Genomic DNA, 102,618 nt, shown 5'->3' with positions numbered 1-102,618 from the left:
ATTGATAACTGGCCCATTGGTTTTTTTGATGAATGGGACAATCAACTGGATAAATTATTATGGTAAATTTCTCTATTTTCAATGAACTGTCGTTACCACTGCAAGCACATACTGCACAGGCTAATTTTATCAATTTTTTTCAATTATTAGTTGAATTAAAGCAACATGGTTTTAGCAAAATCAGAATGAGTAATGATTTTAAACATTATCACATTCTAAATACAACAAATTTCCCACAATTTATAGGACAACAAACAGATAGAGAATTTAAAACAAGATTAAAAAGCTTTATTGCTAATACAATCATTACGATTGAAACACCAATTATAAAAGAACAAGAGTCAGCACAATTCAACCACCTAAATTATTGTGAATATTTTTATAAAAATCAAGCAACAGATGGTGGTTTAGCCTGTGGTGATATTTGGAATACAGTAGTGGTTAGTTTTTTTACCCATGCACAATGGAGCACTGATAATGTAGTTTTAAACAAAGAAACTTTAAAAGATGATGGCTGTATAGAGGAAACTTTAATCTCTGTAAAACACACCTCAAATTGTGGACATATTAAGTCTCATAAAAATTTTTTTGATGCTATAGAAATAGAAAATAGACTCAATATTACCCAAGATAATTTTTGGGATAATCGAGATAGCTACTTTCCTAAAAAAATAAAATTTTGCCCAGAAATTGAGTCCCAAATAAAAAACCTGGATAAAACAATATTTCAACATGCTATTAGCCTGTTACGGGATATTGAAACTAATCGAAAATTAATCACTGATTTTAATTATAGTGGGGAAAGTACGACAGTTCATACCAATCCAGAATTAAGAAAAATAAGATTATTTACAATTTCAGGTGAAAAAGTATTTATTGAAAACCATATAAAAAGCCTCCCTCACGGAAACAGGATTTATTTTATTGAACAGAAATCTGTCATTTATATTGGTTATATCGGTAAGCACTTAAAAGGCAAAAGAGATAAATAAACTAAAAAGGACTTATGCAATTATTAAAAACAGGTATAGACAGAATAGAAATTTCAGAACTATTGGCAATAATTGCTAGAGATGAAGACAGCAAGCAACCCGGATGAAAGGAAGCAGAATCCAGGATTAAAGAACATTATTCCCCGGATTTCGTAAACTCCATCCGGGCTACTCACTGCTTGTTCTATAAGCCAGTCGGATTTTATAAACCAGACCGGAACGTTTGCAGCCGCTTAAATTTCATTTTGGTGTTTGACGAGTGGAAACATTCCTACAAACCTACATCAACTCACCGCAACCCCGTTAGGGTTATTTAGGGTGTGTAATTACTCCGCCGCTTTAATAACTTCGCGCTCATGCCCTGCACTTCTTTTAAGGTTTCTGAAACCTCTTTCAAGCGATTCCATAACACCAAATCCATGCGCGACTTACGCTCAAAACTGTGTACTATCGGTAACAGCGTTTCATCAATCATTGCCACCAATTGCTGTACTGCGGTATCCATACCGGCAGGCAACTGATTCACCACCTGTACATTAGGTTCCGGCTGCGACAGGCTTACGGGTTTGAAGTCTTTCAGCGCCTGACTGAAATGTTTTAGCAAGGCCGCTGTATCCTGTGTACCGGATGATTTTTGTGTGGCTTGTTGCAATGCTTTTTGAATGCCTGCAAGCTGTTTGGTCACGCCTTCCAGCGCAGGCTGTAAAATTTCTGCTGTGGGCATCTCAGCCTGTGATGTTGAATCAATACTATCCGCCGTTGGCGTTGTACTCAAGGTTTGATTAATCTGTTTAAGCTGATCACCGAGCAGACTAAGCTGATTAATCACCTGCTGCGTTGGGTCTTGATCCGGATCACCCAGACTCTGCCGCCGGTTAAACTGGTTTTTAATCGTCTGCCAACGCTGTTTTTCTGCTGAACTCATGATGCCGCGCAGTTCCGCCAGTTTCAGCAGATTTTCCTCAGCCCCTGAGGTCAGGGTTTGCGCCTCGCCCTGATAATGATCAGTAATCAGGTTTTCCAGTTCTTCCTCATTCATCACTGCAACCACTTTTTCCGCCAGCTTATTCATGTTGCGGTAACTGCCTTGCAACTTAAACGGTGGCTCGGTGCGGTACTCATTGGCCTGAGCCGCAGAGGCGATATATTGCTGATTCACTTTCAATAGCACTTCCTGCACCCGGAACAACTTACGCAATACCGCCAAAATTTCATTCAGTTCCGTTGCGCCATAAGCATGAGAAAACTCCGAACCCGGTACTTCTTCGCCCTGCGCCAGACGAATCAAACGGTAGACATCTTCGGGATCGCGGTTTGCCAGCGGCGCTAACACCTGATTGGAGGTTAGGGCATTTTCCAGATAACTCAGGGCAAACGCCTGTTCGCGCCCACTAAGCACATCACCCAGATTATAAATATCGGCACGGTTTGCCAGCATGTCAGGAATTTTAAAGGTCTCGCCAGATTCCGTATAAGGATTACCCGCCATCGCAATACAAAAACGCTTGCCGCGCAAATCATAGGTTTTGGGCTGACCGCGCCACACGCCTTCAATCTTGCGCTGGGCATCCGCCATGGAAATAAACTTCTGCAAAAACTCCGGGTTACTATGCTGAATATCATCCAGGTACAGCATGACGTTATTGCCCATCTCCAAAGCCAGATTAAGCTTTTCCAGTTCCTGTCTGGCGGTGGCGTTAGGCGCTTCCTGCGGGTCAATAGACACCACGCTATGGCCCAGGGTCGGGCAGTTGATTTTCATAAAAATCAGGCCCAGGCGCTGTGCCAGATATTCCATCAAGGTGGTTTTGCCATATCCCGGCGGTGAAATCAGCAATAACATACCCATTAAGTCGGTACGTTTACTGTCACCCGCCGCGCCCATTTGTTTGGCAAAGTTATCACCAATAATCGGCAGATACACCTCGTTGATTAAGCGATTACGCACAAAACTGGACAAGGGCACAGGCTTAAAACTTTCCAGACGCAAAGCCTGACGCTCCTGCGTAATGATTTGCTGGCGCAATTGCCGATATGCCTGAAACGCGGGCACAGTTTCCTGATGATATTGGCGCAAATCCTGTAAAAAACTGTCGAGTTGCAAACTCAGGCTGCGTTGCTTGATTTTGCGATGCTGACCCAGCAGATTTTCCAGGGTTTGTTGCGTGCTTGCAGCGTTGGTAATCCGGCTTAGTTTCATTGTGATAAATCCAGGTTATTCTGCTGGTTTTTCCATATTTTTAATGGCTTTGGTAATGCCTTTACAATTTGTCTGGTACGCTTTCACGGCAGCTTTGAGTTCATCTTTTTCTTTGCGCCAGGCTTCTGAGCGCGGCTTGGTAATCAATTTTTGCCACTGCTTGTTACTTAATTCAGCCTGCTCATCTACCGGCTGATCGATTGTTGCTTTTACTCTATTGACTGTGTCCAAAAAATCATCGCTGGCTTCCTCAAGGTTTTCAACGGCATCCGCACAGGCTTCCATTTTGGATTTTACCGCACTTGGTTTTGTTCCTGCCAACACTTCTGACTGACAGCACAATACGAAAGTGGATATAAACACCAGGCTTGTCATGAATACTCTGATATTATTTTTCATTATTCTCCCCTTCTACCCTGTTTAATTTCTTACGCAGCGCACATTGGCACCACCCATAAAATTAATCTTATCGCCTGTGCTAACTTAGATCAGACAATAAATTTAGCGTGTAGGTCGTATAAGCGTAGCGTCATACGACTTAATGGCGGTATGCCTTATCCGCCTTACCACATTCCTGTAATTCTCCAGATGATTCTAAATCAGGAAAATCAGGAATAGCACCAGCGAAGCGTTGAATGAATTCATGTGTCGATAAAGATTTGTTATCACCCACATGGGACTCGACTGGCAGTACAATAATTTCAACCTCCCGATAGGCATCGAATTCTGACGGTAATTGGATCATCAGTTGATGATTTAGATTAGGAGTGAGGATGAAATAAATACAGAAGCTGGGCGCAGGATTTTTGTTCATTTTCAAGGCGTGAAAACAGGCGCATAGCAAGCTATGTAACTGTTTTCATAACGCAGAAAATGGAGAAAAAGACCAGCCAAGTTGCTGAAGTTATAAAATTCTCGCTCCTTAGTATAAACTTTGTGTAAAGCTAACATTTCAGACGTACCTTGTTGAGCCAAGCAGGGTGGGCGTTGTCTGTCCAATAAACTTTGTATTGGCACTGAAATCAACACAGACAATGCCCACCATTTTTTCCACACCCTTAAAATGGTGGGCAAAATGCCGATTAAGACTGTATAAAAAACAAATTATACGGCGGTATTTCGCCTACCCTACTAAGGCTGCCATAGATTATCTAAAATATAGATTTTCAGGGTTCAAACTGCCAAACCAAGCCCCGAAAACACCTCAGCAAGCACCATAGCCCGTAAATCACTCGCCTGAAAATCTATCGTTCAGCACCTCGCGGATAAAAGGGATACTCAAACGCCGTTTTTTTGCCAGTGAGGCATAATTCAGTTTATCCAGATAAATAATTAATTGTTTTAAGTTTTCCGGGTGATGTGATAATAAATAATCCGCAACCTTATCAGGCAACGATAAACCCAGGCTGGTTGCATATTTTTGTAAAATGATGCGTTTACAATTTTCCGGCAAAGGTTCTAGTTTGAAGCTATAACCCCAGCTCAGACGGGAAACCAAATCCTCCAGGTTTAGCCCCAGAGACTGCACTTGAGTATTAGCTGTTATCAGTAATGGCACCTGATTTTCATGCAGACGATTAAATAATCCGAACAAAGCCTGTTCCCATTCCAATAACATGGCTGGTGATGAGCTTGTAATCTGCTGAATATCATCAAGGCACACCAGATCTACGGTTTCCAGGCCATCAAGCGCGTCAGGTGAAATGTGTTGCAATTGACTGAATGGCAAATAAACCGGTATTTGATTGCGTGCGGAGGCGTACTGGCTGGCGGCCTGTAATAAGTGGCTTTTACCCGTGCCGCTTTCCCCCCATAGATACATGGAGAGTTCTTCTTTTTTATCAAGCACCTGTAACAGTGTTTGATAAACAGTTTGGTTGCTTTTAGCAATATAATTACTAAAAGACTGGGAAGGGACTTGCCAGCGAAAAGCCAGAGGAAGTTGAGCAGACATTAGATTCCTGCAACGTAAAAGATTTTATTGTGCAATAAATACAGATTTTTTTAAAGTGTGGGCGTCTTAATATCCAGCAATTTTTTTGCTGCTGCCTCTTTTTCTGCCGATGTGCTGACAGTGGGTTGCTCACGTTTTAACACATCATAAAAATTGCGTACATTTTTGACATACGCCACCGCTTCAAAACCACGCGCATAACCATGTTTGGTCTGTCTGTGCCAATGCGGTTGACTGAGTTTATACAAATAGGAGCGCACTTCATGCCAGAAAGCAGGGTTTTTTCCCTGCTTGCGGGTGAGTATGCGCGCATCAGCCACATGCCCTGGCCCAATATTATAGGCGGCAACCGCCATCCAGGTGCGATCAGGGCCGGTAACGTTTTCCGGTACCCGTTTTAACAGAAAATTGATATAACGCGCACCACCAATAATGCTCTCAAAAGGATCGGTGCGGTCTTTGATTTTCATGCGTTTTGCCGTTTCCTGGGTCAGCATCATCAAGCCTTTGACTCCGGTATAAGATACCGCATCAATTTTCCAGTGTGATTCCTGATAAGCAACAGCGGCCAGCAAACGCCAGTCCAGGTTGTATTCTTTAGCCGCCGCTTCAAACGCGGCTTGATAGGTAGGCAAAAGTGATTTTATTTTTTGTTTGAAGACGCGGATGTTGTAATAATTAAAATCTTCCGTATGACCGTAATAGCGATCAACCAATTGTTCAAGTTCCCCGCTTTGACGCAGGCGGTTAAAAAATAAAATAGAGGCCAGATAGAGGCTTTCATCCTGCCCAAAACGCGGGAATATCCAGGACAGGTTTTGGCCTTCAGAAAGTAAAAAAGCTTCTTTAATATCGGGATACAGACCCTGTGCGCGTTTGAGTTCATATTCACTGGCAATGGTGAAATTAATATATTGCTGTGCCACCTGTGCCAGCATCTGCCGGGTATTTTGTTCCGTGCTGGCCTTCCAGTGCAAACTGATATCCGGGTAATCCTGCTGCAATTTATGCACTTGTTCTTCATATAGTGAATTTGCCGGTACCAGCAGACAAGTGTCTGTCATCTCTCCGAGTTGCTTCAGATTGCGCGGCCTGTGTGTACCGCGCTTATAAATGACATATAAAGAGGCATATTGGTAATTAGGCCCCAGACGGATGCTGCTCTGATAGTTATCCGTTGCAATTAAACCTGGCGCGGCAAAATGCACCCGGCGCTTGATGACTAAAGGCAAGATATCTGTATTTTTTTCTGGTAGCACAAATTCTGCCTTAACGCCTAATGCCTGCGCAAAACGCTGTACCAGTTCATATTCCAAACCGGCAATCTGGCCTTCGCTATCCTGGTAATAAGTCGTTAAATTACGCCGCGTCGCAACCCGCAACACGCCTTCTCTTTGCACCTGCTGCAACAAATTTTCAGTAGGTGTGGCAAAAGTGTATATAAACCCAAATAAAACTGTTAGTAAAAATTCCACAAGCTTAACAACATATAGATGCTGAGTTTCGACATTTTGGGATAAAAAAACCTTATGTCGAACTCATATTAAATATAAATTCAGATTAGGTAACTCGCAGCGAGTTACCTTATTATACGCTTTTTAATAACAGATATTATGTAGCTGCTATTTTTTGTATAACACAAGTTTGGCAAGGCACAAATGAGAAGCAGCATGAAGCACAAGCCGTTTTTTTCGCACTTCAAACCTTCAAAACCTGCGAAAAAGAAGCTTTTGCGTAACACCTGTTATAATTCTGCTCAAAACCACTTACAAGGATACTGAAATGACCTATGATGTTATAAGCACAAATGATGCCCCCCAAGCCATTGGCACCTATTCGCAAGCTGTTCGCGCAGGGGATACGGTGTATCTCTCTGGACAAATCCCTTTAGTACCTGAAACCATGACTTTGGTTGAAGGTGATATGGCACAGCAGATTCGGCGGGTATTTGATAACCTCCAGGCCGTTACCAAGGCAGCAGGTGGAGACTTAAATAACATCGTCAAATTAAATATCTTTCTGACCGATTTGAGCCATTTTGCTTTGGTTAATGAAATCATGGCAAGCTATTTTCAGCAGCCATATCCTGCGCGTGCAGCGGTGGGTGTTGCAGCCTTGCCTAAAGGCGCTGCGGTTGAAATGGATGCAATTATGGTTGTTAATGCTGGCTGAAATTCAATATGACAGAAAATCGCTTCAGCTTTACTGCCGCTAAACTTAACAAACTGCCAGTGCCGGAGAAGGGCAAACGGCGTTATTATTACGACACCAAAGTGCAAGGCTTAGGTGTTGCCATCACCGGCATGGGTACAAAAACCTTTATCGTTTATCGTAAAATTAACGCTAAACCAGAGCGCATTACCCTGGGCCGCTTTCCCGATGTCCCCCTGGATGAAGCCAGGGCGCAGGCTTTTGAAGTGAATGCCGCGATTGCCCGTGGTGAAAACCCCAATGACAAACGCCGCCGCATCCGCGAAGAATGGACGCTAACAGCATTGTTTGAGCGTTATATGCAGGATTACGCACGTCCACATAAACGTTCCTGGCAGGAAGATGAGGCCCAGTTTCAACGTTATTTGCAGGATTGGAAAAATCACAAACTCTCAAGCTTAAAAAAAGTTGAGCTGCAAAACCTGCACACCCGCATTGGCGAAGAACACGGAAAATATGCTGCAAACCGTCTAATTTCTCTGTTGCACAGTGTTTTTGAAAAGGCCATAGAATGGGGTTGGGACAGTGAAAACCCGGTGACACGGATTAAGAAATTTTCCGAGCAATCACGCACCCGTTTTTTACAGGCTGATGAATTACCGCGTTTTTTCAGCGCCCTGGAAAATGAGCCTAATCACACCCTGAAAGATTATATCTGGTTATCATTACTCACCGGTGCAAGACGCGCCAATGTCTTGGCTATGCGTTGGCAGGAAGTTAATCTGGACGCGGCATTCTGGCAGATTCCCCGCACCAAAAACGGCAGCGCCCAACGCCTGCCATTAATGCCGGAAGCCGTTGCCATATTAAAAAATCGACAACAATTACACGGACAGCAGGTATTTGTTTTTCCTGCCAACAGCAAAAGCGGGCATTTTACCTCACCGCAAAAAGCCTGGAAAAACTTGCTAAAAAAAGCTGAAATTGAAGATTTGCGCTTGCATGATTTGCGGCGTTCATTGGGCAGTTGGCAGGCGGTGACGGGCGCAAATATTTCCGTGATTGGTAAAACCCTGAATCACAAAACCCTGGCGGCAACAGAAATCTACGCCCGTTTGGATCTCGATCCGGTGCGCCAGGCAATGGAAGTGGCAACACAGGCAATGTTAAGCCATCGAGAAACAGAAGCAACAACAGCACAAGCTGATAATAGTAATGAATAACAATCGTGGGTTTACGCTGCTGGAAATGTTGGTGGTATTGGTAATTACCAGTTTAGTCAGCATGTTGTTGTTTCACAGCCTCAGTTACGTGCTCAATTTACGCACACGTTTTTTCGAGCAATTAGAAGGCTTGCAAACCGGCACCATGCAACAATACTGGTTTCGCAGCAGCACGGCGGCAATTATTCCCGATTATGAAAAAACACCTCATGTTTTTCAAATGCATGATGCCATGATTTTTCAAGGCAATGAGCAAGGGTTTTCCGGCCTGACGCTGGCGGCTCTGGATCAGGAAAGTGGTATTCCAACACAATTTGGCTGGATTTTAGCGCAAGATAGCGGTATCTATACCTTAACTTATAGTCCCCAGTCTAAAGTCACAGCTTATGGTGTTGCCACGGATAAGCCTGCGAGCTGGCCGATATTACGCTGGGAAGGAGAAACAGCATCGTTTCCCGTAGGGTTTCGTTACCTGCACATGGACGGCAGTTGGCAAGAGACTTGGCCGCCACCCTCAGTAAAAGCCGTCAATCAATTACCGGAAGCGATTTTATTTAATGGCTATTATCAACAGCAGCCATTAACCTGGATCGTACGCATTGATGGCAGCAAAACAACGCCACAGGATGTGCGGCATGAGTGGTAGGGCAATCGTATCAATTAACACCAATAATCAATAAGTTACATGCGACTCCGATTTACCGGATATGCTCACCCCAGTCTCATCAATGAGTAGCTGGCGAGATATAGGTGGTACCAATAACTTAAAAAACTAAACAACCACCCGCTAAAAGACGGGTGGGTTAGAGCATTTGGCGGCTGAAAGCCGAGATACAGGGCGGACAAGCCCTGTTGTTTAGCCCCAACGGGGCGCATTAATATAGCCAGGGGTAACACCCCTGGAATTGTATCCGTGCCATTCACGCCCTGAAAGGGCAAATTAAAATATTGCAATCATTTTAACCTGCCCTTTCAGGGCGTAAACGTGTCATTCTCTACCTTGGGGCGTTGCCCCAAGCTATATTAAAATACCCCTTTGGGGTGTTAGTGTTAAAACCCATATTTTAAGTTTTACCGTTAAACATCAGAGATAAATCTGTTCGCCTGAAAGGCGAAGGTTTTAACCTTGTGCATGGAAAATAAAGGTTATGTAACCTCTTTGTTTTTCAAGGAAAATTAATGCGATCACCCTGGCATAAGCGGGGGGATTAGACGATGCTATTTCTCCCGCAAAGATGCTGATATGCCCGTAAACCGTAAACCGTAAACCGATTATTGCACCCACCAGGTATTTCTCACAACCCCCTCGCCATTCGGATAATACAAGGGCAACTGCCGGGGGCGACCAAAACGATTTTGATACACCACGCGATGTCCATTGATATACCACTGCGGCACCAGATAGTCACCCTGCAACAAGACCCGATCCAGGGCGCGGCTTGCCGTGCGTAGCGCATCGTAACTGTCGGCTTCAATTAAGTTCTCGACTAGCTGATCGATAGCGGGATGCTTAACGCCCAGGTAATTATTAGAGCCTTTGCGCGCAAATGCCTGACTATGCCAATAGTTTGCCTGCTCATTACCCGGCGATTGCGACTGTGGAAAGCTCATCACCACCATGTCGTAATCAAAATTATCCAGATGTTTTTTGTATAAAGCGCGGTCAACTGTGCGATATTCAACTGCAATACCCAGTTTTTTTAAGTTTCGGGCAAACGGCGCAACAATACGCTCAAAAGCCTTGTCCATCAGAATAATTTTGAAATGAAAAGGTTTACCCTGGGCATTGTGTAAAACCTGTCCACCGTTAGTGACTTTCCAACCAGCGGCATTGAGTAATTTTTTAGCCTGACGCAGGTTCATACGCAAGCTACCGGGTTTTGCTGTTGTTACCGGCTGCCAAACCTTGCTAAATACCGCATCAGGCAAATGCTTGCGTAATGGTTCTAATAACTGTAACTCTTCTGCATCCGGCAAACCACTGGCAGCCAGCTCGCTGTTACTAAAATAGCTGTCACAGCGGGTATATTGATTAAAAAATAAATTCTGATTAGTCCATTCAAAATCAAAAGCCAGGTTTAATGCCCGGCGCACCTGAATATCCTGAAACAGCGGCTTGCGCAGATTAAAAATAAAAGCCTGCATCCCCGCATTGTTTTTATGTGGCAAAATCGTTTTGATCAGTTTCCCGCGCTCGAATTTTTCACCTTCAAGATCGCGCGCCCATTGCCGGGAGCTACTGATGTCCAGAAAGTCAAAATCTCCCGCTTTCAGTGCCTCTAAAGTAATTTCCTGATCTTTGTAATATTTATAATGTACTTGAGCAAAATTAAAACGGCCTTGGTTGACGTTAAGATGCCAGCCCCAGTAATCATCGCGGCGCTGATAAATCACATCTTTGCCGGTTTTATGTGACAACAGCAGATAAGGGCCGCTGCCAATAGGCGAGCTAGTCACCTTATCCAGGGTTTTATCCATCAACCAATCCCGTGAAAACACCGGTAGTTGTCCGATAATCATGTGCAGTTCACGATTAACCTGCTTAAAATGAAAGCGCACCCGCGCATCATCCAGCACTTCACAGGCACTAATATCACGCCAATAAACCTGGTAATGTGGATGTCCTTGAGGGCCGGTCAGGCTTTCAAAAGAAAATTTAACATCGGCTGCCAACACTGGCTTGCCATTGGCAAATTTTGCTGCCGGGTTCAGATGAAAAGTGACCGACAACTGATCGCCTGCCAGTTCAACATCATCTGCCAGCAGGCCATACATGCTAAACGGCTCATCCTGGCTGGTTGCCATCAGCGTTTCCACCAATAAGCCAGAACCTTCTGCGGCAATGCCTTTTAACACATAAGGATTAAATGAATCAAAACTGCCACGCGCCGATAAGGTGATTTTGCCACCTTTAGGCGCGTTAGGATTCACATAATCAAAATGCTTGAAGCCAGCCGGATACTTTGGCATTGCCCCCAGCGCCACGCCATGTACTGCCCAGGCTTTGGAAAAAAGGGCTAAACCCAGCAATAAAATAATAAAAGTGGCTTTGAACATAAGTCAATTAAAAGCTTGTAATAAAAATTACCATTAAGAAAATGCGTTTAGTGTTTTCTTAAGCGCAGCCGCAACTACCGCCGCCACAACCGCCACCACCACCAGAAGCAGGCGGGGTGCTGTTTTTAAAATCAGTCTCATACCAGCCGCCGCCTTTTAAGCGAAAACCTGCCGCAGAAATACGTTTTTTTAAAGTCTCTTCGCCACAAGAAGGACAAACGGTTTCTGGCTCATCACTCATTTTTTGAATAATTTCCAGCTCATGTTTACAAGCATCACAAGCATATTCATAAATAGGCATATCTCTGAATCTCCTCAAATATTAAGATCAGGGTTAAAAATAATTCCACTATTGTGAGGGGGCGATGAACAAAAATCAATCCATGAAATATTTCATCGCAGCTTAAGAACGCGCCGTGCTGATAACTTCCTGTACCCAACTGCTGTTACGCTCACGCTCTAGCAGTTCAGTTCTCGCGCTCATCATTAATACCGCCGCATAATAGAGTTTGAAAGCAACCGCCATTAATAATAAAGGAATCAACATGTCGATATGGATGGAAGGGCCACTCATTTTCATGACAGTTGTACCCTGATGCAATGTGTTCCACCATTCCACAGAATAATGAATAATCGGGATATTGACCACGCCAACCAGAGCCAGCACAGCAGAAGCGCGCGCAGCGTTACGCGGGTCTTCAATGGCGTTGTTTAAGGCAATGACACCAATGTATAAAAAGAACAAAATCAGCTCGGAAGTCAGGCGACCATCCCAAATCCACCAGGTACCCCACATGGGTTTACCCCATAAAGAACCAGTGACCAGTGCCAGAAAAGCAAAAGAGGCACCGATAGGGGCAGAGCTTGCAGCGATGATTTCCGAAAGTTTAGTGCGCCAGATTAACCCCACGCCACCGGCAATTGCCATCACAATATAGATAAACATCGACATCCAGGCGGCAGGTACATGCACAAACATAATGCGGTAGCTGTCACCCTGCTGATAATCCATCGGCGCGACAATCAAGCCGTAATACAAACCCGCCACGCATAAAATCAGAAAGCTCCAGTTAAACCAGGGAATCAGTTTCCCGGAGAACTCATAAAAACGCTGGGGTGATGCCAGTTTAATTAACCATTTCCACATCGTGATAATCCTCATTCAAACTTGAAACTAACGTCTGTTATTTTCAATAAAAACTGCTTAAATTCAGCACATGCTATCAATAACCTAGCTTACATCGAACTCAGCCTAGTACATCAGCAACATTCTATTGTCGGGCTTCATACCAAAGACCTGACAGGTTTTTAAAACCTGTCAGGTCTGCACTTCCGTCAAAATAAGCTTGCTGATGTACTAGTACAGTAACTGGTAAAAACAAATAATAACTTCAGGACTGGTAGTCCTTAAAGGACTGCCAGTCCTACGGTATTTATTTTATCCTCACTCCTTAGTGTTCGCTGTACTAGTTCAAAGAGATGCGCAACGCGCTCGCAGTTGCCAGCGGCGTTAATGTCAGTGCCAGCACTAATAATGCGCCAAGAAAAAACAATTGTCCTGATACGTCCATGCCAATTGCCGCATTATTGACGGCGTTGGCTGCAAAAATCAAAACCGGAATATATAAGGGCAACACCAGCAGCGATAATAAAACGCCACCGCGTTGCAAGCCAACGGTTAAGGCCACGCCAATTGACCCCACCAGACTCAACACCGGTGTCCCCAATGCCAAAGTAAATATCAAAGTCCAGGTAGATTCTGCGGGTAGAAACATCACCACCCCTAAAATCGGCGCAATCAGAATCAGCGGCAATCCTGTAACCAGCCAATGCGCAAATACCTTAGCCAATACCATTAAAGACAAAGGGTAAGGACTCAGGCTGAGTTGTTCTAAAGCACCATCGTCATAATCGGAGCGAAACAGGCTATCGAGCGACAGCATGGCGGCTAACAGCGCAGCGACCCAGATAATGCCGGGGCCAATCACTTGCAGGGTTTTGGAATCCGGCCCCACGCCCAGCGGAAATAAACTGACAACAATAACAAAAAACAGCAGCGGATTAGCAAGCTCGCCCCGATGCCGGTAAGCCAGCGTCATATCCCGTTTGAGCAATACCCAGAATGCATGTAAGGCTTCATGCATCTTATTGGATCTCAAAGCTGTGAGTAATTTCAGCCGTTTTGCACAGCATTTGCGCCACTGAGCAATATTTTTCCGCAGAGAGTTCGATGGCGCGTTCAACCTGCTTAGGCTTAAGGTCTTCCCCGCCAACCACGAAATGCATATGAATCTTGGTATAAACTTTGGGATCTGCTTCCGCACGATCACCTGAAACCTGAATTTCCAGCCCCGTCATCACCTGACGGCTTTTTTCCAGAATATGGCGAATATCCAGCGCCGTACAACCACCCAATCCCATCAGGATAAGTTCCATCGGCCTCGTGCCTAAATCCTGTCCACCCACTTCCGGCGGGCCATCAAGCACAATTGCGTGACCGCTGCCAGATTCTGCCATTAAAGTGGCACCTTCAATCCATTTGATTTTTGCTGTATTTGTCATGATTTTTTATTTGTTCAAAAATGAAAAGCCGTATTTTAACTGATATAGGCACAATTAATAGTGAATTATTGGCAATTTTTAGCCACCGTGCGACTAAAAAATGATGGATAACACCCCTTCAAGGGGGTGTTATCCGTAAAACTATTTTCACTGATTTCAATATGGGTGGGGCTTATCAGGTTATTCTTCCGAAGAATAACCTAACAATTCCTGCACCGTCCGCTCATCCAGAATCAACAAATCCAAACCGGCAATGGCTGCAACCAAATCATCCATGCTGCCAATCGCATCACGCAATTCCGCAAACTGGCGCAAATCCCGCAGGGTTTCCAGTTGGGTTTTTGCCATATCGCGTTTGTGTTTTATCAGTCTTTGTTTGCTTTTCAACGTATTCAGAATATTTTGCTGTGTTGTCATTTCCTTTTGCAGATCATTCCATGCTTCCAGGGTTTGGGTGTTTGCCCGTGCCATGAGTCGCAGGCTTTCCCGTTCCTTATCGGCCTGCACGGTATTGAGCAAGCCCTCTTTTTGCAGTTGTTCGGTTTCATTAAGACGCACAGCAATATCTTTGACCCTGGCATCCACCCGTTTTTTGGTATCCTGATGCAACTTGTCAATAGCGGACTTTCCATCCAGCGTCACACTATCTATCAATTCCAAGACAATATCTGCCATTTCATAAATATAAATTGCCTGCGTCATATAGATTTTTTCTTTTTGTTTACGATTTTTAGTTGTGCCAGCCTGTTGTTTCAGGGTCTTGTTGATATTGGTCAACATTTTAATTGCCAGCGCGGCACTGTGAACCGAAACGCTATTGGAAAGATTGGCTTTTAATAACTGTTCACGTTTTTCATTGAGTTTGTCAGAAAGATTGGGATTTTTTTCATAACGAATATCCCCCTTGTCCGTCAAGGTTAAAGCCCCGCTATGACCACCGCTCACTTCAATATCAGTTGCCACAACCCGTATTAATAAACGTATGGTCTGGCGAATTTCAGCAATATCGGCATCAATGGCTTTGGGAATGTCGCTGAAACTGCGGATATGGGTGCTTAACACAAAGGGTTTGATATTATCATCATGCTTTGAGTCGGTGCTGTTGGCAATACCCTTTAATTCCTTAATTTTATTACGTACCATATTTTCCAGGCGTTTTTCCGCCTGCTCGGCATAGGAATTAGCCTGTGCCAGCGGTGAAATAATCAGAGTGGAAGATGTTAGTAACAGTATTAAAAACCAGTATTTCATGTTTATTTTTTCCTGTGTTTGCCTGTATTTAATTGTGGGTAGAGACGTAGCACTGCTACGTCTCAATTCAGATAAAACATAACAGTTAGTTGAAGCCCCCTGTTTTGTGGCTTCGTTCAGGTAGAGTTGTTGCAGTGCAACGGCTCTACATTAATAATCATTTATTACATGCTGATGCCTTGCTATCTGATTTAACAGATGTGCCGGGATTTTTACAAAATTTCCTGAAATATCTGTTTCAAATTCTACTGCGTACATGATTTTTTCTAAAAATGCAAAAAGCAAAGGTCACTGTCCGTCGCGCACCAGGCGAACGTGCCGGCTGTAGCCACGGTCGCCGTAGCCGTCGGCCCCAAGGCCGAAGCTCACGCCCCAGGCGTCGCCTGAAAGGGCGGCATAGGGCGAGCCTGACCAGACAATACTTGTAGGCGCATCAGGAAATACCGCATGTACCAATGTTGGTTTTTTATAATTTCCATCACACATAAAGTGCGCCTTATTGACATCAGGATTAAAATAATCCGGTTTGCCACTACTGCAATACACCAAACTTCGCAACTCTGTGATAGTCGGTATGCGCCAATCATCAAGTCCGGCAAAATTAGCAGTTTGCCTCGTTGCATCTTGCCATTTAAATGCCCCTGCTTTGCCCGAACATCCCTGCCCAGTCCATTGCTGTCCGATCAAACAGCGCATCCACATCAAGCCTGTCACCGTATCCACTGCCGTGCCATTGTCATTAACGATATAACGCTTGATACTTTTGTCGTTAGTGCTGCCCACTATGGTATTGTTAGCAGCAGTTATTTTGCTGTTATCACGGTTACTTACCGAATAGTGTTTACCACCCGCACTCAAGGCAATATTCCATTGCAGGTTTTGATTGACCCCGTGTATGCTGATAAAAAGTGGATGAGTTTTCTGCTGGCTGAAAATAGCTTCTGCTGTTTGATAGGGAATATTGATAATACCTGTTTTTTGCTTCAGTCCGCTTATTAATGTTTTGACTTCCTTTTTCCAGACAAGTTTTAGCGTCATAATTTGGTGGTCTGCATCATAAGCCGTCATGGTGCCGATGCCTGCCTGATAATTTTTATCCCCTTGTTTTGCTGCCGTGTTGATTTTTTTCTCCAGTGCGGTAGTTTTGTTTTGCACTCGTTTTTGAAAATTAGCCGTTGGCTCAAAAACACCTTTTTTCATGGCACGAATGGTAGATACTTTCCGGGTAATAATACGCCATTGGTTCTTTTCACTTGAAGGCAATACTGGAGTAGGCACTACCGGAGCAGGAAGAGCACTTCTGTTTCGTAGATACTCACCAACAGCACCATTGTCTGCCAGCGCAATACTGCCCCATAAGCTGAAAATTAATGCAATAAACGTAACTACTCGATAAAATAACATTAATTACCTCCTTTTTTACATGGTATAGCTAAAATGTACCTTTGTTGATACAAGCATCTCGCTTGTTTCAAGGGATAACACCGCTTGAAGCGGTGCTATCTGGGGTGGTGAAAATCTCTCAAATTATTTCCAGATTGTTCAGTCACTTTTTGTTCCACACGCCCCAAAGGGGCATTTTAATATAGCCTGGGGCATCGCCCCAGGGTAGAGAATAGTACGATTGCGCCCTGAAAGGGCATATTAAAATGATTGCAATATCTTTAAATTGCCCTTTCAGGGCGTAAACGGTGAAAATACACAATCCAGGGGTGCTACCCCTGGCTATATTAACGCGCCCCGTTGGGGCTTAATTCGGAATAAAAACGAACTAATTTCATCTTCTAAAGATAGCAAAATAATGATGATTTTCACCATCCCAGGTGCTATCCCTACGGGATTCTGAACAATGACCATTTTACCTGCCTTTATCATAGTCAAACTATCCAGTTCTCAAGCACCAGTCCCTCAACACGGGAAAATTCCTTGGTATTATTTGAAACCAAACAAGCACTTTCCGCAAGTGCATGTGCCGCAATCAGCATATCCAATGATCCAATGGGTGTTCCCATTTTTTGCAGCTTTGCACGTATATTGCCATAAACCTGATTGGCGGCATCACCATAAGTCAGTTCGGTAAAAGGCTCAAGAAAACACTTTAAGATCAGGGTGTTTTTATCGACTTGCTGACTTTTAAATACGCCAAACCATAATTCTGAAATCACAATGGAGGAAAGAAAAAATTCTTGCCCATGAAGGGAAAGCATTTTTTCACGCACACAGGCTGGTTTTCCTTTCATCAAATAAATGCAGGTATTGGTATCCAGCATATATTTCATTGAAAAAAATCATCCAGTTCAGGGCGTTTTTGTACGGGTGGCTGCTCTCTGTCAATCATAAAATCTTCGGCAACAGATAATTTATCCAGCTTTTCAAACATTTGCTGCCATTGATTGACAATGGGTACAAGCACAATGCTATTGCCTTGCCTGCTAATTTCTACCTCATTGCCTTCCAGCCGGAATTCTTTTGGCAGACGCACAGCCTGACTTCTGCCATTCATAAATAACTTTGCTGTTTTCATTATTTTTACCCCTGGTATATATTTATAGCTATAAATATATACCAGGGGTGTGAAAATAAGCAAGTTATCTGATAATAAAGCCGTAGCAGAGTTTCTTAAGCCTGATAGCTTCCCAGGCATTGATTTTGAAAATTAATATATTATAATTTACTAAAATACAATTTTTATAAAGGTGTATCTAATCATGAGTCAAATACGATTTATTTTCCGTTCTGTTTCTATCATGCTGTGTTTTTTATTGCTGAGTACTGCCAGTCGCGCAGATGTTCTGGTGCTGGTACATGGTTATCTGGGTTCGCCCCAATCCTGGGTTGACAGCGGTGTCATTCCTGTATTGGAGCAACATGGCTGGCGTACAAACGGTATACTGACGGCTTCGCCAAATGGTGTCACCCAGTTACCGGCTCAGCTAAAAAACAAAATCAATAATCAGATTTATCCCGTCAAGCTGCCTGCAACTGCGCCCATTGCATTGCAGGCCGATTTATTAAATAAAATGCTGCAATTTATCCAGCAGCAACATCCACAGGAAGACCTATCCATTGCCGCGCATTCAGCAGGTGGTGTGGTTGCCCGTATGGCTTTGATACAAAAAGACAGCCCCAAAATCAAAAGACTGATTACCATTGCCGCGCCACATTTGGGTACCTCGCGCGCAGAACAGGCGCTGAATGTCAGCCACAGTCCCTTTCCTCTCAATTTACTCACGGATTTAGTCGCAGCCCCGGAAATGGACTTGCTGCGCCATTCCAGCGGTTTGTTAGTCGATTTGAGCCGCCCACGCCCTGGTAATTTATTATTCTGGCTTAATCAGCAACCCCATCCTGATATGCAGTATTACTCTTTGGTGCGTGGTGATGCTTTTGCCTTATATGGGGATGATCTGGTGCAGGCTTACAGCCAGGACATGAATCTGGTACCTGCCTTACAAGGCCGTAGCACCCGTATTGTGGCACCGGGCGCACACAGTATGAACCCGCAAGATGGTTTATTACTTTTGCAGGTATTGAAATCGTAATAGTGGAATATGGCGCGATACCGCTCACATACTTAATAATGCTCACATCGCGCCTATTCCATCCTGCATCACTTGACAAAATGCGCTATGGATGTGACATTGCCTTTATCGTCATAGACACATAGAGATAAATCATGAACCGCACGCGCACAATTTTTTTTGTCATTATCGCGATTGTTCTGGGCGGCGTATGGCTGCTGAGTGATTCCCTGGTAGAACCACCGCAGCAACAAGCCAGCAAACCAGTACCTAAAGCGCAGCCCGCTATGCCTGCTGACAGCATTGAGCTAAGCATCGCTTCATCCAGCACCAAGCAAGCCTGGATGGAGGCAGTGGCGGCAAATTTTGCAAACAGCGGGCAAACCACCCGCAGCGGTAAAAAAATTGTCGTGCGGGTAAACCCCGTCTCTTCCGGCGGTTCGACTAAAGCCATTCTGGAAGGGCGTTTGAAGCCAACGGTATGGAGTCCCGGCAGTCGTTCCTGGGTATCGCAATTAAGCGATAGTTTGCGTCAACAGGGGCAGGCTACGATAATGAGTAAGCAATGCCAGGCCAGTATTTATACCCCGCTGGGTATTGCCATGTGGCGACCTATGGCGGAAGCACTGGGCTGGCCGGATAAACCCATTGGCTGGAAAACCATCGTAGAACTGGCCTCGGATGACACAGGCTGGGCGCGTCACGGACACCCGGAATGGGGCAAATTCCGCTTTGGTCACGCTCATCCAAAATATGGTAATTCCGGCTTGCTGACCATGACCTCATTTGTCTACGGCATTGCCGGTAAAGGCGATATTACACCGCGTCAGGCTTACACCCCGGCAGTGAAAAATGCGCTGAAAACCCTGGCACAAAATACCTCTAAATATGGTGTAGTGACAGAAGATTTGGTTAAACTCATGGTCAACGAAGGGCCACGTTATTTACATGCGATAGCTACCTATGAAGCGGAAGCAGTGAATATGAACCTGAAATATACCAAGCAACTGCGCTTTCCGGTTGCCTTTATTTTCCCCGCAGAAGGTGCATTCTGGGGTGATCATCCTTACTGCGTGCTGGATCAGGCCAATTGGGTCAGCCCTGAACAAGCTGAAGCCGCACAATTATTTTATGATTTCATGAACAGTGGTGAACAGCAAAAACTCGCCATTGACAAGCGCCTGCGCCCACTAGATACCAATATCGCACTACACGCGCCGCTGGACTTAGAACATGGCACCAATCCCGCTGTCACGCCTGAAACCGTTGCACCTTTGCCGGAACCCAGTGGTGAAATGGGGCAGGCGGTAATTGATGTATTTTTACAAACCAAACGCAAGGCCTCGGTGATCATGGCGCTGGATGTTTCCGGCAGCATGAATGGCGAGAAAATTCGTAGTGCCACCGAAGCCAGCGCCAAGTTTCTCAAACGCCTGCACCCGGATGACCGTATTGGGGTACTGACTTTTAACACTGACGTTACCACCTTGCAGGCACCCGCGCGGGTTGCCGATAATGTCGAGCAACTTGCCAACACCGTCCAAAATCTGCTGGTCAATGGCAATACCGCCTTACATAAGGCAGTTTGTCAGGCCACGGCGATGTTGCAGCAACAACGCAAGCGCGATCAGAAAACGGGTGACAGCCGTTTATATGGCGTGATTTTACTCTCTGATGGTGATGATACGGTCGGTCAGCCCAGTGAAAATGAAATGTTTGCCACTTGCCTGCCTGCCCATGCTGAAGCGGATGGGGTGAAAATTTACCCGATTGCTTTTGGTGAAGGTGCAAATCAAACCGTATTACAACGTATTGCCCAGGTCAGTGGCGGCAAGATGTTTGCCGCTTCACCGCAATCACTGGAAAAAATTTACCTGAAGATTTCTGCTGAGCAATAGGAACATCATGTCAACAGCAACTTCATTTCAGGATTTAGTCCGCCGCAATATTATTGAATATGCTTTTTTTCGCTGGGAAAGCGCGGTGATACTGGGCTTGACAGCAGGCGGCACTTTGCTCAGCGTCTATCTGAATGCTCAGGGCATCGTTCCTTCATGGCTGTGGGGCGGCAGCCTGGGCTTTGGCCTGCTCAGCGAAAGCTTGTTATTTTATTCCAGCATTACCGATACGGATAACAGCCGGATGATTATTGATCGCCTGCTACGCGAGCAATATTATCCCAAAGACCTCAAAAATCAACAGTTGCAAGCCCAAATCGACAAGGCTTTTGCCTATCACAGCCGCCTGGAAAGCCGCGTTAATCGCTGGCGTGACACCAGCTTAAAAGACCACCTCAACGAAACGGCAGAACAAGTGCGCGAATGGCTGAAAACCAGTTATACCCTGGCGCAACGCATTGATCGTTACCTCTCGGAATATGAATTACTTCAGGCCGACCGGGTTCATGCCAGCCAGCGTTTAAAAGTATTGGAACGACAATTTCAACAGGAAAAAGATCCCGGCCTGCGCAAACAGTTGGAAATCACCCAAGGCGGTTTACAGCGTCAGGTGGCTGCACTGGATAATGTGGACAACACCATGAAACAGGCCAAACTGCAACTGGAACACACCATCAGCGCCGTCGGTACGATTTATTCCCAAACCCTGCTGATTGAAGCCCGTGAACTGGATGGCTCGCGCCTGGGTCGGGTGCGCGAAGAAGTGGCGGGGGAAATTACGCAATTGAACGATATACTTTCTGCTATGTCAGATGTGTATCAAGACGTATAAACCCCACCCAAAACCAGCGGCTGGCGCGCGCCCGTCACTTGTGGCAGGTTCCCCGGTTTTTGCTGTAATCGTTGCTGTGCCAACCAGGCAAAACAGCAGGCTTCCACCCAATCGGGATCGATGCCGTGATCTTCAGTGGATTCCACCGGGCAGGGCGCTAACACCTGATTCAGTCGGGTAATCAGCAAGGGGTTGTGTACGCCGCCGCCACAAACCAGTAAACGCTGCATTGGTAGCTGGTTTAAAACCTGCGCAATACTTTGTATGGTTAAGTCAACCAGCGTGGCTTGCACATCTTCTGTCGCCAGTCCTGGGAAATCCTCCAGATAACGATCCAGCCAGGACAGATTAAAATAATCCTTGCCCGTACTTTTCGGCGCTGGCTGTTGGAAATAAGGATCGGATAACAAATGTGACAATAAATCAGCTTGTACCGTGCCGGTTTCCGCCCACAGGCTGTCGGTGTCTTGCGGCTGGCCCAGGTGACGTTGCGTCCAGGCATCTAACAGCGCATTGCCAGGGCCGATGTCATACCCGGAAACGGCTTGCTCCATGTCTTTAGGTAACAGCGTCAGATTGCTGATGCCGCCGATATTCAGTACTACCCTGTCTTCATCTTTCACGCGCCAGCGCGCGGCATGAAATGCGGGAGCCAAAGGCGCACCCTGTCCCCCGCCTGCCATGTCCATGCGCCGAAAATCTGCCACTGTGGTAATACCCGTGTGATAAGCAATTAAATTGGGATCACCAATTTGCCAACTGGTGGCAATATTGTGTTGTTTGGAAGGCGGCCAATGATACAGGGTTTGCCCATGACTGCCGATGGCAGTGATTTGATCCGGGGTGAAATCTGTTTTTCCCAGCAAGGCCATCACTGCCTGCGCAAATAAATAACCCGCTTCCTGATCCAGGGCTGCCAGTTGCTGAGCATAAACCGGTGCATCAGTCTGACTGAGTTCCAGTATCTGCTGGCGAAAGTTTGGCGACAGGGGTTGGTGGTGAGAGGCGATTAATAAGGGCGAGCGCGGAAAAAAATTGACCAGTACTGCATCAATACCGTCAGCACTGGTGCCTGACATCAAACCAATATAAAGTTCTAACATAAATAACTCAGATGACTTATTCAACGCTTAATGCGGAAGCTGTATTTAAGGCAACGCTACCTAAGGCATTTAATTGCGCCAGCACTGCCTGGGTTTGCTGTTGAAAATCTTTCACAAAACCCTTATCCATTGGCAATGATTTTGGCAATTTAACCGTCAGCGGGTTTTTATGCACGCCATTAACCCGGAATTCATAATGCAGATGTGGGCCGCTGGCTAAGCCAGTTTTCCCAACATAACCAATCAACTGCCCCTGTTTAACCCGTTGACCGGATTTCATCCCCTTGGCAAATGCATTCATGTGACCATATAAGGTGGTATATTTTTGAGCATGCTGCAAAATAATAGCATTGCCATAACCGCCTTTGCGTCCAATAAACTTAACTCTGCCATTACCTGCGGCATAAATTGGCGTACCCACCGGCGCACCATAATCAACACCTTTATGTGCGCGAATACGATTAAGCACGGGGTGTCTGCGGTTGGGGTTGAAATGAGAAGTCACGCGCCCGACTTTTACCGGCGTGCGAATAAAGGCTTTTTGCAGGCTGTTACCCGCAGGCGTGTAATAAGTGCTGGAGCCATCTGCGGCCTGATAACGTAAAGCACGAAAAACCTGACCGTTATTGATAAACTCAGCAGCGAGAATCGCGCCGGTTTTCACCTTTTTACCCTGGTGGTGTAATTCTTCAAAAACCACATTAAAACGATCACCACTGCGAATATCCAGGGCAAAATCAATATCCCAACTGAAGATTTTCATCAATGCCAGCACTTGTGCACTTGATAAATCGGCCTTTCTGGCTGAACCAAAAAAAGAAGATTGGATTTGTCCCGATGCTGTTTTTTGGCGGGTTTCCAGCGCTAATTCTTCAATTGTGCCAATAAATTTTCCGTTTTCATTACTGGCTTTAATCACCAGGCAATGTACCGGGCCGCTATGTAACTTTAATTGCTGTATATGTCCATCAGCCGTATGTAATATCTGGATTTTTTGTCCCAGACGTAAGCTCCTGAAAACTTTACGATGTTGTTTTAATTGTAGAATTTTATGTAAATCTTTACGATTTAGCTTATGTTGACTGAACAGCTTGGATAAACTGTCACCAGAGCGTATGGTCAGTTCCAGCCAGCGATCTTTTATTGGGCTTTCTACATTTAACGCCTGTTTGATTTCAGGTATTGCACTGACCACAATCGGCTTTGGCTGTGACAGTATTGTGGTGTGAGGCGCACTTGCTATGGATGCCGCACTTGCTATGGGGGTCGCGCTGGTTTGTACAGGCTCAGGTTTTGCCTTTGTCAGATTGATGCTGGGTGGCAGTTCTTGAGCCGGTGTAAAAGAGGCGCTGGAATGGTTCAACCACCAGGCCAGAGACAAACCCACCACGGAAATGCTCAGTGTAATAAATTTAGAACGGTGTATTTTGTGTGAAGAAGCCGCCTCAAAATGTGCTAAACCACGTTCCTGGTAATCCAGAAAAGGTGATGGTGGGTAGGCTGCATTTTTTTTTGATGAAAAAAAACCTGAAAACCAATTAGATTTTGCCTGTTTTTTAGACAACGGATGAGCCGACAATTGCTGCACTGGTTTATAGCTATACTTTAACAAAACTCCATAACCCTCTGTATTACAGTTAATTCGGTTGTTTTTATTATATCGAAACAGGCGATAAAATACCTTAAAAACACTGTGCTGGCAAGTCAATACCGACTAAGTTGTTACAAATAAACAACAAATAAACAACAAACAAACATAATTGTATATAAAACGGTTACAAGTAAAACTGCTACAATTTACCGTTTTCATACTATCAATCACGTAGCATGAATTGAAAGCAGCTTTCAGCGTCTTTAGCGCTGAATGAAGCCACACCAAATTCAGAAACTATTAATGGCACGCATCAGGTAATTCGTAATGTCCGCAACAGAAAACAATACAGTAACAGAACAGGCAAAACCCATACCAGCGCATCTGGTTGAGGCACTGACGCAAATCAAACGTGGCAGTGATGAAATCATTCAGGAATCAGGCCTGGTTCAGCAATTAGAGCAAGCAACAGCAACTGGAAAACCTTTACGCATTAAAGCGGGTTTTGATCCCACCGCACCGGATTTACATCTGGGGCATACTGTTTTAATGAATAAGCTGAAACAGTTTCAGGATTTAGGGCATCATGTCTTGTTTCTGATTGGGGATTTTACCGGCATGATAGGCGATCCCACGGGTAAAAATATCACCCGTAAACCGCTGACCAGAGAACAGGTGTTGGAAAACGCGCACAGTTATGAAACCCAGTTGGGTAAAATTCTGGATCTGGAAAAAACTGAAATCTGTTTTAACTCACAATGGATGGATCAATTTGGTGCCGCCGACATGATCCAACTGGCTGCCAGACATACGGTTGCCAGAATGCTGGAGCGTGATGACTTCCATAAACGTTATCAAGGCAATCAACCGATTGCGATTCATGAGTTCTTGTATCCGCTCGTCCAGGGCTATGATTCCGTTGCGCTAAAAGCAGATGTGGAGCTTGGCGGCACCGATCAGAAATTTAATTTGCTGATGGGGCGTGAACTGCAAAAACAATACGCTCAGACCCCGCAAAGCATTTTAACCATGCCTCTGCTGGAAGGCACGGATGGCATTAATAAAATGTCTAAATCACTGAATAACAGCATCGGCATTGATGAAGCGCCGGAAGAAATGTTTGGCAAGCTGATGTCAATTTCTGATGAATTGATGTGGCGTTATCTGGAACTGTTAAGCTTCCGTCCCTTATCAGAAATCGTGCAAATGCGCACCGATGTTGATGCCGGGAAAAATCCGCGAGATGTCAAAATCGATCTGGCAAAAGAACTCATCAGCCGTTTCCATAGCAATGCCGCTGCTGAGCAGGCACAGCAGGCGTTTATCAAACGCTTTCAACAAAACCAGATACCGGATGACATGCCGGAATTAACCCTGCAAGCTGAAGCAGGCGGTCTGCCGATTGCCAATTTGCTGAAAAGCGCGGGCTTAACCAGCAGCACCTCGGAAGCATTTCGTATGATTAAACAAGGTGCAGTGAAAATTGACAGTGAAAAAGTCAGTGACAAGGGACTGCGCATTCAGGCTGGCACAAATGCTGTGTTTCAGGTCGGTAAACGGCGCTTTGCCAGAGTAAGCGTTACTTCATAAGGCAATATTTGTATGGACATTACCCCCCAGGCCGACTCGCATACGCATTCACGCAGAGCTGCATTGTATACCCTGCTTATTGCAGCAATAGTGACTGTGGTGATTTGGCAGTTCCCCTGGGGTAATTATGTCTTATACCCTTTTACCATTCTAGCCACCTGGTTTCATGAAATGGGGCATGGCCTCAGTGCGCAGTTACTGGGTGGCAATTTTGAGCGCCTGACCTTATATGCTGATGGCTCCGGGGTGGCGCGTTATACCACCACGGTCGATTTCAGTGGTTTTAAAAAAGGGATAATTGCAGCTGCCGGGCCGTTGGGCCCTGCCATTGCCGGGGCTATTTTTATTATTGCCGGACGTAATTACCGCAGCGGTCAGATTTGTTTATGGCTGTTATTGCTGATACTGGTTTTATCTGCGTTTTTATGGATACGTTCAGGTTTTGGACTCAGCGCCACCCTGCTACTGGCAGGCAGTCTGTTTTTGATTCTCTGGCTGACACCGCATTGGATGCAGCAATTTACCATCCAGTTTTTGGGCGTACAGGCGATTATCAGCGCCTGGCGGCAACTGGATTATTTATTTACCTATTCCGTCACCATTGCTGATCAGGCACCGATGTTATCCGATACCGGACAAATGGCAAAATACTTGTTTTTACCCTATTGGTTCTGGGCAAGTTTTTTGATTGTCATTGGTCTGGCGCTATTATTTGGCAGTTTGCGCATCGCATATCGTTAAATAACCTGAATGCGATGTAAGCTTCTTTTCATGCCAACACTTGCTTAGGCATTCCCTCTGTATCTTCGCCATTTTTGCATGAGCTGTAAATATGTTGACAAATACAAGCAGGACTGTGTAAAAGATGGGGATTGAAGTTTAGGATTGTTTTATGTGATTAGTTAATTAATGACAACAATAACAACGAGGCGATATATGGAGATTACGCAACATATAGAAGAGATTTGTATTGGCTTACGAGAAGGTCGTTTTATAAATGAAGCAGCAGTCTCGCAAGGGATTGTACTGCGTGTGTTGCAAGCACTCGAATGGCCAATATTTGATTCTTCTGTTGTAGCTCCTGAATATACCATTGAAGGCCGAAGAGTGGATTATGCGTTATGCCATCCTGCTAATAAACCCGCTGTATTTGTCGAAGTGAAGCAGGTCGGACAAGCAGAAGGCGCTGAACGTCAACTTTTTGAATATGCCTTTCATAGAGGCATTCCAATGGCTATTCTAACTGATGGTCAAGAATGGCATTTTTACTTACCAGGCGAACAAGGTCGGTATACTGAAAGGCGATTCTATAAACTTGATTTATTGGAGCGAGAAACTGATGAAGTTGCTTCAAAACTACAACGATATTTACGCCATACATCCATTATTTCAGGGGATGCCATTGAAATTGCAAGAAAAGATTATAAAAATATCGCCAAAAATAGACAGATAGTGGAAGCGATTCCTCATGCTTGGACAAAACTCATTCAAGAGCAAGATGATTTATTGGTAGAGTTACTGAGCGATAAAGTGGAAAGCCTATGTGGATACAAGCCTGCGGCGAATATCATAGAGGATTTCTTAGTCACTTTACACCATCCTGCAAAAAAATCTTCCACAACATCACATAAGAACAAAGCAACTCTTCCTAAAAAAACACATCGACCAAACAGTGATAGGAAAGGTTCAAGCAAAACGCAAAAGTTGAGTGGTGTCGGTTTTATGCTTGATGGTCATGAATATAGAGAAAAAAGTGCTCGTGGCGTATTAATTCTTATGTTGAAGGAACTTTATAAAAGGGACTCAACATTTTTAAGCAGATTAGCCGCAAGGCCAAAACATGGAAGAAAACGACGGTTTGTTGCACAATCAAAAAGTGAATTGTATCCGGATCGCCCAGATTTATGTGAAGAATACTCAGAACTCATTGCGCCCGGTTGGTGGGCGGGAACGAATTACAGCAAAGGGAATATTATGAAGATCGCCAGTATGGCTTCAGAGGTTGCTGGAATCTCGTTAGGAGATGAGCTTGTTATTAATTTGGGCGAATAAACTGAGATTAAAACTGGATACTCACTAAAGGTCGATCTTAATGTCTGACAAAACATTGCTTTCAGTTATCGAGTTACCCGGACACCCGAATTTTTCCGACCTCTACCAAAAACTGAATATCCGTGAACAACGGGTTAACTCACCGCGCAAAGCGATTAAAATGCTGAAAAAATCAGCACCTGATTTAATTTTTGCAGAGTTTTTGTATGGCTATAGTAATAATTATGCGGGAATTAACATCTGCAACCTGGATGTCTTGATGTACAGCCTGCCAAAATATGCGCCAGAAGCCAAAGTGATAATTATTGCTGATAAATCTGAACAACAATACGCTAAACAGTTTGCTGAAATGTTTCCATTACAGGCTATTTTAATCCGCCCTGTGACAACACAGCAGCTTGAAACAGTTTTGCTGCCATTAATCTAAACCCAGATTTAAACATAAACTTCAATAAACCATTTCGGCTTTATGCGTCCAAAATCAGTGCGGATATGTTGTTTTAAGCCTGCCTTGGAATCTAAAACATAACGGCACTCTGCTTCATGGTTTATAAATCATACCAACGCACATGAAAAATAGAGCGCAACACGCCCACTAAAAAACACACGGCAGCGCTGCCGCTGACAATCGGCCCCAACATATGATAGATCCGTTGCACAAACTCCTGATGATATTCCAGTCCCAAAGCTTCTGGGCTGAAACTGCCCGCCATGCTGACAAAAATCAAAGCGGTGATGCCGCCCATGCCACAACCCACCAGCAAGCCATCAAAAATGGGGGATAATAAAGTATGGCAAAGATTTACAAACCAGTAGGCGGAAGATACATAAATAAAAATAGCCAGTGGAGTGATCATCATCGCTGACCAGGGATAATCAATCTCTCCGATAACAAAATAGAGTAACAACACTGGGATTGCTGCGAGGATACCGGCAATAAAACCAGCCACAATTTTGCCATCCGCCCGACAAATATGCGATTGCTTATCCTGCCAACCATATAAGGCACCCAGCAGCGCACCCAGGCCGCTACCAATTAAAATCAGCGGTTCCAGTGTTGCGCCATCCGGTTTTTTTAAGACATACATCATTAAGGCAATAAACACAAAATTTGCAATCACCACAGTCAGACGCATACTGCTGTATAACAAAGCGGTTAACACGCTGGCCCCGATTGTTGCAATCCAAATGCGTAGCAAGTTTGGGACAATATCGCGTATATATTCACCTAATAATACAAACAGAAAACTGAAAATCATGCCGGTAAAAGCCCAGATGATGCCTCGAAATGCAGCATCTTCCAATAAACGGGAGCGTTGTTGAATCATAAAGGCTCAACGATAATCGCGTAGATAAAACCACTCAAATAAACGCTTCAGCCATTGAAATACTACCAACTTAAAGTGCCAGGCACGTTTTTCATCGCGGTATACCATGATGCCGTTATTTAAGGAATCAACAATACAAATCAGCTCGGTCTTAAAGGTATGTGTTGCGGCTTCGCCCTGCATTTCCGCCAGCAAATTAGTCACCGCTGCTTTAGCTTGTAAATCCGCCATGTGCGCTTGTTTGGGTTTCCAGTCAGGGCCGGGGAAACTACCCGCATCACCCGCCACATAAATATTGTCAAAATCAGGCGTTTTACAATGCTCATCAGCATTAATAAAGCCACCCGCAGTCAATGGCAGACCGCTGTTTGCTGCCCAGGCAGGCCCCGTCATGCCCGGCATGAACAAGGTTAAATCACTACGCTCTTCGCCGCCTTCAGTTTTAATTTTATGCGCTTCAAAACCTTTTATTTTATGCCCAAGATGAGTATGAATCTGGCGATTTTTCATTTCCATCAGCAAACCGTCAACGGCTTTTGCGCCCATGCGTTTACCGGGTTGTGGCGCGGGACTGAAAAACAATAAATCAAATTGCTCGCGTCGCCCCTGCTGACGTAAGAGGGTATCAATGCCAAACATGAATTCAAAAATAGGCCCACCGCGCATGGCGGAAGGCTCTTTGGGATTGCCGCCAAAGCCAAAAGCCAGGGTGCCGCTGGTCATTTCCGCCAAGCGGTCGCTATAAGCGCGGGTGGATTCGTAACCTTCGCAGGGTATAAAAACCTGATCTATACCCGGTAGTTTTTTAATAAAACGCCCACCACTGGCAATGATCAGCTTATCAAAATCAAACTCACCTTGATCTGTTTCCACAATGGAGGCTTCCGGGCGTAAACCCGTCACACTGGCTTGCTGGTATTCCACTGCATGACGTTTAAAAAAATTGGCCAAAGGTAATTTAATATCGGTTTCCGTGCGCCAGCCTGCGGGTACCCAAATCAGGCTGGGATAATAGACAAATTCTGCCTTGGGCGCGAGCAGGGTGATTTTGTCACGATAGCCCTGTTTACGCAGGCTTTTAACGGCAGTCAGTGCGGCAAAACCCGCACCTAGAATGACAGTGTTTTGCATAGATTCATTTCTCCTGAATGTCCAGATGTTGGCTATAAAATGTTTTTAAGGGTTTGTTCATTTCCTGTTCCGTAAGTGCGCGTATCGGTTCTAATGTTTGTTCCAGATTTTTATTCCAGCTTTGATGCTTGTCAGGTAACTCCGGGTAGGTATCAAAAATGCCGTTGACCATCATTTTGTATAAATCCAATAATGCTACTTCACCTAAATCCCGCGCCAGACCCCATTCATCACCCTCAACACCGCGATAAACCCAATGATGGCGTTTTAATCGCCTTAACATATCCATTAAACGCAATTCATTCTGCCAGCCTTCGCGGCTTAAAATCACCTCCAGGCTCAAGGTGCTGCCCTGCTGCTGGGCTTCCCATAAATGCCCCAGCAAGCGATAGCTGTAAATAAAATTACTATAGCCTGATAATTTTTGATTATGATATTCCGAACGCCGATAGATGGTCAGACAATAGGTCACTTCCGCACCAAATAGAATCATAATCCAGGAGGCGTAAATCCAAATCAGAAATAATGGAATAGTGGACAGCGCACCATAAATCGTTTCATACACGGGGGATTGCGTCACATATAAAGCAAAGCCACGTTTTGCCATGTCAAATAATAAAGCGGCGCAGATACCACCCAATAAAGCGTAAAACATGGGAACCCGCCGATTTGGAATCAACATATACAGCAGGGTAAATGCCGTGGCTGAAGTCACAAAAGGCAGTATATTTAACACCTGCAAACCCAGGTGGCGCTCTACCACATCACTCCACAAGGATAAGGAGGTCAGATAAGAAGTGATAAACACACTGATACCAATCAGCAGTGGCGCAACGGTTAATATCGACCAATACACCAGAAAACTGGTCACCGGGTTACGACTTCGATTGCTGTGCCAGATGGTATTTAAGGCTTTATCAATGGTTTTTACCATCAGCAGCGCGGTGATAATCAAAAAAGCGATACCAATCGCAGTCAGTTGTGAGGTTTTTTGGGTAAAATTTTCTAAATAGTCCTGTACCACCGCACCGGAAGCCGGGACAAAGTTTTCAAAAATAAAATGCTGTATATCATTTTGAATTTCGCTAAATGCCGGAAATGCTGAGAGCATACCAAACACCAGGGTCATCAACGGCACCAGTGATAACAAGGTGGTGTAAGCCAGTGCTGATGCCTGCGTGATACAGCGATCCTCAACAAAACGTAGCACCAGCAAATGCAAAAAACCACTGATATTCTGTAAAAATGTGCGTATTGCAGGGGGGAGTTTATGGAAAAAACGCTGCTCCCATTCCTGGTAGCGCTGTATATCCATCAAGGTTGTATTTTCCGATTCACAGGCTCAACATGCAAGGCGGCTTCCGCCTGAGCCAAAGCCTGCTCAACTTGCTCTAATGCAGAGGCTGCCAGCGCGCTGGCTTTCTGTAAATCCCCATGCAAGGCCAGGGCTTTCGCTTCTTTTAATAAAACTTCGGTATACAACCATTCAAATCCTTGTGCTTTTACCTGCTGTAAGCCACTTTCGGCAGACAATAGCGTCTGTGTAAGCTGATGCGCGTATACTGCCTCTTCTTTGGCAACCTCAGCATTAAAATGGGCATAATGATAAGCATGAGGGCCTGCTGATAATTCCTTTTCCGCCTGGTGCAAACGTCGCTCCGCGCAGGCAATGTTCGCAGGCAGATAAACATGCGCCTTAATATCACGCGCTGCCTGAATTGCCTGACGCGCATCGCTCATCGCCTGAGTGGGTGGCAGCACACTGCTACAGGCGCTGAGCATGAATAAAACAATACAAATAGATAAATAAGCTGACTTCATGATAATACGATAAAAACAGAAAGCTTGGAGTATAACCTGATTTCTGCTATTGCGCATCCTGCGTGCAGTTGATGAAACAACAACACCTGCTTCAGGAATCTGTGGTGAGCATAATTATTCTGACAAGGATTTGTGCAGGCTATTTTGTATTTTTCAAAGCGCAACGCCGGGAGCGTCGTTCCCAGGAGGCCGTCCGAGAATAGCAAAATCAATAATTTTGCTAAATTTAACCCATTATTTATCAATAACTTAAAAACCCAGTTTTTTGAAAAACCGAGTTCTTGGACAGCTTCCTATGGAGTGAGGATGAAATAAATGCAGGAACTGGGCACAGGATTTTTATTCATTTTCACAATGCAGAAAATGGAGAAAAAGACCAGCCAGCTTGCTGAAGTTATAAAATTCTCACTCCTATGTAACCACTGCCAGATTCCCTTTACTTTCCAGCCAGGCCCTGCGATCCGAGGCACGTTTTTTAGCCAGCAGCATATCCATGGTGGCCTGGGTTTCCTCCGGGGCTTCCATCGTCAATTGCACCAAACGCCGGGTATCCGGGTTCATGGTGGTTTCCCGCAGTTGCATGGGGTTCATTTCGCCCAAGCCCTTAAAACGCTGGACATTGGTTTTGCCGCGTTTGCGCTCGGCGGTAAGACGCTCTAATATGCCTTCACGTTCATCATCATTGAGTGCATAAAATACTTCATTACCTAAATCAATCCGGTATAAGGGCGGCATTGCCACATAAATATGTCCGGCACTCACCACTGCGGGAAAGTGGCGCACAAACAAGGCGCATAACAAGGTGGCGATATGCGCGCCATCAGAATCGGCATCCGCCAGAATACAGACCTTGCCATAGCGTAATCCTGTCAGGTTTTCGCTGTCCGGGTCTACGCCAATAGCCACCGCAATATCATGCACTTCCTGTGAAGCCAGCACCTGCCCGGAAGAAACTTCCCAGGTGTTGAGAATTTTACCGCGCAAGGGCATCACCGCCTGATAGTTTTTATCTCTGGCCTGCTTGGCAGAACCACCCGCAGAATCTCCTTCTACCAGGAACAGTTCGGTTAAATTCATATCTGCACTGGTGCAATCTGAGAGTTTTCCCGGTAATGCTGGCCCGCCGGTGGTTTTTTTGCGAGTAACTTTTTTAGCGGTTTTTAAGCGGTTTTGAGCGCGGGTGATAATCTGCTCGGCAATTTTCTCGCCGGTTTCCGGGTGCTGGTTTAACCATAAACTCAGGCTGTCGCGCACCACGCCGGAAACAAAACTGGCACAGGCGCGGGAAGATAAACGTTCTTTGGTTTGCCCGGAAAATTGTGGGTCAGCCAGTTTCACGGACAGCACATAAGCGCATTGCGCCCAGACATCATCAGGCGCGAGTTTAACGCCGCGTGGCAATAAGTTGCGTAAATCACAAAATTCCCGCACCGCTTCCAGTAAACCACTGCGCAGACCATTGACATGGGTACCGCCCTGGATGGTGGGAATCAGATTGACATAACTTTCTACCAGTAATTCCTGCTCTTCCACCTGCCATACCAAGGCCCAGTCAGCGGCTTCTGTATTGCCACTGAAATGCCCGGTAAAGGGTTCTTGCGGCAGGTATTCAGTATCCGTGAGATGGGCTTGCAAATAGCTGGTCAGGCCATCTTCATAAAACCATTCCCAGCTTTCATCGCTGCCAGCTTCTTTTAGGGTGATAGTCAAACCCGGACATAACACCGCTTTGGCGCGCAGCACTTGTTTGAGTTTATTGAGGGAAAACGGGGCTTGATCAAAATACTGGGGATCAGGATAAAAATGTACCTGGGTGCCGGTATTTTTTTTGCCAACACTGCCTGTGGCCTGTAAATCACTGACTTTTTCGCCATCGGCAAACGCCATATGCCAGGTTTTCCCATCGCGTTTGACTTCTACCTCCAGGCGCGTGGATAAGGCATTGACTACCGAGATACCCACCCCGTGCAAACCGCCGGAAAACTGGTAATTTTTATTGGAAAATTTGCCCCCGGCATGGAGTCGGGTCAAAATCAGTTCTACGCCACTGATGCCTTCTTCCGGGTGAATATCCACCGGCATACCACGCCCGTTATCACTGACGGAAAGTGATTGATCGGCATATAACACCACATCAATCTGATTGGCATGACCCGCCATCGCTTCATCCACACTGTTATCAATGACTTCCTGGGCAAGATGATTTGGACGCGTGGTATCGGTATACATGCCCGGACGTTTGCGCACAGGGTCAAGACCGCTGAGTACCTCAATTTCTGAGGCTTGATATTGTTCTGTCATATTTTAACCTGAATTTTTACGGGGCGGCTTGCTGTTTCTGTGCTTGTTGCCAGTGAGTGAATACCCGTTTGACATAATGCTGGGTTTCCGGGATACGCGGTATCCGACCTAATTTTGCAACTCTGGTGGGACCGGCATTATACGCGGCTAATGCCAGCTTTACCGATTTAAAACGGCGCAATTGCTGGGCAAAATATTTTGCTCCGCAATCTAAATTTTTTTCTGACTGGAAACGCTCTTTAGTGCTTAAACCACAAACAGATTTTGCCGTTTCCGGCATTAACTGGGTTAACCCTGCTGCACCAGCCGATGAGTAGGCCCAGGGGTTCCAGTGGCTTTCCTGAGTGATTAATGCGTGAAATAAAAGTGTATCAATTTCATATTTTTTGGCATAAAAGGCCGCGCGTTGTTGTAAATCGTCTTTTTGCAGGGAAATATAATAATAGCCAGCAAACAAAACAAGATAAGCCAACACAAAAAAAATGAGTAATTGTCTGAATAAACGTACTAACAAGCCCGGCTTTTTTTTCTCAAAACCTGAGCTTATCTCATCTATGCCATCGCCAGCGGGAGGTGGTGTTGCAGGTGTTACAGGCTGGTTTTGTTGGCTTGCATCAATTTCAGCCATGATTATTTAAATTTAATTTGGGTTTGTGGAATTCAGAAGCTACTGCTAAACCTATTGCGCTCGACATAGCGGCGCTGCCTGCGCCCTGCCCCGGCTTTGTTCATAACGCTTTAGCAACAACTTCTCAGATGGTTTATTTTTTAATAATTTTACCATTATTTAAAATTTTTAATGGGGTCTTTGGAAAATCCGTCAGAGTCAATTGCTGTATACGCTTTAGGACTTTAGCATTGGCATCCAGATAAACACCATTGGCTTTATTCTGTCGGGTGGAAATTACCTTGCCCTGCATAAACTGGCCTTGTGCATCAACATCAACTTGTAAAATGGGTGCAATGCCATTGATACCGCGTAGATTAAAGCGCCCGTAAGTACAAAAATTACCCAGGCTATAGGCTATTAAACGGCCTTTATATAGTTCCAGCGCACGGGTGACATGCGGGCCATGTCCAAATACCAGATCGGCACCTGCATCGATTACCGCATGGGCAAATTGGTAGACATTACCCCGGTTTTCACCATAAAATTTTTCAGTTTTACGGGTCACATGTTCATACTTGCGACCTTCTGCGCCACCATGAAAAGAAACAATAACAACATCACTTTGTTTGGCAAGCTGAGTGACAATTTGTTTGGCTTTTTTTATGTTGCGCAAATCCACCGTACCGACATTAGGCGCAAAAGCGGCAAAGCCATAACGCACCCCGTTTTTAGTAAATACCGCAGTGGGTTTGCTAAGCTGCCCCGCAGCCTGTATGCCCATGGCTTTGAGATTGGCTATGGTGCTGCTACGTCCACTTTGCCCAAAATCACCGACATGATTATTGGCAATACTGACGGCATCAAAGCCCCCGTTTTTTAAGTTATGCTGTGCATAAGCGACTGGCATACGAAAGGCATAACATTTTTTGGGATCACTGCAACGTTTAACCTGACCACCTTTATTGAGGATAGTGCCTTCCAGATTACCCACAGTTAAATCCGCGCTGCGCAATATTGCCGCCGTATCGTGCAACAGGCTTTTGCCTTCATTGGCAGGCAAATAAGCTGCGCTGGGATAGTTGGTGCCAAACATCATGTCACCCACAGCCATAATGCGCACAGCCCCTTCAGGCTTTGCTGCAACAGCAGGGGGAAGACATAAACTGCAAAAAGTCAGGAAAAATAAAAAAAAGTGTTTCATATTTTGGCGCAAATAAATACTAATAAAATTCAGCGTGAAGCAGCGGTATTTTTTTTATGCCCTTAAAGCACAAACAAAAAGCCTTTGCGTAACTCAGCTCTATTCAGTTTGTTTTTAACTTTTCAATAACCAATTCGCTTAACTCATCATGTTCGATTTTTTTATCTTTTGTTTTAGCCCCTTCCGGACAAAACATATAACCAACACTGTGTACCGTGCGAATATAAGCAGGCTCTGCGGGATCTTCTTCCATTTTTGTGCGTAAACGTCGAACCTTGACATCAATACTGCGATTCTGACGATTATACTCACGCCCTTTCAGTAAAGTGGAGAGCTTATCGCGATTTAAAACCTGGTTGGGGTTTTCCACAAACACGCGCAATAATTCAAATTCAGATTTACTTAAATGAATCTGTTGATTCTGGTGCAGAAACTGGTAGGAAGCCAGATTTAATACAAAATCACCAAAACAATAACTCGGAGGGATCGGCTCAAGCTTATCTGTACCGGACTGCATATGCATACGCCGCAATAAAGCACGCACCCTGGCAAGTACTTCGCGCAAACTGGTGGGTTTACTCAGATAATCATCCGCACCAATTTCCAGGCCAACAACTCTGTCCACTTCTTCGTTTAAGGCTGATAAAATCAAAATTGGTGCAACAAATTTATTTGCCCGTAAGCGTTTGGCAATAGATAAGCCATCTTCACCCGGCAACATGACATCGAGAATTAATAAATCAATTGTTTCCCGGTTGATAATCGGATCCATGATAGTGGCATCACGCGCGGTACTAACCTGGTAACCGCGTGCGGACAGATAGTCACGCAAAGTATCACGAAATAAATCATCATCTTCTACAATAAGAAGGTGGGCTTGAATATCGGTTATCATGTGGCAATCATCCTGATAAAATGCGAGCGTAACTTACGCATATCCTCTAAAATCCTGTTTATTATTTGATTATTATCACACAGCGAAAAATTACACTGAGCTAGTATTAGGAGTGAGAATTTTATAACTTCAGCAACTTGGCTGGTCTTTTTCTCCATTTTCTGCGTTCCGCCTGTTTGGACTTAGGCAGTTACATAGCTTGCTATGCGCCTGTTTTCACGCCTTGAAAATGAATAAAAATCCTGCGCCCAGTTTCTGTATTTATTTTATCCTCACTCCTTAGTGTTATCAAATACCTGCTGATAATCGAATCTGCAATTACCCCATCAGTGGAATAAATTGCAAACAGATGCTTTACTTATACAGTCGGCTTTAGCGGCTTTTATATTATCGGCGGCACTTAGGAACGAGGATTTTATAATTCCCGAAACCAAGCTGGCCTTTTTCTCCATTTTCTGTGTTATGAAAACTGCAACATAAGCTGCTTGTACGCCTGTTTTCATACCTTGAAAATGAACAAAAATCCTGCGTCCAGTTTCGGTTCTTATTTCATCCTCGCTCTTTAATTAATAAAATTAATTAATAGTGCCTTAAGATATTTCCATTAAAATAGTCACAACTTTATAACATATTTTGAAAAAAATAACCTGTCAATTTACACAATGGCTGATTTGTAACGGGCTGTTCTTTGTATTAGTACCTGCTGCCTGGGCATTGGATAGCTTAAATTTACAAATGAACAGCCTGCAAGCTGTGGGCATGGAAATCACCCAGCCTCAATTTCAGCTTGAGTTGCGCGCAGATAACAGCTTATCGGTAAAACTCAAAGCGGCTAAGTTGAAAATACCTGCCTTGCAAGCACTACTGCAAGGCACGGGCAGCACCACGTTAAAACAATTGGAACTGCATTGTGCGCAGCTCATTGATACGGCAAATAAACTGACCTGCGTTAAAGGCCGCTTAACCCTGGCGCAATTGCCCGTATACCGTAACAGCCTGTTGCGCTTTGAGTACCATAAACCCAGCGCCGCACTAAAACTCTGGTTAACCGGTATTAAACTCGGTGGTGGGCGGGTTAATCTTCATGTCAACTGGCAAGGGCCGGGAAAACGCTGGAAACTGAATATCCAGCTTAAAAATTTCTCCCATCAGCGTTTATCCGGCTGGTGGTTGCGCCTCTGGCAAAAATGGCTGCCAAAACTACCCGCAGGATTTGAGCTGACATTGCCACTCAATGCAGAACTGGATTTACAGGGTAAAACCACATTAGAAAAAATTTCCGGCACAATCAGCAGTCGTGGCAAACAAAAAGGTCTGACGCTGAATAATGCGCAGGGCACTATCGCCACAGAAAACCTGAAATTTGAGTTGGCACTGAATCTACGCCAAGTTAAACAAGACTGGGCAATTTCCACGCGGCTGAAATTATACAGCGGTGCAGTTTATGCCGAACCTGCCTTTATCGAAGTTCAAAAAGCACCGATAGTCATACAAACAGAACTGGATTGGTCTGCACGCAAATCCCGTCTGCATGTTCGGAAATTGCATTATCTACATAAAGACATTCTGGAATGGCAGGCGCGTGGTTTTTATTTTCCAGGCAAAGCCAGCGCATTTAAAAAACTGCATCTGGAATTATTTCCCAGTTCACTGAAAAATTTACAAAAATACTATCTGCAAGCATGGCTGGAGACAGCACAATCCAATTTACGTCTGCGCGGTTTAATCAGTGCTCGCCTGGATTGGGATAAGGCCAGCAGCGCAACGCTGACGCTGTCTCGGGTCAGTCTCAGCACTGCTACAACAAGCATTCGGAGCATCAATGGCAGCTTGCACTGGTTATCAGAAAAACCACCTAATAATGCACCCATAAAACCCAGTCAGATAAGCTGGTCAGGGCTGCAACTGGGAACATTAAGCTTGCCTGCGGCTTATTGCAAACTGGAAATACTTGGCGACAAATTGCGTTTATTACAACCCTGGAAAAGTCGCTTATTAGATGGCTCTGTGACGCTAAATACACTGGAAATCAGTGGTCTGGGAGGAAAACCAGCAAACTATAGCGCAAAACTTTCCGCTAATTTCAAACCCATTTCCATGTCTGCCTTATCACATACACTGGGATTTCCTGAATTGGGTGGTGAATTGGCGGCAGTGATTCCTGCAATTCACTACCAGAAACAGCAATTGCGTATTGAAGGCGCGTTATTACTGAAAGTGTTTGATGGTGATGTCATTATTCACAATTTAAGCCTGCAAAATCCTTTCGGCGAAACCCCACAATTGCGGGGCAAGGTTGATTTTAAGCAACTGGATTTAGAATTGCTTACACGCTTTTTTGAATTTGGCGAGATTTCCGGGCGACTGGATGGTTATATTCGCAAACTGCATTTGTACAACTGGCAACCTGTCGCTTTTGACGCCTGGTTTGGTACCCCTGAAAAGGATCGCAGTCCGCATAAAATCAGCCAGAAGGCATTGAACAACCTCTCCAGCCTCGGCGGTGCCAGCGTCACTGATGCCTTATCCCGCAGTATATTACGAGTATTTTCCGCATTTTCTTATGCTCGTATCGGCTGGGGCTGTGTGCTAAAAAATAACACCTGCCAGATGAGTGGCGTGGAACCTGCCAAACAGGGTTATTACATCGTCAAAGGCGGCGGCCTGCCACGTATTGATGTGATTGGTTTTAATCATCGAGTAAACTGGCAGACTTTACTGCAACGTCTGAAAAGCGCCACCAATATTGGTGCACCGGTTATTGAGTAACTGAAAACTCTGGAAAAGCCTGTAAGCCATTGATTTTATTAAAAGCAAAAAAGTTCTTCGGAGTTTTCAGTTATAACGCCACTTATCAAGGACTGCCAGTTCAGGTTATTGGTATCAGCATTGTGATTACGCTGCATAATTAAAGTATTGCCTTAGGAGCGAGAATTTTATCTGCTTATTTTTCAGCCAGGAATTATTAAAGCGATTCCAATGTTACTGTGTTAATATACATGTATATTTATACAGGAATACTATCAAGAGGCTAATACTATCAAGAGGCTGAAAAAAATGGATGAGAATCGTAAAAAAGCCCTGGGCACCACCTTGCTGCAAATCGAAAAACAATTTGGCAAAGGCGCAGTCATGCGTTTGGGTGATGATCGTGCGGTGACTAATATCGAAAGCGTTTCAACCGGCTCACTGGGTCTGGATATTGCGCTGGGCATCGGCGGTCTGCCTCGGGGGCGCGTGGTTGAAATCTACGGCCCGGAATCTTCCGGTAAAACCACCTTGACCTTGCATGTGGTAGCGGAAATTCAAAAACAAGGTGGCACGGCGGCTTTTATTGATGCCGAACATGCTTTAGACCCCGCTTATGCGGAAAATCTTGGTGTCGATGTTGATGAACTACTGGTTTCCCAGCCGGATACTGGCGAACAGGCGCTGGAAATTGCCGATATGCTGGTACGCTCCAGTGCTGTTGATGTTGTCGTCATTGATTCCGTTGCCGCGCTAACGCCTAAAGCAGAAATTGAAGGGGAAATGGGCGACACCCATGTGGGTTTGCAGGCGCGTTTAATGTCTCAGGCACTGCGTAAATTAACCGCCAATATCAAACGCTCTAATACTTTGGTTGTTTTTATTAACCAGATTCGTATGAAAATCGGTGTTATGTTCGGCAACCCGGAAACCACCACCGGTGGTAACGCGCTGAAATTTTATGCCTCAGTGCGCCTGGATATACGCCGTATCGGTGCGATTAAACGCGGTGATGAAGTGGTCGGTAATGAAACCCGGGTGAAGGTGTTAAAAAACAAAATCGCGCCGCCCTTTAAGGAAGTGATTTTCGACATTATCTATGGCGAAGGCATTTCCCGCGAAAGTGAAATTATCGATATGGGCGTTAAACAGGGACTGATTAACAAGGCGGGAGCCTGGTACAGTTACAATGGTGATCGTATTGGTCAGGGTAAGGAAAATGTACGCTTGTATATGAAAGAAAACCCGGAAACTGCTGCTGGTATTGAGAAACTAATCCGCGAAAAAATGATGCCTCAAAAAGCGACAGAGGAAACGAAAGAAAAAGAAAGCAAGGAAAGTGCTAAAAAAAACAAATAAGCTGACGTAAGACGGAAGCGGTTTTCAGCCGTATCACGGCTGAAAGAAGCTTACGTCGAACCTCAGGTTAAATATCAGAAACCGGAATCCGCCATTCCAACGGCCCGGTTTGATGTACGGCGCGGCCTTTTGCATCCACGGCAACGGTCACGGGCATATCTTTGATTTCAAATTCATAAATCGCTTCCATACCCAAATCTTCAAAAGCTAAAACTTGCGCTTTACAAATCGCTTTAGACACCAGATAAGCCGCGCCGCCGACAGCCATTAAGTACACAGAGCCATGTTTGGCGATGCTGTCTATGGTGGCCTGCCCTCGCTCTGCCTTGCCTATCATGCCCAGCAAGCCGGTTTCTGTCAGCATCATGTCGGTATAAGGGTCCATGCGGGTGGCAGTGGTCGGGCCTGCCGGGCCAACTACTTCACCGGCAATCGGATCAACTGGCCCTACGTAATAAATAAAACGTCCCTGAAAATCAACGGGTAAGCTTTGGCCTTGCGCCAGCATTTGTTGAATACGTTGATGCGCGGCATCACGTCCGGTCAGGATTTTCCCGGATAATAATATCTGCTCTCCGGCTTTCCAGCTTTGAATGTCGGCCTTATCCAGATTCTCCAGATTTACGCGGCGTACCTGTGCTTGTGGTGTGTAAGTAATATCCGGCCAATCTTCCAGTGCAGGTGCTTGTAACGCCACCGGGCCACTACCATCCAGGCTGAAATGTATATGCCGGGTGGCGGCGCAGTTGGGGATCATGGCAACAGGCAAGGAAGCTGCATGTGTTGGGTAATCCAGAATTTTTACATCCAGCACCGTGGTCAAGCCACCCAGGCCTTGTGCGCCGATACCCAGTGCATTGACTTTTTCATAGAGTTCCAGGCGCAAAGCTTGCAGATGATTGTCTGCACCTTTTTCCCGCAAGAGTTGAATATCAATGGGTTCCAGCAAGGCTTGCTTTGCCAGTAACATGGCTTTTTCCGCCGTGCCGCCAATACCGATGCCCAGCATACCCGGCGGACACCAACCCGCGCCCATCCCCGGCACTGTGTCCAACACCCAGTCAACAATAGATGCACCGGGATTGAGCATGGCAAACCGAGCCTTGTTTTCCGAGCCACCGCCTTTGGCTGCCAGACGCACTTCCAGCGTATTGCCCGGCACCAGATTGATATGCACCACTGCCGGAGTATTATCGCGGGTATTTTGTCGTCGCCCCGCAGGATCATCTAACACTGAAGCGCGCAGGCGGTTATCCGGGTGGTTATAAGCACGGCGCACACCTTCATCCACCATCTCCTGAATGCTTAAATCCGTATCCCAGGAAACATCCATACCAATGTCCAGAAACACCACGGCAATACCGGTATCCTGGCAAATTGGGCGATGGCCCTGGGCGCACATTCTGGAGTTGATTAAAATCTGTGCCATGGCATCTTTGGCTGCCGGTGATTTCTCCTTTTGCCAGGCCTGGTGCAGACTTTGAATGTAATCTATGGGATGGTAATAGGAAATAAACTGAAAACCATCAGCGATGCTTTGAATAAAATCATTTTTTTTAATAGATGTTGTCATGGTGCTGGATTTAACATATTAACGATGAGCATATTTATGAAATATCTGGGTAAATTCCCAGTGAAAAATTCACTGGGCGAGATGGAACTAAACAACCACCCGCTAAAAGACGAGTGGATTAGAGCGTTTGGCGGCTGAAAGCCAAGATACAGGGCGGACAAACCCTGTTGTTTAGCCCCAACGGGGCGCATTAATATAGCCAGGGGTAACACCCCTGGAATTGTATCCGTGTCATTCTCTACCCTGGGGCGCTGCCCCACTACCATTAACTTAAGAAAATATTCAGCCAGCCCCAAAGGGGTATAACATACCAGCCCAGGGCAACGCCCTGGGTGTGTAATGTGATGATACCAGAGCCCTTTCAGGGCTCTAATTCAACAAAACAACCTACCTGGGGCGCTGCCCCAGGCTATATTAAAATACCCCTTTGGGGTGTTAGCGCTAAAACCCATATTTTAAGTTTTACCGTTAAACATTAGAAATAAATCTGTTCGCCTGAAAGGCGAAGGTTTTAACCTTTCTTAATATTTTCCACAGAAACTTCCCGCATTGCGCGTTTGAAAAAACCACGCAAGTGTTTTTTCAAATAGGGTGTTACCTGCCGTGGCGGGATTTCTTTTAATACACAAAAAATTGCCAGCGCATAGGTGGCTTCAAACTCCGATAGATATGCGGCACGACCTACGGTTTGACAACTGCCACAGCCACCGCGAAAGGTAAAGGCGCTGTTGGCGAACATCAGGCCAAAACCCATAAAAATAGCCAGCACTTCAGTGGCATGAGGGTGGTGTTCGGGGTCACCGGGCGGGGGCTGAGTGGCGGTGCCGCTGAGATAATAAGCCAGGGCGTGAGCATAGGTGGCGATCATCGCTTCCGGGTTGTTGATTTGCCGGGGATCGTATTGCACGGGAAGGCGGGGCAAATCTGCCGCCGCTGGTGGCAGGTCTGTGCCACGCAAAGGGTCTTCAATCTGTATCTGAAGCGGTGCATCCAGAGCGCACTGCCCTGGCTCCAGCAGTTCAAAAGGCCAGTGCGCCATGCCCGCATAGGTTTTAACCCGCTCAAAAATCAATTCTGCCATACCGTGAACACTATCGGCACGTCCAGGGAAAAACTGATTACTGGGAATCACCAAGGGGGTTTGCTGGTAAAAAAAATCTGCATCGAAGTGATCTCTGCACCAGGAAAAACTTTGTAATAACCACTGTGTAGAAGCTTCTTCCAACAGTGGCGCTTTGTCAAACCAATTAAATAGCATCGTATAGACTCTTATTACTCAACGGGTAATATGGCACGTAGTTCAAACAGGCCATTGTGTTGCTGCATATGCACTTCCCAACCCTGCTCGGCATGACCCGTCAGTTGCACCTGTGGCAAATATAAGGCTCCGCTGTCCGGGTGATAACGTGCGCTATCGTCCTGGCACTGGCTCAAACCACAGGCCGCAGGATTTTGCTGGCAGTAAGCGATACCGTCTGCATGTCCCTGGGTATAACGGCTATCGGTTAGCGGGGGTATTTCAGGCGTGCTTTGCTGTTGTCCACAGCTTAAGTCGGGTTGCAGAAATAAGTGGGTGGGTGCCTGCGCAAAACCCAGTTGCAAACCAAATTCAATTTTGCCACCAGCAGGAATCATGTTATTCCAGGCCAGGGGGATGGCACTCAGGCTGTTTTGGTTTTGCAAGGCGATATTCCAGTAATTGTCGATACGCAGGTCTGCGGGGAACTGCCAGTTCAACTGCCAGGGGCTGAGCGCCTGCGTGCCAGTATTATAAATTTCAACCTGCACTACCATGCCCTGCTGCCATTGGCTGCGAATCTGGTAACGGGCTGCACAGGTTCCGTTTTGTATCAGGCTGTCAAAATCAGGCGTGGTAACGGGCGGTGTCTGGGGATCGGTTTCCGGTGCGGGATCGGTGACGGGTTCAGTAACAGGCTCGCTTGTATTGCTATTATCTGTTGTCATTAAACGCCGTAGCAGGGTCAGTTTGTCTTCCCGCAGCGTCTGCCAATCATCATTGAGAATGCCGCCGGTATCGCCGCTGTTAGGATTCCATGACCAGTAAAAAAAGCTGCGCATGTTCTTGTTGAGCAAATAGCTGACAAAGGCATCCTGCCATTGTTGATCGGCACTGCCAGGGGCGTAGTGACCACCAAATTCACCCGGAACCACTGCTTGCCCTTGCGCTGCCAGATAACCAAAATGGGCATCCCAAATTGCGGGTAAATTTTCGGGAAAATCAGCGGCCTGGAAATAATCCTGCGCATACACGTCCGGCCCGTAAACATGAGGCGAAAACACCAGCTTATCGGCAGGAATTGCCAGCGGGTGGCAGGCTTGTGGCTCCAGGTTGCCGCCCCACCAGTGGTTGATCGCGCCGCTGCACTGTGGGTTGTTTTCCACACCTTCAACAAATATCAATAAATGGGGATTAACGGCTAAAACAGCGGCAGCCGCTTTTTCTGCGGCAGTGTTCCAATCCGTAGCCACATTGCCAGTACCCCAGGTGGCTTCACCATGTGGCTCATTTTTTAAGTCAATGCCGATAACATGGGAAATACCCGCATAACGCTGTGCCACAAAAGACAAGTCTTCAAGCCACTGGGCTTCGCTGTAGCTGTCGGTGTACCATAAGTTGGAAATTGCCTTGCAGTCCGGGCGATGGTGATCCAGTAAAATATACAGCCCTTGCTTATCTAATTCTGCAATGACCTTATCGAGTAGTTGCAGTGAATCCAGGCCTTGTAAATCCGGGTTTTGCTGCGCATCAATCGCACCGGGGGTAACACCTTGCAGGGTGCCAGGGCAGAATGGCAGACGCACGGCGTTAAATCCTGCGGTTTTGATTTGCCCTATCATGTCCTGCCAGTTACGCGCCCACAGCCCATGCACCACATGATCCTGGGTTTCAAAACCAAACCAGTTTACGCCTTGTAATACGATAGGCTGGTTTTGAGCATTATAAAGCTGTCCCTTATCTACGCTGAATGCGTTGACTGTTGTGTTATAAAACACCAGTACAAGGCTAAAAATGAGACTATAACTTATTTTACATAACATTGTGGGCATCCTTCCATGGAATATCATAAGTTGTATTTGTTTTAGAACTCAATTTCGGAAAAAATCTGATAGGTATTTTTGCCCGACTGGCGAGATAAATGCATTGCCAGATCAGCGTGTTGTTGCAGTGCTTCCATACACTCGCTGGTTTTCTCCTTGAGGCCGCCGGGGTGAAAACCAATACCGATATTACAGTCGATCTGAATGTCGTGAATCCCGATTTGCATGACGGGAATCAGGTTGGCAATAATTCTTTCCGCCATCAGGTTAATATCATAACGCTGTTCCAGCGGGTATAACAGCAGGGCAAAACTGTCTTCTTCCAGGCGCGCCAGCATGTGTTCATCAGGCGCGCACAGGCGCAGGCGTTTAGCGAGTTCTTGCAGGCATTGATCGCCCATTTCATAACCAAAATTTTTATTAATGGCGCGAAAGTTGTCAAAGTCGATAATAAACAGGGCCAGACTACTGCCATTGCGACAGGCGCGGGTGAGTTGTCCCTGAAAACGCTGACGTCCTGGCAAACCGGTGAGCATATCCAGGCTGTGATCCGTTTTCGGGGTTTCAGCGCGTGGACTGGCCTGGGTTTCTGCTCGACAGTCAGAATAAAACGCAACATACGCGCTGATTTCATTTTGTTCATCACGCACGCCGCTGATACTCAGCATTTGCTGGTAAATACCACCATCTTTATAGCGATTGCTGATTTGCCCTTGCCAGCCGCCGGTATCTCTCAGCGTATTCCACATCTGGCTGAAAAACATCTCATCCTGGCGACCAGAGTCAAACAGGGTGGGATGTTGATCCAGCAGTTCTTCGTAATGATAACCGGTTAACTGGGTAAACGCTTGATTGACATCCATAATCACGCCATTGGCATCAGTGATCATAACCGGTTCTGTGGTAGTTTCAAAAACTTTGGCAGCAATACGCTGGCGGGTGCGGTTCTGAGTCTGCCGGGTAATATCTTCAATTAAATAAATACTGGAAACCGGATCTCCCTCATCATCAAATACCAGAGAAGTCGTCAGCCGCGCCCAGCCGCGCTGCCCGTCTTTGCGGAAAAAATACTTGTCCATCTGGTAATCATTGCGCTCGCCATTATAAAGTTGTTTTTGAAATTCTGCCTCAATCGGGCTGTCGGCAGGTAAAAACAATTCGTTAATAAAACGCTCGCATAGTTGCTCATCATCTTGATCCAGCAGATTTTGCAATGTGGGATTGGCATCCTGAATTTGTCCCTGGGTGCTGGTGATGGCAATGCCAATGGTGGCTTGTTCATAGAGGCAGCGAAACCGCGCTTCGCTATTACTAAGTGCACTCAGCGCACGTTTTGTATTAATCAGTAATGAGATACGGTTACGCAGCACCGCCCAGTTGATTGGTTTGGTAATGTATTCGACGGCACCGCTGTCAAAGGCTTTATCCACTGATTCTTCATCATTTAGTGAGGTCAGCATTATGACGGGAATTTCTGCGCTTTCCGGGTGTTCGCGCAGGAACTGGCAAGCCTGAAACCCATCCATAACCGGCATGGCGGCATCCATTAAGACTAGGTCAGGCAGATGTTTGGCGACTTCCAAGACGGCCTGTTCACCATTTTCCGCCGTCACCACCTGATAATTCTGTTCTTCCAGTAAACGTTGCAACATGCTGCGTACAACCAGGTCATCATCAACAACCAAGAGTTTTTGGACATCATCTTGTGAACACAAATTAAGCATATTTCAACGACTCCAACGCAGTTTTGATACGCGCAGCAGCAGGTTTAAGGGCCTTGATATAGTCTTGCGCCGCATCCAATTCCATTTTCCTGGCAGCCTGTTCCAGTTGCAGGCAGATGCCGCAGAGTTCCTGCCCGCCAAAACTGCTGGTACTGCCTTTGCATTTGTGTGCCGACAGATAAAGTGCGTCAGCATCCTGTAGGTTCAGTGCCTGCTCAATTTCCTGTAAATAATGTGGTAGTTCTTGCAAGTATAAATCAATCAGCCAGTTAATGTTGCCGTCTTTTTGTTCCTTGCGCAGACGTTGAATCATGGTTTGACTAATCACCAGTAATTTTGTAGTGGCCTTTGTTGTATCCCTTGTTGCCTTACTGTCATCTGGTTTATGACTTGCCGGGGTTTTTGGCGTGGTTTCTGTTACTGCTTCTAACCAACGTCTGAGCATTTGATAGAGATCATGACTGCTGACAGGCTTACTGAGATAATCACTCATGCCTGCCTGCAAGCAACGATCTCTATCACCTGGCATGGCATTAGCAGTCAAGGCAATAATGGGCATTGCTTGTTGTTCACTAAGCTTATCTTCCTGCTCACGGATCACGGCGGTGGTTTCAAAACCATCCATACCCGGCATATGGCAATCCATAAAAATTAAAGCATAATGATGTTTTTTCAGCATTTCCAATGCGTGTTTACCATTATTCGCCACGTCCACAGTGCAGCTCAGGTTATTCAGCATTTTTAAGATAACTTGCTGATTAATTAAATTGTCTTCCACCAACAAGAGGCGGTATGGGCATTGCCAATGGGGATCGATATGCTCGGTTCGTAAATGATTATGCTGGTTGAGTTCTTCATTGTCCGCAGATTCTATCGATTCATACCCCAGTGCCTGTAAAACACCCTGCTGTAATGTAATGCTATTGACCGGTTTATGAATAAAAGGCAGTAGTTGATAATCAATCTCAATACGTTCCAGATGATGTATGGGCATCAGAAATAATAAAGGCAGACTTTTTAAGGAGGCTTGCTGACGAATACGGGTGGCCAGCATGATGCCATTCATATCCGGCATGTCCTGATCAATAATAATTAAATCCAATGGCACGACACCATCAATGGTACGCAGTTCATTCATGAGGGATAAGGCTTCCTCACCATAACCAGCCACTTGTGTCAACATTCCCCAATGTTGTAACTGTCTGCTCAGCAGATTCTGACTATCGGGATGATCATCCACAATAAGCACGCGCAGCCCCGACAGTTCCGGGCGTTTTTCAGCAACGCGCATATTAGACAGCGTAGTGCCCAGTTGCAGCGGCACTTTAAACCAGAAGGTTGAACCCTGCTGTGGTTGGCTGTGTACGCCAATTTCACCCGCCATTAATGCCACCAGTTTACGTGCAATCACCAAACCCAGCCCGGTACCGCCATAATACCGGGTGGTAGAGCTGTCTGCCTGAGTGAATGGCGTAAATAAACGTATCTGATCTTCGGCTTTAATGCCGATGCCAGTGTCACTGACCTTAAATTCCAGTAAAGCCTGCGTGGATGCATGGCTACACTCCACTTGCAGAAATACCGCACCATGATGGGTAAATTTAATTGCATTGCCCAGCAAATTCACCAGAATCTGGCGCAGGCGTCCGGGATCACCGTTAAAGGTTTGCGTGGGCAGGCTTAATGGGAGTTGATAAAGCAGTTCCAGACCTTTTTGCTGAGCCTGGCTGGCAAACATCATAACAATATCTTCAATTAAAGCAGGCAACTCATAATCAATATGATCAAGCTCCAGTTTGCCCGCTTCTATTTTAGAGAAATCAAGAATGTCGTTAATGACGGAAAGCAAGCCTTTACCGGAACTGCGCAGGGTATCAATATATTGGCGTTGCAATGGCGTGAGGGAAGTCTGTAATAATAACTCCGTCATGCCAATCACCCCATTCATGGGGGTGCGAATTTCATGGCTCATGGTTGCCAGAAACTCACTTTTAACCCGGTTAGCCGATTCCGCACTTTCTTTGGCATGCAGTAAGGCTTGTTCCGCTTGTTTACGGGTGGTAATCTCATGCAAAGACGCAATAAAGACATCTTGATCTTCCCAGCGGCTACGGGCAATCTGGCGTTCGATAATATGAATATTACCCGCTTGATCAGAAATTTCCATTTCCTGGCTGCCTTCCTGCAATGGCATATCCAGGGCAAACGGCTGCCCTGTCAATTGCTCACTGGAACGCTGAAACAAGGTTTCAGCAGCAGGATTGGCAAACAAAATACAGCCTTGCTGATCCACAATTAAAATCGCATCACGGCTGTTTTCAATAATACTGCGAAATTTAATTTCACTTTCCCGCAAAGCATATTCTGATTGCTGGCGGGCAATGGTGGCGCGAATACTGTCCCCGGCCACCTGCAACATGGTCATTTCATGCGGCGACCAATCGCGCTGCTGGCGACAGTCATCAAATGCGATGCAGCCCCAGAAACTGCCTTGAAAATGAATCGGCATCACCAGAATGGAAGCAATGCCCAGCGGCGTTAAAACGGCTTGTTCAGTTGTTGACAGGTTTTTAATACTGGCGGCAATCGCCTGCCCCGTTTCCAATTGCTGATACCAGCTTGGTAACTGCCGATCATAAGAGAATTTCTGTCCATTTTGGCGCTGTAATGGCGTGGGGGGGATCTTCGGACTTAACCAGTGGTATTGTTGCCACATTTCCTGCTCGCCCTGGAGATTGACACGATTTTCCAGCACATAAACCCGATCAACGCTGGCAGCTTCCCCCAGCTTTTTTAGCGCCTGATAAATGGCGGCTTCGTAATCCGGCGTGGTGAGTAATTGCTGCGTGGCGCGAGACAAACCCTGTAACAAGTGATCACGTTGTTGTAAATCCAGGCCAATCTGTTTACGCATGGAAATATCGGTATCCGTACCAATCAGACGTAATAAACGCCCTTGCTCATCCCGTAATACCCGACCCCTGGCAATAAACCAACAAATTGAATGATCTTTGCGCAACATGCGCCGATCAATTTCAAAATTTTGTAAGCCGCCTTGCAGGCATTGCTCAAATACCTGTTTCAAGCGTGTCTGATCATCCTGGTGGGTTAAGGCATACCAGCTTTCCAGGGTATTTTCCACCTCATCATCCTGATAACCCAGCAGTGCTTTTAAGGTGGGATCAATATAAAACTCACCAGTTTCCAGGCTCCAGTCCAGTATGCCTGTTTTGCCAGCACTCATCGCCAGGGCATAACGTTCTGACAGCCAATAAGGATTGGACGAATTGGCATGGGAGGCTGTTGCAGACACTATGCTGATGACTCCATATAGATATGGGGAATATCGGCTTCATAAAAGACCGAACCCCGCGCATTAAAGCCAAAAGCCAAATAAAAATCAATGGCATCTGTCTGTGCGTGTAAAAATAGCTTAACCCCATTTTGGGCTGTGCTGGCGCTTAAAATTGCAGTCAACAAGGCGCGTCCCACACCCTGACCACGCCAGGGTTTTAATACTGCCATGCGCCCGATTTGCCCGGTACTGAGCAAACGCGCACAGCCTATGGGCTGATGTTTTTTATCCACTGCCAGCCAATGCCGGGCAGCTTCATCCAGGCCGTCCCATTCCAATGCCAGCGGCACGGCTTGTTCTGCAATAAAGACCTGCTCACGAATGAACTTTAATGCACCTTGCTGGGACAACCAATCCGTGGTGATAATAGAAAAGCTCATATTCGCTTTCGATCCAGTTGCCGATAACTCAAGGCTTCACTGAGGTGCTGGCTTTGAATTTTGGGCGCAGCATCCAAATCAGCAATGGTGCGCGCCACTTTTAAAACCCGATGCCAGGCGCGCGCAGAAAGCCCCAGTTTATCAATCGCGCTGTCCAGTAATTGCTCATCTGCCGGGGATAAGGCGCAATCATATTCGATTTCCGTATTATTCAGCGCATGATTGGGTTTATTGCGCCGTAATAACTGCCGCTCGCGGGCGGCGCTGACCCGCGCCTGCACACTGCGACTGTCCTCGCGTTGGGTATGACTTTCCCGGCGTTGCGCGCGGGGGATGTTTAACACCGTGACATGTAAATCAATGCGATCCAGCAACGGCCCGGAAATCCGGCTTTGATAACGCTGCACCTGCTCTGCTGTGCAATGACAACGCCCACCGGCATCACCCAAATAACCGCAAGGGCAGGGATTCATCGCCGCGATCAATTGAAACTCTGCCGGAAAGTTGGCTTGCTGTGCAGCGCGGGAAATAGTGATATGCCCCGATTCCAGAGGCTCGCGCAATACTTCCAGCACCTGACGACTGAATTCCGGCAATTCATCCAAAAACAAGACCCCGTGATGCGCCATAGAAATTTCGCCAGGACGCGGCTGATTGCCGCCACCCACCAAAGCCACCCCGGAAGCAGTATGATGTGGTGCGCGAAATGGGCGCTCACCCCAATGCTCAGGATTAAAACCGGAAGTGGTAATGGATTGCACGGCGGCGCAGGCAATGCTTTCCGCTTCAGTCATCATGGGCAGAATGCCGGGCAGACGGCTGGCTAACATGGTTTTGCCAGTACCCGGTGGGCCGACAAATAATAAATGATGACCACCGGCAGCGGCGATTTCTAACGCACGTTTGGCCTGGTGCTGCCCATAAACCTCTTTAAGATCGGCATAATACGGGGCTTGACTGGCCCATTCACTGCGCGCCTGTTGGGATAAACTGTTTTGCTGCCCCAGATGATTGCAGACATCCAATAAATGCCGCGCCGGAAACACTTCCGCACCTTCCACCATTGCCGCTTCTTCGGCATTGGCTAAGGGCACGATCAACTTGCGTCCGGCATCCCGCGCCGCCAGCGCCACCGGCAAAACACCCCGCACCGGGCGCAACTCGCCACTGAGCGCCAGCTCTCCCACACATTCATATTGACCAAGCAAGTCCCCGGAAATCTGCCCGGAAGCCGCCAATATACCCAGCGCAATCGGCAAGTCAAAACGTCCGCCTTCCTTGGGTAGATCGGCGGGTGCCAGGTTGATGGTGAAACGTTTATTGGGGAACTCAAACAAGGCATTGAGCAAGGCGCTACGCACGCGATCCTTGCTTTCTTTAACCGCAGTTTCCGGCAAACCAACAATGGAGAGAAAAGTGCTGCCGTTGGTCAGATGGACTTCAATAGTGACAGACAGCGCATCAATGCCTTGTTGCGCCCGACTGTGAACGACGGCGAGAGACATCAGCCGAATGCACTGCGCCTGCGTTGTTCTTCCTCATCCTGTGCCTGTAGCCTGACTTCCAGCGCCGTGACCTTGGCTTCCAGGGCTTCAAGTTTTTCACGGGTGCGTAATAAAACAGCAGCCTGCACATCAAATTCTTCACGGCTGACCAGATTCATTTTATTAAATGCGGTTTGCATGGCAGCGCGCAGATTTTTTTCAAAATCAGCTTTCAACCCTAGCGGGTCGCGTGGTAAGACATCATTAAACTGTTTAAAAAAACTTTCAAATTCGGGGGATTTCATCATTTACCTCCTAAAAAAAAACGGACTATCGGGTTCCTCTGGAAAACGCACTTGTTTATAACCGGCCTGACGCACTTGATAAGTGATAATTTCCTGCTCATTTTGCGCCACTTGCACATCCATTTCAAATAAACCCACCTGGAAATAACTCAAAGTACCCGCTGGAGACTTGCCATCTTTGGCTGGTTCTAGCAGTGTACTTTGCCAGGAAATCTGATACATACCCAGGTTTGCCTTTCCTGTGGGTTGTTGCAATGGATTTAGTGTCTGAATAAAATCCAGGGTATTTTGAATCGCCACATCAGCGCGTTGCTTATCCTGTATCCGTTGCAGGGTAATCAACTGACTGTTAATCCAGGCCAGCAAAGTCATGCCCACGGTGGCAATCAGCACCAGCGCAACAATGGCTTCCAGTAAGGTGAAACCTTTTTGCCGGTTAGATATTAGCTGGTGCATGCTAATCCGCCTGAAGGTGACAAAATGGCGGACTTAAATCCGCAACCCAGTTTTGTTCCTGCTCGGTGTGTTGTTGGTATTGCAAATAAATTCTACCACCACTGCAAGCCCCGTTGGCAAGATAATAAATCGGCGTTTCCGTTTGCAGCGTCCAGTCAGCGGGTAATTCTAACGGTAGCGTAGAAGAAACCATAGGCAGACTTTCCAGCACAAAGCCCTGTTTTTGCTGAAAAGCCAGATAACCCAAAGCATTAATCTGGGAAAAAACTTCATCACGCTGCATAGCCGCTTGAATGCTGTCATAAATACCGGACAAGCGCGGCATCACCAGCGCACTCAGCAGGCCGATAAGCAACAATACAATCAGGATTTCCAACAAAGTATAACCCTGATTGACTGATACTAAACGCTGTTTCAGGGTAAATACCCCAAATCCGCATCATAAGCCTCGCCACCACGCTTAGCATCTGCGCCCATGGAATACAGCGCAAACGGGCGACCATTCCCCCCCGGCACTGCATATTGATAAGGTACATTCCAGGGATCATTAGGCACTGTCTCATCCATATACGGGCCTTTCCACATGGCCTTAATCCGCTCTTCTGCCGGTGGCGCGCTCAACAACCCCAAGCCTTCTTCCGCAGTGGGAAAGCGCCCAATATCCAGGCGCATGGTTTCCAGCGCGCCTTTGAGCATTTTAATCTGGGTTCTGGTGGTTTTGACTTTCGCCTCATCCACCTGACCAAATAACTGCGGCCCCACCAATCCTGCCAACAGACCGATAATAACCAACACCACTAACATTTCCAGCAGCGTAAAACCAGCCTGTTTTTTCATGCGGGAAATTCTGAATTTTTTCATGATTGTTCTCTTAAAAATAGTCAATGTACTTAAATCTATATATTTTATAACGCTTAATGCTTGAAAAAGCGAATAATATGGCATAAGTTTAATACAAGTCGTAGAGACTTCTCTACGTTTCTACATCATGTTATTTTCGCCGTTTCACCAATTGAAAACCCCGTACCTGATATTTATTTAGCGCCAGCGCCGCATAAAACGCATCACGTCTCGGCCCATAAGCCGATAAATCAAACAAGCCGGTTTTTAGCAGTTTTTCATCAAACTTATGTTGTTTCTCATAATTAGGAAAATCCGGCGGAATATACAAAGACTTAAGATATAAAGGCTGCGGCTGATACTCCCCCACATAATCAAAAAAATCTATCGCCTGCTCACGCAGTTTGATTTTGATACGTTCCTGTAATTCCGGCAGGGGTTTATTGGCAAAATCATCATACACCATCAAACTGACCTTGCCGGAATAGATATGAATTTTGATTAAATCCGCGCTGTCCACATCCCCGTATAACTGCGTGGCACAGCCGATATACACCCGCAATATCGCCGGTAATTGACCGACTTGCGAACGGTGCAGGGTCAGTGCCTTATGCGCCTGTAAATAGCCTAACTCCTGCGCCTGCTCACACGCGGCTTGAATCTGTTCTACATTGCCCACCGCAAACAAAAGCTGGGTTGCCTTGGCCTGGGCATTTTTATAATCACCAAACCAGGCTTTAACATCACGCTTAAGGCTTTCCGGTAAATGCGTATAAGGCTTGCGCCCACTGAATTTCTCCAGCGCCAGATACACCCGCAAATCCTCCGCTCGCGCCTGCTGCGCCTGCTCAAATACATCCACCCCGTAAAAGTTGACCACGCGGTCAAATGCCTTGCGCAAGGAACCAAATGCCTGGCGTATCAGCTCCGTCTGCTCCAGCTCACTGCTGACCGGGCAACGCCCCAAATCCAGCGCAACCTCCCACAGATATTCATATAACTGCCGATGCTTATCAAACAGGTTTTGTTGCTGCTTAAGCTGGATTGGTTTTGTCGGTTGCGTCAACTGCCGCCATTCCCGCCGCACCTGAAAACGCTTATTTAAAAATACCTGCTCATCCAGAGCATCACGAAACACATAAAAAATACCGGGCGCTACCGCAATGGCATTAAGCCCTAAGCTGCTTTCGATATAAGCTTTTAACTCACCCTGACTGTAATATTTCTGAAACGTATTACGCTGCGTCAACACGCCATCGCCAAAACGCTGAAACTTCGCCAGCAGCTTTGCATTGCCCAGCATCACCGACACCACCAGCACCCGCTGCGCCAGCTTAAATGCCTCACGCAAACAAGCAAGGCGCTCCTGTGGGTCTTCGATAACATTAAGCACAAAACCCAGATTAACAATATCTGCTGCTTGTTTGGATATATCCGGCTGATGCACCGGGTCAAAACCGGATACCTGCAAGTCATGCGCCGCCAGCTCGCGTATATCATCACCCTGCCCACAGCCATAATCAAACAGGCTGTAATGACCATTCAAATAATCATGCTGCATCAGTGTTTGCATGGGTTTGGACAAGGCATAACGGCGAATTGCCGTCTTGTGGCGGTGAATTGCCGTATCTTGCGCTATCGGTTCCGCCGCTTCAACAAGCTGCGCCAGTTGTTGCAACTGCCCATCAACTAACTGATAACCCTTACGCCGAATCAAACGCAACCAGTTCTGCTTAAAACCGATGCTGCGCGGGTTCTCAAATAAACCCGCCTGTTCACAAGCCTGGGTTAAAGCCTGAAAACGTGGAATATCGGGATGTTCCGCTAACAGCATGGTTTCCTTGCGGTGCAGAATCGGCGGATTTTTGGATTCCAGATAAGAAGTCAGGCGATAGCGGCCTTTCATTAAATCAATGGTGCAACTGCTGTGCAGCACCGGAAAGGCTTCCGTGAAAAAATCTGGGTAGGCCAGCAGGGAAAGCTTGAAATCGCGTTTGGAGAATTTAACCAACTGATATTCAAAAGACTGTAAAGCTAAATTTTGGATGGTATCACTTAACAAACTTTGCAGTTCAACAGGCAAAGCCGTGAGCGCAGAACTATGCACATAAACTGCATCAGGCAAATGTTTACCCGGATATTTTGCAGAAGTCACTTGCTGGATGAGTTTTTTATAAATGGTATAGTTCATATTTTTGTTGATATAAATTTCCCATCAAAAAGAAATTTAAGCACTTATACTCACATCCAAAGCCGCTGAAAACTCATGTGGGTTCAATTCCGCTAACTGGGTTCGTACCCGTTTTCGCAAGTCCATTGCTGGGTGCAGCACATAATTTTCATACTCTGCATCGTCAGGATTCAACATCAGTAACTTTGATAAGGCCTTAGCTAAACGCTCCACTGCATTTTTGTCACGGGTATCCCCTTTTAGTATAGGCACTTCCCCATAGGGAAGCTCATAATGCCCAGCAATTCGGATTTGGTTTGCATATTCACCAAATACATCGGCTTTGATGCCTGGCCCTTGCGCAGCATGTTCAGTCCTAAAACGAGGAATTTCCCAACCAGGGATAATGCCATGAAACCTATCCATCAGCGCATCATCATGAAACATTTCCGGCAGGTGGCGAATGTAATCTGGGCGGCGAGGTTGCTTATTTGAAGATAAATCAATATTTGCTAATAACATCAAGCCACATTCACTGGTAACTTTATCCTGACCTATAGAATAGTGTCCAGATTCCAGATAATTTTTGAAGTTAGCATGAATATCCCCACTACCAGTAAATTCAAGCGACTGTCCCTCATCCAAAACAAGTACATCAAAGCGTGCCAACAAACCTTCTTCTTTAGTATTCAAATTTTTAAATAATTGAGCACGACTTAGTTTGCCAGTCGTTAGCCATACATGACGACTGAGATTGTCATAAATAAACGACTTCCCCGTGCCTTTGGGTGCCAGCTCCATCATATTCAAATTTTTCTGCACCAAAGGCAATAGACGCAAAATTATTCGGCATTGCTCGGCTTCAGAGTAGGCGCTGGGCTCATAACCCATAGTACGCAACAGTACATGTATCCATTCCTGTGTGCTAAATTGCTGACGCGCTTCAATAATATTGTCCAGCCGCACCTGGCCTGACTGCATTGGCTTAAACTCCACTAATTCAATAATATGAGCATTCCCTTCCGGCCTGACATATAAGCGTCCCGCGCCCCATTGACCACCACTGAGCAAACCAGGATTTGCATCCAGAACGCCATTATCTACAACAGCATTATTCTCATCCAGACATGGTATCTTGATAAAACTTTGCTTCTTTTTAATATCCACACTAACCGTAAAGCGATCAAGTAATACAATTGACTCCCCTTGATTCAGGCGATGTTTAATTGTTTGTTTTTCATTTTTTGTCGGCAAGTGCTTACTCATGAAATCGGTAATATCTGCATACACTTGCGCATTACTTTTACCCGGTTGCTGATAACGTGAAACCAGCCATTCCTCTACAAAACTGGTAATAGTGCGTGCATCACGAATTTTTAAGTCTCGCACCGCTGCTTTATCAATACTAATATCACCAAAAATACTAATGAGTTTATGATCAAAATCTGAATTAATTGCCATTGTAATGCGCCTACTTAAAACATTTTATTAAAATTATCTGCTTCCTGCGTCTGTTGCATGAGAGGTGCAACCAGATCTAAAGATAAATTGACCGTCAAAGATGTCCATGTAGTCTGCTTATCTGGTAGGTAGCGCAATGTTAAATCCACTTGAGTTAATCCTGACTGTGCCTGTTCTGAAACCAACTGCAAAGGAATTTTGGTTTCACTGTGTGCCTGTAAATCACTATAATTTGGCGTATTGGCATCAAATGGCTCATTAAACTGCAACTGCAATTTATTCAGGCGTATGCGGGGTAATATGGATAGCTCTAAATGCCAACCCTTTTCCAGAGTTGGGCAGCGCGGTTTGAGCACATTCACTTTAATAGGTATTTTTTCATCTGCCTGCAAAGCCTCCCTGCTCAAGGTAAACAAAGGAATAAACACTTCTTCAGGGGTTAGCCCCCCATGAGTTAAGGGCGTATCACCAAAATGTATACGCTTTAAAGGTACAGCATAACCCTTTGGCTTCCTGCCAGGGATAAAAACAAAATCATCTGGCAAATTATGTGCTTGTTCCTCATTAGTTTGCAGTACCCGATCTTTGATTATCGTTTCAGTTAAATGACAAGCTTCCTTTTGGGCAATTGTCGTTGCACCATGATCAGCCGTAATCAAAATGATAGGTTTTTTACCCAAATGTACCGCATCTTTAACCCAGTCAGCCAAACTGCGTGTCAACTGCTTTAATATTGGCTCAACTTCCTCACGATGTTTTGCAAAGCTCAAACAACCATGTAAACGTTCATCCAAACGATTTTCAAAATAGACCAACAAACGTGTATTGGCATCTAAATGTTCACTTGATTCACGAAAACTTTTTACAATTTTCAAGGATTCAGGCTGTTCCAACCAAGTCGCATAACGTTGTCGCAATGCCTTTTCATAATCACTTGAAACTTCACTTGCAGCCTGCCCCGTAAGCACCGCAGCCTTACCCACTTCAGTCAAAGTTGGTAGTGGTGCAAACACGGTGCGTGAATCAATATGCAAATCATTAACCCGCTCACGTAAAATTCTCTCCAGCATGTCTGCATGAATAGCACCTAAGGCATCAACCATAAACACCAATACCAGATAATCTTCACTTAAATACTGCTCAATTGTTGGTGCGATACTGCGCCAATCCGCATTAGAGCGCATAATACGAGGTTGCTGCGCATATACCCAGCGACTGAAACTTTGGCAAATACTATTTTGGGGTTCGCGTCCATGCAAAAACTCACGCAAAGTATAGGAAAAATAACGCTCACTCCAGTCTAAAACCTGCTCTACCGGCGCATTTTCCGGTAATACTTCACAAGGTGCATATTGCAAATGTTCATTGACACGCACGGCTAACTTGCGCGCCTCATCGCCTCCCATAGTCTGCAAAACATCACGTAGCGCAGTAGTGCCAATGTCTGAGTTATCCTGAAATAACTGTGCTAAATGCGCCAATACTTGTGGCCAAGCCACAAAAACAAAATCAGCCAATACGCCAGCTTTCTGTTCATCCATACGAATACGGCGCTCGACTGTATCTAGCAAATCACATAAACAGACGACTAAATCATGCGCTTGATGTTCCTGCAAAGGTAGCTCTGGTAACTGCGCAATCAAATCTGGGGAAAATTGGCGGGCAGGTAAGGCAATATCAGCAACCCAGCAATGCTGTTCAAGCACTTTCCGTAGCTTTTCCCAGTATTGTTCCAAAGCCAGTGCTCGTAAAAACTCAGCGATATCATTACAACCTTGCAAGTTTTTTAAAAAACCGGCAACAATTTCAATCGGCATAAAAGTGGATAACTGCGTATGTAAATAGGCAGTCACGACATCAATTTTTAGAATATTAATAAAATCTGATGTTTGTTGCTGCAATGCTACACAAAACGCCTGCCAACTATCCTGTGCCAATAAATCAGAGTGCAGCAAAGCTAAAACCTTCACCGTACTGTTATTTAACCGCTTTAATTCATCAGATAATACACCCCGCTGATATAAGCCTAGCTTCTCGGCTAAGGCATCAGTCAGCCATAAAGGTGGCGCTTCACCCAGTTGATGAGACAACTGTAAAAAGGGGGAAATACGTTTAACTGTAATACCTTGACCGCCCTCAAAACTCTTAAAACGCTGAAAAAAAACGGAAGACATACGAATGGATAAAGCGCCCTGTCCATATGCCAGGTGAGCATAAATTTTTTGGCGAATATGGGGAATATCATCAGGATTAACAAGATGAATATCCTCCCCATCTTCTAAATCAAAATCATCCACAAGCAACTGGATACACGGATGCATTGTAATTAAGTATTCCTTTTAAATGATTATTGTAACTCTGTCCGTAAAGCATCCACCGCCTGCAACAGTGTTTGCTTATCCGCTTTATTTTTATAGTGATCGATCACTTGTCGAAACCTCACTAAAATATCATCCACCATCACGACACGAGCCGGTGTATTCTCTGTTGGTTTCACTGTTCCTAGTGGCAATGTATTTACTGGCTTATTCGTTGTCCCCGTCACAGTCAGCGGTGAAGATACCGGTGGCAAAGGTGTTAAAGCGGTATTCAGCACATTTTCCAGTTTTGCACTAAGCCGCCCTGTCTCCATATCAGAGCATTCTGCCAATGACTTATTTGCCAGACATTGAACCAAAGGCGCAACCATCTGCGATGCCTTTTCTGCACTTAATGCATTAGCGATGCAGTTTTGATTACCTGCCTGCAAGCCTGCGATTAATTTTTCTTTATTATCAAGGAAAGCATATAACACATTCTGAATTTCTTTCTGGCGAGCATTCGCAATCTCATCAAACTCTCCTAATAAATTTCGTAACAGACGAGTAACCTCGGAATAGCCATCAATCTCTAAGCCATCCCGTAAAGCCTCATTAACGCCATCGAGCAACAATAAAAAATCTACCAGTTCATGCGATGAGCGGCCTGGTTGCGTGATTTCTCTAACAAAATCCTGTGCCTGCCTGGATAATTTTGCTGTATATTTTACGGCATCCGGTAATGCTTCAATATGTTTGCGTAACGCCTGTAATGTCTCCCGCGCTGCTTGATGCTCGTCTTGGATAACCCACTCACATTCCAAAGCTTTAGCCAAAGCCCGTAATAAATTTAACTGCTTCCGGTTAAAATCCTCGTGCCGAATCTGCGCCTTAGTACCCTCATTAAATGCTGAGGCTAAATTTTGATGAAATGCTCCTTTGCCATTCACCCACTTTAAGCGTTTGTAATCCGCCCGCAAGGCAACGGCAGCAAACAATGGCATTGCCGCAGATGGAATCCCATACGGTGGATTTAATAAGGTTTTACGCAGTTCTGACACGGGATAAGCTTTTTCTCGTTTACGCACCAACTCATCGCGCATCAATTGTAATACCGACTTAATTGGCTCATCTACCTGTTCTAATGTTTTAATATCCCAAACATCGGCACCTTGAATAAATAAATCATTGGCAAATTTCCCCAAAGTACCGTCAATGGTTGCGGCACGCTCACTGGTCTCTTTCTCTCCGAGTAAGTCATTGCGATCTTTTTCCGCGACATCCTCATCAAAATGCAAAATATGATGCAGCAAATGCTCAAGCTTGGGAATTTTTCGTGCTTTCTCCACATAGAGATGATTCACATTCATTGCCCGCACCGGTACTTCCTTGGGATACAACAGATTGACCTGGGTTCCCACTAGATCACGGAATTCATGCCAACTGCGGCAAGATAAAGGATTATCTATATCTCCAGCGGCAAAAATCTGTGCCTGACCATCCTCCAGACCTTTACCACCAAAATATTCGCGCAGCAACTTAATCAAAGCATAGCGGTTATTTTCCCACTCCATTAATAAACGCCGACGCATACTGTCCCCGGTGCCAGCCTGCTGTAATAGCCTCTCAATGGCGACATAACGCCGTAAATGAGCATCAAGATTTCGCGTACCCTGGCGGGGAATCCAAAAATATAATAAGCGATCATTTTTTACTATAGCCTGACGGCATGAAATACGCGCTTTTTCTGCGGCGCGCTCATCTTTGGGTAAAACCAGAAATACCTGCGCCGATAGGCATTCATTGTCTAACTTCAGTAATTGTGATTCAAAAGGTGTATCTAACAAATGCACCGCATATGCACGCACAATTCCCGCAGGGGAAGGATCCAAATCATGAATACCTAAATGGGGAAATAGATCAGCGCACATATCCACATGATTATTTAACAAGGTATGCGTGCCCATACCCGCATCAACCTGCTGCGCCTGTTCTTCAATCAATCCACCGACTTCAACGTTGCCACCGCTTTCCAGCTCCCACACGCCGGTACGATCATTCTTATAAATAAACTGTGCCTGCTTCAACCAATCCAAGTCTTCCTGTAAATATGCGGCTTCCACGCTGTCTACTGTTGCATCGTACAAAGTGATTGCCAGAAATTTTTCAGTCGGCTGAAAATTATCCCCCAGCACCCGCGCCAATAACATTACTGTCAACACCGCCACCCGGCGCTCTACAGCATCCGCTTGCGCCTTAATCTTTGCCACTGCGTTATGATACATATCGACTAGTGCAGGCAATTCCTGGGCGATAGATTGCTCATAGACCATCAATAATGCAGGCAAGCGAATTAACTCAGCACCATACAAACGCTGTATATCCACCTGCTGATTAAACACTTTGCCCTGTGTTTCTTTATCTAGTTCAGTATAAAAAGTAAATATTGTACGACTGGCTTCTGAATAACTACCACGAGAAGCTATCCCAAACAAAGCAGCGGCTGTGACTGGATGTAGTGGATAACACAAGCGTGCCACATGCATCAATTCCTGTGGCTCAAAATTATTAAATATAGCCAGCTTGCTGCATATCCCCGTTAAAGCCTCCAAATTCTCATCTGCTGCATTCAGGTATGCCTCTCCTCTTGAGGTAAATTCCCGTAATCCCCCCAACAAGTGATAGCCTTCTTGCTCAGTAGCTTTTAGCTCAATATGAAAATTTCCAAAACGGCCTTCAATAGTACGCAGACGTTGTATAACTGTCTGTTCTGCTCCGGAATCTACGCCATAATTACCTAAATCCCTGTGCGTCAGCCCCATAAATAATAAATGACCGTTATCTTTTTTGCCGCATAAAGTCTCAATAAAATTCTGCAAAGCAAATACTTCATTGACAGCATTATATGGGCGCTTGGTGAGCAGGTTTTCCAGCGCATAACCTAATTCATCCCAAAGTATAGCGATACCTGCATAACCATGCTGCTTCGCTAAATTCTGACAGGCTTCAAAGTAGGCTTCTGTAACATTTTTCCCCCCGGCATCTGCGGAACGAAACGCCGCTCCTGCTGAAACCTTAACATGCCAAGCTTTAAATGTTTCCAAGGCTTCTGGTGTACGTTTTTTTAGCCCTGTCAATAAATTATCAGCCGTTAAAAACTCCTGCATCAGCCCCCACTTATCCAAGCTGGCATCTTGTAGCTCAGGCTTATGATCTAGAATATCCTCAAACCGTGTAACCGCTGCATCATATTCTGTTTTTGGAATAATCAGCTTCTCATCCAAACCAGAGGCGCGAGAAACGCTATCATACAAAGCTTCCAGCAAGGCTAATTGCAAACTTGGCGCATTCTGCGAACCATACAAAGGCACCACCAAATAAGGCCGCGCTCCTGAGTCTTCCAAAGCCGGGAAGGTATTTGCCAGTTCCCGTGCCAATGTAGGCTGATCTAAATTTTCTAATTTTTTTAACAAACCTTTAAAGGCATTTGTGTCTGTACCATGTCGTAGCAAGTGGCCTACCAGTACGCCCAAATGACTTTTTCCTGCGCCATAAATACCATGCCAAATCATTGCTCGCTGCTGTGGTGAAGCATTAGGCAATACCGACTTTTGAATATTTTTTAATACTTTCAGTGCTGACTGGGTAGGCGTAAAATAGGATACCAGTGCTTCAGATTGCCCTGCCAGCCCATCATCCAAACGAATAGCCTTCCCTCGCTTTTGTGTTTGTATGGTTTGTTCTGTACTGACTATATCTTTTAATTGCAAATCCATTGACTTCAATCCCAAGGTTGGTGTTTAGACAGCCATAGCTGTACAGGACTCGCTTCCATATCCCATGCCTTAAAACTGGCACTTAATAAACGTAAGGTCTCATGGGTTTCAAAAGATATCGTAATCACCGTATGTCGCCCAAAACTCTCTGCCAAACTCGTCCAAAAGCTCTCTTTATCGACTAAATTCCAGCTTTGCATCCACTCTTCCGGGTATAAAACAAGTAAATTTTCCCGCTGCCCTTGTTCAATACTTTGCTGAATAAAATCCAAGCGATGACAAGACAAATCAGGCACATCATTTCCCTGACCCATTTGCCAAATTCGCCAAGTAGGCAAAAGCGTTTGCAATACTTCAAAAACAACCTGACCATCCAATACTTCTTTAACGGATAAAGCAATACCACGATAACGTGCATGGTGATAAGTATTCAGAAATATTTGTAAATTTTCGGCTAATAGATTCCTGTCTATCATAGCCAGCTATCCTTATGATTTTGTAACAAATTCAATAACATCTTATGTGAATTTAAGTCTTCACTGAGAAACTCTACCGTGTCCAAACCCTTCACCTCATCAAAACGTAATTGAGACTGCCAACGCGCCGAACGATGCAAGTTACGCAAACGTTTACGCAGCTCATCGGGGGAAAGACAAATAAAATGATTTAAACCACAGGTCAATAATTCTGTAAAAGTGATACTGGTGCGATTTTTAGCGACATGGAAGCGAGCTAATGTTAAGGCGTAAAGGAGAATTTCATCGGATATGGTGGGGGAGCCGAGGCGGATATATATTTCTAAATCTTTAGGTCTAAACTCAATTAATTCCAAATCAGCTAAAGGTTTATTATCCTGAAACATACTTTTAACACCTTGAAAATCATCCTCAATATAGTTATCAGACTGCTCAATTCTTTCTTGCATACGTTTAAGTATTTTTTTTGAGGCATACCATTCATTGCTAGGATTTAAGATTTTAAAAAGTGTTGAATACGGTTCACCACGAGAAGAAAAACAAAGTGATAAATGAAATGCCCACCAAGTTGATGACTTTTCAAAGTTAGAGTCATTATTTTTTAATTCATACCCAAAATCAGATAAATAATACCGTCGTTTATCATTTTGTATTATCTGACTTGCCAGTAACCACCCTTTTATAGTATCTAAGCGATTTGAACCAACAATCAGCATGGTACGCATTTGCCGCATTTTATCTTTTGAGAAAAGATCAGGATGGGCTTCTATCAATTTTAGCCCTTCTGTAATCCACCATTTTGATATAGGGGCTGTTTGAGTTCTGATTAAAGACACTAGAATTAACCTCTATATAGAGCAAATAGGGCAAGACTGATCTTCTGGTGCATCATCTTCTTCTTGAAGAACAGCCTCAAATAAATTTTTAGCACGTTTAGCATCATATCTAACCTCAGCTTCTGCTTTTATTTTATCGGCTCTAGCTATGATATGATCTAAAGACTCACCTGGCGACCAAGTGTAATTCCTACCTCTTTCATGATGAAATTGTTCATATACTCTTGCCTTTTCAAAAAGTTCGGGATGGTTTTCATAAAGTCCTACCCATTCTTCCTTCCTTTGAAAAAAACAAAAATAACAACCAGAACGACTTCGCCAGTTATAATATTTAGGTATACCAACACCAGAGTCCTCTAAAATTCTTAGAATATCCTCTTTTAATAGTCCATCTTCTTTAAATGGATATTTAGCTTGAATATTTGACTTATTACTAACAAGATAACCTTCTCGATATAGTTCATCAGCTCTAATACCCACATAAGTGATAGCCTTATCAGTACCAACAAACTTTTCAAAAGGTGCTAACTTCATATACTGTGTACACCAACGAAAATGAGCATTAGGTAAAAAATTACCTTTTAATTTTAGAAAATGTTCAAAATCTCTACCAGAATTAATACGTGTAATTTCTTTTCCTAAATAATCTTGCATAATATTTACAAATTCAAGTGTTTCTGGTAACTCTGATCCTGTATCAGCAAAAAAATACTCCATTTCAGGCACTTTTTCTTTCATATAAATTGCTAATGCTGCACTATCTTTTCCACCAGATAAACCAAGTAAATGTCTAATAGGTTTTTCCACTTTTAACTACTCCGGTAAATAACGTGATGAACCTAAAAATACTTCTTTAACATGCCAAGCTACAAATTCTTTGTGAGGTATATAATCTGGATGCTGAGGCTTAATCAATGTTTTTCCATGATAAGCCATAAGCCATTCTTGAAAACCTGCTGTACCATTTGCCAAATCAGATACTTGTATTCTTTGATTATCATCTAGCGTAAAAGCTCCCCGATCAAATAACTTATGATGCAAAGAACACAAGGCCAATCCATTTGACTCTATATCTGGCCCTTTATGCATATGCCATTTAATATGAGCAGCTTCCAATGCAATAGGTGTATGCCCCATTTTTACATCAAAACCACAAATAGCACAGCGATACTCATATGCTTTAAGAATAAGTTCTCTAAATTTTGGATCACGTTTATGAGTTTTCAACTCTAAATCAATACCTATTGCTTGCAATATATCCTCATGTATTGATTCAGGAAATGTATCTTTCAATAAGCTTTCTACAATCTCTTTAACAAGAGATTGATCATTGGCTATCAAATCATAAATTTCAGTAGTAAATCCACCTTTTACATCAAATTTTCGTAAATCTGTAACATATGCATCACCACTACTGGATGATCTAACATGTTCAGTATTTTCTAAAACCCATATTTTATCTGATTTTAATCGCCAAAAAGGATAATGAAGATTAGCTGCTCGACGCTGAGGAGTAAACCCTTGTACCAAGTCAGCAAAATCTTTTTCTATTTCCTTATATGGTAGTAAACGTATTTTTTTATTTAAACAATGGGAAATTGCCAATAAAACAAGTAATGGCTTATGTGGTGCTCGCTTATCTCCAGTTTTCCAAATAGTTAATTGGCTAAATAGTTTTTTTAATTCATTTTTTGTCATTGTAATATTTCCGTTAAAATAACAACATAAGTTGCTAATTTTTATTTAAGTTTAATATTATCAATTAATTACTGATGTAATAATTAGTTATTCCAACAGCAAATTAAATAGCTATAAAATTTACAACCCTTCCAATAGCTCTGCAATAACTGCCAGCCCCATTGATTTATCTATTCCCTTTAGTGTTTTTTGTACTGCTCTGACCTGTTGTTTTACCTGCTGTTCCTGTGCTTCATTGATGTAGGCAATTTTGCTTGCTTGTTCACCTTTATCTTGACTCACTGCCCGGATCAGAACAGTACGGGTTTGATTATTGGGACGATTTTTAATGGCTTCATCTAGTGCGGCGACATCATGTAAGCGTTCCCTGAATTCTTTCAATTTCAGTTCCGCTTGTTGGCTGTGAGATTCTTGCCATTTATTAGGTGGTATGCGGCCTAATAAGGTGCCAACAGATTCTAGCCAGGCTTGATCTTTATTTTGAAGGCTGGTGAGACGGCGAATAAACGCAAATAAATCTTGACCTTCCCCCCCTGTATACTGCTCTAAGCCGGTAAAACGTTCTTGTATCGTTTGACGCATAGCAGGCAGGTTAAAAGGTTCTGGTAGCTTCAGGGCATAGGCCAGTTGATCGCGCAACTCATCAAGCCGCACCTGGTAAGCACCTTTAAGCTCACGCAGGCTATTAAGCAGTGCTTCCATATAATTTTTTGCTAAGGTTTCATCTACCGAATTGATTTCAAAAGGAGTAAAACCACAGGCTTGGGGTAGTGCCTGAAATAATAACTTAGCGGGACTTTGGGCCTTGTTGAAACTATTACGTACAGCCAGGGTTTCAGGGCTGAGGTTGTTGGTCTTTTGGGTATAAACAGGTAAACCACGCATGAATTTTGCCAATGGGCGGATAATATCAAGCAGGGTGGCTTGTTCTGGAATATGTCCAAGAATATTTTGTAAATAGTGGCGAAATACTTCAAGCCGCATACCCTGAAGGCGAAAACGCTCAATACTGAAACGCTCTGGTCGTTTGCTCAGTAGCTCAAGGTGTTCATAAGTGAATAAAGGGCAAAAGATATTCTCTTCATAGAGTGCAATCTCACGCTGGCGGCTTAAATAATAAGCCGCAAATAAGACGGGTAAAATACCATTTTTAAGTCCATAAGGTGGTTTTTGTAATATGGCATAAAGTGCTGTCAAAGCCTGTGCTTGGGTTTCATGAGTGTCCAGAAAGCGGTCAATAGCTTGCCAGAGTTTGTGAAACTTAAACGGGTTATCTGCATCAGGAGAAGAAAATAGCCAGCGACCATCCGCTGCTTGTCGATGTAGACCAGGCTCTTTTAATAGTGCCAGGTACATGCTTTTTTCAGCCGGAAACTTGGTGATACCCAAGTTAGTTTCAGCAGCATGTTCAAGCATGGCGTTAAACAGCTTATTACGCCCGGTACTGGCACTGCCTGAAATTTGGGTGCGGTTAATAAGTTCATTACGAATAATTGGCGTATCGTAGTAAATTGTGTCGCAAATTTCTGAAAGTGTAATTTGTAGGCGGCGCTTAGTAGGAATTTCACAAGCTTTACCACGCCAATACCAAGAATAATAACAAGGTGTTTCGAGAAAATTATTAAGTAGCTTTTGTTCATTGGCGTGAGCATTGCTGAGCCAGGCCTTATGTTCACGTTCCGCTACAGGGTCGGTTTGCAATACCGTATGATGTTGCGCCATATTCACAAGCCCCATAACCTGAATAACGCTATCATGCAAACGCGCTAAGTTTGGGCAAAAAACCATCACCACGAGGTCGCCAACTTGTTCCAGGAGCTGTTCAAATATCTTTTGCTCTTCTGTATCTGCTGCCAGATAAAAGTAAATTTGTAGCTGCTGTGTATCAGGTTGAAATTTATGAACTGATTCACTATCAATAAAACTAGGGATAAAGTAGCGTAGAGAACCGCTTTCTATGGTGTGGCGGCGGGCAACCAGGGGGGCTAATACTTGACGCTGATTCAGTGTTTCCGCAAGATTGAGTCCTCTAAGTGCATTGGTCTCTTCAACCAAGATACCGCTGAGATCAAAATCACTGCCTTGCCATACGCGGTATTCTTGGCTAAAGCTGCGAAAGTGTATACAGGATGCTGCTTGCAGTGCTTTTAGGTTCTGTTCTTGCTGGCTGGCGTCTTGTTCTGGATGACTCAGTGCGAGTATGGCTTGAGAAGCTTTAAATCCTCCCTGCCCTCCAACGATATTGAGCAGACCAATGGTTTTGAGTAGTTTGATTTGTTCAGGTGGTGCATCACTGCCGAGGCGCTCTAAGGCAGTAATAACTTCCACCCAGTGATGATAGGTAAAGCTATCAGTTAGCGCAGTAGGTTGATTGAGTAAAAAATAATCATAAATATCTGCTGCCTGAATCCAATCCCCAATGTTTAAGTGTGCAAGGCGTTCTTGAAAACTATAAGCTTCACGGCTGCCGATGTAGCTAAAGAGGGTGCGCTCATTTTGTGCAACTTTTTGGCAGAGTTGGGGTAATAGCAGGAGTGCAATGGGATGTAAGGGGTAACATTTGTAAAATAGTTCTGCGGCCTGTTCAATGTCAAGAGAACCGGGCAGTGCGCCTACTTGATATAATGGCTCAGCAATTTGTTGTGCTAATATTTGGAGTTTTGGGTATTCGCTAGTGTTAAAGCGATGACGAAAGGTTGCCTTGAGTACATGCAACGTTTGTTCCGCAGCTTCAAGAAAAGCAATGCTTTCAAAACGTCCTTGAATTTTGAGCCATTCATCTTGGAGTTTTTTACCCAGACCACGCGCATATTGTTCAAATGCTTGATGCAAAAAAACAACTAAATAAATCGGAATGGGTTTGCTTTTTTTGCCATGTTCAGCAATGAGTTGAAGCAGGTGAATATCATTGACCTGGGCGTGGCTGGCTTGGTATTCAATATTTTCGCTTTAATTTCCATAAGCTTAAAAACTATAGGTTATTTAATTAATGGATAAATTGACTATTGCAAATTATGATAAAAATGCAAAGCAGATTGCCAAACTACACTGCAATTTAACTCCGGTTAAACTATATCAACTAATCAGGTATTTTTTTAGCCCCCATGAAAGCGTAATTGATATTGGTTGTGGTATTGGTCGAGATTGTTATTGGCTTCAACAACAAGGCTTTGTGGTTACTGGTATTGATGCTTCACAGGGAATGCTACAGCAAGCACATCAACGTTATCCGACGATTAATTTTATTCACGATACACTACCCAATTTAATTAAGTTAAGAGATGTTGAATACGTTAATGTACTTTGTTCAGCAGTGGTTATGCATCTAAACCCAGAAAATCTGTCCATAGCAATAAAAAATTTACTACGAATTACCCATAATAATGGTGTAATTCTACTGTCATTTCGAGGTACTTCTGCGATTAATTATCGTGAAGATGGAAAACTTTACGCACCAATAACGCAGGAGCAAATTATAAATTTATTTTTAAAACAGGATGCATTACTATTATATCAAAGTCAGGATAGAGAACAGGGTAGAGGGCATCTTTGGCACAACTTAGTATTCAGAAAATAGCTGCGCCCTGTGGTTTAGGCTCCCACTTTTTACGGCTACCAACAAATAGTGTTGCACAGTTATATGCTTCCTGTAAGTAATTTTGCCGTTTGGTAGCAGTATTCCCAGTTTGAGCAATTAGAGTTTCACGTAGAGGGTGATGTGAGGTAATAAGATACTCATTCCGATCATAAAGTCTTTCGAGTAATGTGGTTGATGGTAATTTATCAAATTTACCATCAACACCTCTGTTACATTCTTGGCAAGCTAATACTAAATTAACCACTCCATCAATGGGCTTATTGGTATCGCAAGATTTCAGCATATGTGGAAAGAAGTGATCTACATCTGCCAGTGCATCACTACCAATAATAGTAGAAATTTCTTGATAGCAGTAGAAACAACGCCCTTTTTGATAACCATTCAGTGCTGGTCTAGCAGATGTCACTGTTGTACGACGAATAGAATTTACCCCAATCAGGTTTTGATTTTGATTGTCATATTCAACCAGCATCAAATTACGGGAAATATTATTTTCCCACGCTGTTTCCACTAAACGCCATCGAGCCTCAGTTTCCTGCTTGAGATTCTTAAACTGGAATTGCTCTCCCAGTCTATCAAACTCTCTGGTCAACTCGATACCCCCCCCACTTTTACGAGTATCAACAAAAAAACGTGTTCCAATTTCTGCACCATGAACATTGTGAAAAGCATCCAGTACATAATTAAAACCATGACGTACTGTTTGTCCAATGACTTGATCATGGTTAATATCACCAGAATTAAATGAACGTAGATAGTTAAGAAACGTACTTTTATCTCTTGTACTTTGCTTTGGGTGGCTTTTTAAATGCTCACATAAATATCGGGAATATGGTTCAGCTAATTCCTCTAATGAAAAATTACTTTTACCCATTGAGTGAAGATCAAATAATGCTTTTGCTAATGCAAATTTATAGGAAGCTGTGTTACGTCCAAACAGGATAATAGCACGCCAGTAATTTTCTAGGGTAGGTTCAATTTCATAAAATCTTGACACAAAATTACCTTTATATCTGTATGACCTAAATACTGGTGATGAGTAAAATATTTATCATTTCCTACTATTTTTGTTCCAAGCAATATCCCCCTTTAATAAAACCCTTTCAGGGTTGGCAAAGGTATTGGTTATAAAACCTGAGTTAGATGTGAAAAGTATCTTTAATCGCTTGCTGTACAGCACCCATTTGGTAATAACGCTGGACTTTAACATGTAAAATCGGCACGCCTGCTGCTGCCAAGGCATTATCTACAAAAATATCCCGTGCTTTGCGATGTGGCAAATTGTGCGAGCGATCATCTAATTCTATCACGCCCAATACCGTCAAATCTTCAGCGCGACAGATTACATAATCCAGATGTTTGGCAGCAATGCGATTAAATGCTCCTTGATATACCCCGCGCTCAAGGTTGTTTTGCACCTTGATAATATCAGCCAAACGGACTTTGCCGAAAATCAGGTAACGTCGCTCCAGCACCTTATCCAGTATCATGTAAAAACGTTTTTCTGCGGGTGTAAATAATGCAGGTTGTGCGATATAAGGGTAATCAGTGGGTTTGGGTTTTTGCCGATTGCGCAATAGTGCATATAACAGCAAAATAGCGAATGCCAGCACCCACCATCCAATGTTGATTTTTTCCATTTTAATGTAGATTTTTTATGGTTTTATAAATAAAAAAAACCTGAAATATTTTTTATGAAATATTTCAGGTTGAGGTGTTTGGTGATTTGGCGCATTTTACTGACCTTTCAGGCGTGAATGGCGCGGATATAATTCCAGGGGTGTTACCCCTGGCTATATTAATGCGCCCCGTTGGGGCTAAACAACAGGGCTTGTCCGCCCTGTATCTCGGCTTTCAGCCGCTAAATGCTCTAACCCACCCGTTTTTTAGCGGGTGGTTGTTTAGGAGTGAGAATTTTATAACTTCAGCAACTTGGCTGGTCTTTTCCTCCATTTTCTGCGTTGTGCCTGTTTGGACTTAGGCAGTTACATAGCTTGCTATGCGCCTGTTTTCACGCCTTGAAAATGAATAAAAATCCTGCGCCCAGTTTCTGCATTTATTTCATCCTCACTCCTTAAAAAAATCCCCAAGGATTTTTTTAAGGCATCTGCTCCAAATCATCCATATCTTCGCCTTCTTTCTCTACCGGCATCAAATCCAGTTTGGTCAGGCCCAGTTTCAGGGTGATGGCGCTGGCAACATAGATAGAGGAATAGGTACCCACAATAATCCCGATGATTAAAGCCGCCGCGAAGTTATGAATCAGTTCCCCACCCAGGAAAAACAAAGCCAGTACCACTAACAAGGTGGTGATAGAAGTCACCAAGGTACGAATCAGAGTCTGGTTGATGGAGATATTCATTACTTCTGTGGGCGTGCCTTTGCGTAATTTCAGGAAGTTATCACGAATACGATCAAAGACTACGATGGTGTCATTAAGCGAGTAACCGATAATCGCCAGTACCGCAGCCAGCACCGTGAGGTCAAATTCCCATTGAAACAGGGAGAAAAACCCCAGCGTGATGAGTGAATCATGCACCAATGCCACGACTGCGCCCACGGAGAAGCGTTTTTCAAAACGTAAAGTGACATAAATCAATAAGCCGATTAAGGTGTATAAAATTGCCAGGCCACCATCTTCAACCAGTTCCTTGCCGACTTGCGGGCCGACAAACTCAGCACGGCGCATTTTAATTGTGGCACCATCAGCCCGTAACAGAGCAAGCACTTCATTACTGAGCACGTCATTTTTTTTGTCCGCATGAACCCCCAGGCGAATCAAAACTTCTTTGTCAGTGCCAAAATGTTGAACCACGGCATCAGCATAGCCCCCGGCACTCAGTTGGGCGCGTATTTTTTCCAGGTCAGCCGCTTGTTCATAACCGACTTCTACCAATGTCCCCCCGGTAAAATCCAGGCCAAAGTTCAAGCCCTGGACAATCAGTGAGCCGATGGAAATCAATATTAAAGTGGCGCTGACCACCATTGCTTTTTTAATATTATGCGGTTCCAGAAAACGGAAATTAAAATTGGTTTGATTAAAACGCAAAATAGCCATTAATAAATTCTCTTGTTAAAGGGGCAGCTTGTGCAGCTTGCGGCGACCATATACGCCATTGATAATTGCCCGACTGACCATAATCGCGGTGAACATGGAAGCGATAATACCCAATGCCAAAGTGACAGCAAAGCCTTTCACCGGCCCGGTGCCGAAACTGAGCAGGACAATGGCTGCCAGCAAGGTGGTGATGTTAGCGTCAACAATGGTGCCAAAGGCTTTTTCATAACCGGCATGGATGCTGGCCTGGGGGCTGTTGCCATTGCGCTCTTCTTCAAGGATACGCTCAAAAATCAAGACGTTGGCATCAATCGCCATACCGATGGTTAGCAGGATTCCGGCAATACCCGGCAGGGTTAATGTTGCCTGAATCAGCGATAGCAGTGCGATCACGATAACCACGTTAAGCAACAGCGCAACATTGGCTACCATGCCAAACTGGCTGTAACGCAATACCATAAAAATCAGCACCAGCAGGAAACCGACAACAATGGATTTGAAACCCTGATCGATATTTTCTTGTCCCAGGCTGGGGCCGATGGTACGTTCTTCCACAATTTCAATCGGCGCTTTTAATGCACCCGCACGTAATAACAGCGCGAGATTCACCGCTTCACGTTGCTCTAGTCCCGTAGTCTGAAATTGCTTGCCAAAAGGCTCTTGAATGGTGGCAACGCTGATGACTTCTTCTTTGCGATTGCGAATTTTGGTTTCTTTGCCATTAATCGTTTTACGGGTAATGGTGGTTTCAATAAACACCACAGCCATAGGTTTAAGTACATTGGCTTTGGTGGTGTCAAACATGCGTTTGGCACCTTTACTGTCCAGATGCACGACCACCGCAGGCTGGGCCGTGCGCTGGTCAATAGTGGAGGCGGCATGATTAATTTGATCACCAGTGACAATCACGCTGCGTTTTAACCACACCGTGCCGCCATTACGACTTTTATATTCGCGGGCGTTAGGCCCGGCATCCGTCACCAGACGATATTCCAGGGTTGCGGTAGAGCCAAGAATTTCCTTGGCACGGGCCGTATCCTGTACGCCGGGTAATTGCACCACGATACGATCATCACCCTGGCGTTGTATCACTGGCTCTGCCACGCCTAGTTCATTGACACGATTGCGCAGGGTGGAGATGTTCTGCTCAATAGCCATATCCTGCACTTCTTTCAGGGCTTTTTCACTATAGGAAAGGGTAGTGAAATGACCATCAAAATTGGCTTCTTCACGGTGCAATAAGTCTGGATAATTTTTACTCAGTAAAGCAACGGCCTGATCGCGCACGGCTTCATCTTTAAAGCCAACCTGTACCCCGCCTGCTTTCAGACGCCGCACAGTTTTATAGCGCAATTTGTTCTGGCGCATTAAACTGCGAAATTCTTGAACGAAGTTTTCTTCATCCTGAGTAATCGCCGTTTCCATGTCAATCGCCATCAGAAAGTGTACGCCACCACGCAAATCCAGCCCCAGAGACATAGGCTGGGCGTTAAATGCCGACAGCCACCCCGGTGTGCTGGGAGCCAGATTTTGTGCAACCACAAAACCCATCTCTGCCAGCGGCCCTTTCAGCGCAGAATAAGCGGTTAACTGGGTCTGGGTGTCGGGAAAACGCAGCAATAACTGCCGGAGATTACTTTCCTGGCTTTTAGGTTCAATTTTGGCTGCAATTAACAGTTCTTTGACCTTTTTTTCCAGTTGTTCATCGACCTGCCCTTCTCTGGCATAAGCCACAGAAATTTGTACCGCAGGGTCTTCACCGTATAGATTGGGTAAAGCATACAAGGTGCTGAGCGCCAGTAAAAAAGCGATCAGCACGTATTTCCATAAGGGATATTGATTGATCATGGTGTTTTCAGAAACCGTTTAGAGAGTGAGTTTTATAATGACTTCATCGTGCCTTTAGGCATAACGGTGGCAATCGCGTCACGTTGTATTTTAACCTGTATATCCAGGCTGATTTCAACCAGTACAAAATTTTCACCCAAGTCAATGATCTTGCCAATAATACCGCCATTAGTGACCACTTCATCACCTTTTTTCAGTGCTTCAACCATTTGTTTGTGTTCTTTAACCCGTTTGGTCTGAGGGCGGATTAATAAAAAGTAGAACACCACAAATAATAAAACCAGCGGTAATAAATCAGTCAGCGCCGCCAAACCACCCGGCGCAGCTGCACCTTCTGCCCAGGCAGAGCGAATCAGAAAATCCATAGTCAGTCCTTCAAAGAAACAATAAAAAATCCTGCATTATGCCATTATTTTGCCTGAATGCCCAGTATATCCACCATATGCTGTGCCAGACAATGCATGTCCAGGCTACCGATATAATGCCCTTGATCCAATACAAAAAAGTAGCTGGTCTTATATTTATCCATTAATGCCAGGGCTTTATAGAGTGGGGTGTCGGGATTGGTTACAACAAAATCTGATAACACATAGGTATCCACTGAACTGTCTATCAGATTATTTAATTTTCTCAAGGTAAGAGCAGCTTGTTCCGGGATTGCTTTATCTGCGATTAAATGGGCATAATTACTCATGTCTTTGGGTACACAGGATGTAATTAATAAGTGTTTCAGTGAAACTTTGCCAACCACATCCCCTTGTTCATTACAAAAGGGGATACCCGGCAAACCCGCTTTCAGGCAATATAAAATTGCGGTATCCACCGACATGCCGGGACGAGCGACCTGCGAACTGATGAGTTTGCTGCAATCGCGTACCAGTGGACACTGGGTTTCTGTTGAATCGTCTTGAGTCATCATATCGACCTTATACAAATATTTAAGCGTATTATAATAGGCGGTTATTTAATTTATCATCTTATCCCCAAGGAGTGTCTGTGTCCATTTTTAGAGCCTATGATATTCGCGGCATCGTCGGACGTGATCTGGATGAAGATCGCACCATGCAAATTGGTCATGCCATTGGCAGCGAGGCCATTGCGCGTGGACAACGACGTATTGTTGTTGCCAGAGACGGGCGTTTATCCGGCCCCATGCTATTAACGGCGCTGGTGGCGGGTTTGCGCGCCAGTGGTTGTGATGTTATTGATATTGGCATGGTGCCCACCCCGGTTTTATATTTTGCCGCCTGGCATCTGGACACCGGTAGTGGCGTGATGTTAACCGCCAGCCATAATCCGGCAAATTATAACGGCATGAAAATCATGCTCGCTGGCAAGACCTTATTCGGTGATGAAATTACCGATTTGGAACGGCGCATTGAGCAGCAGGATTTTATTGATGGTTCTGGTACATTTGAATTGCGTGATGTACGCGATGATTATCTCCAGCGCATCTTATCTGATGTAAAACTGCATAAAGATCATCAGCCGCTGCGTGTTGTGGTTGATTGTGGAAATGGTGCCGCAGGCGAATTGACGCCGCAGTTACTGAAAAAAATGGGCTGTGAAGTCATTGAATTGTATTGTGAAGTAGATGGCAACTTCCCTAACCACCACCCCGATCCCACACGCCCGGAAAATCTACACGATTTAATCCAGAGGGTGAAAGAGTATCAGGCTGATTTAGGCCTGGGGCTGGATGGTGATGGTGATCGCCTGGGCGTTGTTGATAATCAGGGAGGAATTATCTGGGCCGACCGGCAGATGATGTTATATACCCGCGATGTGTTATCCCGCAACCCCGGTGCGCGTATTATTTATGATGTGAAATGCAGTCGTCATCTGGAGAAGGTGATACAGGATGCAGGCGGCGAGCCACTCATGTGGAAAACCGGACATTCCTTTATGAAAAGCAAACTGGAAGAAGGCGGTTTGCTGGCGGGAGAAATGAGCGGTCATATTTTCTTCAAAGAACGCTGGTATGGCTTTGATGATGGCTTATATACCGCAGCACGATTGCTGGAAATTTTATCCGCCGATCCCCGCCCCACTTCAGCGGTGTTTGCTGAACTGCCGGATGCAATTAACACCCCGGAATTACAGCTTAAAATGCCGGAAGGTACGCATTTTGATTTCATGCAGCGTTTTCTGGAACAGGCACAGTTTGCAGACGCAGAAGTGACGCGCATTGATGGCCTGCGGGTTGATTTTGAGCATGGCTGGGGACTGGTTCGAGCTTCCAATACCACATCTTGCCTGGTATTGCGTTTTGAAGCGGATGACCAAGCGCAGATGGAGACGATACAAGAGGCTTTCCGTGCACAATTATTGGCCTTGGAAGCGGATTTGAAGCTCCCTTTTTAGTATTGAGATGCACCTTAATGCAGGAATCAGGCATTATCTAAGCCTGACATTATTATTACTGTCTTCCAGTGCTTTTGCCCAGGAAAGTATGTGTTATGGCACAACATCCAATGGCAGGCTGGAAGGCGGTGTACAGTTACCAGACGAAGGCGTAAACTTTGTCAGCTATAGTGATACGGCTGCTTTGCTGGGCAGAACCTATGTACATTCCAAAGTTAAAAGAATCATTTTAAGTGCTTATAAAATGCTGGAAACCGAGGCACCATTAAAGGTTTTCAAATATGCTGAAACCGGGTTTAAAAAAGGCGGTCAATTTAAGCCACATAAAACCCACAGAAATGGCTTGTCAGTAGATTTCATGGTGCCAGTTGTCAATTCCAAAGGGAACTCCGTGCATTTACCCACGCACTATTTTAATCAATTAGGTTATGCCATAGAATTTGATAAGCAAGGACGATATGAAGCCTACACGATTGATTTTGAAGCCATGGCTGCGCATATCGTCGCGCTGCATAAAGCCGCCCACAAGCATGGTGCAGGCTTGTGGCGCGTGATATTTGCGCCTAAGCTACAATCTTATTTATTTAAAACGCAGTATGGTACTTATCTGCAAAAGCATATTCAGTTTTCCAAAAAACCTTCCTGGGTGCGGCATGATGAACATTATCATGTTGATTTTGAAGTTAAGTGTAAAGCCAATTAGGCTGAACTCAGGTAACTTAGAAAAGTATTATTTACAGCATAACCAGAGAAGTTAAGATGCAAATTGTTACTGTATCAATAAAGACTGAAGATATAAAAGATAAGATTATCTGGTTTTTAAAACATCTGGAAAATGAGGGCGTGGAAATACTATCTCAGGAAGATGTCAATGACTTAAAGCTTTTAATAGCAACAAGAGCAGAAAAAAGTATTCCATTTTCTGAGTAGATATCACTGAAAATACAATTGAAATAGGTCGAATTTTGCACCGTAAAGATAGCTATAAAAACACATAAAGAATACTACCGGGTAATTATCCCAACCCAAAACAAGGAGACACTATCACTCATGAGTGAACAACTAACATTCTGGTTTGATCTAGAAAACGCCCCGGACGTATTATATTTTGAACCAATTACCAAATCCCTGCGCGAGCTGGGGCATACGGTATACACCACCAGCCGTGATTATTCAGCAGTACCGGAGTTGGCTGAACTATACGGCATTGGTGGCGCGGTGGTGGGAAAACACGGCGGCAATAAAAAAATCAGTAAAATCCTGGTGGGCCTGCAACGCAGTTTGCAATTGATGCTTTGGAGCCGGGGCAAAAACATTGATTTGGCAGTGGGGTTCGGCTCGCGCCCTATGGCAGTGGCCTGTGGTCTGTTGCGTATGCCCAATGTTACCGTATACGATTATGAGCATGTTTTTATCAGTGCCTTAAATCGTTTCTGTGACTGGATTTTTGTGCCGCAAGAAGTGCCACTGGAGCGCCTGACTGCACGCGGTACACCGGAACATAAACTGCTGCGTTATTCGGGTTTGAAAGAAGAAGTCTATACCGGCGTGTATGAGCCGGATTACAGCCTGCTGGAAAAACTCAAACTCGACCCGGAGCGGATTATTGTCACCATTCGCCCACCCGCAACCCTGGCACATTATCACGATCACACCAGTGTGGTGATTAATCAAAAGATTCTGGAAGATATTGCCAAACAGCCGGATGTGCAATGTATTTTGATGAACCGGGCAGATGATGAAACCTTTAACGATTTTCTCAAATACCCCAACATCAATGATTTACCCTTTCCGGTTAAGGGTCTGGATTTGATTGCCATTTCCGATGCCATGATCAGCGGTGGCGGTACGATGGTACGAGAAGCGGCGGCGCTGGGCGTACCCGCATTTTCCACATTTACCGGCGAGCAAGGCGCAGTGGATGAAGAACTGGATCGCCTTGGACGCTTAATGTTGGTACGCGATCCGGCAGATGTGGCTAAAATTGAATACCATAAACGCACTGACCGCTCGGTAAAAGATTTCCAGAAAACCCAGGTGCGGGATTTTTTCGTACAGGAATACATCCGTTTAGCAAAAGATAATAAAGCAGGGAGTAAAAAGGCATGAAAAAAATCAAAGTGATGCCAGTGTTTGGCACCCGCCCGGAAGCGATTAAAATGGCCCCGGTGATTATGGCCCTGCGCGCCGATGAGCGCTTTGAAACCGTAGTTTGCGCCACCGCGCAACATCGCCAGATGCAGGATCAGGCATTGGGCGTATTTGGCATACAACCCGATCATGATCTGAACCTGATGAAACCGGGGCAATCCTTAAATGATGTGGTTGCCGGGGTGCTCAATCAAATGGGCGACTTGCTGGAAGCGGTAAAACCTGACTGGGTGCTGGTGCAGGGTGATACTTCCACCGCCTTTGCCGCAGGGCTGGCAGCCTTTCATGCTCGCATTGCTGTGGGCCATGTCGAAGCCGGTCTGCGCTCTTATCAAAAATATGCGCCTTACCCGGAAGAAATTAATCGCAAAATGTTATCCGCCATAACCGATTTACATTTTGCCCCCACCCCGTTTGCCAAACAGGCTTTGCAAAAAGAAGGTTTTGCTGACAAGGATATTGCCGTAACCGGTAATACCGTGATTGATGCCTTGTTCTGGGTGTTAAACCACACCCAGGCCGCGCCCATACCAGAATTGGCAGCAATACCTGAAAATGCCCCGGTTATCCTGGTAACAGGACACCGCCGGGAGAATTTTGGCGAGGGTTTTCGTGATATTTGTGAAGCCTTGAAACAAATCGCGCAGCAATATCCAGACTATCACATTATTTATCCGGTACATCTCAATCCTAATGTACAAAAGCCGGTATTGTCTATTCTGGGTGACATCAACAATATTCATTTAGTTGAACCCATGGAATACGTGTCTTTTATCCATTTAATGCAGCGTTCCCATTTTATTATCTCCGACTCCGGCGGCATTCAGGAAGAATCCACCGCTTTAGGAAAACCCGTACTGGTGATGCGTGATGTCACCGAACGCCCGGAAGGCGTGCAAGCCGGTGTTTGTCAGTTGGTGGGTACGGATGTTGAGAAAATCGTCAGCGGCGCAAAACAGATGATAGAAGATGAAAATGCCTATCAACAGGCCAGCAGCGCCAGACAGGTATTTGGCGATGGCACGGCTGCGCAGAAAATTTTAGAGGCGCTGGTGGCGTGGAAATAATATTATTTTTGTAAATAGGATATACAGAAACTATGCGTATTGTAATGGACAGAATCTGTTTGTTTTTATATTCATAGGTTCTGTCTAATAAAATGTTATGTTTATATTTTATCTTCTTGCTTATGCCATATAGATAAACTAAAATAGTTAACCTATAAGGTTATGGTTTTGATATGGAAATAGTTTTCTCCAGTAAAAAGCTCCAAAAACAATTAAGTGAATTTAAATCTTTGGTTAAAGCTCACGGCTCTAGGCGAGCTGATATTTTAAAAGTTATCATGACTCAGTTAAGAGCCGCTCCAAACCTCGGTATTTTCGCCCCACCTTACAGTCTTCCAAATCGTTGTCACGAACTGAAGGGTAATAAAAAAGGGCAATTATCGGTAGATTTAGATCATCCTTATAGGCTGCTTTTCAAACCTATAAATGATCCTATACCCATGAGAGCAGAAGGTGGATTAGATTGGTCTCAAGTAACAGCTATAGAAATTAAAGGTGTGGAGGATACCCATGGTTGATATACAAAATGAATTTTATCCTGACTATGCAGTCTCTCCAGGTGAAGTGCTTAGCGTAGAATTAGAAATAAGAGGAATGACTCAACAAGAGCTAGCCAAACGTACAGGTATTACTCCTAAACATATTATCTCAATTTTAAAGGCTAAATCAGTAGTTACTCCTGAAACGGCTATAAAGTTTGAGCGTGCACTGGGAATGCCTGTAGAGTATTGGTTAAATCTTGAATCCCATTATCAAGAAATTCTTGCACGTATGGTGGAAGAGGAGCAATTGGAAACCTCCCTCAATTGGCTTAAACATATCCCTATTAATGCAATGGCAAAGTTAAACTGGATTGAAAAGACCAGAGACAAGAAGGCCCAACTTGTAGAGGTACTTCGCTTCTTTGCTATTGCGAGAGTAGAGCAATGGAGTGAAATGTGGCCAAAGCTTAATGTTGCATACCGTCAAAATCATACTTATGAGGTCTTTCCTGAAGCTGTATCAGCATGGCTAAGAAAAGGGGAAATAGAATCTTCTAAAATTAACTGTGAACCATACAATAAGGCTAAATTCAGAAACGTACTAGATGAAATTAGAGGTTTGACCACTGAAACCCCGGAGCAATTTGTACCCCAAATGCAAGAACTTTGCTCTATAGCTGGTGTTGCTGTTGTCTTTGTACCTGCTCTTCCTAAAACAGGTGTTAGTGGTGCAACACGCTGGGTCAATAAAAATAAAGCAATTATCCAGCTAAGTCTTCGTTACAAGACCGATGATCACCTTTGGTTTACCTTTTTTCATGAGGCGGCCCATATTTTGCTCCATGGTAAAAAAGAACTATTCCTGGAAGGTACAAATGGGTTAGACAAAGATAAAGAAAATGAGGCAAATATCTTTGCTGAACAGGAGTTAATTCCAACTCATAAATTTGCTACATTTATTGAAAGGAAAAAGTTTAGCAAAGTATCAATTATTTCATTTGCTAAGGATATTGGAATTTCACCTGGGATTGTAGTTGGACAATTGCAACATAAAAACTTATTAAATATAACTTTTTGTAATGACTTAAAACAAAGGTTCAAATGGGATCATGAGTAATCCTCCATTGCCATTGATAGAAACATAACAAGGTAAATTAACAACGAGCTTCGCTATCGCTTGCCGTGTTATTTACGGCGTTGGGCGCAATAAAAAATAATATGGTGCCATGATGGTGGCTCCAATAAAGCGCGGTAGGGCGCATAAGCGGTAGCGTCATGCGCCGTTGTGGGAAGCCCCAATATGGCGGAATCGAGGTAGAACAGCCAGTTACCCAACTACCCCTCACAAATCCCGGCGTGCGGAACTGCCGCACCGGGCTTTTCAAAGTTGTTCGCTTTGCACACGGTCTTATTTGCTTAGACATTATGACAAATACGTGGTTTATTAGCCAGAGGCAGGTCTTTACGTAAAGCGTTGAACCCGTCCCAAGTATAGCTGCGTTTCAATTAAAAGGGGACGCTACTAGGAGGCTGTCCGAAAACACAAGACCTACTGCGGAAAAGCTGGATTTGGTCAGATTTCTCCCTTATTTTCGTTAAATATACCCAATATTCGCCTCAAATAATGAAAAAATCTGCCTCAAACCAGCCTTCCCTCGCTACGGCCTCTGTTCTCGGACAGCCTCCTAGGAGGCTGTCCGAGAATAGCAAAATCAATGATTTTACTAAAATTAACTCATTATTTATCAATGAGTTAAAAACCCGATTTTTTGAAAAACTGAGTTCTCGGACAACCTCCTAGGACGCTACCATTTTTTTAGGGGGGTTCTATCGATAAAAGGAAAGCGTCCACTTTAATTTCTTTAATTTCTTTAATTTTTAATTCAACCCTAAAAATACCTAATGGAGGAATTTATGCTTGAGACCGAAAAATACGATATATTAATGGAGCTTGGAAGTTCTATTAAAGAGATATATTTTTCTGATATACCCAACATATCATTACTTGAAGCTTTGGCTGATTATGAAATTCCAAGCAAGGCAAAAAGATCGCCTATATCTGAAAAAATAATATTTCATCTTCCGTTGGATAAAGTGGCCGGTTTTATTGATGAGTATGAAGACTCTAATATAAGTAGCAATATTTATAGCGCAAATTTTCAAACTGACCAATTTATAGATTGGCAAGCATTATACGCTCTTCCAAATTTGAGAAAGTTAGTCTTGACATGTGAAAAAATAGATAGCATTTATAATTATGAGGATATTTCAAACATACAGCTTATCTTATCCGAGCTAGAGCATTTTGAGTTGTTAGTGTTTGATATGGGAGAAACGCAGAGAAAAATTATTGAACAGATTGAATCGTTTGTGCATTTCCCATTCCAAAATATAAAAGTTGAATTTAAATCAATGAGAAAACATAGATTAAAGAGGACGCTACCCTTTTAATTGCTTAAAATTCAATCTTTTAAATGTTTTCTCCTAGAACAAAATGGAAGTATCCCCTTTCATTAGGCGAAAGAAATGCAGGAAGTCATGTCATATAAGGGAACTTTAAGTGCTATTGCTATAGTACTCACATTTATGGCTTTTTTTCCATATATTCGCTCAATCATTCTGGGTACCGTAAAACCTCATGTATTTTCCTGGGTTATTTGGGGAACCACCACTTTTGTTGTATTCCTCGCACAACTGCAAGACAATGCCGGGGTGGGTGCATGGCCAATCGGGGTTTCAGGGTTAATTACAATATTCATTGCATTATTGGCATTTATGAAGCGGGGGGATATTTCTATTACCCGTATAGATTGGGTGTTTTTTATATCAGCAATGTCGTCTTTACCATTTTGGTACTTAACCTCAGATCCACTTTGGGCTGTTGTTATACTAACAATAGTAGATGTTCTAGGTTTTGGGCCAACAATTAGAAAATCCTATGACCAACCATTTTCTGAATCATTAGTGTTCTTTTCAATTTTTACAGCTCGTAATCTTATCGTCGTAATGGCATTAGAAAACTATTCTATTACAACAGTATTATTCCCAAGTATCGTAGCAGTTACCTGTATACTCTTGATGAGTATGATCATTTATCGCAGAAGTGTGGTAATGGTGGAAGAGTTATGAATAAACCACCTAATCGGGTAAAGGCAGGTATCTAACCCGCCGTTACTTACCCTGCTGCACTTACTTTCCGAAGCAGGAAAAATCCGATAGAATTCCCATAACGTAGGTACGTTAGCGGCTCAGTCCAACGGTATTTTATCCGCATTCAATTAGGAGAAAGATAGTGAAATTTTTAATTTATACTGTAATCTTACTTACTATCCTTGCAGTGAATCCACTTGCAGTATCAGCAACTCTTCCACCTGCCTATGAGGGAAGAGGGCTGTATGTTTCTTACTGCCAATTGTGTCATGGCATCAGTGGCAAGGGGGATGGGCCTCTCGCAAAGGCAATGAAGATCACTCCGGCAAATCTGACCACCACTGTACGCTCCAGAAGTGATGCCATTCTCATAAAAATCATCACTGGTAAAGGTCGACAGACCATAACGGGTCGTGACCGACACAATCTGCTTAGTGATGCCATGCCGGAATGGAAAGATATCTTCAATGAGTCTCAGCTTATGTCATTGATTGCCTATCTTCGATTTCTGGGGAACACCAAGCATGACCTGATGGGAGATCCTAAGGCTGGCCTGCAAATCTATCAGAAGTATTGTCAAGTCTGTCACGGCGTGGAAGGTGATGGCGATGGAATTATGACAAAACTCATGGGAATTATGCCGATGGATCACACTAATAAAAATGAGACCAGCCGTCTCAACAATAATGATCTTGTTAAGAGCATTCTTGATGGTAAGGGACGGTTTATGCCAGCTTGGCGTGGCATCCTCAGTCAAAGTGATGTCGAGGCACTGGTTAGTTATATTCGGCTTCTCTCTCATTGAGATGAGGATGTGATTAGGAAAATGGTGATATAGGAAAACGAGGGGTATTACCATTTTTTCATTTGAAAAAGACCTTCCAGGTTTTCAAAACCTGGAAGGTCTGTTACCAGTCCGGCCAAGATACACTGAGAAATGAATAGAGTCGGTAGGCGAAACTAATAAATAGTCGTCAAATCTTTTAACCCATCGCCCCAGCCATAACTGATTATCACCATCAGCACAGTCAGTGTGAGTTATAATACATCCACAAAATTTGAAAAAGTTGCCGAATATCTTCCCGCTCAACTTCGTAAACTTTTTGCAGTACATACACCACTTCGCACGCAGCCTCTATCGGCAATATTACCTCATACTACTCAAGAATCTCTATTGCCTTGGGTGATAGCTCTGCATGGTCATCCAAGACATAGCGTAAAATGATATTCACATCAACGATACTCATGTTTTTCACTTATTGCCATGCATCTTTTTTTTGACTAATTAAATCAGGCTTGGCATAACGCTTCAAACAACTGCGTAAACTTTTCTTGCGCATGATGGGCTGTGTGACTTGTTGTGGCGTGGATAACACAATAATTTCCACTTCCTTCCCCCAAAACTGCTTGGGTAAATCGACATGAACTTGTCCGTCTTCTACGGTTTCGATTTTACGAATGGCTTCCATCATTAAAAACCTCTATTTTTAGTTTGTTTTATCAAAAACTTACCGAAAAACAGTGTTTTTTTATTATCAAAGCATTAAGCAAGGTATTGGTATCTAAAAACGACCCGCAGAATTAGTCATCTTTGGGTAATTGTTCAATTAATTTCATGTGTTAAGGCATACTGTTGAGTGGTAAGCGTTCACAGAAAGCATTTCAACAGTTTCAGCTTCCAAGACGTAGCAACACTACATCTCTATAAAGCTCAAGCATCCTTGATTTTGAAATAGCCCATCATTTCTTTAAGCGTCTCGGCCTGTGCCGCCATTTCCTCACCAGATGAGGCCAGCTCTTCAGAAGCCGCAGCATTTTGTTGCGTTACTTGATCCAACTGTGACATGGCCTGGTTAATTTGTGCAATATTGCTACTTTGCTCAACATTTGCCGCGGCAATCTCAGTCACCAGGTCTGCCGTTTTATCAATTGCTGGCACCATTTCATTTAACAACTGCCCTGCGCGCTCGGATACATCAACGCTATTACTGGCAAGCGTTCTGATTTCCTGTGCCGCACCCTGGCTGCGCTCAGCCAATTTACGAATCTCCCCGGCCACCACAGTAAAGCCTCTGCCCTGCTCTCCTGCTCTGGCTGCTTCAATGGCAGCATTGAGTGCCAATAAATTGGTTTGATAGGCAATCTCTTCAATAATGGTAATTTTTTGAGTGATTTGATTCATGGCTTCAATCGTATCTTTTACCGCCTGTCCACCTTCACTGGATTTTGCCGCAGTCTGTCTGGCAATACTATCGGTACTGTTGGCATTTTCAGCATTTTGGTCAATGCTGGCAGACATTTGTTCGATTGATGCGGAGGTTTCCTCCAGGCTGGAGGCTTGCTCAATCGTGCTTTGGGAAATTGCCTGCGCAGTGCCATTCATTTGTCCTGAAGCACCATTAATTTGCTCAGCTACATTCCATACCTCACGAATAATATTTTGAATTTTATCTGCCATCGTGTTCATTGCCAGCAGCAATTGTCCACTCTCATCACGCACATTTTTTGCAAGCGTAACCCGGCGGGTTAAATCACCCGCAGCCAAATCCGTGGAAAGATCAACTGCCCGTTTTAAGGGAAATACAATACTGTTACGGGTCAGCCAGCCAAAGACAATACTGACAATTAACACGATAAAGATAAGCCAGTACATATCCCGCAAAGTCTTATCACGCACCTGACCGGCATTGGCATGAAATTCTGTTGCCTTATTATCCGCAAACTGGATAAATTCCTGTAATAAACCCTGCAATTTTGTTAGTTGCAAGGCTGCTTTTTGCATAGTTTCCTGTAATACAAGTTGGCGACTTTGATCTAAAAGCAACGTGATTAATTGCTCTGCACTTGCTTCCCAGATGGTAAATATCTGTTCTGTTTTTATAATTTCTTTTGCATTACCTAAAAAGCGTCCTTTGACCAGCACAAAATCAGCTTTAATTTTTTTCTTATTTTGCTCAATACGTGCCAACGCCTGCTGCATAAATGCTTTATCAACATCCTGCTGTATTTGCTCCAAATCAAATTGCATTTTGCCAAGATGACTTTCAATACGCAGCACTGCGCGACTAACGGCAAAAGGGTGGCGATACATTTTATTTAATAATTCCAGAGCCGCTTCTTTAGTATTTGCCTGTGTTTGACTGGCACTCATAAAATCATCAGCTTTATCACTGGCAAAACCAATAATCCAGGTCATCTTCTGCTGTAACTGTTGCCAGTCTGACAACAGTTGTTTATCAAGCGCAGCCAGTTGTTCAGCCCGGGTACGATCCGCCAATAGTGCCAGATCCTTATCAACAAACACCATCCAGTCGCTAAATGTTTGCTCTGCAAGTGAAATTTGTGCCTTATCACCCAGAAAACGACTTTGCATCAGTTTGAAGTCAACTTCAACCTGTGTTTGTAGTTGTTTTATGGCTTCTTGATGTACCTGTATATTTTCTTGGTTTTGTGTAACACTGGCAAGATTAAGCTGCTCGTGCATCTGCATAATGTTGTTGCCCACCCGCAGCGCAGCCGTACTGACGGTGTAAGGGTGCTGATACAGCTTATCTGTCTGCCCGGCAAGTTTGGATAAATTAGCCACCGCCAGGTAACTGAGTAAGCCCACTAGCAGCAGTACACCGCCAAACCCCAGTAGTAATCGTGTACCAATATTCATAATTTATGATTCCATCATAATAAACCTGAATTCAATGCAAGAATTTTTCAGCACATTATCGAGCTTACACTGAACCCAGGTTAATAAGTTTTATGTTTATGTGTTTATTTATAGAATGTCAGCCAGCAAATTGCAAATTTAAACACAGGTATTACGCAAAGACTTCTTTTTTGTGCATTAAGCGCACAAAAAAACTGTCATTACTTCACGCTGAACTTTATTCCTTTAGGCTGTTCCTAAACAAAAAACCTGGTAGTTTTTAGGTAACTCGCAAGAAATAACACCCCCATAGCGCGAGCGAAATGGGGGGTGTTATTCGTGGCGAGTTACCTTAATAACCTGCCTGTGCAGTGGTACTGGAAGAAACCAGGAATTCATAAGAATCAAAGTCATTCCACACTTTTGCAACCGGTTCAGCATACGCATCATGCATCGCTTCCAGCATCCGTATCGGCGAAAAGGCCATTACGCTATCCAGGGTCATGTCACTGCCAAAGAATAATTGACCACCGGTTGCCGGGGTGAAGAAAGTACGAACATCAAACACACTCATCGGATTCATATTAAAGGTCGAGCGTGTCTGTGTGATTTCCACGGAATGTGGATGATCCTGCAATATCAAACCGGGGAAGGTAATTAACCAGTTGCCGCCGGTATCCGCCACAACAGAGCTCTGCCCCAGACTTTGCCCCAATCCATCATACAATTCCAGCGTGATATTGGTTCCAGGGGCAATCATGCCACTGAAAATTGGATCAACCGGAATCGGCGGCAATTTGAACTGCACGTCATCCCAGTCAAAGAAAGTTCTTTCAGGCATGATGCCATGTAACAGCGGCTCCCTATCATTGAAATAAAAATACACATAGTTATCTGCTAAAAGTTCTGGTTCTGGCGCTGGCTCAGGATCAACATTAGGATCAACATTAGGATCAACGTTAGGATCAACGTTAGGATCAACGTTAGGATCAACGTTAGGATCAACGTTAGGATCAACGTTAGGATCAACGTTAGGATCTACCTCTGGTTCCAGGAATGTCAGTACATCCTCATCCGTATCACTATTATCTTCCGGGGTGGGATCGGGAATGCCACTGTCATCGCTGACCGTAACCCGGTTCAGGATGCGCTGTACCTGCTCGGCATCCAGCTCCGGGTTCACCGTTGCAGAAACTGCAAAGGTGCGGGTTTCCCCCATTTCCAGACGTGGCAACAACCATTCAATCTGCCCGTTTGCCACATTCACCTGACCGCCATTATTGGCACTGACGTTGATTAACAGGTCTGCGGGGTAATCATCCACCACCCGTACCTGTTCTCCGTCGGCTGCACCATTATTCGTCACTGTTAGCGTATAGATCAGGCTTTGTCCGACTTGTACTTCGGTCAAGCCATCATCTTTAGTGATGCTGTAATCCGGCAACTGAGATTCCGGCTCAGGTGTTGGGTCTGGTGTTGGGTCTGGCGTTGGATCAGGTATGGAATCAGGGTCAACCGGCGTAGTCAATACGCTATCCCGATCATTATCCCGGTTATTTTCCGGCGTGGGATCCGGAATATCATCCAGGTCCGTAACCGTAACCAGGTTTTCAAAACTGTCACTGACAATATCTTCCCGAACCTCAGCCGTTAGTGTCAGACTGTGACTTTCTCCCGCATCCAGTGTGTCAAATGTCCAGATAACCTCTCCTGTGTCCAGATTAATCTGACCACCATCACTGGCCTGGAAATTGGTCAGGCTATCCAGCGGCAGGGTGTCTGTCACAATTACATCCTGCCCGGCAGCACTGCCCACGTTGCTCACTTCAATCTGATAAGTCAGCATATCGCCTGCGGCAACTTCCATCACCTCATCATCTTTAGTGATGACATAATCAGGTATCCCTTCAGTCACCAGAATATCCGTATCCTCATCCCGGTTATTTTCCGGTGTCGGGTCAGGTATGCCACTGTCATCGCCCACAATGACCGTATTGGTAAAGCTGTCCTGAGCCAGATCGGCATTCGCTTTAACCGTTGCCGTCACTGTAAACTGTTGTAACTCACCGGATAGCATTTGTGACAGTGTCCAGCTCACTTCGCCGGTTGCTGCATTCACAACACCGTCACGGTCTACCTGGATATTCTCCAGTACGTCAATTGGCACGTTATCAGTGACCATCACGTTATACCCATCGCCACCACCCACATTCTGCGCTGTAATGGTGTAAGTCAGTGTCTGCCCCGGTATCGCCTGGGTAACACCATCATCCTTGGTGATAACATAATCTGGCAGGTCGCCCATTGCAAAGCCAAAGTCTACATCCAGTTTGTCCTGACCCGCAGTTAATGTTGTCGTGGTCTGCGTTGCGCCCACTGAAGCTGGCCCTGTCGTTGGACTTAGACCAGCAGGCAGCGTTGCCGTATCCAGCATCACATCATAACCTCCCGCAGCCAGACCATTAAACAGATAAAAGCCATTGGCATCGGTCACGGTTTGATAAGACACGTCATCTGCGGTATTTGCCAGACCATCCAGGCCATGCCAGCGCAGATTGATGTCAACACCGGCAATGCCCTGTTCATCAGGATCCTGAATACCGTCTTTATCACTATCCAGCCAGATATAGTCTCCCAGCGTACCAGCACCGTTTGCACCAAAATCAATGTCATCACGGACTTCCATGTTAGCCAGCGTGGCAGTGATGTTGTTAAGCGTGGTCAGGGTCATGCCGTTTGGTAAGCTGCCGGTTTCTATATTCACTTGGTAATCACCTGCATCCAGGTCAGTGAAGGTATAAAAACCGCTGCTGTCAGTGGTTGTCATCTGCATCAGGTCATCCGCCGTGCCCAACACACCATCCGCGCCCGGTAAGGTCAGGCGCACAGTAACGCCAGCAATGCCAGTCTCTCCTGCATCCTGCTGAGCGTCGCCATCTTGGTCAAACCAGACAAAATCACCCAGTGCTGCACCGGTTTGCGCATAGCCGAAATCGACATCCTGCTGTTTCTCGCTGGCTGCCAACGTGACTACGGTTTGATTTGCACCTACAGATTGCGCACCGATAGTCGGGTTCAAGCCCAGCGGAATTGTGCTGGGTGTCAAACTCACCTGATAATCACCCGCAGCCAGATTATCAAACAAATAGAAGCCGTTGCTGTCGGTTGTTGTGGTGTAGGTGACATCATCAGCCGTACCTGCAAGGCCGTCAAAACCTGCCCAGACTGCCGTGACTGTGACATTGCTGATGCCTTGCTCAGTGGCATCCTGAATACCATCCTGGTTAGTGTCGCGCCAGACGAAATCGCCCAGAGAGGCATTACCGGCAAAACCAAAGTCCTGATCATCACGTAGCTGGTTGTCCGTCAGGGTAACGCTGTTGTTGTTGCTGGTAGTCAGACCGAGACCGCTGCCAACGCTGGTGGTATCCACCGCCACCTGATAGCTGCCAGCATTGAGACCGGCAAACTGATACCAGCCATTGCTGTCTGTGGTCGTCGTGCGCTGGTTATCATCTGCGGTACCAAATACACCATCCGCGCCTGCGGTGGTGATGGTAACAACTGCGCCGACAATACCGGGTTCAGTTGTATCCTGTACGCCATCGGCATTTTGATCAAACCAGACAAAATCACCCACTGCCGCACCAGTCTGCACATAACCAAAGTCAGCATCCAGATGATTTTCACCACCTGCCAGCGTCAGGTTCAGGTTATTGCCACCAATAGACTGCGGCCCGGTGGTTGCGCTTAAGCCAATGGGTAATGAGCTGTTATTTAAGCTCAGACGGTAATCGCCCGGTGCTAAATCATTAAATAAATAATGTCCGTTGCTGTCGGTCACGGTGCTAAAGACCTGATCATCTGCCGTCCCCATCACACCGTCATTACCGGCCCAGGTTAATTCCAGAGTAATGCCTGAAATACCGCTTTCATCGGCATCTTGAACGCCATCGGCATCCTGATCCAACCAGACATAATCCCCCAGACTCGCCAATCCGCGATAACCAAAATCTCTGTCCAGACGATTTTCACCATCTGCCAGTGAGAAGCTGTCACCCGCTGAAGGCGTGGTGCTGGTCACTGCGCTGGCAATGCCACCTGGCAAGGTGCTGGTATCGACGATAACCCGGTATTGATCCACTGGCAAATCGCTGAACAGATAAGCGCCTGTGCTATCGGTCACGGTGTTGCGTAATACATCATCTGCGGTATTTAATAAGCCATCAGCACCTGCTGCGCGTAAATACACACTCACGCCAGCCAAGCCGTTTTCACCGCTGTCCGGCACACCATCGCCGTCACTGTCATACCAGATTAAATCACCAATGCTGCCAGTACCGGTTGGAGTGGGCACATAAGCAAAGTCAATATCGTCACGGTTTGTGCCTGTACTCAAATCAAATACTGCGCTGCCTGCGCCAATACTGTGCGCGCCCAGGGTCGGTGTCAGATTAGCCGATACACCTGCTGTCACCTGCACCCGGAAGCTACCGGCTGGCAGCTTATCAAACTGATAACGACCATTGTTGTCGGTCACAGTGGTTTGGGTTTGGTCATCAGCCGTGCCAAACACACCATCTGCACCAGCCCACAAGGATTCAACCGTAACACCCGCCAATCCGGTTTCAGTGCTATCTTGCAAACCATCGCCATCGGCATCCAGCCAGACATAATCACCAAAGCTTGCCGTGCCGGTATCCTCCAGAGCATAAGCAAAATCCATGGTCAGGTCGCTGCCAGCCGCGCTCAGCGTCACGCTGGCAGTGCCGGGACCTGCAACCTGTGGGCCGCTGCTCACTGTGTAACCGGCAGGTATGCCACTGTCCACGCTGACTTGATATAAACCCCCCGGCAGTCCGTTAAATAGATACTGTCCAATGGCGTTGGTCACGGTGGTATATCTTACATCGTCCGCCGTGCCCAGCGTGCCGTCAGCACCCGCCCAGACAGCTTGCATGGTGACACCGGCAAAACCGGTTTCACCTGTATCCTGTATGCCATCTTTATTAATGTCGACCCAGACAAAATCACCCAGTTCAGCACTGCCCAGGAAGCCAAAGTCCACGCTTCTCAGCGCATCACCATCAGCCACCGTCAGCGTATTATAAGCATTCGGCGTGGTGCTGGCAGTGCCTGCTGGTGCGGTGACATTTACCCGATAATCGCCAGCCGGTAAGCCGTTAAACAGATACAGGCCGTTGGCATCAGTGGTGGTATTAACAGCAATGTCATCAGCATTGCCAAACACACCGTCAGCACCCGGATGGGTCAAGGTCACAGTAGCACCAGGCAGGACGGCCTCAGCGGCATCCTTGATGCCATCGCCGTCGCTGTCCAGCCAGACTTCATCGCCAATAGAAGCCGTACCCAGCAAATCACCCTGATAGCCAAAATCCACTGTCCGAATCGCCTGTCCGCTTGCCAATGTCAGCATGGTGCTATGACTGCCCACAGATTCTGCGCCAATACTGGGGCTCAAACCCACGGGAATACCGCTGATAACATCAATTTGGTAAGCACCAACAGGCAGGGCATTAAATAGATATAAGCCTTGCTCATCGGTGGTGGTGGTAAAATGCTGGTCATCATTGGTACCGGAAATGCCATCCGCACCAACCCAGGTTGCCTGCATTAAGACATTTGCCAGCCCGCTTTCTCCGCTATCTTGCAAGCCATTGGCATTGTTATCATGCCAGACATAATCACCAATACTGCCAATAGGCTGGAAGCCAAAATCACGATCCAGACGGTTTTCACCCGCGCCCAGCACAATACTTTGGTAGCTTTCCGGCGTTGTTGCCTGGGTGTGTTCCGGGGTATCAACAAAGACCTGATACTGACCTTCCGGCAGACCGCTGAAACGGTATTTGCCATCATTATCAGTTTGCGTGGTAACGCTAATATCATCCGCCGTGCCAAATGTTCCATCGGCACCCGGATGGGTCAGAGTCACAGTGACATCCGCCAGTGGCAATTCACTGTCATCCATTACGCCATCGCCATCAATGTCTTGCCAGACCTGATCGCCGATACTGCTATCGCCCAGCAGCGTGCCATTGTAGCCAAAGTCCATATCAAAGCGGTTTTCAGCCGGTGCCAGCATAATGCTGGTTTGGTTGCCACCCACTGATTGCGGGCCGCTGGTTGGTGTCAAGCCCACAGGCACGGAAGTGACGCTCACTTGATACACACCACCTGCCAGTTGATTGAAGAAATAATGTCCGCTGCTGTCAGTGGTGGTGGTTTTTGTCACATCATCCGCCGTGCCAAACACCCCGTCCAAACCAGACCAACGCGCTTCAACACTGACATTAGCGATACCGGATTCATCTATATCCTGTATGCCGTCATTATCCAGGTCATGCCAGACATAATCCCCCAGACTGCCCAGACCACGGAAACCAAAATCAACACTATCCAACACCTGACCATCCGTTACGCTAACGGGATTATAGGTATCTGGCGTAGTGCTTTGGGTGCCGCTTGGGGTATCGGTAAACACCTGATACTGACCGGCTGGCAAGCCACTGAATAAATATTTGCCATCGCTGTCAGTCACAGTGCTAACGCTGATGTCATCGGCATTGCCAAACACGCCATCATCGCCGGGATGGGTTAAGGTGACGCTGACACCGGCATACACCGGTTCATCCGCATCCACCACACCATCGCCATCCGTGTCATACCAGACCTGATCGCCAATCGTGGCGCTGCCCAGTGGTGTGCCCTGATAACCAAAGTCAACGTCTTTGCGCTCTTGTCCAGCATCTAAAATCATATTGCTACTGTTGCTGCCAACCGACTGTGGCCCAATACTGGGACTCAAGCCCACCGGCACACCGCTGAGCACGCTAATCTGATAGCTGCCTGCTGCCAGATTGTTAAACAGATAAGCGCCGTTGCTGTCGGTGGTGGTGGTCAAGGTGACATCATCGGCAGTGCCGCTGATACCATCAAAACCTGACCATAAGGCTTGTACAGTGACACCCGACAAGCCCTGCTCGCCGAAGTCCTGAACGCCATCTTTATCGCCATCCAGCCAGACATAATCACCCAGACTGCCCAGACCGTGGAAACCAAAATCAAGCTGGTCGTTGTAGTCGTTATCCGGCAGGGTGACGGTATTATAAGCCGCTGGCGTTGTCGTGCGCGTGCCATCCGGCGCAAGCACATTAACCCGATAGTCGCCACCTGGCAGACCGGTAAAGCGATACAAGCCATTGCTGTCAGTCGTCGTGGTCACGGAAATATCATCACCACTGCCAAACACGCCATCACTGCCGGGATGGGTTAGACTCACGGTGATACCCGCTAATACTGGCTCACCACTGTCAAGCTGACCATCGCCATCAGTGTCATACCAGACTTGGTCGCCCAGCCAGCTATTCCCCGCCGGGGTACCGGCATAACCAAAATCAATATCGGTTCTCGTTCCCACGCTCTGTGTGGGAATGTCCAGTGGTAACGTGACTGTAGTGCTGTTTCCACCAACTGACTGTGCCCCGGTGGTTGCGGTGAAGCCAACAGGTACGCCACCTATCACGCTGACAAGATATTCTCCGGCTGCCAGATTCTCAAACAAATAAGCGCCATTGGCATCAGTCACCGTGGAACGGGTAATGTCATCGGCAGTGCCAAACAGCCCATCCACACCGCTCCATACCAGGTTGACACCGACATTAGCCAGCCCGGTTTCTGCGCTGTCTTGAATACCATCCTGATTCTGGTCAAACCAGACATAATCACCCAGACTGCCGTTAGTTGGCAGATTGTAGGCAAAGTCAATATCATCACGGGTCTGAGCATTAGCCAGGGTCAGCGTGGCAGTGCCCAGCCCTGCGGTATCCGGGCCAATCACGCCCTGCATACCTGCGGGTACGCCATTATCCACCGTCACCTGATAAGTACCGGCTGGCAGACCATCAAGGCTGTATTTACCCGTACTGTCCGTGCTTGTGGTATAGCGGCTGTCATCTAACGTGCCTATCACACCGTCAGAACCCGCGCCAATAATTTCCAGTGTCACGCCAGCAAGACCCGGTTCTCCGGCATCTTGTATGCCGTCATTATCCAGATCATACCAGATAAAATCACCGAGTCCCGCAGTGCCACGGAAACCAAAATCAATCGTGTCAATATCCTGACCGTCCGCTAAATCCACTGGATTATAAGCATCCGGCGTGGTTGAAGTCGTGCCATCCGGGGTCACCACATTCACCTGATACTGCGCTGCTGGCAAACCATTAAAGCGGTAGTTGCCGTTGCTGTCAGTGACGGTGGTCACGCTGATATCATCACCGTTACCGAAGATGCCATCCGCGCCGGGATAAGTCAGGGTCACGGTTGCACCGCTGATGCCGTTTTCATCAGCATCCAGCAAACCATCACCATCACTGTCCAGCCACACGGTATCACCAATGCTCCCAGTGCCCGCTGAGGTACCCGTATAAGCAAAGTCAACCGTGCGATTATCATCACCCGCGCTTAAGGACAGGTTGGCAGTACCAGGACCTGCGGTATCAGGGCCAGTACTGACCGTCATACCTACCGGCGAATTCATCACCGTCACCTGATAATCCCCAATTGGCAAATTATCCAACAGATATAAACCATTACTATCGGTAATCGTACTGTATGAACGGTCATCAGCCGAGCCAAATACACCATCGACTCCAGCCCAGGTCGCCTGCACCGTGACACCGCCAAGACCTATCTCAGTGGCATCCTGTACGCCATCGGCATTAGTATCATGCCAGATGTAATCACCAAACTGTGCCGTGCCATTAAAGCCAAAGTCCACATCATCGCGGTTTTCGCTATCCGCCAGACTTACGGTATTGTAAGCATCCGGCGTGGTAGAACTGGTGTTCGCCGGGGTTGGTGTGCTTACCCGATAATCTCCGGCTGGCAAACCGCTGAAGCGGTAAATACCCTCGGCATCGGTGGTGGTGGTCACGCTGATATCATCCGCGCTGCCAAACACGCCATCACTGCCGGGATGGGTTAAGGTGACAGTTACGTCGGCAATACCCTGCTCATTGGCATCTTTAACACCGTCTTCATCCAAGTCAATCCAGACCTGATCGCCAATACTGCCATCACCAATCGGCGTACCCGCGTAGCCAAAATCTACATCCTGTTTAATCTGAGCATTTGCCAGATTAAAGTCGTAGAGGCGCAACAGCGCAACGTCCCTGCCAACTGACTCCGGCCCAAAGCTGGAAGTCAAACCAACAGGAACACCGCTGACCACGGTCATTTGATAGTGACCCGCACTCAGGTGCGCAAAGTGATAATAACCGTTGCTATCGGTGGTGGTCGTGGCAATCACATCATCACTGCTGTTAGCCAGACCATCCGGGCCATCCCAGCGCAGTTGCAGATTAACGCCTGCCAAACCTGCTTCACCGATATCCTGTATGCCGTCATTATTCAGATCATGCCAGACGTAATCACCAATGCTGCCCAGACCGCGGAAACCAAAGTCCTGGATATCACGCTTTTCACCCTCATTGAGGTGGAATTCATCATAAGCATTTGGTGTGGTTGTGCCGGTGCCATTCGGTGCCTGCACGTTAACCTTATAATCACCTTCCGGCAAACCACTGAACAGATACAAACCATTGTCATCAGTGACGGTGCTTGTCAGCAAATCATCCGCAGTGCCAAACACACCATCAATACCAGCTTCCGTCAAGGTCACGGTCAAGCCGCCATGTACTGGCTCTCCGGCATCAAAGTTGCCATCACCATCGCTGTCATACCAAACCTGATCGCCGATGCTGCCACTGCCTGCGGGAGTACCAGTGTAACCAAAGTCAATGTCTGTTCTTTGCTCGCCCTGCGTCAATGTTGTCGTAGTGCTATGTCCGCCAGCCGACTGCGGCCCGACGCTTGGGGTTAGACCGACGGGAATGCCACCCACTACAGTAACCGTATAGTCACCTGCGGCAAGATGGTTGAACTGATATAAACCATCGCTGTCAGTCGTTGTGGTTAAGGACACATCATCGCCCGTACCACTGATACCATCAAAACCAGCCCAGGTCGCCTGCACCGTAACATTGCCCAGACCGTTTTCGTCAGCATCCTGAATGCCATCGTTGTTGCTGTCATTCCAGACATAATCGCCCAGACTGGCATTGCCATAGAAACCAAAATCAAGCGTATCAATATGGTCGTTATCCGGCAGGCTGACGGTGTTATACGCACCTGGCGTGGTGCTGGTGGTACCCGTTGGCGTTGCCACGAAAACCTGATAATCACCACCCGGTAAACCACTAAAACGATACAAGCCGTTGCTGTCGGTGGTGGTGGTTGCTGTTAGGTCATCAGCATTGCCAAACACACCGTCTGCACCGGGATGGGTCAGAGTAACCGTCATCCCTGCATAAACCGGCTCGCTACTATCAAAGACGCCATCACCATCGGCATCGTACCAGACCTGATCGCCTATCCAACTGTTACCCGCCGGGCTACCGCTGAAGCCAAAGTCTACATCACGTTTATTTTCATCGGCATTCAGGTTGAATTCCGCAGAAGTGCCGCCCAGTGATTGTGGGCCGGTGCTTGCAGTTAAGCCAATCGGCACGCCGCCCAAGGTAATGCGATAAGCACCTGCTGCCAGTTGCTCAAATAGATAAGCGCCATTGGCATCAGTGGTAGTGGAAGCCAATGTATCATCTGCGGTATCCAACATACCGTCAACACCCGCGCCAAGCAGATTCACCAGCACGTTTTCCAGACCGCTTTCAGCCGCATCCTGGATACCATCGGCATTGCTATCCAACCAGACGTAATCACCAATAGAGCCGGTAGGCTGAGCAAAACCAAAGTCTGCCTCAAGATGGGCGGTGCCTTCTGGCAAGGCCACTGTATAGCTGCCGGTGGTGGTCAGACGTGATGCATCCGGTGCCGTTGTGGTATTCACATCAATTTGATAATTGCCAGCAGGCAGACCATCAAACAGGTAATTTCCTGTGCTGTTGGTGCGTGTGGTATAAATCGGATCATCATCCGTGCCCAGTACATTGTCAGCACCCGGCAGACGCATTTGCACTTCAACATTGTGAATTGTTTCCTCGCCCGTATCCTGCACACCATTTTGGTTGGCATCCAGCCACACGGTATCACCAATGCTGCCAGCGCCGCGATAAGCAAAATCAACATCGTCTTTCTGCTCACCCAGACTCAGGGTGAACACGCTGGGATTATTAGCGGTGGTCAGCGTCAGCGCGCCAGGAATACCTGACAGGGAAACGCTTGCGCTGTCCACAGACATGCGGTATTCACCCGCACTCAGCTTATCAAACAGATACAAACCATTAGCATTGGTGCTTGTCGTATGGCTGGTATCATCCGCTGTGCCAAACACACCATCAGCACCCGCACCCTGCAAGTTTAGCGTTACCCCGGCAATACCCGGCTCGTTGGCATCCTGGAACTGATCGCCGTCCATGTCGTGCCAGACGGTATCGCCGACACTGGTAATGCCAACATAACCAAAGTCAGCCGTCAAATGCTGTTCGCCATCACTTAAAGTGACTTTAGTCTGATTATCATAAGCGCCATCAGGATCACCAGTCTGTTGCAAACCAGCAACACCATTACTGACCACAACCTGATAATCACCCGCAGGCAGATTATCAAACAGATAGTCACCTGCGTTGTCGCTTATCTGTGTATCCACCAGTGTTTCATAAATGCCATCAGTGTTATTATCCTGCCGTAATTCCAGGGTGACACCTGCGATACCGGCTTCTCCGGCATCCTGCACGCCGTCAGCATTTAAATCCTGCCAAACCGTATCGCCCAGACTTGCCAGCACAGGATTTTGATAAGCAAAATCCATATCCTCACGATTTTGTCCTGCCGTCAAGGTGACATTAGACTGTGCATCCAGGGTAGCGTCCGGGTCGCTGGTCTGGTTCATCCCCACAGGTACACCGGAAACCACGCGCACTTGATAATCACCGGCATCCAAACCTGCAAATACATACAAACCCTGATTGTCAGTAACCTTGGTGCCTAAGCTGGTTTCATACACACCATCACCATCGCTATCCTGGAACAGTTCCAGGGTGACATCAGCAATACCGGGTTCTCCGGCATCCTGCACCCCGTCACCATTCAAATCCTGCCAAACCGTATCGCCCAGACTTGCCAGCACAGGATTTTGATAAGCAAAATCCATATCCTCACGGTTTTCTCCTGCCGTCAAGGTGACATTAGACTGTGCATCCAGGGTAGCGTCCGGGTCGCTGGTCTGGTTCATACCCACAGGTACACCGGAAACCACGCGCACTTGATAATCACCGGCATCCAAACCTGCAAATACATACAAACCCTGATTGTCAGTAACCTTGGTGCCTAAGCTGGTTTCATATACACCATCGCCATCGCTATCCTGGAACAGTTCCAGAGTGACATCGGCAATACCGGGTTCTCCGGCATCCTGTACCCCGTCACCATTCAAATCCTGCCAAACCGTATCGCCCAGACTGGCCAGCACAGGATTTTGATAAGCAAAATCCATATCTTCACGGTTTTCTCCTGCCGTCAAGGTGACATTAGACTGTGCATCCAGGGTAGCGTCCGGGTCGCTGGTCTGGTTCATCCCCACAGGCACACCGGAAACCACGCGCACTTGATAATCACCGGCAGCTAAATCTGTAAAGCCATACAGTCCCTGGTCGTCAGTGGTTTGTGTGCCAACACTGGTTTCATACACACCATCGCCATCGCTATCCTGGAACAGTTCCAGGGTGACATCAGCAATACCGGGTTCTCCGGCATCCTGTACCCCGTCACCATTCAAATCCTGCCAAACCGTATCGCCCAGACTTGCCAGCACAGGATTTTGATAAGCAAAATCCATATCTTCACGGTTTTCTCCTGCCGTCAAGGTGACATTAGACTGTGCATCCAGGGTAGCGTCCGGGTCGCTGGTCTGGTTCATCCCCACAGGTACACCGGAAACCACGCGCACCTGATAATCACCGGCAGCTAAATCTGTAAAGCCATACAGTCCCTGGTCGTCAGTGGTTTGTGTGCCAACACTGGTTTCATACACACCATCGCCATCGCTATCCTGAAACAGTTCCAGGGTGACATCAGCAATACCGGGTTCTCCGGCATCCTGTACTCCGTCACCATTTAAGTCATTCCAGATAAGATCACCAATTTGAGCAGGAGGAATATCTGCATAACCAAAATCGGCCTGCTCATCATTGCCTGTAGTGATCTTAGCCTGATAGGGGTTTTCACTACCCACAGTCAAAGATTTGCCTGTCAGCTTATTGGCGGTATCCGTCACCTCAACCAGATAATAATCGCGAGATAGTCCGGTAAATTGATAAAAACCACTGCTGTTGGTTGTTTTTGTGCTAACGCGCGTATCACCGGCATCAAGCACGCCATCTTTATTTTTATCCAGATATAAATCGATTGTAACCCCACTTATACCAAGTTCTCCGGCATCCTGCACCCCGTCTGCACTTTGATCATACCAGACGAAATCGCCGATGGTGCCGGAGGGGGGGGGAGGGAGTGCAATATGATTGAAACCAAAATCAGCAAGCACATAATCCTGGCTGGCAGCAAGGGCGATATAATGTGGATCATTAGCTGTTGTCAATATATGATTTGCAGGTGCTGTCACATCCACCAGATAATTTTCAGGTTTTAGATCTGTAAATTTATAAGCGCCAGCAGAATCAGTCGTCTGAGTATCAAGCAGAGTATCACCACTATCAACAACACCATCATTGTTATTATCCTGATAAAGTCTGACCGTGACACCACTAATGCCATTTTCTCCAGCTAACCAAATGCCATCATCATTTTCATCCAACCATACAAAGTCACCAATGCTGCCACCCTGTACATAACCAAAATCATTTGTATTGTCATTACCCCCTTGTGCAACCACGGCTATTTCATCAGTCGGATTATCGGCATTGTTATCCACATCCGAACTGTCTGTTGCATCAGTAT

78 protein-coding genes and 1 pseudogene are annotated in these 102,618 nt (G+C 45.5%); 26 read left to right on the top strand and 53 right to left on the bottom strand.

Translation table 11 applies throughout. The features are described from left to right. Both QUF61_RS18175 and QUF61_RS05015 read left to right on the top strand, forming a co-directional pair. Positions 1-66 carry a DUF3696 domain-containing protein gene (locus QUF61_RS18175; protein WP_407080045.1) on the top strand — a complete coding sequence of 22 codons (66 nt, stop codon included), beginning with the start codon at positions 1-3 and terminating at the stop codon, positions 64-66. Beyond that, entirely contained in the window at positions 60-992 is a 933-nt protein-coding gene (locus QUF61_RS05015) for a hypothetical protein (RefSeq protein ID WP_103918914.1), read from the top strand. Before QUF61_RS18175 ends, QUF61_RS05015 begins: the two co-directional genes overlap by 7 nt. Positions 993-1,305: 313 nt before the next feature. Here QUF61_RS05015 and QUF61_RS05010 read toward each other — a convergent pair whose 3' ends face one another. From QUF61_RS05010 to mltF, 5 genes and pseudogenes are all read right to left on the bottom strand, one after another. Continuing rightward, positions 1,306-3,192, bottom strand: a complete 1,887-nt coding sequence (locus QUF61_RS05010; RefSeq protein WP_289680801.1) for an ATP-binding protein — start codon at positions 3,190-3,192, stop codon at positions 1,306-1,308. A gap of 15 nt (positions 3,193-3,207) precedes the next feature. Further along, entirely contained in the window at positions 3,208-3,591 is a 384-nt protein-coding gene (locus QUF61_RS05005; RefSeq protein WP_289680800.1) for a hypothetical protein, read from the bottom strand. Between the two features lie 139 nt (positions 3,592-3,730). Next, entirely contained in the window at positions 3,731-3,937 is a 207-nt protein-coding gene (locus QUF61_RS05000) for a hypothetical protein (protein WP_289680799.1), read from the bottom strand. A 483-nt stretch (positions 3,938-4,420) separates the two neighbouring features. Continuing rightward, complete coding sequence (gene hda / locus QUF61_RS04995; protein WP_289680797.1) at positions 4,421-5,146, bottom strand: DnaA regulatory inactivator Hda; 726 nt, start codon at positions 5,144-5,146, stop codon at positions 4,421-4,423. Between the two features lie 50 nt (positions 5,147-5,196). After that, positions 5,197-6,627, bottom strand: a pseudogene (mltF, locus tag QUF61_RS04990) (membrane-bound lytic murein transglycosylase MltF); the annotation flags it as partial. 301 nt (positions 6,628-6,928) lie between these two features. On the opposite strand from mltF, the gene QUF61_RS04985 reads away from it, so the two are divergent. From QUF61_RS04985 to QUF61_RS04975, 3 genes are read left to right on the top strand one after another with little or no spacing between them, the layout of a single operon-like run. Next, positions 6,929-7,318, top strand: a complete 390-nt coding sequence (locus tag QUF61_RS04985; RefSeq protein WP_103918976.1) for a RidA family protein — start codon at positions 6,929-6,931, stop codon at positions 7,316-7,318. A gap of 8 nt (positions 7,319-7,326) precedes the next feature. Continuing rightward, positions 7,327-8,520: a tyrosine-type recombinase/integrase gene (locus QUF61_RS04980; protein ID WP_289680795.1), complete on the top strand. Its 1,194-nt coding sequence runs from the start codon at positions 7,327-7,329 to the stop codon at positions 8,518-8,520. After that, entirely contained in the window at positions 8,513-9,166 is a 654-nt protein-coding gene (locus tag QUF61_RS04975; RefSeq protein ID WP_103918974.1) for a PulJ/GspJ family protein, read from the top strand. The genes QUF61_RS04980 and QUF61_RS04975 overlap by 8 nt, the downstream gene beginning before the upstream one ends. A gap of 626 nt (positions 9,167-9,792) precedes the next feature. On the opposite strand, the gene QUF61_RS04970 is transcribed toward QUF61_RS04975, so the two are convergent. From QUF61_RS04970 to QUF61_RS04945, 6 genes are all read right to left on the bottom strand, one after another. After that, the gene (locus QUF61_RS04970) at positions 9,793-11,577 is read right to left on the bottom strand and encodes an extracellular solute-binding protein (RefSeq protein WP_289680794.1); all 1,785 of its coding nucleotides are present in this window, start codon (positions 11,575-11,577) and stop codon (positions 9,793-9,795) included. Positions 11,578-11,635: 58 nt separating this feature from the next. After that, positions 11,636-11,878, bottom strand: a complete 243-nt coding sequence (locus tag QUF61_RS04965) for an FmdB family zinc ribbon protein (RefSeq protein WP_103918972.1) — start codon at positions 11,876-11,878, stop codon at positions 11,636-11,638. A gap of 102 nt (positions 11,879-11,980) precedes the next feature. Continuing rightward, positions 11,981-12,724: a heme ABC transporter permease gene (locus tag QUF61_RS04960; RefSeq protein WP_103918971.1), complete on the bottom strand. Its 744-nt coding sequence runs from the start codon at positions 12,722-12,724 to the stop codon at positions 11,981-11,983. A gap of 319 nt (positions 12,725-13,043) precedes the next feature. After that, positions 13,044-13,721, bottom strand: coding sequence for a heme exporter protein CcmB (gene ccmB / locus QUF61_RS04955; protein WP_103918970.1), 678 nt, complete (start codon positions 13,719-13,721; stop codon positions 13,044-13,046). A 1-nt stretch (position 13,722) separates the two neighbouring features. Beyond that, the gene (locus QUF61_RS04950; RefSeq protein ID WP_103918969.1) at positions 13,723-14,139 is read right to left on the bottom strand and encodes an OsmC family protein; all 417 of its coding nucleotides are present in this window, start codon (positions 14,137-14,139) and stop codon (positions 13,723-13,725) included. Between the two features lie 180 nt (positions 14,140-14,319). Then, positions 14,320-15,390, bottom strand: a complete 1,071-nt coding sequence (locus QUF61_RS04945) for a hypothetical protein (RefSeq protein ID WP_289680792.1) — start codon at positions 15,388-15,390, stop codon at positions 14,320-14,322. Positions 15,391-15,524: 134 nt separating this feature from the next. On the opposite strand from QUF61_RS04945, the gene QUF61_RS04940 reads away from it, so the two are divergent. Further along, positions 15,525-15,650, top strand: coding sequence for a hypothetical protein (locus QUF61_RS04940; RefSeq protein ID WP_289680790.1), 126 nt, complete (start codon positions 15,525-15,527; stop codon positions 15,648-15,650). 28 nt (positions 15,651-15,678) lie between these two features. Here the strand turns inward: QUF61_RS04940 and QUF61_RS04935 are convergent, their stop codons facing one another. The 3 genes from QUF61_RS04935 to vapB form a co-directional block, all read right to left on the bottom strand. Beyond that, positions 15,679-16,794, bottom strand: a complete 1,116-nt coding sequence (locus QUF61_RS04935) for an Lcl C-terminal domain-containing protein (protein ID WP_289680788.1) — start codon at positions 16,792-16,794, stop codon at positions 15,679-15,681. 473 nt (positions 16,795-17,267) lie between these two features. Further along, on the bottom strand, positions 17,268-17,669 hold the full coding sequence (gene vapC / locus QUF61_RS04930) for a type II toxin-antitoxin system tRNA(fMet)-specific endonuclease VapC (RefSeq protein WP_289680786.1): 402 nt from the start codon (positions 17,667-17,669) through the stop codon (positions 17,268-17,270). Then, complete coding sequence (gene vapB / locus QUF61_RS04925; protein ID WP_289680784.1) at positions 17,666-17,914, bottom strand: type II toxin-antitoxin system antitoxin VapB; 249 nt, start codon at positions 17,912-17,914, stop codon at positions 17,666-17,668. Before vapB ends, vapC begins: the two co-directional genes overlap by 4 nt. 184 nt (positions 17,915-18,098) lie before the next feature. Here vapB and QUF61_RS04920 point away from each other — a divergent pair, with 184 nt between their 5' ends. The 3 genes from QUF61_RS04920 to QUF61_RS04910 all read left to right on the top strand — a co-directional run bounded on the left by QUF61_RS04920 (position 18,099) and on the right by QUF61_RS04910 (position 21,641). Beyond that, the gene (locus QUF61_RS04920; RefSeq protein ID WP_289680782.1) at positions 18,099-18,932 is read left to right on the top strand and encodes an esterase/lipase family protein; all 834 of its coding nucleotides are present in this window, start codon (positions 18,099-18,101) and stop codon (positions 18,930-18,932) included. Positions 18,933-19,066: 134 nt separating this feature from the next. After that, positions 19,067-20,809 (top strand): vWA domain-containing protein, encoded by a 1,743-nt coding sequence (locus QUF61_RS04915; protein WP_103918965.1) that lies wholly within the window; start codon positions 19,067-19,069, stop codon positions 20,807-20,809. A gap of 7 nt (positions 20,810-20,816) precedes the next feature. After that, positions 20,817-21,641: a hypothetical protein gene (locus tag QUF61_RS04910; protein WP_103918964.1), complete on the top strand. Its 825-nt coding sequence runs from the start codon at positions 20,817-20,819 to the stop codon at positions 21,639-21,641. Here the strand turns inward: QUF61_RS04910 and QUF61_RS04905 are convergent. Both QUF61_RS04905 and QUF61_RS04900 read right to left on the bottom strand, forming a co-directional pair. Further along, positions 21,629-22,744 (bottom strand): anhydro-N-acetylmuramic acid kinase, encoded by a 1,116-nt coding sequence (locus tag QUF61_RS04905; protein ID WP_103918992.1) that lies wholly within the window; start codon positions 22,742-22,744, stop codon positions 21,629-21,631. The two genes, QUF61_RS04910 and QUF61_RS04905, sit on opposite strands and share 13 nt — an antisense overlap. A gap of 16 nt (positions 22,745-22,760) precedes the next feature. Further along, positions 22,761-24,356 (bottom strand): peptidoglycan DD-metalloendopeptidase family protein, encoded by a 1,596-nt coding sequence (locus tag QUF61_RS04900; protein WP_289680780.1) that lies wholly within the window; start codon positions 24,354-24,356, stop codon positions 22,761-22,763. A 306-nt stretch (positions 24,357-24,662) separates the two neighbouring features. Between QUF61_RS04900 and tyrS the strand changes: the two genes are divergently transcribed. The 4 genes from tyrS (at position 24,663) to QUF61_RS04880 (ending at position 28,404) form a co-directional block, all read left to right on the top strand. Then, positions 24,663-25,925 (top strand): tyrosine--tRNA ligase, encoded by a 1,263-nt coding sequence (gene tyrS, locus QUF61_RS04895; protein WP_289680778.1) that lies wholly within the window; start codon positions 24,663-24,665, stop codon positions 25,923-25,925. Between the two features lie 12 nt (positions 25,926-25,937). Further along, positions 25,938-26,666 carry a M50 family metallopeptidase gene (locus QUF61_RS04890; RefSeq protein ID WP_103918961.1) on the top strand — a complete coding sequence of 243 codons (729 nt, stop codon included), beginning with the start codon at positions 25,938-25,940 and terminating at the stop codon, positions 26,664-26,666. Between the two features lie 195 nt (positions 26,667-26,861). Next, positions 26,862-27,977 (top strand): hypothetical protein, encoded by a 1,116-nt coding sequence (locus tag QUF61_RS04885; RefSeq protein ID WP_289680776.1) that lies wholly within the window; start codon positions 26,862-26,864, stop codon positions 27,975-27,977. 40 nt (positions 27,978-28,017) lie between these two features. Further along, entirely contained in the window at positions 28,018-28,404 is a 387-nt protein-coding gene (locus QUF61_RS04880) for a hypothetical protein (RefSeq protein ID WP_289680774.1), read from the top strand. A 121-nt stretch (positions 28,405-28,525) separates the two neighbouring features. Here QUF61_RS04880 and QUF61_RS04875 read toward each other — a convergent pair whose 3' ends face one another. From QUF61_RS04875 to QUF61_RS04840, 8 genes are all read right to left on the bottom strand, one after another. Further along, positions 28,526-29,305 (bottom strand): hypothetical protein, encoded by a 780-nt coding sequence (locus QUF61_RS04875; RefSeq protein ID WP_103918959.1) that lies wholly within the window; start codon positions 29,303-29,305, stop codon positions 28,526-28,528. Positions 29,306-29,311: 6 nt separating this feature from the next. Beyond that, positions 29,312-30,436 carry an NAD(P)/FAD-dependent oxidoreductase gene (locus tag QUF61_RS04870; protein ID WP_103918958.1) on the bottom strand — a complete coding sequence of 375 codons (1,125 nt, stop codon included), beginning with the start codon at positions 30,434-30,436 and terminating at the stop codon, positions 29,312-29,314. 4 nt (positions 30,437-30,440) lie between these two features. Then, on the bottom strand, positions 30,441-31,751 hold the full coding sequence (locus QUF61_RS04865) for a virulence factor BrkB family protein (RefSeq protein WP_289680802.1): 1,311 nt from the start codon (positions 31,749-31,751) through the stop codon (positions 30,441-30,443). After that, positions 31,751-32,257: a DUF4398 domain-containing protein gene (locus QUF61_RS04860; protein ID WP_177428211.1), complete on the bottom strand. Its 507-nt coding sequence runs from the start codon at positions 32,255-32,257 to the stop codon at positions 31,751-31,753. Before QUF61_RS04860 ends, QUF61_RS04865 begins: the two co-directional genes overlap by 1 nt. Positions 32,258-32,668: 411 nt before the next feature. Further along, positions 32,669-34,558, bottom strand: coding sequence for a DNA topoisomerase IV subunit B (parE, locus tag QUF61_RS04855; protein ID WP_289680771.1), 1,890 nt, complete (start codon positions 34,556-34,558; stop codon positions 32,669-32,671). 16 nt (positions 34,559-34,574) lie between these two features. Next, entirely contained in the window at positions 34,575-35,186 is a 612-nt protein-coding gene (locus QUF61_RS04850) for a lytic transglycosylase domain-containing protein (RefSeq protein ID WP_103918954.1), read from the bottom strand. Positions 35,187-35,319: 133 nt separating this feature from the next. Then, entirely contained in the window at positions 35,320-36,279 is a 960-nt protein-coding gene (locus tag QUF61_RS04845; RefSeq protein ID WP_289680770.1) for a CapA family protein, read from the bottom strand. 193 nt (positions 36,280-36,472) lie between these two features. Beyond that, positions 36,473-37,264: a response regulator gene (locus QUF61_RS04840; protein WP_289680769.1), complete on the bottom strand. Its 792-nt coding sequence runs from the start codon at positions 37,262-37,264 to the stop codon at positions 36,473-36,475. 633 nt (positions 37,265-37,897) lie between these two features. Here QUF61_RS04840 and QUF61_RS04835 point away from each other — a divergent pair. Both QUF61_RS04835 and recA read left to right on the top strand, forming a co-directional pair. Then, positions 37,898-40,033, top strand: coding sequence for a hypothetical protein (locus QUF61_RS04835; RefSeq protein WP_289680767.1), 2,136 nt, complete (start codon positions 37,898-37,900; stop codon positions 40,031-40,033). Between the two features lie 288 nt (positions 40,034-40,321). After that, positions 40,322-41,371 carry a recombinase RecA gene (recA, locus tag QUF61_RS04830; RefSeq protein ID WP_289680766.1) on the top strand — a complete coding sequence of 350 codons (1,050 nt, stop codon included), beginning with the start codon at positions 40,322-40,324 and terminating at the stop codon, positions 41,369-41,371. A 67-nt stretch (positions 41,372-41,438) separates the two neighbouring features. On the opposite strand, the gene QUF61_RS04825 is transcribed toward recA, so the two are convergent. From QUF61_RS04825 to QUF61_RS04730, 20 genes are all read right to left on the bottom strand, one after another. Continuing rightward, complete coding sequence (locus QUF61_RS04825; RefSeq protein WP_289680764.1) at positions 41,439-42,944, bottom strand: fumarate hydratase; 1,506 nt, start codon at positions 42,942-42,944, stop codon at positions 41,439-41,441. A gap of 511 nt (positions 42,945-43,455) precedes the next feature. Further along, a complete protein-coding gene (locus QUF61_RS04820; protein ID WP_289680762.1) occupies positions 43,456-44,202 on the bottom strand; it encodes a hypothetical protein in 747 nt (248 codons plus the stop codon). Between the two features lie 14 nt (positions 44,203-44,216). Next, positions 44,217-46,004: a cellulase family glycosylhydrolase gene (locus QUF61_RS04815; protein ID WP_177428194.1), complete on the bottom strand. Its 1,788-nt coding sequence runs from the start codon at positions 46,002-46,004 to the stop codon at positions 44,217-44,219. A 41-nt stretch (positions 46,005-46,045) separates the two neighbouring features. After that, positions 46,046-47,728, bottom strand: a complete 1,683-nt coding sequence (locus QUF61_RS04810; RefSeq protein ID WP_103918875.1) for a PAS domain S-box protein — start codon at positions 47,726-47,728, stop codon at positions 46,046-46,048. Further along, positions 47,721-51,041 carry a response regulator gene (locus QUF61_RS04805; RefSeq protein WP_289680761.1) on the bottom strand — a complete coding sequence of 1,107 codons (3,321 nt, stop codon included), beginning with the start codon at positions 51,039-51,041 and terminating at the stop codon, positions 47,721-47,723. Before QUF61_RS04805 ends, QUF61_RS04810 begins: the two co-directional genes overlap by 8 nt. Next, complete coding sequence (locus QUF61_RS04800) at positions 51,041-51,463, bottom strand: GNAT family N-acetyltransferase (protein ID WP_289680759.1); 423 nt, start codon at positions 51,461-51,463, stop codon at positions 51,041-51,043. Before QUF61_RS04800 ends, QUF61_RS04805 begins: the two co-directional genes overlap by 1 nt. Beyond that, positions 51,460-52,968 (bottom strand): YifB family Mg chelatase-like AAA ATPase, encoded by a 1,509-nt coding sequence (locus QUF61_RS04795; protein ID WP_103918872.1) that lies wholly within the window; start codon positions 52,966-52,968, stop codon positions 51,460-51,462. Before QUF61_RS04795 ends, QUF61_RS04800 begins: the two co-directional genes overlap by 4 nt. After that, complete coding sequence (locus tag QUF61_RS04790; protein ID WP_103918871.1) at positions 52,968-53,255, bottom strand: accessory factor UbiK family protein; 288 nt, start codon at positions 53,253-53,255, stop codon at positions 52,968-52,970. Before QUF61_RS04790 ends, QUF61_RS04795 begins: the two co-directional genes overlap by 1 nt. Further along, a complete protein-coding gene (locus QUF61_RS04785) occupies positions 53,256-53,708 on the bottom strand; it encodes a type II secretion system protein (RefSeq protein WP_289680756.1) in 453 nt (150 codons plus the stop codon). Between the two features lies 1 nt (position 53,709). Beyond that, a complete protein-coding gene (locus tag QUF61_RS04780) occupies positions 53,710-54,126 on the bottom strand; it encodes a prepilin-type N-terminal cleavage/methylation domain-containing protein (RefSeq protein ID WP_103918869.1) in 417 nt (138 codons plus the stop codon). Beyond that, entirely contained in the window at positions 54,123-54,569 is a 447-nt protein-coding gene (gene gspG, locus QUF61_RS04775; protein WP_286019018.1) for a type II secretion system major pseudopilin GspG, read from the bottom strand. Before gspG ends, QUF61_RS04780 begins: the two co-directional genes overlap by 4 nt. A gap of 130 nt (positions 54,570-54,699) precedes the next feature. Further along, positions 54,700-56,739: a DNA phosphorothioation-associated putative methyltransferase gene (locus QUF61_RS04770; protein WP_289680755.1), complete on the bottom strand. Its 2,040-nt coding sequence runs from the start codon at positions 56,737-56,739 to the stop codon at positions 54,700-54,702. Positions 56,740-56,775: 36 nt separating this feature from the next. Further along, positions 56,776-58,179, bottom strand: a complete 1,404-nt coding sequence (brxL, locus tag QUF61_RS04765; protein ID WP_103920589.1) for a BREX system Lon protease-like protein BrxL — start codon at positions 58,177-58,179, stop codon at positions 56,776-56,778. A gap of 14 nt (positions 58,180-58,193) precedes the next feature. Beyond that, positions 58,194-60,500, bottom strand: a complete 2,307-nt coding sequence (locus QUF61_RS04760; protein WP_289680753.1) for a PglZ domain-containing protein — start codon at positions 60,498-60,500, stop codon at positions 58,194-58,196. 26 nt (positions 60,501-60,526) lie between these two features. Continuing rightward, a complete protein-coding gene (locus QUF61_RS04755; protein ID WP_289680751.1) occupies positions 60,527-64,252 on the bottom strand; it encodes a hypothetical protein in 3,726 nt (1,241 codons plus the stop codon). Positions 64,253-64,257: 5 nt separating this feature from the next. Next, positions 64,258-64,728 carry a hypothetical protein gene (locus QUF61_RS04750; RefSeq protein WP_103920592.1) on the bottom strand — a complete coding sequence of 157 codons (471 nt, stop codon included), beginning with the start codon at positions 64,726-64,728 and terminating at the stop codon, positions 64,258-64,260. Further along, positions 64,725-65,564: a DUF4007 family protein gene (locus QUF61_RS04745; RefSeq protein ID WP_177428489.1), complete on the bottom strand. Its 840-nt coding sequence runs from the start codon at positions 65,562-65,564 to the stop codon at positions 64,725-64,727. Before QUF61_RS04745 ends, QUF61_RS04750 begins: the two co-directional genes overlap by 4 nt. Before the next feature lie 12 nt (positions 65,565-65,576). Beyond that, positions 65,577-66,371 (bottom strand): phosphoadenosine phosphosulfate reductase domain-containing protein, encoded by a 795-nt coding sequence (locus tag QUF61_RS04740; RefSeq protein WP_286019397.1) that lies wholly within the window; start codon positions 66,369-66,371, stop codon positions 65,577-65,579. A gap of 6 nt (positions 66,372-66,377) precedes the next feature. Continuing rightward, a complete protein-coding gene (locus QUF61_RS04735; protein WP_103920594.1) occupies positions 66,378-67,262 on the bottom strand; it encodes a phosphorothioated DNA-binding restriction endonuclease in 885 nt (294 codons plus the stop codon). Positions 67,263-67,382: 120 nt separating this feature from the next. Beyond that, positions 67,383-70,094 (bottom strand): hypothetical protein, encoded by a 2,712-nt coding sequence (locus tag QUF61_RS04730; RefSeq protein WP_289680748.1) that lies wholly within the window; start codon positions 70,092-70,094, stop codon positions 67,383-67,385. 157 nt (positions 70,095-70,251) lie between these two features. On the opposite strand from QUF61_RS04730, the gene QUF61_RS04725 reads away from it, so the two are divergent. Further along, entirely contained in the window at positions 70,252-70,839 is a 588-nt protein-coding gene (locus QUF61_RS04725; RefSeq protein WP_289680747.1) for a class I SAM-dependent methyltransferase, read from the top strand. On the opposite strand, the gene QUF61_RS04720 is transcribed toward QUF61_RS04725, so the two are convergent. The 6 genes from QUF61_RS04720 to QUF61_RS04695 all read right to left on the bottom strand — a co-directional run bounded on the left by QUF61_RS04720 (position 70,829) and on the right by QUF61_RS04695 (position 76,685). Then, positions 70,829-71,857: an HNH endonuclease family protein gene (locus QUF61_RS04720; RefSeq protein ID WP_289680746.1), complete on the bottom strand. Its 1,029-nt coding sequence runs from the start codon at positions 71,855-71,857 to the stop codon at positions 70,829-70,831. The two genes, QUF61_RS04725 and QUF61_RS04720, sit on opposite strands and share 11 nt — an antisense overlap. A 142-nt stretch (positions 71,858-71,999) precedes the next feature. Continuing rightward, positions 72,000-72,500 (bottom strand): DUF2726 domain-containing protein, encoded by a 501-nt coding sequence (locus QUF61_RS04715; RefSeq protein ID WP_289680745.1) that lies wholly within the window; start codon positions 72,498-72,500, stop codon positions 72,000-72,002. A gap of 458 nt (positions 72,501-72,958) precedes the next feature. After that, positions 72,959-73,918, bottom strand: a complete 960-nt coding sequence (gene secF, locus QUF61_RS04710) for a protein translocase subunit SecF (RefSeq protein ID WP_289680743.1) — start codon at positions 73,916-73,918, stop codon at positions 72,959-72,961. Between the two features lie 15 nt (positions 73,919-73,933). Then, positions 73,934-75,766 carry a protein translocase subunit SecD gene (secD, locus tag QUF61_RS04705; protein ID WP_289680742.1) on the bottom strand — a complete coding sequence of 611 codons (1,833 nt, stop codon included), beginning with the start codon at positions 75,764-75,766 and terminating at the stop codon, positions 73,934-73,936. Between the two features lie 32 nt (positions 75,767-75,798). Then, positions 75,799-76,131 (bottom strand): preprotein translocase subunit YajC, encoded by a 333-nt coding sequence (gene yajC / locus QUF61_RS04700; protein ID WP_103920600.1) that lies wholly within the window; start codon positions 76,129-76,131, stop codon positions 75,799-75,801. A gap of 44 nt (positions 76,132-76,175) precedes the next feature. Next, the gene (locus tag QUF61_RS04695; RefSeq protein WP_103920601.1) at positions 76,176-76,685 is read right to left on the bottom strand and encodes a CBS domain-containing protein; all 510 of its coding nucleotides are present in this window, start codon (positions 76,683-76,685) and stop codon (positions 76,176-76,178) included. 77 nt (positions 76,686-76,762) lie between these two features. Here QUF61_RS04695 and QUF61_RS04690 point away from each other — a divergent pair, with 77 nt between their 5' ends. The 10 genes from QUF61_RS04690 to QUF61_RS04645 all read left to right on the top strand — a co-directional run bounded on the left by QUF61_RS04690 (position 76,763) and on the right by QUF61_RS04645 (position 85,785). Further along, a complete protein-coding gene (locus QUF61_RS04690; protein WP_103920602.1) occupies positions 76,763-78,130 on the top strand; it encodes a phosphomannomutase/phosphoglucomutase in 1,368 nt (455 codons plus the stop codon). A 7-nt stretch (positions 78,131-78,137) separates the two neighbouring features. Continuing rightward, positions 78,138-78,833 carry a penicillin-insensitive murein endopeptidase gene (locus QUF61_RS04685; RefSeq protein ID WP_103920603.1) on the top strand — a complete coding sequence of 232 codons (696 nt, stop codon included), beginning with the start codon at positions 78,138-78,140 and terminating at the stop codon, positions 78,831-78,833. Between the two features lie 56 nt (positions 78,834-78,889). Then, positions 78,890-79,060 (top strand): hypothetical protein, encoded by a 171-nt coding sequence (locus QUF61_RS04680; protein WP_177428491.1) that lies wholly within the window; start codon positions 78,890-78,892, stop codon positions 79,058-79,060. Between the two features lie 120 nt (positions 79,061-79,180). Beyond that, entirely contained in the window at positions 79,181-80,239 is a 1,059-nt protein-coding gene (locus tag QUF61_RS04675; RefSeq protein WP_103920604.1) for a DUF354 domain-containing protein, read from the top strand. Then, positions 80,236-81,348, top strand: a complete 1,113-nt coding sequence (wecB, locus tag QUF61_RS04670) for a non-hydrolyzing UDP-N-acetylglucosamine 2-epimerase (RefSeq protein ID WP_146066772.1) — start codon at positions 80,236-80,238, stop codon at positions 81,346-81,348. The genes QUF61_RS04675 and wecB overlap by 4 nt, the downstream gene beginning before the upstream one ends. Positions 81,349-81,521: 173 nt before the next feature. Continuing rightward, positions 81,522-81,866 carry a type II toxin-antitoxin system RelE/ParE family toxin gene (locus tag QUF61_RS04665; protein WP_103920605.1) on the top strand — a complete coding sequence of 115 codons (345 nt, stop codon included), beginning with the start codon at positions 81,522-81,524 and terminating at the stop codon, positions 81,864-81,866. Continuing rightward, positions 81,859-82,947 carry a HigA family addiction module antitoxin gene (locus QUF61_RS04660; protein ID WP_289680737.1) on the top strand — a complete coding sequence of 363 codons (1,089 nt, stop codon included), beginning with the start codon at positions 81,859-81,861 and terminating at the stop codon, positions 82,945-82,947. Before QUF61_RS04665 ends, QUF61_RS04660 begins: the two co-directional genes overlap by 8 nt. A 797-nt stretch (positions 82,948-83,744) precedes the next feature. After that, a complete protein-coding gene (locus tag QUF61_RS04655; RefSeq protein WP_289680735.1) occupies positions 83,745-84,281 on the top strand; it encodes a hypothetical protein in 537 nt (178 codons plus the stop codon). 75 nt (positions 84,282-84,356) lie between these two features. After that, a complete protein-coding gene (locus tag QUF61_RS04650) occupies positions 84,357-84,959 on the top strand; it encodes a hypothetical protein (RefSeq protein WP_289680734.1) in 603 nt (200 codons plus the stop codon). A 163-nt stretch (positions 84,960-85,122) separates the two neighbouring features. Further along, positions 85,123-85,785 carry a cytochrome c gene (locus QUF61_RS04645; protein ID WP_103920608.1) on the top strand — a complete coding sequence of 221 codons (663 nt, stop codon included), beginning with the start codon at positions 85,123-85,125 and terminating at the stop codon, positions 85,783-85,785. A 451-nt stretch (positions 85,786-86,236) separates the two neighbouring features. Here QUF61_RS04645 and QUF61_RS04640 read toward each other — a convergent pair whose 3' ends face one another. The 3 genes from QUF61_RS04640 to QUF61_RS04630 all read right to left on the bottom strand — a co-directional run bounded on the left by QUF61_RS04640 (position 86,237) and on the right by QUF61_RS04630 (position 102,592). Next, a complete protein-coding gene (locus QUF61_RS04640; protein ID WP_286019398.1) occupies positions 86,237-86,452 on the bottom strand; it encodes a hypothetical protein in 216 nt (71 codons plus the stop codon). A 239-nt stretch (positions 86,453-86,691) separates the two neighbouring features. Continuing rightward, complete coding sequence (locus QUF61_RS04635; RefSeq protein ID WP_286019399.1) at positions 86,692-88,641, bottom strand: methyl-accepting chemotaxis protein; 1,950 nt, start codon at positions 88,639-88,641, stop codon at positions 86,692-86,694. 331 nt (positions 88,642-88,972) lie between these two features. Further along, positions 88,973-102,592, bottom strand: coding sequence for an SdrD B-like domain-containing protein (locus QUF61_RS04630; protein WP_289680730.1), 13,620 nt, complete (start codon positions 102,590-102,592; stop codon positions 88,973-88,975). Positions 102,593-102,618: the final 26 nt, after the last annotated feature.

Source organism: Candidatus Venteria ishoeyi (genome assembly GCF_030378065.1).
GTDB lineage: Bacteria > Pseudomonadota > Gammaproteobacteria > Beggiatoales > Beggiatoaceae > Venteria > Venteria ishoeyi.
This window is presented reverse-complemented; position numbering and strand designations above follow the sequence as displayed.

Coding starts and splice junctions, on each gene's coding strand:
- QUF61_RS05015 (WP_103918914.1), top strand. CDS start 60: ATGGTAAATTTCTCTATTTTCAATGAACTGTCGTTACCACTGCAAGCA.
- QUF61_RS05010 (WP_289680801.1), bottom strand. CDS start 3,192: ATGAAACTAAGCCGGATTACCAACGCTGCAAGCACGCAACAAACCCTG.
- QUF61_RS05005 (WP_289680800.1), bottom strand. CDS start 3,591: ATGAAAAATAATATCAGAGTATTCATGACAAGCCTGGTGTTTATATCC.
- QUF61_RS05000 (WP_289680799.1), bottom strand. CDS start 3,937: ATGATCCAATTACCGTCAGAATTCGATGCCTATCGGGAGGTTGAAATT.
- hda (WP_289680797.1), bottom strand. CDS start 5,146: ATGTCTGCTCAACTTCCTCTGGCTTTTCGCTGGCAAGTCCCTTCCCAG.
- QUF61_RS04985 (WP_103918976.1), top strand. CDS start 6,929: ATGACCTATGATGTTATAAGCACAAATGATGCCCCCCAAGCCATTGGC.
- QUF61_RS04980 (WP_289680795.1), top strand. CDS start 7,327: ATGACAGAAAATCGCTTCAGCTTTACTGCCGCTAAACTTAACAAACTG.
- QUF61_RS04975 (WP_103918974.1), top strand. CDS start 8,513: ATGAATAACAATCGTGGGTTTACGCTGCTGGAAATGTTGGTGGTATTG.
- QUF61_RS04970 (WP_289680794.1), bottom strand. CDS start 11,577: ATGTTCAAAGCCACTTTTATTATTTTATTGCTGGGTTTAGCCCTTTTT.
- QUF61_RS04965 (WP_103918972.1), bottom strand. CDS start 11,878: ATGCCTATTTATGAATATGCTTGTGATGCTTGTAAACATGAGCTGGAA.
- QUF61_RS04960 (WP_103918971.1), bottom strand. CDS start 12,724: ATGTGGAAATGGTTAATTAAACTGGCATCACCCCAGCGTTTTTATGAG.
- ccmB (WP_103918970.1), bottom strand. CDS start 13,721: ATGCATGAAGCCTTACATGCATTCTGGGTATTGCTCAAACGGGATATG.
- QUF61_RS04950 (WP_103918969.1), bottom strand. CDS start 14,139: ATGACAAATACAGCAAAAATCAAATGGATTGAAGGTGCCACTTTAATG.
- QUF61_RS04945 (WP_289680792.1), bottom strand. CDS start 15,390: ATGAAATACTGGTTTTTAATACTGTTACTAACATCTTCCACTCTGATT.
- QUF61_RS04935 (WP_289680788.1), bottom strand. CDS start 16,794: ATGTTATTTTATCGAGTAGTTACGTTTATTGCATTAATTTTCAGCTTA.
- vapC (WP_289680786.1), bottom strand. CDS start 17,669: ATGAAATATATGCTGGATACCAATACCTGCATTTATTTGATGAAAGGA.
- vapB (WP_289680784.1), bottom strand. CDS start 17,914: ATGAAAACAGCAAAGTTATTTATGAATGGCAGAAGTCAGGCTGTGCGT.
- QUF61_RS04920 (WP_289680782.1), top strand. CDS start 18,099: ATGAGTCAAATACGATTTATTTTCCGTTCTGTTTCTATCATGCTGTGT.
- QUF61_RS04915 (WP_103918965.1), top strand. CDS start 19,067: ATGAACCGCACGCGCACAATTTTTTTTGTCATTATCGCGATTGTTCTG.
- QUF61_RS04910 (WP_103918964.1), top strand. CDS start 20,817: ATGTCAACAGCAACTTCATTTCAGGATTTAGTCCGCCGCAATATTATT.
- QUF61_RS04905 (WP_103918992.1), bottom strand. CDS start 22,744: ATGTTAGAACTTTATATTGGTTTGATGTCAGGCACCAGTGCTGACGGT.
- tyrS (WP_289680778.1), top strand. CDS start 24,663: ATGTCCGCAACAGAAAACAATACAGTAACAGAACAGGCAAAACCCATA.
- QUF61_RS04890 (WP_103918961.1), top strand. CDS start 25,938: ATGGACATTACCCCCCAGGCCGACTCGCATACGCATTCACGCAGAGCT.
- QUF61_RS04885 (WP_289680776.1), top strand. CDS start 26,862: ATGGAGATTACGCAACATATAGAAGAGATTTGTATTGGCTTACGAGAA.
- QUF61_RS04880 (WP_289680774.1), top strand. CDS start 28,018: ATGTCTGACAAAACATTGCTTTCAGTTATCGAGTTACCCGGACACCCG.
- QUF61_RS04875 (WP_103918959.1), bottom strand. CDS start 29,305: ATGATTCAACAACGCTCCCGTTTATTGGAAGATGCTGCATTTCGAGGC.
- QUF61_RS04870 (WP_103918958.1), bottom strand. CDS start 30,436: ATGCAAAACACTGTCATTCTAGGTGCGGGTTTTGCCGCACTGACTGCC.
- QUF61_RS04865 (WP_289680802.1), bottom strand. CDS start 31,751: ATGGATATACAGCGCTACCAGGAATGGGAGCAGCGTTTTTTCCATAAA.
- QUF61_RS04860 (WP_177428211.1), bottom strand. CDS start 32,257: ATGAAGTCAGCTTATTTATCTATTTGTATTGTTTTATTCATGCTCAGC.
- parE (WP_289680771.1), bottom strand. CDS start 34,558: ATGACAGAACAATATCAAGCCTCAGAAATTGAGGTACTCAGCGGTCTT.
- QUF61_RS04850 (WP_103918954.1), bottom strand. CDS start 35,186: ATGGCTGAAATTGATGCAAGCCAACAAAACCAGCCTGTAACACCTGCA.
- QUF61_RS04845 (WP_289680770.1), bottom strand. CDS start 36,279: ATGGCTGTGGGTGACATGATGTTTGGCACCAACTATCCCAGCGCAGCT.
- QUF61_RS04840 (WP_289680769.1), bottom strand. CDS start 37,264: ATGATAACCGATATTCAAGCCCACCTTCTTATTGTAGAAGATGATGAT.
- recA (WP_289680766.1), top strand. CDS start 40,322: ATGGATGAGAATCGTAAAAAAGCCCTGGGCACCACCTTGCTGCAAATC.
- QUF61_RS04825 (WP_289680764.1), bottom strand. CDS start 42,944: ATGACAACATCTATTAAAAAAAATGATTTTATTCAAAGCATCGCTGAT.
- QUF61_RS04820 (WP_289680762.1), bottom strand. CDS start 44,202: ATGCTATTTAATTGGTTTGACAAAGCGCCACTGTTGGAAGAAGCTTCT.
- QUF61_RS04815 (WP_177428194.1), bottom strand. CDS start 46,004: ATGTTATGTAAAATAAGTTATAGTCTCATTTTTAGCCTTGTACTGGTG.
- QUF61_RS04810 (WP_103918875.1), bottom strand. CDS start 47,728: ATGCTTAATTTGTGTTCACAAGATGATGTCCAAAAACTCTTGGTTGTT.
- QUF61_RS04800 (WP_289680759.1), bottom strand. CDS start 51,463: ATGAGCTTTTCTATTATCACCACGGATTGGTTGTCCCAGCAAGGTGCA.
- QUF61_RS04795 (WP_103918872.1), bottom strand. CDS start 52,968: ATGTCTCTCGCCGTCGTTCACAGTCGGGCGCAACAAGGCATTGATGCG.
- QUF61_RS04790 (WP_103918871.1), bottom strand. CDS start 53,255: ATGATGAAATCCCCCGAATTTGAAAGTTTTTTTAAACAGTTTAATGAT.
- QUF61_RS04785 (WP_289680756.1), bottom strand. CDS start 53,708: ATGCACCAGCTAATATCTAACCGGCAAAAAGGTTTCACCTTACTGGAA.
- gspG (WP_286019018.1), bottom strand. CDS start 54,569: ATGAAAAAATTCAGAATTTCCCGCATGAAAAAACAGGCTGGTTTTACG.
- QUF61_RS04770 (WP_289680755.1), bottom strand. CDS start 56,739: ATGAACTATACCATTTATAAAAAACTCATCCAGCAAGTGACTTCTGCA.
- brxL (WP_103920589.1), bottom strand. CDS start 58,179: ATGGCAATTAATTCAGATTTTGATCATAAACTCATTAGTATTTTTGGT.
- QUF61_RS04760 (WP_289680753.1), bottom strand. CDS start 60,500: ATGCATCCGTGTATCCAGTTGCTTGTGGATGATTTTGATTTAGAAGAT.
- QUF61_RS04755 (WP_289680751.1), bottom strand. CDS start 64,252: ATGGATTTGCAATTAAAAGATATAGTCAGTACAGAACAAACCATACAA.
- QUF61_RS04750 (WP_103920592.1), bottom strand. CDS start 64,728: ATGATAGACAGGAATCTATTAGCCGAAAATTTACAAATATTTCTGAAT.
- QUF61_RS04735 (WP_103920594.1), bottom strand. CDS start 67,262: ATGACAAAAAATGAATTAAAAAAACTATTTAGCCAATTAACTATTTGG.
- QUF61_RS04725 (WP_289680747.1), top strand. CDS start 70,252: ATGGATAAATTGACTATTGCAAATTATGATAAAAATGCAAAGCAGATT.
- QUF61_RS04715 (WP_289680745.1), bottom strand. CDS start 72,500: ATGGAAAAAATCAACATTGGATGGTGGGTGCTGGCATTCGCTATTTTG.
- secF (WP_289680743.1), bottom strand. CDS start 73,918: ATGGCTATTTTGCGTTTTAATCAAACCAATTTTAATTTCCGTTTTCTG.
- secD (WP_289680742.1), bottom strand. CDS start 75,766: ATGATCAATCAATATCCCTTATGGAAATACGTGCTGATCGCTTTTTTA.
- yajC (WP_103920600.1), bottom strand. CDS start 76,131: ATGGATTTTCTGATTCGCTCTGCCTGGGCAGAAGGTGCAGCTGCGCCG.
- QUF61_RS04695 (WP_103920601.1), bottom strand. CDS start 76,685: ATGATGACTCAAGACGATTCAACAGAAACCCAGTGTCCACTGGTACGC.
- QUF61_RS04685 (WP_103920603.1), top strand. CDS start 78,138: ATGCACCTTAATGCAGGAATCAGGCATTATCTAAGCCTGACATTATTA.
- QUF61_RS04680 (WP_177428491.1), top strand. CDS start 78,890: ATGCAAATTGTTACTGTATCAATAAAGACTGAAGATATAAAAGATAAG.
- QUF61_RS04675 (WP_103920604.1), top strand. CDS start 79,181: ATGAGTGAACAACTAACATTCTGGTTTGATCTAGAAAACGCCCCGGAC.
- wecB (WP_146066772.1), top strand. CDS start 80,236: ATGAAAAAAATCAAAGTGATGCCAGTGTTTGGCACCCGCCCGGAAGCG.
- QUF61_RS04665 (WP_103920605.1), top strand. CDS start 81,522: ATGGAAATAGTTTTCTCCAGTAAAAAGCTCCAAAAACAATTAAGTGAA.
- QUF61_RS04660 (WP_289680737.1), top strand. CDS start 81,859: ATGGTTGATATACAAAATGAATTTTATCCTGACTATGCAGTCTCTCCA.
- QUF61_RS04655 (WP_289680735.1), top strand. CDS start 83,745: ATGCTTGAGACCGAAAAATACGATATATTAATGGAGCTTGGAAGTTCT.
- QUF61_RS04650 (WP_289680734.1), top strand. CDS start 84,357: ATGCAGGAAGTCATGTCATATAAGGGAACTTTAAGTGCTATTGCTATA.
- QUF61_RS04640 (WP_286019398.1), bottom strand. CDS start 86,452: ATGATGGAAGCCATTCGTAAAATCGAAACCGTAGAAGACGGACAAGTT.
- QUF61_RS04635 (WP_286019399.1), bottom strand. CDS start 88,641: ATGAATATTGGTACACGATTACTACTGGGGTTTGGCGGTGTACTGCTG.